Origin of the sequence: Streptomyces sp. NPDC057287 (genome assembly GCF_042667905.1) — a bacterium.
Classification (GTDB): domain Bacteria; phylum Actinomycetota; class Actinomycetes; order Streptomycetales; family Streptomycetaceae; genus Streptomyces.
The window spans coordinates 523,798-635,018 of record NZ_JBHUYV010000001.1 but is presented as its reverse complement, the minus strand read 5'-3'; the positions used below and the strand labels follow the sequence as shown (position 1 = coordinate 635,018).

General features: G+C 71.3%; 104 protein-coding genes, 3 tRNA genes and 1 riboswitch (2 of these 108 only partly in view). Of the genes, 56 read left to right on the top strand and 51 right to left on the bottom strand.

The window, feature by feature from the left end; all coding sequences use genetic code 11:
- A protein-coding gene (locus tag ACFUNE_RS02780) for an MBL fold metallo-hydrolase (RefSeq protein ID WP_383561468.1) crosses the window boundary here: on the top strand, nt 1-214 show its final stretch. 539 nt of this gene lie to the left of the window's left edge; the window shows 214 of its 753 coding nt (coding positions 540-753); its start codon lies off the left edge, out of view; its stop codon occupies nt 212-214.
- Between the two features lie 77 nt (nt 215-291).
- Here ACFUNE_RS02780 and ACFUNE_RS02775 read toward each other — a convergent pair whose 3' ends face one another.
- Together ACFUNE_RS02775 and ACFUNE_RS02770 are read right to left on the bottom strand one after the other, a co-directional pair.
- Entirely contained in the window at nt 292-1,557 is a 1,266-nt protein-coding gene (locus tag ACFUNE_RS02775; protein WP_383561466.1) for a PTS transporter subunit EIIC, read from the bottom strand.
- A 253-nt stretch (nt 1,558-1,810) separates the two neighbouring features.
- Entirely contained in the window at nt 1,811-3,067 is a 1,257-nt protein-coding gene (locus ACFUNE_RS02770) for a PTS transporter subunit EIIC (protein WP_383561464.1), read from the bottom strand.
- A 222-nt stretch (nt 3,068-3,289) separates the two neighbouring features.
- On the opposite strand from ACFUNE_RS02770, the gene ACFUNE_RS02765 reads away from it, so the two are divergent.
- From ACFUNE_RS02765 to rdgB, 4 genes are all read left to right on the top strand, one after another.
- On the top strand, nt 3,290-3,523 hold the full coding sequence (locus tag ACFUNE_RS02765; RefSeq protein ID WP_014156020.1) for a glucose PTS transporter subunit EIIB: 234 nt from the start codon (nt 3,290-3,292) through the stop codon (nt 3,521-3,523).
- Between the two features lie 210 nt (nt 3,524-3,733).
- A complete protein-coding gene (rph, locus tag ACFUNE_RS02760; RefSeq protein ID WP_383561462.1) occupies nt 3,734-4,471 on the top strand; it encodes a ribonuclease PH in 738 nt (245 codons plus the stop codon).
- 123 nt (nt 4,472-4,594) lie between these two features.
- Nucleotides 4,595-4,984, top strand: coding sequence for a hypothetical protein (locus ACFUNE_RS02755; protein WP_383561460.1), 390 nt, complete (start codon nt 4,595-4,597; stop codon nt 4,982-4,984).
- A gap of 21 nt (nt 4,985-5,005) precedes the next feature.
- Nucleotides 5,006-5,608: an RdgB/HAM1 family non-canonical purine NTP pyrophosphatase gene (gene rdgB, locus ACFUNE_RS02750; protein ID WP_383561458.1), complete on the top strand. Its 603-nt coding sequence runs from the start codon at nt 5,006-5,008 to the stop codon at nt 5,606-5,608.
- 52 nt (nt 5,609-5,660) lie between these two features.
- Here the strand turns inward: rdgB and ACFUNE_RS02745 are convergent.
- The 5 genes from ACFUNE_RS02745 to bcp form a co-directional block, all read right to left on the bottom strand.
- Nucleotides 5,661-5,735 (bottom strand) — tRNA-Leu (locus ACFUNE_RS02745).
- Nucleotides 5,713-6,588 carry an HNH endonuclease signature motif containing protein gene (locus ACFUNE_RS02740; RefSeq protein WP_383561456.1) on the bottom strand — a complete coding sequence of 292 codons (876 nt, stop codon included), beginning with the start codon at nt 6,586-6,588 and terminating at the stop codon, nt 5,713-5,715. The genes ACFUNE_RS02745 and ACFUNE_RS02740 overlap by 23 nt, the downstream gene beginning before the upstream one ends.
- Nucleotides 6,585-7,211: an HNH endonuclease gene (locus ACFUNE_RS02735; protein WP_383561454.1), complete on the bottom strand. Its 627-nt coding sequence runs from the start codon at nt 7,209-7,211 to the stop codon at nt 6,585-6,587. Before ACFUNE_RS02735 ends, ACFUNE_RS02740 begins: the two co-directional genes overlap by 4 nt.
- 148 nt (nt 7,212-7,359) lie before the next feature.
- Nucleotides 7,360-8,856, bottom strand: coding sequence for a glycine betaine/L-proline transporter ProP (gene proP, locus ACFUNE_RS02730; RefSeq protein ID WP_329229344.1), 1,497 nt, complete (start codon nt 8,854-8,856; stop codon nt 7,360-7,362).
- 127 nt (nt 8,857-8,983) lie between these two features.
- Entirely contained in the window at nt 8,984-9,451 is a 468-nt protein-coding gene (bcp, locus tag ACFUNE_RS02725) for a thioredoxin-dependent thiol peroxidase (RefSeq protein ID WP_383561452.1), read from the bottom strand.
- A 129-nt stretch (nt 9,452-9,580) separates the two neighbouring features.
- Here bcp and ACFUNE_RS02720 point away from each other — a divergent pair, with 129 nt between their 5' ends.
- The 3 genes from ACFUNE_RS02720 (at nt 9,581) to ACFUNE_RS02710 (ending at nt 10,827) form a co-directional block, all read left to right on the top strand.
- Nucleotides 9,581-9,931 (top strand): DUF3618 domain-containing protein, encoded by a 351-nt coding sequence (locus tag ACFUNE_RS02720; RefSeq protein ID WP_383561450.1) that lies wholly within the window; start codon nt 9,581-9,583, stop codon nt 9,929-9,931.
- Between the two features lie 76 nt (nt 9,932-10,007).
- On the top strand, nt 10,008-10,343 hold the full coding sequence (locus ACFUNE_RS02715) for a GroES family chaperonin (protein WP_383561448.1): 336 nt from the start codon (nt 10,008-10,010) through the stop codon (nt 10,341-10,343).
- Between the two features lie 60 nt (nt 10,344-10,403).
- Nucleotides 10,404-10,469: riboswitch (guanidine-III (ykkC-III) riboswitch) on the top strand.
- A 37-nt stretch (nt 10,470-10,506) separates the two neighbouring features.
- Nucleotides 10,507-10,827, top strand: coding sequence for a multidrug efflux SMR transporter (locus ACFUNE_RS02710; RefSeq protein ID WP_065487469.1), 321 nt, complete (start codon nt 10,507-10,509; stop codon nt 10,825-10,827).
- 4 nt (nt 10,828-10,831) lie between these two features.
- Here ACFUNE_RS02710 and ACFUNE_RS02705 read toward each other — a convergent pair whose 3' ends face one another.
- Complete coding sequence (locus tag ACFUNE_RS02705; RefSeq protein ID WP_383561446.1) at nt 10,832-13,339, bottom strand: transglycosylase domain-containing protein; 2,508 nt, start codon at nt 13,337-13,339, stop codon at nt 10,832-10,834.
- A 147-nt stretch (nt 13,340-13,486) separates the two neighbouring features.
- On the opposite strand from ACFUNE_RS02705, the gene ACFUNE_RS02700 reads away from it, so the two are divergent.
- Genes ACFUNE_RS02700 through ACFUNE_RS02685 form a run of 4 tightly spaced genes read left to right on the top strand, consistent with a single transcriptional unit; the run spans nt 13,487 to nt 16,881 of the window.
- Nucleotides 13,487-14,287 (top strand): ABC transporter permease, encoded by an 801-nt coding sequence (locus ACFUNE_RS02700; protein ID WP_383561444.1) that lies wholly within the window; start codon nt 13,487-13,489, stop codon nt 14,285-14,287.
- A 7-nt stretch (nt 14,288-14,294) separates the two neighbouring features.
- Nucleotides 14,295-15,152 (top strand): ABC transporter permease, encoded by an 858-nt coding sequence (locus ACFUNE_RS02695; protein ID WP_383561692.1) that lies wholly within the window; start codon nt 14,295-14,297, stop codon nt 15,150-15,152.
- Between the two features lie 18 nt (nt 15,153-15,170).
- On the top strand, nt 15,171-16,139 hold the full coding sequence (locus tag ACFUNE_RS02690; RefSeq protein ID WP_383561690.1) for an ATP-binding cassette domain-containing protein: 969 nt from the start codon (nt 15,171-15,173) through the stop codon (nt 16,137-16,139).
- Nucleotides 16,140-16,173: 34 nt separating this feature from the next.
- Nucleotides 16,174-16,881 carry a DUF1707 domain-containing protein gene (locus ACFUNE_RS02685; RefSeq protein WP_383561442.1) on the top strand — a complete coding sequence of 236 codons (708 nt, stop codon included), beginning with the start codon at nt 16,174-16,176 and terminating at the stop codon, nt 16,879-16,881.
- 109 nt (nt 16,882-16,990) lie between these two features.
- Here the strand turns inward: ACFUNE_RS02685 and ACFUNE_RS02680 are convergent, their stop codons facing one another.
- Nucleotides 16,991-18,253, bottom strand: a complete 1,263-nt coding sequence (locus ACFUNE_RS02680; protein WP_383561440.1) for an SGNH/GDSL hydrolase family protein — start codon at nt 18,251-18,253, stop codon at nt 16,991-16,993.
- A 153-nt stretch (nt 18,254-18,406) separates the two neighbouring features.
- Here ACFUNE_RS02680 and ACFUNE_RS02675 point away from each other — a divergent pair, with 153 nt between their 5' ends.
- Nucleotides 18,407-19,858: a DUF445 domain-containing protein gene (locus tag ACFUNE_RS02675; RefSeq protein ID WP_383561438.1), complete on the top strand. Its 1,452-nt coding sequence runs from the start codon at nt 18,407-18,409 to the stop codon at nt 19,856-19,858.
- Nucleotides 19,859-20,033: 175 nt separating this feature from the next.
- Here the strand turns inward: ACFUNE_RS02675 and ACFUNE_RS02670 are convergent, their stop codons facing one another.
- Both ACFUNE_RS02670 and argG read right to left on the bottom strand, forming a co-directional pair.
- Nucleotides 20,034-20,336, bottom strand: coding sequence for a hypothetical protein (locus ACFUNE_RS02670; RefSeq protein WP_383561436.1), 303 nt, complete (start codon nt 20,334-20,336; stop codon nt 20,034-20,036).
- An 83-nt stretch (nt 20,337-20,419) separates the two neighbouring features.
- Nucleotides 20,420-21,868 carry an argininosuccinate synthase gene (gene argG / locus ACFUNE_RS02665; protein WP_383561434.1) on the bottom strand — a complete coding sequence of 483 codons (1,449 nt, stop codon included), beginning with the start codon at nt 21,866-21,868 and terminating at the stop codon, nt 20,420-20,422.
- 155 nt (nt 21,869-22,023) lie between these two features.
- On the opposite strand from argG, the gene ACFUNE_RS02660 reads away from it, so the two are divergent.
- Genes ACFUNE_RS02660 through ACFUNE_RS02650 form a run of 3 tightly spaced genes read left to right on the top strand, consistent with a single transcriptional unit; the run spans nt 22,024 to nt 24,705 of the window.
- A complete protein-coding gene (locus ACFUNE_RS02660; protein WP_383561432.1) occupies nt 22,024-23,496 on the top strand; it encodes an MFS transporter in 1,473 nt (490 codons plus the stop codon).
- Nucleotides 23,493-24,128 (top strand): TetR family transcriptional regulator, encoded by a 636-nt coding sequence (locus ACFUNE_RS02655; RefSeq protein ID WP_383561430.1) that lies wholly within the window; start codon nt 23,493-23,495, stop codon nt 24,126-24,128. The genes ACFUNE_RS02660 and ACFUNE_RS02655 overlap by 4 nt, the downstream gene beginning before the upstream one ends.
- A 46-nt stretch (nt 24,129-24,174) precedes the next feature.
- Entirely contained in the window at nt 24,175-24,705 is a 531-nt protein-coding gene (locus ACFUNE_RS02650; RefSeq protein WP_383561428.1) for a hypothetical protein, read from the top strand.
- Between the two features lie 12 nt (nt 24,706-24,717).
- Here ACFUNE_RS02650 and ACFUNE_RS02645 read toward each other — a convergent pair whose 3' ends face one another.
- Nucleotides 24,718-25,497, bottom strand: a complete 780-nt coding sequence (locus ACFUNE_RS02645; protein WP_383561426.1) for a DeoR/GlpR family DNA-binding transcription regulator — start codon at nt 25,495-25,497, stop codon at nt 24,718-24,720.
- Between the two features lie 35 nt (nt 25,498-25,532).
- A complete protein-coding gene (locus ACFUNE_RS02640; RefSeq protein ID WP_383561424.1) occupies nt 25,533-26,375 on the bottom strand; it encodes a ketose-bisphosphate aldolase in 843 nt (280 codons plus the stop codon).
- A gap of 301 nt (nt 26,376-26,676) precedes the next feature.
- Here ACFUNE_RS02640 and ACFUNE_RS02635 point away from each other — a divergent pair, with 301 nt between their 5' ends.
- Nucleotides 26,677-27,573, top strand: a complete 897-nt coding sequence (locus tag ACFUNE_RS02635) for an RCC1 domain-containing protein (protein ID WP_383561422.1) — start codon at nt 26,677-26,679, stop codon at nt 27,571-27,573.
- Nucleotides 27,574-27,722: 149 nt separating this feature from the next.
- On the opposite strand, the gene ACFUNE_RS02630 is transcribed toward ACFUNE_RS02635, so the two are convergent.
- Complete coding sequence (locus tag ACFUNE_RS02630; RefSeq protein WP_383561420.1) at nt 27,723-28,571, bottom strand: excalibur calcium-binding domain-containing protein; 849 nt, start codon at nt 28,569-28,571, stop codon at nt 27,723-27,725.
- Between the two features lie 195 nt (nt 28,572-28,766).
- Nucleotides 28,767-29,648 (bottom strand): helix-turn-helix domain-containing protein, encoded by an 882-nt coding sequence (locus ACFUNE_RS02625; RefSeq protein WP_383561418.1) that lies wholly within the window; start codon nt 29,646-29,648, stop codon nt 28,767-28,769.
- A gap of 138 nt (nt 29,649-29,786) precedes the next feature.
- On the opposite strand from ACFUNE_RS02625, the gene ACFUNE_RS02620 reads away from it, so the two are divergent.
- Both ACFUNE_RS02620 and ACFUNE_RS02615 read left to right on the top strand, forming a co-directional pair.
- A complete protein-coding gene (locus ACFUNE_RS02620) occupies nt 29,787-30,482 on the top strand; it encodes an SDR family NAD(P)-dependent oxidoreductase (protein ID WP_383561416.1) in 696 nt (231 codons plus the stop codon).
- A 267-nt stretch (nt 30,483-30,749) separates the two neighbouring features.
- On the top strand, nt 30,750-31,682 hold the full coding sequence (locus ACFUNE_RS02615) for a Ku protein (RefSeq protein ID WP_383561414.1): 933 nt from the start codon (nt 30,750-30,752) through the stop codon (nt 31,680-31,682).
- Between the two features lie 9 nt (nt 31,683-31,691).
- Here ACFUNE_RS02615 and ligD read toward each other — a convergent pair whose 3' ends face one another.
- From ligD to ACFUNE_RS02575, 8 genes are all read right to left on the bottom strand, one after another.
- Nucleotides 31,692-32,651, bottom strand: a complete 960-nt coding sequence (gene ligD / locus ACFUNE_RS02610; RefSeq protein ID WP_383561412.1) for a non-homologous end-joining DNA ligase — start codon at nt 32,649-32,651, stop codon at nt 31,692-31,694.
- Nucleotides 32,652-32,722: 71 nt separating this feature from the next.
- Nucleotides 32,723-33,316, bottom strand: coding sequence for a dihydrofolate reductase family protein (locus ACFUNE_RS02605; RefSeq protein ID WP_383561410.1), 594 nt, complete (start codon nt 33,314-33,316; stop codon nt 32,723-32,725).
- Nucleotides 33,317-33,376: 60 nt separating this feature from the next.
- Nucleotides 33,377-33,973, bottom strand: coding sequence for a hypothetical protein (locus ACFUNE_RS02600; protein ID WP_383561408.1), 597 nt, complete (start codon nt 33,971-33,973; stop codon nt 33,377-33,379).
- Between the two features lie 174 nt (nt 33,974-34,147).
- Nucleotides 34,148-35,533: an SGNH/GDSL hydrolase family protein gene (locus tag ACFUNE_RS02595; RefSeq protein ID WP_383561406.1), complete on the bottom strand. Its 1,386-nt coding sequence runs from the start codon at nt 35,531-35,533 to the stop codon at nt 34,148-34,150.
- A gap of 126 nt (nt 35,534-35,659) precedes the next feature.
- Nucleotides 35,660-36,244: a cysteine hydrolase family protein gene (locus ACFUNE_RS02590; RefSeq protein ID WP_383561404.1), complete on the bottom strand. Its 585-nt coding sequence runs from the start codon at nt 36,242-36,244 to the stop codon at nt 35,660-35,662.
- An 85-nt stretch (nt 36,245-36,329) separates the two neighbouring features.
- A complete protein-coding gene (locus tag ACFUNE_RS02585) occupies nt 36,330-36,629 on the bottom strand; it encodes a hypothetical protein (RefSeq protein ID WP_383561402.1) in 300 nt (99 codons plus the stop codon).
- Between the two features lie 215 nt (nt 36,630-36,844).
- Nucleotides 36,845-38,524 (bottom strand): cellulase family glycosylhydrolase, encoded by a 1,680-nt coding sequence (locus ACFUNE_RS02580; protein ID WP_383561400.1) that lies wholly within the window; start codon nt 38,522-38,524, stop codon nt 36,845-36,847.
- Nucleotides 38,525-38,746: 222 nt separating this feature from the next.
- Nucleotides 38,747-39,433, bottom strand: coding sequence for a hypothetical protein (locus ACFUNE_RS02575; protein ID WP_383561398.1), 687 nt, complete (start codon nt 39,431-39,433; stop codon nt 38,747-38,749).
- A gap of 438 nt (nt 39,434-39,871) precedes the next feature.
- Here ACFUNE_RS02575 and ACFUNE_RS02570 point away from each other — a divergent pair, with 438 nt between their 5' ends.
- On the top strand, nt 39,872-41,194 hold the full coding sequence (locus ACFUNE_RS02570; RefSeq protein ID WP_383561396.1) for an FAD-binding oxidoreductase: 1,323 nt from the start codon (nt 39,872-39,874) through the stop codon (nt 41,192-41,194).
- A gap of 142 nt (nt 41,195-41,336) precedes the next feature.
- Entirely contained in the window at nt 41,337-42,209 is an 873-nt protein-coding gene (gene aac(3) / locus ACFUNE_RS02565) for an aminoglycoside 3-N-acetyltransferase (RefSeq protein WP_383561394.1), read from the top strand.
- Between the two features lie 90 nt (nt 42,210-42,299).
- Here the strand turns inward: aac(3) and ACFUNE_RS02560 are convergent, their stop codons facing one another.
- From ACFUNE_RS02560 to ACFUNE_RS02550, 3 genes are all read right to left on the bottom strand, one after another.
- Nucleotides 42,300-43,166: a GyrI-like domain-containing protein gene (locus ACFUNE_RS02560; protein WP_383561392.1), complete on the bottom strand. Its 867-nt coding sequence runs from the start codon at nt 43,164-43,166 to the stop codon at nt 42,300-42,302.
- 129 nt (nt 43,167-43,295) lie between these two features.
- Nucleotides 43,296-44,417, bottom strand: a complete 1,122-nt coding sequence (locus tag ACFUNE_RS02555) for a HEAT repeat domain-containing protein (RefSeq protein WP_383561390.1) — start codon at nt 44,415-44,417, stop codon at nt 43,296-43,298.
- A 7-nt stretch (nt 44,418-44,424) separates the two neighbouring features.
- Nucleotides 44,425-45,093 carry a HEAT repeat domain-containing protein gene (locus tag ACFUNE_RS02550; RefSeq protein WP_383561388.1) on the bottom strand — a complete coding sequence of 223 codons (669 nt, stop codon included), beginning with the start codon at nt 45,091-45,093 and terminating at the stop codon, nt 44,425-44,427.
- Nucleotides 45,094-45,376: 283 nt separating this feature from the next.
- Here ACFUNE_RS02550 and ACFUNE_RS02545 point away from each other — a divergent pair, with 283 nt between their 5' ends.
- From ACFUNE_RS02545 to ACFUNE_RS02530, 4 genes are all read left to right on the top strand, one after another.
- Complete coding sequence (locus ACFUNE_RS02545; RefSeq protein ID WP_383561386.1) at nt 45,377-47,605, top strand: MMPL family transporter; 2,229 nt, start codon at nt 45,377-45,379, stop codon at nt 47,603-47,605.
- Nucleotides 47,606-47,701: 96 nt separating this feature from the next.
- Nucleotides 47,702-48,889, top strand: coding sequence for a sensor histidine kinase (locus ACFUNE_RS02540; RefSeq protein ID WP_383561385.1), 1,188 nt, complete (start codon nt 47,702-47,704; stop codon nt 48,887-48,889).
- Nucleotides 48,886-49,563, top strand: a complete 678-nt coding sequence (locus tag ACFUNE_RS02535) for a response regulator (protein ID WP_383561383.1) — start codon at nt 48,886-48,888, stop codon at nt 49,561-49,563. Before ACFUNE_RS02540 ends, ACFUNE_RS02535 begins: the two co-directional genes overlap by 4 nt.
- A 111-nt stretch (nt 49,564-49,674) precedes the next feature.
- Nucleotides 49,675-50,748: a tyrosine-protein phosphatase gene (locus ACFUNE_RS02530; protein ID WP_383561381.1), complete on the top strand. Its 1,074-nt coding sequence runs from the start codon at nt 49,675-49,677 to the stop codon at nt 50,746-50,748.
- 33 nt (nt 50,749-50,781) lie between these two features.
- On the opposite strand, the gene ACFUNE_RS02525 is transcribed toward ACFUNE_RS02530, so the two are convergent.
- Nucleotides 50,782-51,873: a MarR family transcriptional regulator gene (locus tag ACFUNE_RS02525; RefSeq protein WP_383561379.1), complete on the bottom strand. Its 1,092-nt coding sequence runs from the start codon at nt 51,871-51,873 to the stop codon at nt 50,782-50,784.
- 646 nt (nt 51,874-52,519) lie between these two features.
- Here ACFUNE_RS02525 and ACFUNE_RS02520 point away from each other — a divergent pair.
- Nucleotides 52,520-53,266 carry an SAM-dependent methyltransferase gene (locus tag ACFUNE_RS02520; protein ID WP_383561377.1) on the top strand — a complete coding sequence of 249 codons (747 nt, stop codon included), beginning with the start codon at nt 52,520-52,522 and terminating at the stop codon, nt 53,264-53,266.
- Between the two features lie 82 nt (nt 53,267-53,348).
- Here ACFUNE_RS02520 and ACFUNE_RS02515 read toward each other — a convergent pair whose 3' ends face one another.
- The 3 genes from ACFUNE_RS02515 to ACFUNE_RS02505 form a co-directional block, all read right to left on the bottom strand.
- Nucleotides 53,349-55,562, bottom strand: a complete 2,214-nt coding sequence (locus ACFUNE_RS02515; protein WP_383561688.1) for a HelD family protein — start codon at nt 55,560-55,562, stop codon at nt 53,349-53,351.
- 209 nt (nt 55,563-55,771) lie between these two features.
- On the bottom strand, nt 55,772-56,569 hold the full coding sequence (locus ACFUNE_RS02510; protein ID WP_383561375.1) for a VOC family protein: 798 nt from the start codon (nt 56,567-56,569) through the stop codon (nt 55,772-55,774).
- Between the two features lie 118 nt (nt 56,570-56,687).
- Entirely contained in the window at nt 56,688-57,263 is a 576-nt protein-coding gene (locus ACFUNE_RS02505) for a TetR/AcrR family transcriptional regulator (protein WP_383561373.1), read from the bottom strand.
- 107 nt (nt 57,264-57,370) lie between these two features.
- Between ACFUNE_RS02505 and ACFUNE_RS02500 the strand changes: the two genes are divergently transcribed.
- Nucleotides 57,371-58,621 (top strand): MFS transporter, encoded by a 1,251-nt coding sequence (locus ACFUNE_RS02500; RefSeq protein ID WP_383561371.1) that lies wholly within the window; start codon nt 57,371-57,373, stop codon nt 58,619-58,621.
- Nucleotides 58,622-58,631: 10 nt separating this feature from the next.
- Here the strand turns inward: ACFUNE_RS02500 and ACFUNE_RS02495 are convergent, their stop codons facing one another.
- Entirely contained in the window at nt 58,632-59,318 is a 687-nt protein-coding gene (locus ACFUNE_RS02495; protein WP_383561686.1) for an NUDIX domain-containing protein, read from the bottom strand.
- A gap of 80 nt (nt 59,319-59,398) precedes the next feature.
- Entirely contained in the window at nt 59,399-59,782 is a 384-nt protein-coding gene (locus ACFUNE_RS02490) for a DUF4406 domain-containing protein (protein ID WP_383561369.1), read from the bottom strand.
- A 50-nt stretch (nt 59,783-59,832) separates the two neighbouring features.
- On the opposite strand from ACFUNE_RS02490, the gene ACFUNE_RS02485 reads away from it, so the two are divergent.
- Nucleotides 59,833-60,591 (top strand): DeoR/GlpR family DNA-binding transcription regulator, encoded by a 759-nt coding sequence (locus ACFUNE_RS02485; protein WP_383561367.1) that lies wholly within the window; start codon nt 59,833-59,835, stop codon nt 60,589-60,591.
- Between the two features lie 34 nt (nt 60,592-60,625).
- Here ACFUNE_RS02485 and ACFUNE_RS02480 read toward each other — a convergent pair whose 3' ends face one another.
- The gene (locus tag ACFUNE_RS02480) at nt 60,626-61,258 is read right to left on the bottom strand and encodes an NADPH-dependent F420 reductase (protein WP_383561365.1); all 633 of its coding nucleotides are present in this window, start codon (nt 61,256-61,258) and stop codon (nt 60,626-60,628) included.
- Between the two features lie 276 nt (nt 61,259-61,534).
- Here ACFUNE_RS02480 and ACFUNE_RS02475 point away from each other — a divergent pair, with 276 nt between their 5' ends.
- On the top strand, nt 61,535-62,203 hold the full coding sequence (locus ACFUNE_RS02475; protein WP_383561363.1) for a hypothetical protein: 669 nt from the start codon (nt 61,535-61,537) through the stop codon (nt 62,201-62,203).
- A 97-nt stretch (nt 62,204-62,300) separates the two neighbouring features.
- Here the strand turns inward: ACFUNE_RS02475 and ACFUNE_RS02470 are convergent, their stop codons facing one another.
- Together ACFUNE_RS02470 and ACFUNE_RS02465 are read right to left on the bottom strand one after the other, a co-directional pair.
- Nucleotides 62,301-62,990 carry a hypothetical protein gene (locus ACFUNE_RS02470; RefSeq protein WP_383561361.1) on the bottom strand — a complete coding sequence of 230 codons (690 nt, stop codon included), beginning with the start codon at nt 62,988-62,990 and terminating at the stop codon, nt 62,301-62,303.
- 65 nt (nt 62,991-63,055) lie between these two features.
- Nucleotides 63,056-63,499 carry an ATP-binding protein gene (locus tag ACFUNE_RS02465; RefSeq protein ID WP_383561359.1) on the bottom strand — a complete coding sequence of 148 codons (444 nt, stop codon included), beginning with the start codon at nt 63,497-63,499 and terminating at the stop codon, nt 63,056-63,058.
- Between the two features lie 202 nt (nt 63,500-63,701).
- On the opposite strand from ACFUNE_RS02465, the gene ACFUNE_RS02460 reads away from it, so the two are divergent.
- Together ACFUNE_RS02460 and ACFUNE_RS02455 are read left to right on the top strand one after the other, a co-directional pair.
- A complete protein-coding gene (locus tag ACFUNE_RS02460) occupies nt 63,702-64,565 on the top strand; it encodes a helix-turn-helix domain-containing protein (protein ID WP_383561357.1) in 864 nt (287 codons plus the stop codon).
- The gene (locus ACFUNE_RS02455) at nt 64,562-64,753 is read left to right on the top strand and encodes a DUF397 domain-containing protein (protein WP_383561356.1); all 192 of its coding nucleotides are present in this window, start codon (nt 64,562-64,564) and stop codon (nt 64,751-64,753) included. The genes ACFUNE_RS02460 and ACFUNE_RS02455 overlap by 4 nt, the downstream gene beginning before the upstream one ends.
- Nucleotides 64,754-64,795: 42 nt before the next feature.
- Here ACFUNE_RS02455 and ACFUNE_RS02450 read toward each other — a convergent pair whose 3' ends face one another.
- Nucleotides 64,796-67,933 (bottom strand): DUF3427 domain-containing protein, encoded by a 3,138-nt coding sequence (locus ACFUNE_RS02450; RefSeq protein ID WP_383561354.1) that lies wholly within the window; start codon nt 67,931-67,933, stop codon nt 64,796-64,798.
- A gap of 92 nt (nt 67,934-68,025) precedes the next feature.
- Here ACFUNE_RS02450 and ACFUNE_RS02445 point away from each other — a divergent pair, with 92 nt between their 5' ends.
- A complete protein-coding gene (locus ACFUNE_RS02445) occupies nt 68,026-68,310 on the top strand; it encodes a hypothetical protein (protein ID WP_383561352.1) in 285 nt (94 codons plus the stop codon).
- An 81-nt stretch (nt 68,311-68,391) separates the two neighbouring features.
- Entirely contained in the window at nt 68,392-68,568 is a 177-nt protein-coding gene (locus ACFUNE_RS02440) for a hypothetical protein (protein ID WP_383561350.1), read from the top strand.
- Between the two features lie 38 nt (nt 68,569-68,606).
- Here ACFUNE_RS02440 and ACFUNE_RS02435 read toward each other — a convergent pair whose 3' ends face one another.
- Nucleotides 68,607-69,164 (bottom strand): SMI1/KNR4 family protein, encoded by a 558-nt coding sequence (locus ACFUNE_RS02435; RefSeq protein ID WP_383561348.1) that lies wholly within the window; start codon nt 69,162-69,164, stop codon nt 68,607-68,609.
- A 143-nt stretch (nt 69,165-69,307) separates the two neighbouring features.
- On the opposite strand from ACFUNE_RS02435, the gene ACFUNE_RS02430 reads away from it, so the two are divergent.
- A complete protein-coding gene (locus ACFUNE_RS02430; RefSeq protein WP_383561346.1) occupies nt 69,308-71,680 on the top strand; it encodes a SpoIIE family protein phosphatase in 2,373 nt (790 codons plus the stop codon).
- A 34-nt stretch (nt 71,681-71,714) separates the two neighbouring features.
- Here the strand turns inward: ACFUNE_RS02430 and ACFUNE_RS02425 are convergent, their stop codons facing one another.
- Nucleotides 71,715-71,921: a DUF4287 domain-containing protein gene (locus ACFUNE_RS02425; RefSeq protein ID WP_383561344.1), complete on the bottom strand. Its 207-nt coding sequence runs from the start codon at nt 71,919-71,921 to the stop codon at nt 71,715-71,717.
- 262 nt (nt 71,922-72,183) lie between these two features.
- Between ACFUNE_RS02425 and ACFUNE_RS02420 the strand changes: the two genes are divergently transcribed.
- From ACFUNE_RS02420 to ACFUNE_RS02410, 3 genes are read left to right on the top strand one after another with little or no spacing between them, the layout of a single operon-like run.
- Nucleotides 72,184-72,768 carry a hypothetical protein gene (locus tag ACFUNE_RS02420; RefSeq protein WP_383561342.1) on the top strand — a complete coding sequence of 195 codons (585 nt, stop codon included), beginning with the start codon at nt 72,184-72,186 and terminating at the stop codon, nt 72,766-72,768.
- A 5-nt stretch (nt 72,769-72,773) separates the two neighbouring features.
- On the top strand, nt 72,774-75,503 hold the full coding sequence (locus ACFUNE_RS02415; RefSeq protein ID WP_383561340.1) for a substrate-binding domain-containing protein: 2,730 nt from the start codon (nt 72,774-72,776) through the stop codon (nt 75,501-75,503).
- Complete coding sequence (locus ACFUNE_RS02410; protein WP_383561338.1) at nt 75,500-76,936, top strand: extracellular solute-binding protein; 1,437 nt, start codon at nt 75,500-75,502, stop codon at nt 76,934-76,936. Before ACFUNE_RS02415 ends, ACFUNE_RS02410 begins: the two co-directional genes overlap by 4 nt.
- A 60-nt stretch (nt 76,937-76,996) precedes the next feature.
- Here ACFUNE_RS02410 and ACFUNE_RS02405 read toward each other — a convergent pair whose 3' ends face one another.
- On the bottom strand, nt 76,997-78,004 hold the full coding sequence (locus tag ACFUNE_RS02405; protein WP_383561336.1) for an SEC-C domain-containing protein: 1,008 nt from the start codon (nt 78,002-78,004) through the stop codon (nt 76,997-76,999).
- 87 nt (nt 78,005-78,091) lie between these two features.
- Nucleotides 78,092-79,495: an MFS transporter gene (locus tag ACFUNE_RS02400; RefSeq protein ID WP_383561334.1), complete on the bottom strand. Its 1,404-nt coding sequence runs from the start codon at nt 79,493-79,495 to the stop codon at nt 78,092-78,094.
- A 131-nt stretch (nt 79,496-79,626) separates the two neighbouring features.
- Here ACFUNE_RS02400 and ACFUNE_RS02395 point away from each other — a divergent pair, with 131 nt between their 5' ends.
- From ACFUNE_RS02395 to ACFUNE_RS02380, 4 genes are all read left to right on the top strand, one after another.
- On the top strand, nt 79,627-80,163 hold the full coding sequence (locus tag ACFUNE_RS02395; protein WP_383561332.1) for a winged helix-turn-helix transcriptional regulator: 537 nt from the start codon (nt 79,627-79,629) through the stop codon (nt 80,161-80,163).
- A gap of 43 nt (nt 80,164-80,206) precedes the next feature.
- Complete coding sequence (locus ACFUNE_RS02390; RefSeq protein WP_383561330.1) at nt 80,207-80,539, top strand: DUF6412 domain-containing protein; 333 nt, start codon at nt 80,207-80,209, stop codon at nt 80,537-80,539.
- Between the two features lie 85 nt (nt 80,540-80,624).
- Complete coding sequence (locus tag ACFUNE_RS02385; RefSeq protein WP_383561328.1) at nt 80,625-81,395, top strand: YidC/Oxa1 family membrane protein insertase; 771 nt, start codon at nt 80,625-80,627, stop codon at nt 81,393-81,395.
- 126 nt (nt 81,396-81,521) lie between these two features.
- Nucleotides 81,522-82,382, top strand: a complete 861-nt coding sequence (locus ACFUNE_RS02380; RefSeq protein WP_383561326.1) for a fumarylacetoacetate hydrolase family protein — start codon at nt 81,522-81,524, stop codon at nt 82,380-82,382.
- A gap of 66 nt (nt 82,383-82,448) precedes the next feature.
- Here the strand turns inward: ACFUNE_RS02380 and ACFUNE_RS02375 are convergent, their stop codons facing one another.
- Together ACFUNE_RS02375 and ACFUNE_RS02370 are read right to left on the bottom strand one after the other, a co-directional pair.
- On the bottom strand, nt 82,449-82,928 hold the full coding sequence (locus ACFUNE_RS02375; RefSeq protein ID WP_383561324.1) for a heme-degrading domain-containing protein: 480 nt from the start codon (nt 82,926-82,928) through the stop codon (nt 82,449-82,451).
- On the bottom strand, nt 82,928-84,031 hold the full coding sequence (locus tag ACFUNE_RS02370) for a Gfo/Idh/MocA family oxidoreductase (RefSeq protein WP_383561322.1): 1,104 nt from the start codon (nt 84,029-84,031) through the stop codon (nt 82,928-82,930). The genes ACFUNE_RS02375 and ACFUNE_RS02370 overlap by 1 nt, the downstream gene beginning before the upstream one ends.
- Nucleotides 84,032-84,087: 56 nt before the next feature.
- Between ACFUNE_RS02370 and ACFUNE_RS02365 the strand changes: the two genes are divergently transcribed.
- The 6 genes from ACFUNE_RS02365 (at nt 84,088) to ACFUNE_RS02340 (ending at nt 89,952) form a co-directional block, all read left to right on the top strand.
- Nucleotides 84,088-85,245, top strand: coding sequence for an ROK family protein (locus tag ACFUNE_RS02365; RefSeq protein WP_383561320.1), 1,158 nt, complete (start codon nt 84,088-84,090; stop codon nt 85,243-85,245).
- Between the two features lie 224 nt (nt 85,246-85,469).
- The gene (locus tag ACFUNE_RS02360) at nt 85,470-86,363 is read left to right on the top strand and encodes a hypothetical protein (protein WP_383561318.1); all 894 of its coding nucleotides are present in this window, start codon (nt 85,470-85,472) and stop codon (nt 86,361-86,363) included.
- A 143-nt stretch (nt 86,364-86,506) separates the two neighbouring features.
- Nucleotides 86,507-87,301 (top strand): HAD-IIA family hydrolase, encoded by a 795-nt coding sequence (locus ACFUNE_RS02355; RefSeq protein WP_383561316.1) that lies wholly within the window; start codon nt 86,507-86,509, stop codon nt 87,299-87,301.
- 66 nt (nt 87,302-87,367) lie between these two features.
- Nucleotides 87,368-87,931 (top strand): hypothetical protein, encoded by a 564-nt coding sequence (locus ACFUNE_RS02350; RefSeq protein ID WP_383561314.1) that lies wholly within the window; start codon nt 87,368-87,370, stop codon nt 87,929-87,931.
- Nucleotide 87,932: 1 nt separating this feature from the next.
- A complete protein-coding gene (locus tag ACFUNE_RS02345; RefSeq protein WP_383561312.1) occupies nt 87,933-88,655 on the top strand; it encodes a class F sortase in 723 nt (240 codons plus the stop codon).
- 286 nt (nt 88,656-88,941) lie between these two features.
- Nucleotides 88,942-89,952 (top strand): glycoside hydrolase family 6 protein, encoded by a 1,011-nt coding sequence (locus ACFUNE_RS02340; protein ID WP_383561684.1) that lies wholly within the window; start codon nt 88,942-88,944, stop codon nt 89,950-89,952.
- A gap of 37 nt (nt 89,953-89,989) precedes the next feature.
- Here ACFUNE_RS02340 and ACFUNE_RS02335 read toward each other — a convergent pair whose 3' ends face one another.
- The 4 genes from ACFUNE_RS02335 to ACFUNE_RS02320 all read right to left on the bottom strand — a co-directional run bounded on the left by ACFUNE_RS02335 (nt 89,990) and on the right by ACFUNE_RS02320 (nt 94,543).
- Entirely contained in the window at nt 89,990-90,241 is a 252-nt protein-coding gene (locus ACFUNE_RS02335; protein WP_383561310.1) for a hypothetical protein, read from the bottom strand.
- Nucleotides 90,242-90,308: 67 nt separating this feature from the next.
- Nucleotides 90,309-92,243 (bottom strand): galactose oxidase-like domain-containing protein, encoded by a 1,935-nt coding sequence (locus ACFUNE_RS02330; RefSeq protein WP_383561308.1) that lies wholly within the window; start codon nt 92,241-92,243, stop codon nt 90,309-90,311.
- Entirely contained in the window at nt 92,240-94,147 is a 1,908-nt protein-coding gene (locus tag ACFUNE_RS02325) for a glycosyltransferase family 2 protein (RefSeq protein ID WP_383561306.1), read from the bottom strand. Before ACFUNE_RS02325 ends, ACFUNE_RS02330 begins: the two co-directional genes overlap by 4 nt.
- Nucleotides 94,148-94,469: 322 nt before the next feature.
- A tRNA-Lys gene (locus tag ACFUNE_RS02320) sits at nt 94,470-94,543 on the bottom strand.
- A 169-nt stretch (nt 94,544-94,712) separates the two neighbouring features.
- On the opposite strand from ACFUNE_RS02320, the gene ACFUNE_RS02315 reads away from it, so the two are divergent.
- The 3 genes from ACFUNE_RS02315 to ACFUNE_RS02305 all read left to right on the top strand — a co-directional run bounded on the left by ACFUNE_RS02315 (nt 94,713) and on the right by ACFUNE_RS02305 (nt 98,940).
- Nucleotides 94,713-95,999: a peptidoglycan-binding protein gene (locus ACFUNE_RS02315; RefSeq protein WP_383561304.1), complete on the top strand. Its 1,287-nt coding sequence runs from the start codon at nt 94,713-94,715 to the stop codon at nt 95,997-95,999.
- Between the two features lie 22 nt (nt 96,000-96,021).
- Entirely contained in the window at nt 96,022-98,181 is a 2,160-nt protein-coding gene (locus ACFUNE_RS02310; RefSeq protein ID WP_383561302.1) for an SPFH domain-containing protein, read from the top strand.
- A 168-nt stretch (nt 98,182-98,349) separates the two neighbouring features.
- Nucleotides 98,350-98,940: a lytic polysaccharide monooxygenase gene (locus ACFUNE_RS02305; protein ID WP_383561300.1), complete on the top strand. Its 591-nt coding sequence runs from the start codon at nt 98,350-98,352 to the stop codon at nt 98,938-98,940.
- A 58-nt stretch (nt 98,941-98,998) separates the two neighbouring features.
- Here the strand turns inward: ACFUNE_RS02305 and ACFUNE_RS02300 are convergent.
- Nucleotides 98,999-99,072: transfer RNA gene (locus tag ACFUNE_RS02300), tRNA-Lys, on the bottom strand.
- Between the two features lie 177 nt (nt 99,073-99,249).
- Between ACFUNE_RS02300 and ACFUNE_RS02295 the strand changes: the two genes are divergently transcribed.
- The 6 genes from ACFUNE_RS02295 to ACFUNE_RS02270 all read left to right on the top strand — a co-directional run bounded on the left by ACFUNE_RS02295 (nt 99,250) and on the right by ACFUNE_RS02270 (nt 108,339).
- A complete protein-coding gene (locus ACFUNE_RS02295) occupies nt 99,250-100,260 on the top strand; it encodes a LacI family DNA-binding transcriptional regulator (RefSeq protein ID WP_383561298.1) in 1,011 nt (336 codons plus the stop codon).
- A gap of 158 nt (nt 100,261-100,418) precedes the next feature.
- Nucleotides 100,419-101,792 (top strand): ABC transporter substrate-binding protein, encoded by a 1,374-nt coding sequence (locus tag ACFUNE_RS02290; protein WP_383561296.1) that lies wholly within the window; start codon nt 100,419-100,421, stop codon nt 101,790-101,792.
- 7 nt (nt 101,793-101,799) lie between these two features.
- Nucleotides 101,800-102,771 carry a carbohydrate ABC transporter permease gene (locus ACFUNE_RS02285; RefSeq protein WP_383561294.1) on the top strand — a complete coding sequence of 324 codons (972 nt, stop codon included), beginning with the start codon at nt 101,800-101,802 and terminating at the stop codon, nt 102,769-102,771.
- A gap of 15 nt (nt 102,772-102,786) precedes the next feature.
- Nucleotides 102,787-103,674, top strand: a complete 888-nt coding sequence (locus ACFUNE_RS02280; protein ID WP_383561292.1) for a carbohydrate ABC transporter permease — start codon at nt 102,787-102,789, stop codon at nt 103,672-103,674.
- A gap of 28 nt (nt 103,675-103,702) precedes the next feature.
- Nucleotides 103,703-106,648, top strand: a complete 2,946-nt coding sequence (locus tag ACFUNE_RS02275; RefSeq protein WP_383561290.1) for a carbohydrate-binding protein — start codon at nt 103,703-103,705, stop codon at nt 106,646-106,648.
- Nucleotides 106,649-106,695: 47 nt separating this feature from the next.
- On the top strand, nt 106,696-108,339 hold the full coding sequence (locus ACFUNE_RS02270) for a glycoside hydrolase family 13 protein (RefSeq protein WP_383561288.1): 1,644 nt from the start codon (nt 106,696-106,698) through the stop codon (nt 108,337-108,339).
- A 68-nt stretch (nt 108,340-108,407) separates the two neighbouring features.
- On the opposite strand, the gene ACFUNE_RS02265 is transcribed toward ACFUNE_RS02270, so the two are convergent.
- The 4 genes from ACFUNE_RS02265 to ehuC all read right to left on the bottom strand — a co-directional run.
- Nucleotides 108,408-109,166, bottom strand: coding sequence for an IclR family transcriptional regulator (locus ACFUNE_RS02265; protein WP_383561286.1), 759 nt, complete (start codon nt 109,164-109,166; stop codon nt 108,408-108,410).
- 177 nt (nt 109,167-109,343) lie between these two features.
- On the bottom strand, nt 109,344-110,210 hold the full coding sequence (gene ehuA, locus ACFUNE_RS02260; protein WP_383561284.1) for an ectoine/hydroxyectoine ABC transporter ATP-binding protein EhuA: 867 nt from the start codon (nt 110,208-110,210) through the stop codon (nt 109,344-109,346).
- Nucleotides 110,200-110,841, bottom strand: coding sequence for an ectoine/hydroxyectoine ABC transporter permease subunit EhuD (ehuD, locus tag ACFUNE_RS02255; protein WP_383561282.1), 642 nt, complete (start codon nt 110,839-110,841; stop codon nt 110,200-110,202). Before ehuD ends, ehuA begins: the two co-directional genes overlap by 11 nt.
- Nucleotides 110,838-111,221, bottom strand: the 3' portion of a protein-coding gene (gene ehuC, locus ACFUNE_RS02250) for an ectoine/hydroxyectoine ABC transporter permease subunit EhuC (protein ID WP_383561280.1). The gene runs 351 nt beyond the window's last position; 384 of the gene's 735 nt are visible here — the last part of the coding sequence; the start codon falls outside the window, past its right edge — the gene reads right to left on this strand; the stop codon is at nt 110,838-110,840. The genes ehuD and ehuC overlap by 4 nt, the downstream gene beginning before the upstream one ends.

The following is a 111,221-nucleotide window of genomic DNA, read 5'->3' as shown; positions in this document are numbered from 1 at the left end:
CGAAGCGTCGTTCGTCCACGGCAAGGAGGACATCCCGGACCTCCACCTCAACGGCCGCGAAGCAGGGGAGTACGCCGCGGGCGCCGGAGCCGGACGCCTCGTCCTCACCCACATCCCGCCGTGGACGGACGCCGGGCGCAACCTCGCCGACGCCCGCGAGGTCTACGACGGGCCGGTCGAGCTGGCCTTCCCCGGCGCCGTGTACGACGTCTAGGAATCCACGACGACACGGCGAAGCCCCGTCCTCCGAGCGGAGGACGGGGCTTCGCCGTCGTACGGGCGGGGGCCGGACTACTTGGCCTCGGCCTTCTGGAGCTCGGCGAGCTCCTCGTCGGACTCACGGCCCGGCGTCGGAAGGTTGAACTTGGTGATCGCGAAACGGAAGACCACGTAGTAGACCACCGCGAAGCAGAGGCCGACCAGCACCAGCAGCCACGGCTTCGACGCGATGCCCAGGTTCAGCAGGAAGTCGACCAGGCCGGCCGAGAAGCCGAAGCCGTCCTTCATGCCGAGTGCCCAGGTCAGCGCCATCGAGACACCGGTCAGCACCGCGTGGATCGCGTAGAGCACCGGGGCGATGAACATGAACGTGAACTCGATCGGCTCGGTGACACCCGTGACGAACGAGGTCAGCGCGAGCGAGAACATCATGCCGCCGACGACCTTGCGGCGCTCCGGACGGGCACAGTGGACGATCGCCAGGCAGGCCGCCGGGAGGGCGAACATCATGATCGGGAAGAAGCCGGTCATGAACTGTCCGGCGTTCGGGTCACCGGCGAGGAAGCGGGAGATGTCGCCGTGGGCGCCGTTGTACTCGCCCGCCTGGAACCACGGGAAGGAGTTCAGCAGGTGGTGCATGCCGACCGGGATCAGCGCACGGTTGGCGACACCGAAGATACCGGCGCCGACCGCGCCGGAACCGACCAGCCACTCACCGAAGTTGTGCAGGCCCGCACCGAGCACCGGCCAGATGAGACCGAAGACGATACCGATGACCAGACCCGCGAAGGCGGAGAGGATCGGGACCAGGCGGCGGCCGCTGAAGAAGCCCGCCCAGTCGGGCAGCTTCGTCCGGTAGAACTTCTGGTACAGCAGGGCCACGACTATGCCCATCACGACACCGCCGAGCACGCCGGCGTTGACCGGGGCGTCGTTCATGACGATCTTGCCGTCGGCGACGCTCGCGACCTGCGGCAGGTTGCTGTCGGTGAAGGTGGCGAGCACCTTCTGGAAGACCAGGTAACCGGTGACCGCGGCGAGGGCGGTCGAGCCGTCCGACTTCTTGGCGAAGCCGATGGCGATGCCGACCGCGAACAGCAGGGCCATGTTGTCGAGGATGGCGCCACCGCCGGCCGCCATGTAGCCGGCCAGCTTCGTGATGACGGTGGGGAACGACTCGCGGCCGAGCATGTCGGCATTGCCGAGCCGGACCAGCAGCGCCGCCGCGGGCAGGACCGCGACCGGCAGCATCAGGCTGCGGCCGATGCGCTGCATGACAGCCATCACGCCGGCGCCACGCTTCTTCGCGGGAGCGGCCGGAGCGGTGTCCGTACTCATCAACTTCCTCCAGTAGGCAAGGCGCCGCCAGGGACAGGGATTTGGGGGGCGGCGACTCGAGGAACGCGGCGGCAGAGACGGCCGCGTGGTCTGGACCACTCAGTGGTGTAGACCAGTTTTAGCACGGTGAGGGTTAGATAAGGAACCTGCAATTCCCCCTCAATCTGGGGCGTAGTCCCGCCGCCACCCTGGGTGACACGGCGAAGACCCCCGGACCGACGGGTCCGGGGGCCTTGCGGAGCTGGAGGAACCCCTACTTCGTGAGGTCCTCCTCCGTCTTCTCCTCCACCTCCACGGGCTCGCGCCCCGGGGTCTGGAGGTTGAACTTGGTGATCGCGAACCGGAAGATCACATAATAGATCACCGCGAAACACAGCCCGATCGGAATGATCAGCCACGGCTTCGTGTCCAGGTGCCAGTTGACGACGTAGTCGATCAGCCCCGCGGAGAAGCTGAACCCCGCGTGCACACCCAGCGCCCAGGTGACCCCCATCGAGACACCCGTCAGGATCGCGTGCACCCCGTACAGCAGTGGGGCGACGAACAGGAAGGAGAACTCCAGCGGCTCCGTCACCCCCGTCACGAACGACGTCAGTGCCACGGACAGCATCAGCCCGGACACCTCCTTGCGCCGCTCCGGCCGCGCCGTGTGCGCGATGGCCAGCGCGGCGGCCGGCAGGCCGAACATCATGATCGGGAAGAACCCCGAGGTGAACTGGCCCGCCGAGGGGTCCCCGGCGAAGAACCGGGAGATGTCCCCCTGCACCGTGCCGTCGGAGCCGGTGAACTCACCCGCCTGGAACCAGAAGAAGGTGTTCAGGAACTGGTGCATGCCGATCGGGATCAGCAGACGGTTCGCGAAACCGAAGATCGCCGCGCCCCACGCACCCAGATCGATCAGCTGCTTGGCGAACCACGTCAGCGCGTCACCCACCGGCTGCCACAGCAGGCCGAACAACGTCCCCAGGATCACGCACAGGAACGCCATCAGGATCGGGACCAGGCGGCGGCCGTTGAAGAAGCCCAGCCAGTCGACCAGCTTCGTGCGGTGGTAGCGCTGCCAGACGACGGCGGTCAGCAGGCCGATGATGATGCCGCCCAGGACACCCGGATTCTGCGGCACCCCGTCGGGAGTGGCCTCGGTGACGGAGTCGTCCACCGGGAACGCCGCCAGCACGCCCCGGTAGACGAGGAAGCCGACGACGGCCGCGAGCGCCGTCGAACCGTCGGCCTTCTTCGCGAAGCCGATCGCCACACCGATGCAGAAGAGGAGCGGCAGGCCGACCTCGCCGTCGAGGATCGCCGTCCCGCCGTTGAGGAGCACCTTCGCGAACTTGTCCCAGAAGGCGCCGTGGAGCGAGGAGTCGAAGAGGTTGCCGAGGCTGACGAGGAGACCCGCCGCGGGCAGGACGGCCACCGGCAGCTGCAGGCTGCGGCCGACCTTCTGCAGCCCCTGGACCGGCCCGTTCCACCACTTCCGCTGCGGTGCTGTCGCCGCGTTCGAGCTCATCGGCATCCTCCCGGAACACGCCAGGTTTGGCGGTCGTCGCAAACTGGTGTAGACCAGTTGCGATACGGTGCGGAGCCCTGCCGGAAGGCGGAGCGCCGGTGATCGTCATCATTGGGGACTGCGCGGTTACCCGCCCGTGAAGTTGGGCCAACCGTGCGTTACCGTGACGAAACGGACCCACGGTGGGCCGCCCCGACGCACGCACAGACCAGGGAGAAGGACATGGCCAGCAAGGCTGAGAAGATCGTCGCCGGCCTCGGCGGTATCGAGAACATCGACGAGATCGAAGGCTGCATCACCCGCCTCCGCACCGAGGTCCACGACCCCAGCAAGGTCGACGAAGCCGCGCTCAAGGCCGCCGGCGCCCACGGCGTCGTCAAGATGGGCACCGCGATCCAGGTCGTCATCGGCACCGACGCCGACCCCATCGCCGCCGACATCGAAGACATGATGTGACCGGCTGAACCCGCCGGCCCACCCAAGTCCCACGCGCAGGCCCCGCTCCGCCCCCGACCGGCACGGAGCGGGGCCTGCCGTGCACCCGCCGCCGCCCGCCCGCCCCGCACCCCGCCGTTACTCCCCCCGCACCCCGCTGTCACCCGCCCCGCCCGCCCACCGCTGTACACCCGAACGGACCCGGCCGCCCCAGCCGATAGGCTCGACGCCATGTCTCGTATCGACGGCCGCACCCCCGAACAGCTCCGCCCCGTCACCATCGAACGCGGATGGAGCAAGCACGCCGAAGGCTCCGTACTCATCTCCTTCGGCGACACCAAGGTCTTCTGCACCGCCTCCGTCACCGAAGGCGTCCCGCGCTGGCGCAAGGGCAGCGGCGAAGGATGGGTCACCGCCGAATACTCCATGCTGCCCCGCTCCACCAACACCCGCGGCGACCGCGAATCCGTACGCGGCAAGATCGGCGGCCGCACCCACGAGATCAGTCGCCTCATCGGCCGCTCCCTGCGCGCCGTGATCGACTACAAGGCCCTCGGCGAGAACACGATCGTCCTCGACTGCGACGTCCTCCAGGCCGACGGCGGCACCCGCACCGCAGCCATCACCGGCGCCTACGTCGCCCTCGCCGACGCCATCGCCTGGGCCCAGGGCAAGAAGATCATCAAGCACGGCCGCAAGCCCCTCACCGGCACCGTCGCCGCCATCAGCGTCGGCATCGTCGACGGCATCCCGCTCCTCGACCTCTGCTACGAGGAGGACGTCCGCGCCGAGACCGACATGAACGTCGTCTGCACCGGCGACGGCCGCTTCGTCGAGGTCCAGGGCACCGCCGAGGCCGAGCCCTTCGACCGCGCCGAGCTCAACGCGATTCTCGACCTCGCCACCACCGGCTGCGTCGACCTCGCCAAGCTCCAGGAAGAGGCCCTCGCCCGCACACTCGGCGAGTGAACCCGCACCTTCGGCGAGTAAAGAAGCAACCAAATACGCAGCGCACAGCGTCGTAGCGGATACGGGCGCACGGGTCGAACCGTGCGTCCGTCCACGTATCCGCCCCCGGGGAGGGACCGCACCATGGCCTCGCGCCGCCACCACCGCACCGCACTCGCCGTCACGGCCACCCTGCTGACCTTCACCGCGGCCGCCGGTTGCGGCGCCGTCGACAAGGCCCTCGACTGCGTCCGCACCGCCGACGCCATCGCCACCAGCGTCAACAACCTCCAGCAGGCCGTGTCCAACGCCTCCGACGACCCGACGCAGGCGTCCGAATCCCTCGACCAGATCGACAAGGAACTCAAGGACCTCGGCGACACCACGGACAACGCCGACCTGAGCAAGGCGGTCGACGACCTCCAGGCAGGCGTCACCAACGTCCGCGACTCCATCGACAAGGGCGACGCCACCCCCGACATCACCCCCGTCACGGACGCGGCCGCAGAGATCGGCAAGGTCTGCACCCCCTGACCGGGCGGCGATAATCGACGCATGACGCGCCTGATCCTCGCCACCCGCAACGCCGGGAAAATCACCGAACTCCACGCGATCCTCGCCGACGCGGGCCTCACCCACGACCTCGTCGGCGCGGACGCGTACCCCGACATCCCCGACGTCAAGGAAACCGGCGTCACCTTCGCCGAGAACGCCCTCCTCAAGGCCCACGCCCTGGCGCAGGCCACCGGCCACCCGGCCGTCGCCGACGACTCCGGCCTCTGCGTCGACGTGCTCGGCGGAGCCCCCGGCATCTTCTCCGCCCGCTGGTCCGGCGTCCACGGCGACGACCAGGCCAACCTGGACCTGCTCCTGGCCCAGCTCGGCGACATCTCCGCCCCCCACCGCGGCGCCTACTTCGCCTGTGCCGCCGCCCTGGCGCTCCCCGACGGCACGGAACGCGTGGTCGAGGGCCGCCTCACGGGCACCCTGCGCACCGCTCCGGCCGGCGCGTACGGCTTCGGCTACGACCCGATCCTCCAGCCGGACGACGAGACCCGCACCTGCGCGGAGCTCACCCCGGCGGAGAAGAACGCGATCAGCCACCGGGGCAAGGCGTTCCGGGCGCTGGTGCCGGTGGTGCGGGAGCTGGTGGGGTGACAGAGAAGAGGCCTTCACCTTCGATGTGAAGGTGAAGGCCTCATTTGACCTGTGGGCCCGGTGGGATTTGAACCCACGACACACCGGTTCTAAGCCGGCGCCCTCTAGCCTGCTGGGGTACGGGCCCGCGTTTCACCACTGTACTGGGTGGGTCTTTGCCGCTTCGAGAAGGTGGCGGTCTGACTGTGGCATGACGGACACAAGTAGCGCAGGTTCTCGCGGCGATTGTCCAGATGATCACCGTTGATGTGGTCGATCTCCAGCACGAGACGCTTGCCCTGCCAGGTGTCCCCGATGCCACACGCGGAACACGCGCGCGGGCGTCCGATCTCATCAAGTGCGCGGCGCAGAAGTGTGGTTCGGGTCCTTGCGGCGCCGGACTCCCCGCGCTGAAGAATCTCGGATGCGGCCCTGCGGTAAGGGGAGCTGGAGCCCTTGGTGTGCCCCTGTCCAGTGAAGTGGGCAGTTGAGAGGCCGTATTCCGTGAGACTCCGTTTTACGCGGGCGCGCGCCGCGCCGTTGTTTGTCTGGCCGAGAAGTTTCAATACTCCGGCCAAGCTCTTGGACTCCGCGACGGCAGAAACCAGTTCGTCCCGGGGAGTCAGAGGCGGGCCGTATCTGCGGCCGTTGGTGAAATGTGAGGTGTCGATCCCAAGGCGATCGAGCCTCCTCCTGATGTAGCCGTAGGGTCCGTCGTCGGGCGGGACGTTCATGTACTCCAGCACTTCCCGGACGCTGTGCGTGTGTGCGGCGGCCTCCTCGAGGAGTTCCCGCGTGTACGAGCGCCTCTGTCTTTCCGGGAGGGCATCGTCAGCGAAGTGCGTGGTGTCGATGCCGTAGAGCTTCAGCCGATCGCGCACGTAGCGGAGAGGTCTACTGCCCAGCGGTGCACCCAATCGCCCGAGCATGTCGACGAGGCTGGTCGAGGCGGCCGCGGTCCGGGCCAGCAGGTCGCGAGGGTACTTGTTCTGGTCGCTCATGTACGCCTCCGTCGATTGCGCCCGCGATAGGTATCCGTAACGGCGTGGCAGTTCGGGCAGAGCAGGCGCAAATTATCCGGACGGTTGTCCCACCATTCGCCGCTCGTATGGTCGACTTCGAGCCGTAGTGGCCTGCCGTTCCATTCCGCGCCGATGCCGCACAGGGCACACGACTCCGCGATGCCCGTACGGAGGAGCTCGCGCTGTAGGCGGTCGCCGGGGATTCTGCCGTTCGACGGAGAGCCCAGGGTCAGGGGGTTGCCCAGGGCGCCTTTCGGGCGGCCTCGGGGTGCACGCAAGAAGTGCGACGTGTCGATCCGGAGGGCGGCGATCCGGCGGCCGATGTGGGCTTGGTTTCCCCCGACCGGGTTGATGCGCAGTCGGCGAACGACCTCCGCCACGCTCCTGGAGCAGGCGACCAATTCGCGCAACCTCTCCTCCGTGTGGCGCACTCTGGGATCGGTGAAGTGCGAGATGTCGATCTCTGATTCCGACATTTTGGCCCGCAGGTAGCGCCTGCTCCCTGGCGTCGGTGTTCCCCCGCACCACCGCACGGCGTCGTTGCAGTTGGTCGTCTTGCGCGCCGCTTCTTCGAGCAGTTCGCGGGTGTACCGAACAGTCACGTCTTCCCCCTCCGTATCCGGCCGCGCGTTCGCGGCCTCGTACGGAGCAACGAACCGTTAATCGGATGGTCACGTCCGTAATGCGATGAGATACGGAAGGGCCCGTACCGCTTTGTGGCGGTACGGGCCCTTCCAGGACTTGCGTGTGTCAGAACTTCGGGTCCGGGCTCTGCGCGTGGACCAGTTCCGCCGCTTCCTCTTCCGTCTCGACCGAGGGCGGCGAGCCGGCGAGGGGCTGGTTGGCCGTCTCCTTCATGCAGGCCACCGCGATCACGCCGACCAGGGCCGCCGCCATCGCGTAGTACGCCGGCATCAGGTTCGAGCCGCTCCAGCTGATCAGGGCGGTGATCACCAGCGGGGTCGTACCGCCGAAGATCGAGGCCGAGAGGTTGTAGCCGACCGACAGGGAGCCGTAGCGGACGTTGGTCGGGAACAGGGCCGGGAGCGCGGCGGACATCGTGCCCAGCATGCAGACCAGGGAGAGGCCGAGCATGACCATGCCGATGGCGATCGCCGGGATGCTGCCCTGGCGGATCAGGAGGAACGACGGCAGGGAGAGGAACAGGAAGCCGAGCATTCCGGCCATCAGCAGCGGCTTGCGGCCGAAGCGGTCGGAGAGCTTGCCGAACTGGCTGATGATCAGCATCAGCAGGACCATGACGGCGAGCAGGATGAGCAGGCCGTGGGTCTCGCTGTAGCCGAGCTCGTCCGAGAGGTACGTCGGCATGTACGAGAGCAGCATGTAGTCGGCGATGTTGTAGGCGCCGACCAGCGCGATGCAGAGGATGAGCGTGGGCCAGTACTGGCGGAAGATCTTGGCGAGGTCGCCCTTGGCGGTGGACTCGACGTGGTCGGCCGCCTCCGAGGCGTGTGCCGTGCCGCCCTCCAGCTTCTGGAAGGCGGGCGTCTCGTCGAGGCGCAGTCGCAGGTAGAGGCCCACGAGGCCGAGGGGGCCGGCGACGAGGAACGGGATGCGCCAGCCCCAGGACTCCATCTGGGGGGTGTCCAGGAGGGCGTACAGGAGGGTGACGAGGCCGGCGGCGCCGACGTATCCGGCGAGGGTGCCGAATTCGAGGAAGCTGCCGTAGAAGCCGCGGCGCTTGTCGGGGGCGTACTCGGCGATGAAGGTCGAGGCGCCGCCGTACTCGCCGCCGGTGGAGAAGCCCTGGAGCATCCGGAAGAAGATCAGCAGGACGGCGGCCCAGACGCCGATGGTGCCGTGGGAGGGGATGAGGCCGATCGCGAAGGTGCCGATCGCCATGAGGATCATGGTGAGGGCGAGGACCTTCTTGCGGCCGATCTTGTCGCCCATGGGTCCGAAGAACATTCCGCCGAGCGGCCGGACGAGGAAGGCCACGGCGAAGGTCGCGAACGACGAGAGGAGCTGGGTGGTGTCGTTCCCGGAAGGGAAGAAGACATGCCCGATGGTGACGGCGAGGTAGGAGTAGATGCCGAAGTCGAACCACTCCATGGCGTTACCGAGTGACGCCGCCTTGACCGCGCGCTTGACCGCCTGGTCGTCGGTGATGGTGATGTCCGTCCGACGGAGCCGGGGGTTCTGGCGCTTCCGGATGGCCCGGAAGAGCGCCGGGTGGCGTTTGACCGCATCAGGGTCGGCCGCCTGGTGGGGGTCGGAGGCCGCCATGGCCGGTTCCTTTCGTCGAACGGTGTTCCAGGAAAGGCTTCTGCGCAGTCATGGCGGTTGCAAACCGAATCAACGGACGATTGCGATCTCGCTCACATATATTTCGGCCAAGATCCCCATGAACCGTTCAGATCCCGAGGTCCTTGATGATCTTGGCGACGTGGCCGGTCGCCTTGACGTTGTAGAGGGCCTTCTCCACCTTGCCCTCTTCGTCGACCACAAACGTGGAGCGGATCACGCCCGTCACCACTTTGCCGTAGAGCTTCTTCTCGCCGTAGGCGCCGTACGCCTCCAGGGTCTCCTTGGAGGGGTCGCCGACCAGGGTGACCTTGAGGTTCTCCTGCTCGCGGAACTTCGCGAGCTTCTCCGGCTTGTCGGGCGACACGCCGATGACGTCGTAACCGGCTCCCGCGAGGACGTCCAGGTTGTCCGTGAAGTCGCAGGCCTGCTTGGTGCAGCCGGGGGTAAGCGCGGCGGGGTAGAAGTAGACGATGACCTTGCGGCCCTTGTGGTCCGCGAGCGAGACCTCGTTGCCGTCGGCGTCCGGAAGGGTGAAGGCGGGGGCGGTGTCGCCGGTCTGGAGTCGCTCGCTCATGTTTCTCCTCGAGTGGCACGCGGGGTGTGTCGCACCGAGCGTAATAGGGGGTGCCGCCGGGTGTAGGGGCGGTGGAGCTGACAGACTGTCGATGAAGGTTTACCCGACGACGACCACGGAGGCGGCGCAGTGTCGGACACGAGGAGCCCTGCGCAGATCGAGGCGGACATCATCAGCAGGCGTGCGCAGCTCGCTGTGGTGCTGGACGAGATCGGGGTGCGGGTGCACCCGAAGACGATGATCGGTGACGCGAAGGCGAAGGTCGCGTCGACGGTGGACCGGACGGCCGGGCGGGCGTTCGTCGCGGTGAATCGTTCGGTTTCGGACGTGAAGGCCCAGTTCGTGGCCGAGGACGGTTCGCCGCGGCTGGAGCGGGTGATTCCTGCGGCGCTGGTGGTGGCCGGCGCGGTGGTGCTGCTGACGCTGTCCTCGGGGTCTTCGGGCTCGTCGCGTCGGTCTTCGCGGCGCAGGAGGCGCTGACGGCGGTTTCCGTGCGGCCCTCGGGCGTGCGGACCGGTTCGGGGCAGGTAGGTTTCGGGGCGTGAGGGACAACGGTATGAGCGACACCGACGACAAGCTGCCGATCCGGATGCTGCACGACCGTGTGCTGGTCCGGTCCGATTCGCCGGAGGGTGAGCGGCGGTCGGGCGGGGGCATCCTGATTCCGGCGACGGCTGCGGTGGGCCGGCGTCTGGCGTGGGCCGAGGTGGTCGCGGTGGGTCAGAACGTGCGGACCGTGGAGCCGGGTGACCGGGTGCTGTACGACCCGGAGGACCGTGCCGAGGTCGAGGTGCGGGGTGTGGCGTACGTGCTGATGCGTGAGCGGGACCTGCATGCGGTGGCGGCGGACCGGTTCGAGGGTTCGGTGGATTCGACCGGGCTGTATCTGTAGGCGGATGTGGCGTGAGTGGGCCTGGTGACTGTGGTCACCAGGCCTTTTGTCTGTTCTGTGGGCTTGCTACGGTGGTGTGACCCCGACGAGACGCGCCGTACCGGGTTTCCGTAAAGACGACGCACCCGTGTTGTTCCGTGTGTTTCGTCGTGGAGGTGCTGTCGTGGCGTGGGTTCTTCTGGTTGTCGCCGGTCTGCTGGAAGTGGGCTGGTCGATCGGGATGAAGTACACCGAGGGGTTCACCCGGTTGTGGCCGAGTGTGTTCACGGGTCTGGGGATCGTGGCGAGCATGATGCTGCTGTCGCATGCGGCGAAGACGCTGCCGATCGGTACGGCGTACGGCGTGTGGGTGGGGATCGGTGCGGCGGGTGCCGCGGTGCTGGGCATGGTGGTGCTGAACGAGCCGGTGACGGCCGCCCGTATCTTCTTCGTCTGTCTGCTGCTGGTGGCCGTGGTGGGGCTGAAGGCGACGTCCGGGCACTGAGTGGTCAGGGGCGGGTGGGGCCGTCGGGGCCCTGTCCGTCCCTTTCCTGCTGGTCGCGGGGCCGGCCGCCGGGGTGGTCGCGGGGCCGGCCGCCGGGTGGTCCGGCGGGTTCCCTGTCCTGGTGTTCTCCGCCGGGGCGCAGGGCGGCGGGTTCCCGGAGTCCGGGGGCGCGTGTCGGTGCGTCGGCGGGTGTGGCGGTGCGGGGGTTTCCCGCGGCGGGGGAGGGTGTGTCCCGTGTGCGCGTGCCGCCGTCGCGTTCCTGACGTGAGTCCTCGGTGCCGGGTTCGTCGGTGCCGTCCGTGTTCTCGGTGTTCTCGCGTTCCCCGCCGTCCTCCCGGTTCCTGCGTTCCCGGCGGTCCCCGGTGCCTCCGGCTTCCTCGGTGTCCTCGCCCTCGGCGCTCTCGTCCGGGTCGGGTTCCTCGGGGCCTTCGTCGGCTTCCAGGTCGAAGCCCTGTACCTCGCTGCCTTCCAGTGCGGCGCGGGTGTAGGCGGCCCAGGTCTGGGCGGGTGCGCCGCCGCCGTTCATGCGGGCGAGGCCGAGGGCGCCGTACAGGGGTTTCTGGACGCCGGTGCCGGGGTCCTGTCCCATGACGGCGATGACGGTGGCGAGGTCGGGGGTGTAGCCGGCGAACCAGGCGGCCTTGTCCTCCTCGGCGGTGCCCGTCTTGCCTGCGGCGGGGCGTCCCGCGCCGAGTGCGGCGGTTCCGGTGCCGCCGTCGACGACGCTCCGCAGGACGGAGGTGGTGGTGTCGGCGGCTTCGCGGGGGATGGCGCGACGGGTGGTCCTCGTGGGGAGGGGGATCTCGGTGCCGTTCTTGCTGATCTTGGCGACGAGGGTGTGGGGGCGCTGTTTGCCGTGGTCGGCGAGGGTGGCGTAGGCGGAGGCCATGTCGAGGACGCTGGCGGTGGCGGGGCCGAGTGCGATGGAGGGTGAGGCGGTGAGGTCGGGGGTGTCGCGGGGGATGCCGAGGGCGACCGCGGTGTCCTTGACCTCGTCGGGTCCGACGTCCTGGGCCATCTGGGCGTAGACGGCGTTGACCGACTTGTCGGTGGCTTCGCGGACGGTGATGGAGCCGTAGTCGACGTCGTCCTCGTTGGCGGGGGAGTAGCCGGTGGAGCCGGCGGCGCTCTGGACGGTGCGCTCGTTGGTGCCGTCGTAGCGGGTGTTGGGGGTGATGTCGCGGTCCTTCTGGGTGGTGGACCCGTTGGCGAGGGCGGCGGCGAGGACGAACGGCTTGAAGGTGGATCCGACCTGGTAGTCGCGGCGGGTGGCGTTGTTGACGAACTGTCTGGTGTAGTCGATGCCGCCGTAGAGGGCGACGACGTGGCCGGTGGCGGGGTCGACGGAGGCGCCGCCCGCGCGGACGTTGCGGTCGGCTTCGCGGTCGTCGCTGGTCTTGGAGAGGACGTTGTCCTCGACGGCTTCGACGAGGGCGTCCTGCTTCTTCTTCTGGAGGGTGGTGGTGATGCGGTAGCCGCCGGTGGCGAGGGTGTTCTCGTCGATGATCTTGTTCTTGGCGAGGTACTCCTCGACCGCGTGGACGATGTAGCCGCGCTGGCCGGAGAGTGCGGTGGCGGGCTTGGCCTTGCCGGGGACGGGGAAGGTCATGGCTTCGCGGTCGGCGGTGGTGAGCCAGTGGTGCTTGACCATGCCGTCGAGCACGTAGTCCCAGCGGGCGAGCACGGCCTTCTTGTTCTCGGGGTGGGCGCGGACGTCGTAGGAGCTGGGGGCGTTGAGCAACGAGGCGAGGTAGGCGCCTTCGCCGGCGTCGAGGTCGTCGACGTCCTTGCCGTAGTAGGCGTGGGAGGCGGCCTGGATGCCGTAGGCGTTGCGGCCGAAGTAGCTGGTGTTGAGATAGCCCTCGAGGATCTCGTCCTTGCTCTGTTCGCGGTCGAGCTTGATGGAGATGAAGAATTCCTTGGCCTTGCGGACGACGGTCTGTTCCTGGCCGAGGTAGTAGTTCTTGACGTACTGCTGGGTGATGGTGGAGCCGCCTTGCCTGCCCTTGCCGGTGACGGTGTTCCAGCCGGCGCGGAGGGTGGCCTTGATGTCGATGGCGTCCTCGGAGTAGAAGTCCCGGTCCTCGGCGGCGAGTACGGCGTGCTGGATGGTGGGGGGGATGCGGTCCAGCGCGATCTTCTCGCGGTTGATCTCGCCGTCGCGGGCGATGACGGTCTTCCCGTCCGCGTAGACGTAGACGTTGGCCTGGGCGGTCGCGGCGGCGTTGGCGGCGGGGATGTCGATGAGCTGGTAGCCGGCGATGAATCCGCCGACGAGGAGCAGTGCGAGGAGGAGTACGCCGCCGAGGACCATGCGCCAGGTGGGGACGGCCCGGCGCCATCCGGTGCGCTTGGGCCGCTTGGGGCGTTTCGTGCGCCGTTCGGGGGTGTGTGCGCCGTTCGGGTGCTGGGTCTCGGGGGAGGGGGGCGCGGCCGAGGGGTCTCGGGGTGCCCAGCCCTCGGAGCCCTGCCGGCCAGGGTCTCCGTCGTGCTGCGGTGGCTCGTCGCTCATGGCTGTGGAGGCTCCTCGACTGCGGATGATTTTCCTATAGTGCACTTTTCGGACGGATAACCCTCGGAACCCTCCGTGGAAATGGGGTCGCGGCGGCCGGGCGCCGTGGACTAACGTCGTGCGCTTTGGCGGAAGAGGGGGGGCGACGTGCGGCTCTATGCCGTGGTGGCGGCCGGTGGGTTCCGGCGGTATGCCACCTATCGGGTGGCGACGCTCGCGGGGGTGTTCACCAACACCGTCTTCGGCTTCATCATGGCGTACACGTACATCGCGCTGTGGGACGAGCGTCCGCACCTCGGCGGGTACGACATGTCGCAGGCGCTGACCTATGTGTGGCTGGGTCAGGCCCTGCTGATGACCTGCGCGATGATGGGCGGCGGCTTCGAGGACGAGCTGATGGAGCGCATCCGTACGGGCGACATCGCGGTCGACCTGTACCGGCCCGCCGATCTGCAGCTGTGGTGGCTGGCGGGTGACCTGGGCCGGGCGGCGTTCCATCTGCTGGGGCGCGGGATCGTGCCGCTGGTGCTGGGGGCGCTGGCCTTCGATCTGGCGCTGCCCGCCTCGCCCTGGACGTGGCTGGCGTTCCTCGTGTCCGTGGCGCTCGGGGTGGTGGTGAGCTTCGCGGTGCGCTTCCTGGTGGCACTGTCCGCGTTCTGGCTGATGGACGGGGCGGGGGCGATGCAGATCGCCTGGCTGGCCGGTCTCTTCTTCTCCGGGATGCTGCTGCCGCTGAATCTGTTCCCCGGGGTGCTGGGGGAGGTGGCGCGGGCGTTGCCGTGGTCGTCGCTGCTGCAGGTGCCCGCCGATGTGTTCCTCGGTACGTACGCGGGCTGGGATCTGCTGGAGGCGTACGCCTTCCAGGCCGGCTGGGCGGTGGCGTTGCTGCTGGCGGGACGGATGCTGCAGTCGGTGGCGACCAGGAGGGTGGTGGTCCAGGGTGGCTGACGTCCGGGTGGAGCGGGTTGCGGCTGCGAAGCCGGAGAAGACGTTCGAGGAACGGTCGCGGCTGGTGGAGGGGGTGCGGGCGTACGGGCTGATCGTGGCCATGTGGCTGCGCTCGACGATGGCCTACCGTGCGTCGTTCGTGATGACGACCCTCGGGAACTTCGTGGCGACGGGGCTGGACTTCGTCACGATCATGCTGATGTTCTCGCACGTCGACGTGCTGGGCGGCTTCACCCTGCCGGAGGTCGCGTTGCTGTACGGGACGTCGGCGACGGCCTTCGGGCTGTGCGATCTGGTGCTGGGGTCGATGGACCGGCTGGGGCGGCGGGTGCGGGACGGCACGCTGGACACGCTGCTGGTGCGGCCCGTGCCGGTGCTGGCGCAGGTGGCTGCGGACCGGTTCGCCCTGCGCAGGGTGGGGCGGATCACGCAGGGGCTGCTGGTGCTGGGCTACGCGCTGCTGACGCTGGACATCGCGTGGACGCCGCTGAAGGTGGCGATGCTGCCGCTGATGGTGCTGAGCGGGGCGGCCGTCTTCGGTGCGGTGTTCGTGGTGGGTGCGGCGTTCCAGTTCTACGCCCAGGACGCGTCGGAGGTGCAGAACGCGTTCACGTACGGGGGGACGACGCTGCTGCAGTATCCGCCGTCGGTCTTCGCGAAGGACCTGGTGCGCGGGGTGACGTTCGTGGTGCCGCTGGCGTTCGTGAGCTGGCTGCCCGCCCTGTACGTGCTGGGGCGGGACTATCCGCTGGACCTGCCCCGGTGGGTGGCGTTCCTGCCGCCGGTGGTGGCGGCGGGGTGCTGGGTGCTGGCCGGGCTGGCGTGGCGGGTGGGGCTGCGGGCGTACCGCAGTACGGGAAGCTGAGGAGTGGGCGTGGACGACATGGACTTCATCGAGCTCGACGGCGTCGAGAAGGTCTTCGACGTGCGCCGCAGGACGGGCTTCATGCGCCGTGAGCGGCGTGAGGTGCGAGCGGTGGACGGGATCAGTTTCCGGGTGCCCCGGGGCGAGATGGTCGGCTACATCGGCCCGAACGGGGCGGGCAAGTCGACGACGATCAAGATGCTGACGGGCATCCTCACGCCGAGCGGGGGCCGGCTGCGGGTCGCGGGGATCGATCCCTCCCGGGAGCGTACGAGGCTGGCGCACCGGATCGGGGTGGTGTTCGGGCAGCGCACGACCCTGTGGTGGGATCTGCCGCTGCGTGACTCGTACCGGCTGATGCACCGGATGTACCGGATCCCGGACAGCCGTTACCGGGAGAACCTGGACCGGTGCGTCGAACTCCTGGACCTCGGGCCGCTGCTGGAGGTTCCGGTGCGTCAGCTGTCGCTGGGGCAGCGGATGCGGGGGGACATCGCGGCGGCGCTGCTGCACGATCCGGAGGTGCTGTACCTGGACGAGCCGACGATCGGTCTGGACGTGGTCTCCAAGGCGAAGGTGCGGGACTTCCTGCGGGACCTGAACGCGGAGCGGTCGACGACCGTGCTGCTGACCACGCACGATCTGACGGACATCGAGCAGCTGTGCAAGCGGGTGATGGTGATCGACCACGGCCGGCTGGTGTACGACGGCACGCCGGCAGGGCTGCACGAGGTGGGGGAGAGCGAGCGCACGCTCGTCGTGGACCTGGAGCGGGAGCTGCCGCCGATCGAGCTGGGGTCGGAGCCCTCGGTGCGGGTGGTGAAGGTGGAGGGGCCCCGGCAGTGGCTGGCGTTCCCCGCGGCCGCCTCGGCCGCGCCGCTGGTGGCCCGTATCGCGGCGGACTATCCCCTGGTCGACCTGTCGGTGCGGGAGCCGGACATCGAGTCCGTGATCGCGAAGATGTACGTGTCGGATTCTGCTCTCTAGGCCCGTCCGGCGGTCGCTCTATAGGGTGCCCGGTATGACAAGTGAGAACCCGGACATGCGTGCCTCCGACGCGGAACGTGAACGGGTCGCCGAGACCCTGCGGGAGGCCGTTGCCGAGGGCCGGCTGGAGATGGACGAGTTCGAGCAGCGGCTCGACGCGACGTTCAAGGCGCGTACGCACGGGGAGTTGGTGCCGCTGGTGAGTGACCTGCCGGTGCCGGGTGAGCCCGCCCGGCCGGTGGCGGGGCCGGTGGCGGGGGCGGGCGGCTCGTCCGCCGACTGGCCCTCGCGGATCGGTGGTGCTCCCACCTCGTCGGGAGGGTTCGCCTTCTGGGGCGGGTTCAGCCGCAAGGGCCGCTGGACGGTGGGGCCGACGTTCACCGCGTTCGCGATGTGGGGCGGTGGTGAGATCGATCTGCGCGAGGCGTACTTCGCGGAGCGCGACGTCGTGATCCGCTGCTTCACGATCATGGGCGGGATGCAGGTGACGGTGCCACCGGACGTCGACCTCCAGGTCAGCGGGTTCGGTGTCATGGGCGGGTTCGGCGAGCACTCCAGGCTCGACGAGGAGCCGGAGGTCGCACCGGGCGCACCGCGGGTCAAGGTCACCGGGTTCGCGCTGATGGGCGGGGTCGGTGTGGAGCGCAAGCGGCGGAAGTCGGAGAAGCGGCGGCTGCGGGAGCAGGAGCGGCTGCGGCTGGAGAAGCCGGACACGGGGGACGGGCGCAAGGAGCTGGGCTGAGCCGGCGGTGCGCCCGGCCCCCGGGTGGTGCGCCCGGGGAGTGAGGTCCTCGGAGGAGGCACGCCGGCGCCCGGGACGGTGAACGTCCCGCGCGCGGCCCTCCGTTCCGTCAGAAGGCGTCGGCCTTGGGTGTCCCGTCCACCGTGCCGAGGCCGACGGCGTGGCCCATGGCGTGGTAGCCGGCGTCGTTGAAGTGGAGCCGGTCGCCGGAGTCGTACTCGGGCAGGATCCGGTTCGGCGCGTAGGGGTCGCGCACGGCCCGGTCGAAGTCGACGTACGCGTCGAAGATCCGGCCGGAGCGGATCTCCTCGTTGACCGCCAGGCGTACGGCGTTGCGTTCGGGTGTCCAGTTGGAGTAGCCCTGGAAGGGCGTCAGGGTCGCTCCGACGACCCGCAGTCCCTGGGCGTGCGCGCGCTCGGTGAGGGCGCGCAGCCCGGCCGTGATGCGCCGGGGGTCCGGTTCCTGGGGGTACTGCTGCACGTCGTTGATGCCGAGAGCGATGATCACGGTCTTGGCGCCGGTGACGGACAGGACGTCGCGGTCGAAGCGGCGGGTCGCGCTCTGTCCGCCGAGGTTCTTCACGTCGCCCAGGGCGAGCGGGCTGTCGCGCAGGAGACGGTTGCCGGCGATGCCCTGGTTGGCGATCCCGTAGAGGTGCCGCAGCCGGTCGGAGAGGACGTCCGTCCAGCGGCTGTCGGCGTCGGTGGTGGAGCCGCTGCCCGCGGTGAGGGAGTCGCCGATGACGACGATCGCCCCGGGTGACGTCTTGTTGCGGACGTCGACGGCCGTCAGGTAGCGCCACCGGGTGGTGCTCCAGGTGGCGTGGTCGTCGGCCAGGTAGGACGTCTGGTGGGTGTTGGGGTGCTGGGTGACGGGCCCGGTGGCGTACGGGGTGCGGAGGGTGACCTCCAGGTCGGAGTCCGGGGCGACGGGCACGACGACGGGGTCGCTGACGACCTGTCGGCCGGCGGCGACGGTGACGGTGGGCAGCCCCTGGAAGGTCACCTGGCGGGTGTTGACGGCGACCTGGTCGATGACGAGCGGGGCGGCGCCGAAGAGGTTGGACAGGGTGATGCGGGCGGCGTCACCACCGACGCTGGTGTGCACGATGTTGCGGATGGTGCGGCCGGGGTAGCCCTGTGCGGAGTTCGGCTCCGCGCTGACGGGGGCTCCGGTCCAGGTGGCGACCCAGGTGCCGGCGGAGTTGGCCGGTGCGGCGGGATTGCGGGCGGCCGTGCGCGTTTCCGGCCCGCCGAGCGGTGCCTGCCGGTCCTCGGTGATCAGCGAGGTGCCGAACGCGACGGCGGTGGCGAGCGTGGCGGTGCCTGCTGCGAGGGCGATGAGCAGGGCATACCCCTGGCGCCTGGGCATCTGCGGTGGTTCTCCTTGTGGTGTCCGGCCCGTGGTTCGGGTTGCTCTCATGATGCGACAGGCCCCGGGGAACTCGACGTGCGGCCCGGGAGTAGGTGAGGTAGGGACAATGCGTACGGCACGGCGTGACGCGTACGCGGACGGGTGGAGCGGATGGAACAGGACGCGGGACAGGGAACGGGATCCGGGCCGGGCGGCCATGAGTCCGGGCGGTCCGGGGCCACGCCGGCGGGCGTCGGTGCCGCGCCCGGCGGGCAGCAGGCTCCGGGGACGGGGGGCGGTGAGGCGGGGCCCGCCACGCCGCCCGGGGGCGCCGGTGTGCGGGCGAGGCCGTCGCTGGGCGGGTTCGCGTACACCGCCGCGGATGAGGAGAAGCGGCGCGGTGTGCGCCGCATGAAGACCACAGCCACAGGTCTGCTCCTGCTCGTCGCTCTCGTGTACGTCCTCGCCACCTGGGCGGGGAACGCGGGTGTGGGCGGCTGGCCGGGCTACGTCGCAGCGGCTGCCGAGGCGGGGATGGTCGGTGCGCTGGCGGACTGGTTCGCCGTCACGGCGCTCTTCCGGCGCCCGCTCGGTCTGCCCATTCCGCACACTGCCATCATTCCTACCAAGAAGGACCAGTTGGGGGAGTCACTCGGTTCCTTCGTGGGCGAGAATTTTCTCTCCGGAGACGTCGTTCGTGACCGAATTCACGCGCTGGGCGTCGGTTCTCGCCTCGGAGCGTGGCTGGCGGAGCCGGAACACGCGGACCGGGTCACCGCCGAGCTGGCCACCGCGCTGCGCGGAGCGCTGACCGTGCTGCGGGACTCCGATGTGCAGGCGGTCGTCGGGGAGGCGATCACCCGGCGGGCGGACGCGGTGGAAGTCGGCCCGGGGATGGGCAAGATGCTGGAGAAGATCGTCTCGGACGGCGGTCACCGCAGGGTGGTCGACCTCGTCTGCGTGCGGGCGCACGACTGGCTGGTCCTGCACGGTGACTCCGTGATGGACGCGGTGCAGGGCGGGGCGCCCGGCTGGACGCCGCGGTTCGTCGACAAGCGGGTGGGGGAGCGGGTCTACAAGGAACTGCTGCGGTTCGTCACGGAGATGCGTGACATGCCGGGCCATCCGGCGCGCGGCTCGATCGACACGTTCCTGACGGACTTCGCCGCCGACCTCCAGACGGACACGGACACCCGACTCCGGGTGGAGCGGCTGAAGTCGGAGATCCTGGGGCGCGGTGAGGTCCAGGACGTCATCGCCTCCGCCTGGTCCTCCGTCCGCTCGATGATCATCGCGGCTGCGGAGGACGAGCGGAGCGAGCTGCGGCTGCGGGCCCGGGCCTCGTTGATGTCGCTGGGCGCCAGGCTGTCCACGGACGAGCGGCTCCAGGCCAAGCTGGAGGGCTGGCTGGAGGACGCGGCGGCGTACGTCGTGACGACGTACCGCACGGAGATCACCTCGCTGATCAGCGACACGGTGGCCGGGTGGGACGCGGACCAGACGTCGAAGAAGATCGAGGCGCACATCGGACGCGACCTGCAGTTCATCCGGATCAACGGCACGGTGGTGGGCGCGTTGGCCGGGCTGGCGATCTACTCGGTGTCCCACGCGCTGGGAGGCTGACCGGAGACGTGCCCGTCCTGTCGTGGCGGGCACGCCCCCGGGTCACGCGGGGAGTTGCTCTTCAGTACGCACCCCGCGGCGCCCGTGTTCAATCCCCGGGCACGGACTTTCTCGCGCGCGGGGCGAGCGGACCCGGTTTCCGGTGGTGCGGTGCGGCCGTGCGGAGTGCGGGTGGTCAGGCGCTGCGCCGGGTGACGGCCCAGGACGCGGCGGCGACCCCGCCGGCGACGGTGAACACCGCGGGCCAGGCGCCGACCTTCTTGGCGAGCGGGTGCGATCCGGCGAACGCGGCGACGTAGGCGACGGTCAGCCCGGTGGCCGCCCTGGCGCCGGCCTGCCGGTTCCATCCGTACGCCGCCACCGTGCCGGCGGCCGCCAGCGCGACGCCGCCCAGCGGGCGCTTCTTCGTCCAGCGGGCGATCGCGTACCCGCCGACGAGACCGCTCGCCGCCACTGCCGCTGCCGGGACCTTCGCCATTGCCGCCACCTTCGCTCTCCTGCGTCTCCGTCCGGGGATCCGAGGATAGGCCGCCCGCCCGGAGGCGGGCCGCCCCGCCCCCGTCAGTCGGTGCCGAACTCCATCGCGGCGCGGTCCAGCAGCGCCTCGTCGCCGGAGACCTCGCCGCGCGAGGCGATGGCCTGGGCGCCGCCTTCCGGCATGGCGCCGATCAGGCCGGTCGCCGCCGCCTGTGCGGCGCCGATCAGCGAGGGCTGGCCCGTGCCGACGAGGCCGAGGCCGGCGAACTGCTCCAGCCGGGCGCGGGAGTCGGCGATGTCGAGGTTGCGCATGGTGAGCTGGCCGATGCGGTCCACCGGGCCGAACGCCGAGTCCTCGGTGCGCTCCATCGACAGCTTGTCCGGGTGGTAGCTGAACGCGGGGCCGGTGGTGTTCAGGACCGAGTAGTCCTCGCCGCGCCGCAGCCGCAGGGTGACCTCGCCGGTGACTGCCGAGCCGACCCAGCGCTGAAGCGACTCGCGGACCATCAGTGCCTGCGGGTCCAGCCAGCGGCCCTCGTACATCAGCCGCCCGAGGCGCCGGCCCTCGTTGTGGTAGTGGGCGAGGGTGTCCTCGTTGTGGATGGCGTTGACGAGGCGTTCGTAGACGGCGTGCAGGAGCGCCAGGCCGGGTGCCTCGTAGATGCCGCGGCTCTTCGCCTCGATGATGCGGTTCTCGATCTGGTCCGACATGCCGAGGCCGTGGCGGCCGCCGATCGCGTTGGCCTCCATCACCAGGTCGACGGGGGTGGCGAACGTCTTGCCGTTGATCGTGACCGGGCGGCCCTGGTCGAAGCCGATCGTGACGTCCTCGGTGGGGATCTCGACCGAGGGGTCCCAGAACCGGACGCCCATGATCGGGTCGACGGTCTCCACACCGGTGTCGAGGTGCTCCAGCGTCTTCGCCTCGTGGGTGGCGCCCCAGATGTTGGCGTCGGTGGAGTAGGCCTTCTCGGTGCTGTCGCGGTAGGGCAGCCCGTGGGCCACCAGCCACTCCGACATCTCCTTGCGGCCGCCCAGCTCGGTGACGAAGTCGGCGTCGAGCCACGGCTTGTAGATGCGCAGGTGGGGGTTGGCGAGGAGACCGTAGCGGTAGAACCGCTCGATGTCATTGCCCTTGAACGTCGATCCGTCGCCCCAGATCTGTACGTTGTCCTCGAGCATCGCCCGGACCAGCAGCGTCCCGGTGACGGCGCGGCCGAGCGGCGTGGTGTTGAAGTACGCGCGGCCGCCCGAGCGGATGTGGAACGCGCCGCAGGCGAGCGCGGCCAGGCCCTCCTCGACGAGCGCCGCCCGGCAGTCGACCAGGCGCGCGATCTCGGCGCCGTAGGCCTTCGCGCGGCCGGGCACCGACGCGATGTCGGGCTCGTCGTACTGGCCGATGTCGGCGGTGTAGGTGCACGGGACGGCACCCTTGTCGCGCATCCACGCGACCGCGACCGAGGTGTCGAGGCCGCCCGAGAAAGCGATGCCGACGCGCTCGCCGGTGGGCAGGGAGGTGAGAACCTTAGACATAGGAAGAGTATGCACTCGTTGGTATGTATATGCAAATGCCGCCGGACAGGGCCGCGGGGGCGGGCTCCGGGCTTCCGTGTCGCGGGGGTGCACAAGCGTTTACCCTGAGGGGTGAACGCTTGTGCACCCCTCTTCTCCCCGTGTACGGAGCCCCGATGACCGCACCCGTCCCCGCCGCCGCCCCGCACCACCCACGCCTCGCCGTCGGCGTCCTGGCCTTCTGCGGCGTCGTGGTCGCGATCATGCAGACGATCGTCGTCCCGCTGCTCCCGCACATACCGGAGCTCACCGGCGCCACCCCCTCGGCCGCCAGCTGGCTGGTCACCGTCACCCTCCTCACCGGTGCGGTGTTCACCCCCGTGCTCGGCCGGGTCGGCGACATGTACGGCAAGCGGCGCGTCCTCGTCGCCTCCCTGGGCGTCCTCGTCGTGGGCTCCGTGCTCTGCGCCGTCAGCTCGCAGATCGGCGTGCTGATCGCCGGCCGCGCGCTGCAGGGCGCCGCCATCGCCGTCGTACCCCTGGGCATCAGCATCCTGCGCGACGAACTGCCGCCCGAGCGGGTCCTGTCCGCGGTGGCGCTGATGAGCTCCACGATGGGCATCGGCGCCGCCGTGGGCCTGCCGGTCGCGGCGGTGGTCATCCAGAACTTCGAGTGGCACACCATGTTCTGGGTCTCCGGCGCCATCGGCCTCCTCGACGTCGCCCTGGTGCTGCGCTTCGTGCCCGAGTCCCCGATCCGCTCCCGCGGCCGGTTCGACGTGCTGGGCGCGCTGGGGCTGACCGCCGCGCTGGTCTGCCTGCTGCTCGCCGTCACCCAGGGCGGAGGCTGGGGCTGGACGTCGGTGACCACCCTCGGCCTGCTCGTCGCCGCCGTGGTGATCGCGCTGGTGTGGGGGGCGTACGAGCTCCAGGTGCGCACCCCCATGGTCGACCTGCGGGTGTCGGCCCGCCCCGCCGTGCTGCTCACCAACATCGCGGCCCTGCTGATCGGCTTCGCGTTCTACGCCAACTCCCTGGTCACCGGCCAGATGGTGCAGGAGCCGAAGGCCACCGGCTACGGGCTCGGCGCCTCGCTCGTCGTCAGCGGGCTGTGCCTGCTGCCGGGCGGCGTCACGATGGTGCTGCTCTCGCCGGTGTCCGCCCGCATCTCCGGCAAGCACGGCCCGAGGACCAGCCTCGCGCTGGCCTCCGTGATCATCGCCGTCGGCTACGTGGTGCGGTACTTCACCAGCCACAGCCTCTGGACGATCATCGCGGGCGCCACCGTCGTCGCGGCGGGCACGGCGATCGCGTACTCCGCGCTCCCGGCGCTGGTGATGCGGGGCGTCCCCGTCAGCGAGACGGGCGCCGCCAACGGCCTCAACACCCTGATGCGCTCGGTCGGCCAGGCCTTCTGCAGTGCCACGGTGGCCGCGGTCCTCGCCGACATGACCTTCCTGGCTGCCGGGCGCAGGGCTCCGACGCTGGGCGCCTACCAGCTGGTCTTCCTGATCGCGGCGGGCGCGGCGCTGCTGGCCCTCGCGGTGACGCTGTGCCTGCCGGGCGCCCGCGCGGGTGCGGGTACGGTCGGGGGGAAACGCAGGAGCAGCGGCCGTACGCGGGCGATGCCGATCCAGGGGGGCGCATGACCGCCCGAACCACCGCGACGACGCCGTCGAAGGCCGGTACGACGGCGCCGGAGGCCGGAGCCACGGCGCCGGAGGCCGGTACGACGGCGCCGGAAGCAGCAGCCACGGGCAAGGACGCGATCCTCCTCGCCGCCCGCCGCGCGTTCACGCAGCGGCCCTACGCGGAGGTGACGATCCGCGGCATCGCGGCCGACGCGGGGGTGAGCGCGTCGCTCGTGGTGAAGCACTTCGGGCGCAAGGAGGAACTCTTCAACACCGTCGCCGACTTCGGGCCGGCCGCCGAGGAGCTCTTCGACGCCCCGCTCGACGCCCTGGGCCGCCACATGGTGCTGACGCTCGTGCGCAGGCGTCGGGAGCAGAAGGGGGACCCCCTGCTGCGGGTCGTCTTCTCCCTCGGCAACCACGACGAGCGCTCCCTGCTCCGCGACCGGTTCCACGAACAGGTCACCGCCCGCCTGACCGCCCGTCTCCCCGGCCGCGAACGCGCCCTGCGCGCCGAGCTGATCGCGGGCCACCTCATCGGCCTGGGCGCCACCCTCAGCCTGCACCGCGAGGGCGCGGGCTCCCACGCGACGCCCGAGCACCTCGCGGACCTGTACGCCCCCGCGCTGCAGAGCCTGGTCGTCCGCTGATCAGCCGGGGACGCTAAGGTCTGGGCCAACTGACGAGGGGGGCCTCATGTTGATCCGAACCGGCCTGCGCGCCGCGATACCGGCCGTTGTCCTGGGAGCGTTCCTGGTGGGCTGCAGCGCGGCGACCACCACCGACGGGCCGGGCGGTGACGTCCCGTACGTGGACCCGTCCGTGGCCGCCGCGGCGGCGGAGGGGGCGCAGGCGTCCCTGATGCCGACGCCCTCGCCCACACCGACGCTCATCATCCAGGCGGACCCTGCCGCGCCGGAGCTCGTCCGCGACGCCTTCGCCGGGCTCCAGGCGACCTACCAGGACGGCTGCGCCCCAGGCGACGGGAACTGCGCCTACTTCCTGGGCCGGGTCAACGAGGAACTGGGCGGCCTGGGCAAGGCGATGAAGGCGGACAAGAAGGGGCCCGGCCACTTCGAGGAGCCGCTCGCCCGGATCGGCACGCTGAGCACGGCGCTGGACGGCGACGTCTCCACGGCCAACCTGGAGAAGCACCGCTCCGAGCTGCTCGGCACCCGGGACCGCGTCAACACCTGGATGCAGGGCCACCCGGAGGACTACCGCTGACCTGCGGCCGGATCACACCCGCAGGACGTCGATCCCCAGAGCGGTGAACTCCTCGACGACGTCCTCTGGCGCGTCCTTGTCCGTCACGAGGACGGACACCGCGCCGGTCTCGCAGACCTGGGCGAAGGCCCGGCGGCCGAGCTTGGAGGAGTCCGCGACGACGATCACCGTGCCCGCGCACTCGGCGAGGGCGCGGTTGGCGCCCGCCTCGGACTCGTCGTGCGTGGCCGCTCCGAAGCGGGGGTGCACCGCGTCCACGCCGAGGATCGTGTAGTCGAGGGCGAGGGCGCGCAGCACGGAGTCGACCAGGGGGCCGACGAGTTCGTACGAGTTCGGCCTGGCCACCCCGCCGGTGACGACGATCTTCACCTGGGGGCGGACCGCCAGCTCGTTGGCGATGTTGATCGCGTTGGTCACCACGGTCAGCGCCGTGCCCCCGCCCGACGGCTCGGGCCGCAGAGCGAGCTCCCTGGCGACCTCCGAGGTCGTCGTGCCGCCGTTGAGGCCGACGGTGGAGCCCGTCGGGACCAGCTCGGCCGCGGCCTTCGCGATGCGCTGCTTCTCGTCGGCCCGGCGGGCCGCCTTGTAGCGCAGCGGCAGGTCGTAGGCGACGGTGCTGACCACCGCGCCGCCCCGGGTGCGGGTCAGCAGGTTCTGCCGGGCGAGCTCGTCCAGGTCGCGGCGCACGGTGGCGGCGGAGCAGCCGAGCCGCTCGGCGGCGTCGAGCACGTCGAGGTGGCCCTCGTCGCTGAGGATCTCCAGCAGCCGGGTCCATCGTGTGTGTGCCGCCACCTGGTCCTCCTCGTCCTCCTGACTCGCAGCGAACCCTATCTCCCGGGCCGGGCCAGGACCTCCAGCAGGCGTGCGACCTCCGCGGCGACCGCGTCGCGGGCGGGGCCGAGGTAGGCGCGGGGGTCCGCGGCATCGGCGTGGGTGTCCAGATGGGCGCGTACGGCCCGGGTGAACAGCTTGTTCAGGTGCGTGGAGATGTTGACCTTCGTCATGCCGGCGCGGATTGCCGCGGCGAGGCCCGTGTCCCCGACACCCGACGAGCCGTGCAGGACGAGCGGCACCCCCACCGCGTCGCGCAGCCGGGAGATGAGCGCGAGGTCGAGGACGGCGTCGCGGGTCAGCATCGCGTGCGAACTCCCGACGGCGACGGCGAGCGCGTCGACGGCCGTGGCCTCGACGAACGCCCGCGCCTCGTCCGGATCGGTCCGCACGCCGGGGGCGTGTGCCCCGTCCTTGCCGCCGATCGCGCCGAGTTCCGCCTCCACCCAGACGCCGTGGCTGTGGCAGTACGCGGTGATCTCGCGGGTGGCGGCGACGTTGTCGTCGTACGGCAGCGCCGACGCGTCGAACATGACGGAGGTGAAGCCGAGCCTGACCGCCTCGCGCACCAGTCCGGCCGACTCGGCGTGGTCGAGGTGCACGGCCACCGGCACGCCCGCGGCGCGGGCGACGGCGAGCGAAGCGAGCCCGATGGGTTCGAGGGCGCCGTGGTAGCGGGCGGTGTTCTCGCTGACCTGGAGGATCACCGGCAGCCCGGCGGTATCCGCCCCGCTCGCGATGGCCTGCGCGTGTTCGATCTGTACGACGTTGAAGGCGCCGACGCCGGTCGCGCCGGTCCGGGCGCCGTGCGTGATCTCACCGGTGGATATGAGCGGCATGGGCTTCCTTCGCGGATGCGGGCTGCGTGAATGCGGGCGAGTAGTGCTCGAAGTTGCTCATTTATAGCTTGTTTGAAGCATGTAGGAAAAGAGTGGCCGTGGTTGAAGCGAAGCCGCGGAGGTGTGGCGGATGACTGCTCTCGGTTCTCTCTCGCGCCCGGAGTTGGCTGGTTAACGCCCCCTGGCAGCAGGGCCGGTGCACTTGGATGGCGATCACACCCGTGATCCACGAAGACCTTGCGAGGGTTGATCCATGCCGAACGGAATCGTCCGACTCCACCGTCTCGGAACGGCGTTGGTGATGAGTGGCCTCCTGGCCGCCTTGGTGGGGGCCCCCGCTGCCGCGGCAGGACCGTCCGGGGCGGCGCCCGCCGCGGACGCGGTCGTCTCCTGGGGAGGGAACAACGACTGGAGCGAGGGCACCGTCCCGGCCGAGCTGAAGTCGGGCGTCGACGCGATCGCGGGCGGGTACTTCCACGGCCTGGCGCTCAAGGACGGCCGCGTGCTGGGCTGGGGGACGAACTTCGACGGCCAGCTGACGATGCCCGCCGCGACGCAGTCGGGTGTGGACGCCATCGCGGCCGGGAACGACCACAGCCTGGCGCTCAAGGACGGCGAGGTCATCGCCTGGGGCAGCGACGAGTACGGGCAGACGGACGTGCCCGCCGAGGCCCGGTCCGGTGTCGACGCGATAGCCGGCGCCGGCCTGATGAGCCTGGCGCTGAAGGACGGCAAGGTGATCGCCTGGGGCAGGGACTGGAAGGGCCTGACGACCGTTCCCGCCGAGGCCGGATCGGGGGTCACCGCGACGGCCGGGAGCCTCTACACCGCACTCGCCGTGAAGAACGGAGGGGTGATCGCCTGGGGCGACAACACCTACGGCCAGACCACCGTGCCCGCGGAAGCGCGGTCCGGAGTGGACGACGTCGCCGGCGGCCTCTTCCACAGCTTGGCGCTCAAGGGCGGCAAGGTCATCGCCTGGGGCGACAACCGCTACGCCCAGACCACGGTGCCCACGGAGGCGCAGTCCGGGGTGTCGGCGATCGCCTCGGGCGAGTGGTACAGCCTGGCGCTGAAGAACGGCAAGGTCCTCGCCTGGGGCTCCGGACGCACCGAGGCGACGACGCCGGCCACTGTGAAGTCCGGGGTGACCGCCATCGCGGCGGGCCCGAACTCGGCTTATGCCCTGAAGGGCTGACGCAGCGAGTGCCGGCTCGGGTCGTGGCCTGCGTTCGCGCCACCGGCCTGCCGCGGCGCGTGCGACGGCGTGAGAGGCGAATCGAGCAGAGCAGCCGCCTCCGGTGAATCCGGAGGCGGCTGCCGCGGCGGTGACGAGGCAGCGGCCGGCTATTCGCAGGCGACTCCGTCGCCGTCCCGGTCCAGGTGGGATCCGTATCCGGGGTCTCCTCGGTGGATGGGGGCGGCCCCCGCGGCGCGGACGGCGGTGCAGTTGGCGTAGGAGGTGCTGCCTCCACCGGTCGAGCCGCCGGCCGAACTCCCGCCCGACGAACCGCCGCTCGAGCCCGACGATCCGTACGGCTCGCAGCCGACCCCGTCGCCGTCCCGGTCCAGGTGGGCGGCGTATCCGGGCTCACCGCGCCGGACGGGCACCGCACCGGCGGCCCGCGCGGCGTCGCAGTTCTCGTAGTACACGGACGGCTCGGCGGTTTTCGTGGCCTTCGCCTTGGGGGCCCGCGAGGGCGTCGGAGTGGGTGTGGGTGTGGGGGTCGGCTCGGAGACGGTGATCCGTACGACGGCGCTGTCGTCCGCCGGTCCCTTGCTCCTGCCCTTCAGGGCGACCGCGTACGTGAACTCGTCCTCGCCTGCGTACGTGCCGGTGGGGGTGTAGACGAAGGCGGCGCCCTCGACCGTGACGGTGCCGTGCGCGGCCTGGCTCTCCACGGTCAGGTCGTACTCGGCCGCTCCGTACGTGGAGAGGAGTGCGGCGTCGGTGCCGTCCTCCAGCTTCACGAGGTCGTTGGCCAGGGCCGCGATCGTGATCTCCTGCCCGGCCTCCGCGCCGGCCGTGTCGTCGGCGAGTGCGAGCGTCCGCTCCGCTGAGGGTGAAGCGGTCGCGGCCACGGGCTTCGCGTCCTGGCTCGCTCCCCCGTCGTCCCCGCATCCCGTCAGTGTCAGCGCCAGGACCGCGGCCCCGGCTGTCAGCGTCAGCCGGCCCTTTGTCACGCGTGTGTTCATGTGCCCCCCAGGGTGCTCTGTGGTGCTGTGCAGCCGAGGGGTGATGCTCGCAGCGGTGATCGGGCCGGGTGGGGCCTCCAGGGAAAGGAGGCGAAATTGTGATGAAGATGTGGAGGTGAGGTGTGGGCGCCTTGAAGGTCAAGGTGTGGGCCGGACCGTTCGCGCTTCCTGCGAGTCGGGGCGCGGTGCACCCCCTCAGGCCATGGCCTGCGTGCCGATGACGTCGAGCAGGGCGAGCCGGGCGGCGGCCTCGCTGCCCGGGGCGGCGGTGTACGCGACGACCCGCAGGTCGCTGCCGGCGGCGACCAGGACGTCGTAGTCGAGGGTGAGCGCCCCTACCTCGGGGTGGTCGATGGTCTTGGTGGCGGACTCGTGGGTGCCCACGATGCCCGATTCCCACAGCTCGGCGAACACCGCGCCGGCCTCCCGCAGTTCCTTGACCAGGGAGCGCAGGCCCAGATCGGCGGGGTAGCGGGCGGTCGCCGCCCTGAGGTCGGCGACCACGGCCGCCTCGAAGCTGTCGCGCTGCTCGGGCGTCAGGCTGATCCGGCCGTGGCGCCCGGTGAAGTGCCGCCAGGCGATGTTGCGTTCGCGTCCGCGCAGTGCGGACGGGTCGCCGAGGAGCGCCGCCCAGGAGGGGTTCCATTCGACGAGGTTCCACGCGGCGTCGTGGACGCTCAGCGGGGCTCCGTTCAGCTGGTCGAGCAGCCGGCGGAGTCCGGGCGGGATGTGGGCAGGGACGTGGCCGGGCCCGGGTTCGGGCTGACCCGCGAGGAGGTACAGGTAGGTGCGTTCATCGGCGGACAGGCGCAGGGCGCGGGCCAGCGAGGCGAGGACCGGCGGCGACGGCGACGTGGCCCGGCCCTGTTCGAGGCGGGTGATGTAGTCGACGGACAGGGCGGCGAGCTGGGCCAATTCCTCGCGCCGGAGCCCCGCCGCCCGCCGGACCCCGCCGGCGGGGAGGCCCACGGTGGCGGGGGAGAGCCGGTCGCGCCAGCCGTGCAGCGCCTTGCCCAGGTCGTTGGGGCCAGGGCTGCCGGACGGAGCCTTCGACGGTGCGTCCCTTGATGTGCTCACCCCGCCAGTATCCGCGCGGGGCCGCCGAACAGCCTGGTACTGCCAGTCCACCCGCTGAGGCGGGTACTGCCTGTCTCCCGCGGGTCCGAGAAGAGTGGACGCATCGACCGACCGCCTGCCGACCACGGGAGCGCCACCATGACCACCACCCTCGTCACCGGAGCGAACAAGGGCCTCGGCTTCGAGACCGCCCGCCGTCTCGTCGAGGCCGGGCACACCGTCTACGCCGGGGCGCGCGACACCCGGCTCGGGGAGGAAGCGGCGGCCCGCCTCGGTGCGCGCTTCGTCCGGCTCGACGTCACCGACGAGGAGTCCGTCGAGGCCGCCGCCGCCTTCGTGCGCGAGGACGCGGGCCGGCTGGACGTCCTCGTCAACAACGCGGGGATCGCCGGCGCCCGCAAACCGGTGGGCGAGACGTCCGGGGCGGACATGAGGAACACCTTCGAGACCAACGTCTTCGGCGCCGTACGCGTGACCAAAGCCTTCCTGCCGCTGCTGGAGGCAGGGAAGGACCCGGTCGTCGTCAACGTGGCCAGCGGCCTCGGTTCGCCGGCGGCGACGAACGACCCCGACCGCATCGAGTTCACCGTCGCCTCGCTCGACTACAACTCGTCCAAGACCGCGCTGGTCATGGTGACTTCGCAGTACGCGAAGGCCTACCCGGGCATCAGGTTCAACGCCGTGGACCCCGGCTACACCGCCACCGACCTCAACGGGAACACGGGCCACAACACCGTGGAGGACGGGGCCGGGGTCATCGTCCGGATGGCGCTCATCGGCTCGGACGGCCCGACCGGCGGCTTCTTCGACGAGGGCGGCGTCGCCGCCTGGTGATCCCGGCTCCCCGACGCCCGCACCGGGCGCCGGGAGCTGTTCCCACGGCCTGGCGCGCCCGGTCGTTGGTCGAGACGGACCTGCCGCGTGGGCGCCCTCCAGGGTGCCCCGCCCTGGTGATCCACATGCGGTCCGGAGGCGGGCGAGCGAGGATCGTGGGTACGGGCGGTGGCCCGGACGCGCCTCGGCCCCCTCGGGCCGGTTCTCCCTTCCGGGCGCTCCGGTCCGCCTCCCGGCCAAGCCACCAGGGGGGTCTGGAGGTACCGGATGCCGCGGCCCCTGTGGACAGGAGCGATCAGCTTCGGGCTGGTCACCATCCCGATCAAGGTGGTGTCCGCCACCGAGAACCACGCGATCTCCTTCCACCAGTACCACCAGGAGGACATGGGCCGGATCCGCACCCGCAAGGTGTGCGAGATCGACGGCGAGGTCCTCTCGCAGGAGGAGATCGGCAAGGGCTACGAGGTCGCCAAGGACCGGACGGTGCCCGTCACGGACGAGGAGCTCGACCGGATGCCGCTGCCGACGGCGAAGGCCATCGAGATCGTCGCGTTCGTCGACGCCGACGGCATCGATCCCGTACGGATCAGCGACAGTTACTACCTCGCGGTCGACGGCCAGGTCGCGGCGAAGCCGTACACGCTGCTGCGGAAGGCGCTGGAGCGCAGCGACAAGGTCGCCGTGGCGAAGTTCGCCTGGCACAACCGTGAGCGGCTCGGCCTGCTGCGGGTGCGGGAGGACGCGATCGTGCTGCACTCGATGCGCTGGCCGGACGAGATCCGGAGCCCCGAGTCCCTGGCCCCCCGGGAGACCGAGCTGGACGAGGACGAGATCGAGCGTGCCGTGCAGCTCACCGACAGCATGGCCCTGGACGGCATCTCCGGCTTCCGTGACCACTACCGGGAGGCGCTGGAGGAGCTGCTCGCGGCCAAGTCCGAGGGAAAGGCGCTCCCGGCGGCGGCGGGGGAGGCGGAGGAGGAACCGGGGAAGGTCATGGACCTGATGGCGGCACTGAACGCGTCGGTGAAGGCCGCCAAGGAGACGCGGGGCGAGGACGCGACCGTGCACGAGATGAAGCCCGGCAGGTCCCGGGCCCGGAAGAAGGCCGCCCCGGCGGCGAAGAAGGCCGCCTCCGGCAAGGCGGCGGCCAAGAAGCAGCCGGCCAGGAAGACGGCCGCGAAGAAGCGGACGGCCTCCTGACCCGGGCCGTCACCCGATGTCGTCCGGGGCCAGGTCCGGACGCAGCCGGTGCCAGGAGGGCTGGCGCAGCCGTCCCGCCTTCGTCCGGGTCGAGTACCGCACCTCACCCACCAGCCGGGGCAGCACCCAGTGGGCGCCCGCGACCGGAGGCGTCTCGTCGAAGGGGCAGGTGTCGACCGCGGCGACCCGGAGGAGCTCGGCGAGCCTGGTCCGCTCGGCATCGCTCCACCCCGTGCCGACGCTGCCCGCGTAGCGGAGGCCTCCCGGGTGCCGCTCGCCGACGAGCAGTGCCCCCGGCAGGCCGCCCAGCCGGCCGCGTCCGGGCACCCAGCCGCCGACGATCACGTCCACCGTGCGGGCATGGCGGATCTTGATCCACGTGCGGGCGCGGACCCCGGGCTCGTACACGGAGCTCAGCCGCTTCGCGACCACGCCCTCCAGCCCGGCCTCCCGCGTCATGGCCAGGGCCTGCTCGCCGTGCCCGACGACGACCGAGGGGGTCGACCAGCGCGGCCCGTCCAGCCCGAGCCCCTCCAGCGCCGCCCGCCTCTCCGTCCAGGGCAGCGGCGCGAGGCTCCTGTCCCGCAGGAACACGGCGTCGAACAGCACCAGGTGGGCCGGGACGCGCTGCGCCGCACGCGCGGCTTTCGCGGGTGAGCCGGAGAGCCCCATCCGCTGCTGCAGCCGCTCGAAGTCGCTGCGCCCCCGGTCGTCCAGGGCGACGATCTCGCCGTCCAGCACCGCGGGTACGCCGCCGAGTGCCGGCCCGAGTGCCGCCAGGTCCGGATAGGCCGGGGTGATGTCGGCCCCGGACCTGGCCAGCAGCCGGACCGTGCCGTCCCCGGGGAGGTAGGCCATGGCCCGCTGGCCGTCCTGCTTCACCTCGTACGCCCACTGCTCGTCCACGGCGCTGGGCGGCAGGCGGCCGGGAGCGGCGAGCATGGGGGCGAACCGGGGCAGAGTGGCCATGGCGGCAGCCTCTCAGCAGACGCGGCGCGCGGCCGGTCGTCACGGCCGGTGCTCCCGCGCGGCGGTGGGGACTACGCCTGGTCGGCCGCGCGGTAGGTGCACACGTGCACGCCGGTGCCGCTGATCACCGTCGACACCAGTTCGAGAGGGCGCAGCGCACCGTCACCGGGGAAGATCGTCTTACCGCCGCCGACGATCACGGGCATGATCATGAGCTTCAGCTCGTCGGCCAGACCCTCGTGCAACAGGGTCCGCGCCAGCGTGGGACTCCCCATGACCAGCAGGTCGCGGCCCTCGGCGGCGCGCAGCTCCCGGATGCGGGCCACGGCCGTGTCGCCGGGGATGCGCGTGGTGTTGGCCCAGGTCAGCTTGGAGTCCCCGAGGGTGCTGGAGACGACGTGCTTCGGGATGGAGTTCATCCGGTCGGCGAAGGGGTCGCCCGCCCGCTCCGGCCACGCCCCCGCCATCGTCTGCCACGTCCGGCGCCCGAAGAGCAGCGCGTCGGCGTCGCTCAGCGCCGTGTCGAAGGCGCCGCCCACCACCTCGTCGAAGAACGGGTGCGACCAGCCGCCCTGCGTGAAGCCGTTGTCGGTGTCCTCCTCGGGCCCGCCGGGGGCCTGTACGACGCCGTCCAGGCTCATGAACTCACTGATGACGATGCGCACGGCTTCGCTCCTCTTTCCGCTCCGGGTGTACGGCTGTGAAGACTGCCGTACACCCGGAAACTAATCGGACCTTTGCGCGGACGTGCCGGCCGAAGGTGACATCGAATTCGTGGAGGACGTCGGGGAGGGTGCCGGAGCGGACGTCGTGGAGGACGTCGAGGCGGGCGCCGGAGCGGGTGGAGTCGTCCGGGCGAGGGTCCTGCACCTCTCGTCGGCGGTCTCGCGGGCGGCGACGCGCAGCTTCCCGCCCTGATCCGGCGTCACGTCGAAGACGTAGCACCCCTCGACGATCGTCTCGTGGGTGAGGAGGAAGCCCGGTCCCGCGCCCCAGAGTTCGGCGGTGATCCTGACCGTCCCGGCCTTCCGGTCGACGGCGAGCAGTCCCCGTGACGGGCCGCTCCTGCCCAGGTGCGCCGCGATCTCGGTGTCCGTCAGCCGGCCGTCGGCCGCTGCCCCGGCGAGGCGCTCCGTGTGCGAGCGGACGCCTTCGCGTAGATCCGCACGGGCCGCGTCCTCGTTGCGTCCGGGCTCGGTCACCAGCCAGATCCACGCGACGACGACGAGGGCGAGACACACGACGAGGACCGCGAGGCAGCTCCGGAAGACGTACGTGCCGGCCGTCCTCACCGCCCCGCTGCTCCCCGCCGGCCTGTCCATGTGGACAGCCTGAGGGGAGGCGGGGAGCGAGGCCGGGGGAGAGACCGATCCGTGACCGGATCGCCCGCTGCGGGCAGCGGCCTCTCGGGTGCCCCGGCCGGGGCCCACCCGCCGTTCACCCGCCCGATCAACGAGTGAACGGCGCCCGCGGGGTCGACCGTGCCGCGCAGACGCTCAGTTGTAGCCGAACCCCCGGGGCAGCGGGGCCTGGCGGAACAGGTGGGCGGGGACGGAGTCGGCCATGGCGCGGTAGCCCGTGGGATTGAGGTGGAGGTGGTCGCCGGTGTCGTACGGGGCCCGGAGCTGCCGGGGGGCCTGCGGGTCGCGGACGGTCCGGTCGAAGTCGATCACGCTGTCGAAGCGCCCGCTCGTGCGGATCCAGGTGTTGACGGTCTGCCGGGCCTGCTCGCGGTGCCCGTCCGGGTCGTCGTAGCCCGTGTTTCCGCCCATGGGGGTCAGCGTCGCCCCGTACACGCGGATGCCCTGGGTGTGGGCCCTGGTGATGATCTGCTCGTACGCGGCGACGACGTCGGCCGCGACCTGCTTCTGGGCGGCCGGAGAGGCCTTGGCCGTGCCGATGTCGTTGATGCCCTCGAAGACCAGCAGCCAGTCCACGCCGCTCTGTGCGAGGACGTCACGGTCCAGGCGGGCCAGCCCGTTGGGCCCCAGGCCGTCGTTCAGCAGGCGGTTTCCGCCGGCCGCCTGGTTGACCACGGCGGTCTTCGACGTGGCGGCCCCGGACCTCAGCCGCTTCTGCAGCAGGTCCGGCCAGCGGTCGTTCATGTTGGTGGTGGAGCCTCGGCCGTCGGTGAGCGAGTCGCCGAGCACCACGGCCGCCGAGGTGGTGCTCCTCGACCAGACCTCGACGCCGCTGAGGAAGTACCAGTGGTCCGTGGGCGTCGCACCGGGCAGGTCCGCGTCGGCCACGTGGTCGCCGGCCCGCAGATAGGACGTCGTACGGGAACCGGGGTGCGAGGTGATGGACGTCGAGGCCTGACCGGTTGCCAGATACACCGTCGCCGTGAGGTCCGACCCCGGTGCGAGCGTGAAGTCCAGTGGGTCCGAGACCGCTTGGGAGCCCATCGGGACCGACACCGAGGAGCGGCCCTGGAAGGTCACCGGGCGCGCGGACCCGGCCTCGACCGCGCTCGTCCCCGCCCTGCCGTCGAGCGGCAGGGCCACGGAGACCTTGGTGATCGGCAGCGCGGCGCCTCCGAAAGCGTTCGAGAAGCGCAGCCGGATGTGGTCACCGCCCGCCGAGACATGGACCGTCTGGCGCAGCGTGGCATCCGTCAGGACCGAGTCGCCCTGGGTGAACGGCGCCGGGGGCATGTTGCCCGGCTCCGTCAGCTGCGGCATGGACGTCCAGGTGCTCACCCAGCGGGCGTTGCGCTCGTCGGGCGCCGGTGAGCTGCCCGGACCGTGGCCGTCCCCGGCGCCCAGTGCGGGGGAGACGGCCACGGCGGCGAGCGCGGCTGCGGCGAACAGGCTGAGGATCGACGATCTTCGGATCACGGTGGTGCTCCCTCTGGGTGGGTGGGGGAAGCAGGGTGAATCCATGGATGTGGACAGCGTGTTCACTGAGGTCCGGGGGATTCGAGCGGCAGGCTAGCCGCTCCGATAAATTTCGGTCAATGCTTCGAAACGTTCGAAAACTTTCGGTGGGGGACGGCCGGTGAGGCACGATCAGGAACCGCTGGGCCGGGGGGCGGTGAACGTGACGTCAGCGGACCGGGCCGTGACGTCGGCATCCCTGCTCAGGGGCCAGGCGGCGACCCGCGAGACCGTGGCCGCCGGAACCGCGGGGCTGATACCGGGCTCCGCCGGGATGTCGTACGTCGCGTGGGCGTCGTGAGGCATGACCACCCGGTAGCCCCGGGCCACGGCCGTCCGGGCCGTGGCCTGCACGCACATCTCGGACATCAGGCCGCAGACGGCCAGTGACCGCACACCCGACGCGGTCAGCAGGGACTCCAGCGGGGTCTCCTGGAACGCGTCGTCATGGGTCTTGCGGATCGCCACCTCCGCGGGTCCCGCCTCCACGGAGTGGTGGAGCTCCCAGCCCGCGGTGTGGGGCTCGTCGTCCGCACCGGCCGGCCCGTCGTTCTGGACGTGGACGACGAGCGCCCCGGCCGCCCGCGCCCGTGCGATCAGTCCGGCCGTACGGTCCACGAGACGCGCCGCCTCGGGCAGCGCGCCGCCGCCGCGGACGAACGCCTGCTGTACGTCCACAACGATGAGTGCGTGAAGGGGAGTTGCGTGAAGCGTCATGCCGCCATGATGGCCTGGGGTGTTGCGCGCCCGGTACGCGGCCTGCACGCCCGGCCCGCGGCCCGCGTGCCCGGTCCCCGCGTGCTCAGTGCGTGCCCTGCGCGCCCAGTGCGTGGCCCGCGAGGGAGAGGCGCATCGCGCACGCGTCCTCCGCCTCGACGGTGACGGGGATGCCCCAGTGCGCGCTCAGCATGCGGCCCACGGCGACGAGCCGCCGGCGTTCCTCGGGGCTGTACGCGGGGAAGCGGGCCCAGCCCCGATCGGCGATGACATCGCCCAGCTCGGTGAACAGGGTGGCTCTGGCCCGCTGTTCCTCGTCGCTCGTGAGCGGGGTGGGTCCGGTGCCGGGCCCCACGGGGCGCACGTTGTACAGGTCGCGGGTCATGGGGCCATCCTCGCAGAGACGCCTGCCTCGCGCCCGGCTCCGAGGGCGCGCTCGCTGTCCCGCCGTGCCGCTGTCCCGCCGTGCGGCTGTCCCGCCGTCCCGCTGTCCCGCCGTGCGGCTGTCCCGCCGTCCCGCCTGCACGCCGGGAAGCGGTGGACGGCCGGGCCGCGACCGGCAGGGGGTGTGGCCCCTGCCGGCCGGGTGGTCGGGCCGGGTCAGGCCTTCGTGCAGGTGTTGCCGCTCAGTGAGAAGGCTGCCGGGGCCGTGTTGGTGCTGCCCTTGGTGCCCGTGAAGCCGAGTGTGACCGAGCCCTTCGCCGCGATCTGCGCCGTGTATCCGGCCGGTGCGACACCGACCGCCGAGCCGGTCTGCGTGGGGGTCCCGCCCCACATGTTGGAGACGGTCTGGCCGTTGGCGAAGGAGAAGGCGAGGTTCCAGCCGTTGATGACGCTCGTGCCGGTGTTGCGGATGATGATCTCGCCCTGGAACCCGCCGGGCCACTCGCCGACCACCCGGTAGCCGACGGAGCAGCCCACGCCCGGCGTGGGTCCGCTCGTGTCCGTGGTGACGCCCACCGTGGCGGACCGGGCCGAGCGGTTGCCGGCCGCGTCACGGGCGTAGACGGCGAACGTGTACGCCGTGTTCGCGGTGAGGCCGGTCACCGTGACGCTGTTGGAGGTGGACGAGGCGGCCGTGGTCTCGGTGCTGCCGCTGACCCGGACGACGTCGTATCCGGCGATGGCAACGTTGTCGGTCGCCGCGGCCCATGTGAGGGTGGCGGAGGTGGCCGTCACCGCGGAGGCGGCCGGAGTGCCGGGGGCGGTCGGGGCCTGGGTGTCGCCGGGGTTGCCGCCGCCACCGAAGACGGTGGCCTCCTCGGAGGTCTGCGCGATGCCGTCGGCGCCGTGGAAGATGCGCTCACCCCAGGAGCTCAGCCGGCTCGGGTCGAAGTCGATGGCCAGGTCGAGGATCGGGTCGGTGTTGCCGCTCCAGGACCACGCCAGGTAGCCGAGGCCGAGCTCCTCGGCCGTGGCCATCATGGTGTCCTCGTCCGGGTCGCCCCACTGGTCGGCCGGTCCGCCGAACTCACCGATGAGGAGGGGCAGTCCGGCGTCGACGAAGGCGTTCAGGTAGTCGGTGACCGCCTGGGCCGTGTTGTAGACGCTGTACATGTGGATCGAGAAGATCAGGTTGCCCGTGGTGTCGGCGTCGTACACGGCCTGGGCGTTGGCGCGCATGACGCCCTGCCAGTCCTGGCCCCAGTTGGGTGCGTCCACCATGATCGTGTGGGCGAAGCCGGCGCCGCGCAGCTTCTGGACGGCGGCGGTCGTGGGCGCGGTCCAGCCGGCGGGGTTCGTGTTTCCCCAGGGTTCGTTGCCGATGTTGATGATGACGTAGTCCTCCTGGCCCGCGAGGACGTCCTTGAGGCTGATCCAGTAGTCGGCGGCGTGGTCGAGCGTGCCCGCTGCCGCGTCCTCGCCGTAACCGGTGGTGTCGTGCACCTCCAGTACGCAGATCAACCGGTTGGTCTTGCAGTCGTCGATGATGCCCGCGACTTCCGCGGGGCCGTTCTTCGTCCAGCGGTGGCCGTCGGAGAGGACCACGCGGACGGTGTTGGCGCCGAAGGCCTTGATGTCGGCAAGTGACTGCGTCTCGCCCGGGTACCAGGTGTGCGCGTGGTTGACGCCGCGCATGACGAAGTCGTTGCCGTTGCCCTCCAGCAGCCGGCCGTCGCTGATGTGCAGGCCGGTGGCCGCGGCCTTCGCCCGCACGGGGCTCGCCTGCGCCGCCGCCGGGCCGAGGGCGCCCAGCAGGACGACGCCGAGAAGGGCGGCGAGGCCCTTCATGAGGACGGCCAAGGGGCTTCTTCGTGCTGTGCTCGTTGCTGATCTCACTGCGACTCCAGAAAGGTGGGTGCCGGGTGACGCAAACATCGGATGAGATGTGGGAGCGCTCCCATGAAGCCACCTCGGCAGGGGCACGTCAAGACATCGCACAGACTTCGGCGCCCTGGCCGTGCGGCGCGACATGCCGCAGGGCCCGCACCCGTGGGCGCGGGCCCCGTCGCCGGCCCGTCGGGTCCCGAGGGGAAAGGTCGGACGTCGTGTGACGGCCCGTCAGGCCTTGCTGGTGCAGATCGCGTCGTACGGACGTCCCGGGCTCGGGAACAGCTCGATGGGGTTGTCCGCGGCCGCCGGGCACTCCTCGGCGGTCTTGGCCAGGGCGAGGACCTTGTTGCCGCCGCCGCTCGCGCAGGCGACCTCCTTCGCCTGGTCGTCCACGCAGTCGCCCACGACGAGCTGCCCGCCGCCCGCACCCGCGTCGCCGGGGTGGTCGCCGGAGAGGTTGCGGCCGCAGACGGTCTTGCTGGGCAGGCCGGCGCTCGCGTCCCCGCCGAAGGACACCTTCACCGAGATGATCTCGTCGGTGCCGGCCGGGCACTCGACGGCCCCGGCGAAGATCTCGCCGTCCTTGATCTCGAGCGCCTTGATCGTCGCCTTCGGGTCGTCGCAGTCGAGGGCCTGGAAGCCGTCCTTGGACTCGCTCGTGTCGGGCCCTGCGCAGTCGCCGACCTTCCAGTCCTTCGCGTCCTGGTTGCTGCCCCCGCCGCTCGACGACCCGCCGCGGCTCTTCGACGATCCGCCCCCGCTGTCCGAGAACGGCCCGCACGCCGTCGTGGCTCCGAGCGCCAGGGCCAGGACCAGGACGCCCTTCGCACAGTTCCGGAGGGACGTACGAGCGCCGCGCGGCGAGGGGGAGGCGGGGCCGGTGTGCCGGGGTCTGGTGCTGGCGTGGACGGTCATGCTGCTCCTCGGATACGTGGCGTGTCCCACACGGCACCCGCTGTATCCGTGCGGTGGTTCGGGCGTGAGGACGGCCGGACCGCGCGGTGCGGTTCCCGGAGTCTGTGGAGTCTCTGTGAACGGAGCGGGCCCGGAAGCGACGGGCCGGACGGTCTCGGCCGACGCGTGCGTCGCAGGCGACGGCCTCGGACCGGCCGACGGCACGCGTACGGGGCCCGGTGATGAGGACGGCGCGGCGCGCTGCCCCGGCAGGCCGTTGAACGCGTAAGAACCGTACGACGGCGTACAAATGGAGAGGTTCGGCGCAGCGTGTTAGCGTGATCACATCCGCACCTTCCTGTCCTCGATTTTCGCGAGGAGATGGTGAACATGGCGCGGGATTCTCTGTTCCACACGTCTCGGGCCGCCCGGTCGGGCACTGCCTCACGGCACGCCCCTGTGGACTGGGACGCTCTCGGCCGCAAGCTGCGCGGCACGCTGCTGCGACCGGGGTCTCCAGGATTCGAGGACGCCCGGAAGCTGTTCAATCCGCTCAATGACGACCATGTGCCCGCTGCGGTGGCGCAGTGTGAGTCTCCGTCGGACGTCAGCGAGGCGGTACGGGCCGGTGCCGGCAGGGTGCCTCTGGCCGCCCGTAGCGGTGGGCACTCCTACACGGGCTATTCAGCGCCGCACGGCGGACTCGTCGTCGACCTGCGCCGCATGTCGGCCGTGACCGTCGAAACGGACGGGACCACGACCGTCGGTGCGGGGGCGTCACTGCGAGACGTCTACACCACACTGGGGCAGGCGAACCGCTGTCTGCCCGCGGGGTCCTGTTTCACCGTCGGCATCGCCGGGGTGACACTGGGCGGCGGAATCGGCGTACTCCAGCGCAGGTTTGGGCTCACCATCGATCATCTTGCGGCCGCCGAGATCGTCACTGCGGACGGGCGGACGCTCAAGGTCTCAGCTGTACGCACCCCGGACCTGTTCTGGGGGCTGCGGGGTGGTGGCGGCGGCAACTTCGGGATCGTCACGCAGTTCACCTTCGTGACCGACCCGGCACCCGCGCTGACCCTGTTCGTGGTGGTCTTCCCCTCGGGCAAGGTGACCGAGGTGCTGAGCGCCTGGCAGCCATGGATCTCGGCCGCCCCCCGGGAGCTGTGGGCGAACCTCAACATCTCGGGTGGCGATCCGCCGGGATGCCGGGTCGCCGGCTGCTTCGTCGGGCCGAGCAACGCGTGTCACCCCCTGTTGGACGACCTGATCGCGCGCTGCGGCGTTCTGCCCAGTCGCAGGACGGTGCACGACCGTGACTTCTTCAACGCCATGCGCTTCTTCGCCGGCCGGCCCGACCGGGAGTCGTTCGTCGCCTCGTCGCGCGTTCTGAACGCGCCCGCCGCCGACCCGGCCGCAGTGACGTCTCTGCTCACCGGGCGCACGGGCACGGCGCTCATCCTCGATCCTCTCGGCGCTGCGGTGGCCGATGTCGGCGCCCAGCAGACCGCCTTTCCGCACCGGAGCGCCTTCGCCACCGCGCAGGTCTACGCCTCGGCCACGGCGGCGTCCGAAGCCGAGGTGACGAAGAGCGTCGCCGAGGTGGTGGCCGGACTGGCGGCGCAGGGCATCGGGGGCGGGTACGTCAACTACATCGATCCGGCCCTCCCGGACTGGGCGGAGTCCTACTACGGGCAGAATCTGGGGCGGCTGCGCTCCGTCGCGCACGACTACGACCCGGACAAGGTCTTCGACTTCACGCAGGGGCTCAGCCGGGTCTGACGTTCTCTTCTCGACGTGGTGGCCGGACATGGCCGGCTCCGTGAGAGCCGTACCGATCCCGCCTCCGGGCCGCCGGTGGCCGGTCGGCGCCGGACAGCACCGATCGGCAGAACCTCGCCGGTGAGGCGATAGCGTCGCCTCCATGGATGCAGCCTCCTCCGACCAGGCAGCCCTGCTCGCGCGCGCCGACGGTCCCGTCACCCGCGGCCGGCTCGTCCGCGACCTGGCCGCGCTGGGTCTCGCCGAGGGCGACACCGTGATGTTCCATACGCGGATGTCCGCCATCGGCTACGTGGCCGGCGGCACACAGGCCCTCATCGGGGCGCTCACCGAGGCCGTGGGGGAGCGGGGGACCCTCATGGTGACCTGCGGCTGGAACGACGCCCCGCCGTACGGTTTCACCGGCTGGCCGCAGCCCTGGCAGGACGCCGTACGGGACGGACACCCGCCGTACGACCCGCTGTTGAGCGAGGCGGACCACGACAACGGCCGCCTCCCGGAGGCGTTGCGCCGGTGGCCCGGGGCCGTCCGCAGCCGCCACCCCGACGTGAGCTTCGCGGCGCTCGGGGCCGCGGCCACCGTGCTGACGGCCGACCACCCGTGGGACGACCCGCACGGCCCCGGCAGTCCGCTCGCGCGGCTGGTCGCCCTGGACGGCCGGGTGCTCATGCTGGGCGCGCCGCTGGAGACCCTCACCCTCCTGCACCACGCGGAGGCGCTCGCCGATGCGCCCGGCAAGCGGTTCGTGGAGTACGAGCAGCCGGTCCTGGAGAGAGGGCGGCGCGTCTGGCGCCGGTTCCGCGACATCGACTCGTCGGGCGGGGCCTTCGACTACTCCTCGGTCACGCCCGTCGGCCAGGACCCGTTCGAGACGATCGCGCAGGACATGCTGGCGGCCGGCATCGGGAGGCGGGGGAAGGTGGGCGCCGCCGACAGCCACCTCTTCGAAGCGGGCGAGGTCGTTGAATTCGGCCTGGCCTGGATCGGGGAGAAGCTGGGCGGCGGCGCCCCGTAGCCGCCCCGGGACCGTCCGGGCAGAAGCGGCCCGCAGGCGCCCCGGGCCGCTCGGGCGGGAGAGACGCGGCCCGTAGCCGACCCGGACCGCTCAGGCGGGCGACCGCTCCACGGGGATCCACAGCTCCGCGTCCGCCTGCGTCCCGTCCTCGGAGAGCCGTACGCTCAGGATCTCGGGCCCCGGCCTGCTGCCGTAGGGGTTCGACGGGAACCACTGGGTGAAGACGTCCCGCCACAGGTACTGGAGCGCCTGCGGAAACGGGCCGGAGTTGTCGAAGACCGCCCACAGACCGGCCGGGACCTCCAGGGCGTCCATGTCCTCGGGCACCTCGGCCCCTGTCACCACCCCGTGGTAGTAGTCGAGTTCGGTCCCCTCGGCCCGGCTCGGGTCGAGCTGGTCGCTCACCCCGACGATCCCTGCGGGCTCCTGGTCGGCCAGCGCGGCGATGCGCTCCACCGTGTCCTTGGGGAGGGACCGGATGAAGTCGGCGATCGCCGGATTCGCCCCCTCATGGACGAGTGGTACGCGGGCCCTCCTGCCGACGACACGGAACGCGCCCTTGTCCACGATCCTGTACCGCATGCTGCTGCTCCCTTCGATGACGAGGCGGAAGGACATCCGGGGCTGGGAGTGCAGTGCCGCACCGGTCCGCCGGGCCTCGCCCGGGCCCACACCGTGCATGGTGCGGAACGCCCGCGCGAAGGCCTCGCCCGAGCCGTAGCCGTAGCGGGTCGCGACGTCCAGCAGCGTCCGGTCCCCCGCGAGCACCTCGGCGCCCGCCAGGGTGAGGCGTCTGCGCCGGATGTACTCCGACAGCGGGAGGCCCGCCAGCGCCGAGAACATCCGCCGGAAGTGGTAATCCGACGTCATCGCGATCCGCGCCAGACCGGCCACGTCGATCGGCTGGTCGAGGTGGGACTCGATGTGCTCCATGGCCTGGTTCAGCCGGTCCAGCATCCCGGGCTCCTTCCCTTTCGGTGCCTCACGTTAGGGAGGGACCACCCTGCCGGACCCGACATCCTGTGCCCGATGCGGTCGGGTGCGACGGCCGCACACGAAGTCCTGGTGGTCTGCCGGGACCGCCGCTCACCGCTCGGACGCCGGGTCCTGCCCCTGCCGGGCGTCGCGCAGCGTCAGGACGTACGCCGCGGTGAGTGCGACGGCCCGGTCCTCGTCGCGGGACAGATCGGCGAGTGCCCGTGACGCCGTGGTGCCCGGGATCTCCGCGAGCGCCTGGGTCAGCCGCCGGCGTACGGACGAACCGGCGGAGCGGCGGCCGAGGCGGTCGACGAGCACGGTGGCGATCCGGTCCGCCGACGCGGGACGGTCCGCCGACGCGGGACCGTTCGCGTACGTGCCGCGGTCCGCCGACGCGGGCGGGTCCCCGGACGTGCCACGGTCCGCCGACGCGGGACCGTTCGCGAGGGCGCGGAGCGCGTCGGCAGCGTCGACGTCGTTCGCCCCGTCGACGATCATGGTGACGAGCGTGGGGACCGCGTCGGCAACGCCCCGTGGCCCGAGTGCCAGGGCGGCGCACCTGCGGACCACGATGTCGGAGTCCGAGAGGGCGCCCCGCAGCAGTGCGGTCGCCTCACCGCCCGGGATCTCGGCGACGGACCGGACGGCACGTCTGCGCACCGCGGCCGTCGGCGAACCGAGGCCCTCCGACAGCAGCGCCAGCCCGTTGTCGCCCGACTGCGTCAGAGCCCATCGGATGGCTCCGGCGACGATCGGGTCCGTCTCGCTCAGTGCCGCCTCGACCAGGGCTTCCACCGGCACCGGAACCTCCTCGGTCGAGGACAGGGCCGCGCGCTGGCGCTTCCCTGCGCTCTCCGACCCCAGCCCCTGGAGGAGCGCGACGACGTGGAGGACGTCCTCCCAGCCGGCGGGTTCCGCGGCGTCGATCCGGCTCAGCCGCGTGAGCAGTGCGGTCTCGGCCGCGATGCGTTCCCGCGTCTGCCGGACGAGGTCGTCGACGAGCTTCGCGGGGGCGAAGCCGGGGTCATCCAGTGCACGCCCGACCTCGTGCAACGACAGTCCCAGCGACCGCAGGCTCTCGACGTGGAAGATCCGCCGGATGTCCTCGCCGGAGTACTCGCGGTAGCCGCCACCGGTACGCCCCGTCGGCCGCACGAGGCCGAGCGCGTCGTAGTGCCTGAGCATGCGGGCGCTGACCCCGGACCGTCGTGCCACCTCACCGATCAACACGGCTCTGTCACTCCTCCTGGAAGTCCGTTCCCAGGGCAACGATGCGCTTCGCCTCCTCGATCGCGAACTCGAATCCGGCATCCGGGTCGCGCAGCAGCCGTTCCGTGGCTCTCGCGTGCAGGCTCACGTGGGGGGCGGGATCCTCCGCCGCGGCGCGCAGAGCCGGCACGATCACCTCGCCGAGGGCGACCAGCGCGCGGCTGAGGCTCAGTTGCGTCTCACGCCCGCCGCGCCCGAGCTGGGTCGCCAGCACCTCGGCCAGCTCCGGCTCCTCGCCCTCGGGCACGAGGACGACCGCCGCCCGCCAGGCGCTCCGCGCCACCTCGTCGTCGGCGTCGGTCATGAGCGCCCGGGTGATCGCCGGCCATGCCTGCCGGTCCCCGACCTTGGAGAGCGTGTGCAGTGCCTGGCTCCGCGCCTGCGCCCGCTCGGAGCCGAGTGCGGCGACGAGCTCCGGGACCGTGGCGGACGCCGCGTGCCGAGTGAGCGCCCAGGTGAGCAGCTCGCGTACCTGGAAGTCGGGCTCGGTCGCGCACCGTTCGACGAGCGTGCCGACGAACCGCGGGTCCGGGGCGGTACCGACGGCCATCGCCGCCCGCAGCCGTACCGACGCGTCGCTGTGCTCCAGCCCCCGGAGCGCTCGCATCACGTCCGTGTCCTGCTGTGCCATGGTCATCGCGACCACCTCCTCGGCCACAGTGAAGACCTTGTCACGGTGTCAAGGTCAAGGCCGGCCCGCGCGGCGACGGCGACGGCGAAGTCGTCTCCGGGCCCCGCGCCCCGCGACCGGGCCCCGCGCCCCGCGACCGGCGCGCCGTCTCCTCCCTCGGGACGAGGGTGCGCCCCTGTGTCGTGCGAGGACACCAGGCGGAAGTGACCTCAGCCGCACGACGCCGGGAACGTCCGTTTTCGCGAGTCTTGAGCCGTAACCCCAGACCGGATGCGGAGATCTCAGACTCGTGGCTACCTTCTTGTATCGCATGGGCCGCGCTGCCTTCCGGCGGCGCTGGCTCGTGGTCCTCCTGTGGGCGGTGGTCCTCGGCGCGGTCGGAACCGGAGCCGCCAAGGCACCCGCCGCCGGCGACGAGGGCACGTCCTTCATGCCCGGCATCGAGGCGCAGAAGGCCTTCGACCTCATAGGCGAGCGCTTCCCGGGCTCGGACGCCGACGGCGCCGACGCGCGGATCGTGTTCACCGCCCCCGACGGGGAGAAGGTGACGGCGGCCGGGAACCGCGCCGCCGTCGACACCCTGGTCGAGAAGGCCGCCGGGGCACCCCGGGTCGCCGCTGCGGTGAGTCCCTTCGAGGCCGGCGCGGTGAGCGAGGACGCCTCCACGGCGTACGCCACCGTCAGCTACAAGGTCTCGGCCGGTGATCTCACGGACGCCGACAAGGCGGCCATGGAAGACATCGTCGACGAGGCCCGCGCGTCCGGCCTGACCGTGGAAGTGGGCGGCACCGCGCTCGCGACGCAGCCGGCCGCGGGCGGAGCGGGCGAGGCCCTCGGCATCGGACTCGCCGCCGTCGTCCTGCTCATCACCTTCGGCTCCCTCGCGGCGGCCGGGCTTCCCCTGCTCACCGCCGTCGTCGGCGTCGGGGTCAGCATGTGCGCGATCCTCGCCCTCGGCAGCGCCCTCGGGCTCTCCATGACCACCGGCACGCTCGCCTCGATGCTCGGCCTCGCGGTCGGCATCGACTACGCCCTGCTCGTGGTGTCCCGCTACAGGGAGGAACGCGCGAACGGCCACGAGCCCCGCGAGGCGGCAGGGCTCGCGGTCGGCACGGCCGGTTCCGCCGTCGTCTTCGCCGGGCTCACCGTCGTCATCGCGCTGGCCGGGCTGGCCGTCATCGGCGTACCGATGCTGACGAAGATGGGCCTCTGCGCGGCCGGGGCCGTCGTCATCGGGGTCCTGGTCGCGCTGACGCTCGTACCGGCCCTGCTCGGGATGTGGCCGGACGCCGTCCTGTCCCGCAGGGCGCGGCGGCGCGGCCCCGAGGCCGGGCAGCACGCCGGGGCCGGGGACAACGGCGGCTCCCGCTGGGCCCGCTTCGTCCTGCGCCACCCCGTCGCCGTGCTGCTGAGCTGCGTCGCGGGACTGGGGGTGCTCGCCCTGCCCGCCGCCGACCTGCAGCTGGGCATGCCGGGCGCCGAGGCCAAGCCGGTCTCCTCGACGGAGCGGCGCGCCTACGACGCCCTGGCGGACGGCTTCGGCGCGGGCTTCAACGGCCCGCTGACCATCGTCACCGACGTCAGGGGTGCCGCTGATCCGGAGGACGCCGCCGCGACGATCGCCGAGCGGATCAAGGGCACCGAGGGTGTCGTGTCCGTCTCCCTGCCGCGGTTCAACGCCGAGGGTGACGCCGCGCTCTTCTCGGCCGTCCCGTCGACCGGGCCGAGTGACGAGCCCACCAAGGACCTCGTGCAGACCATCCGGGCGGAGCGGTCCGGACTGGAGGAGGCGACCGGGGCGACCTTCGAGGTCACCGGTTCCACCGCGATGAACATCGATGTCGCGCAGGCGCTCCAGGACGCCCTCGTGCCCTACCTGATCGTGATCGTTCTGCTGTCGCTGGTGCTCCTGATGGTGGTCTTCCGCTCCGTACTGGTGCCCGTCAAGGCCGCCTTCGGGTTCCTGCTGTCCGTGCTGGCGTCGCTCGGCGCGGTCGTGGCCGTCTTCCAGTGGGGCTGGGGCGCGGAACTGCTGGGGGTGGAGCAGGCCGGCCCGATCATGAGCCTGATGCCGATCTTCCTGGTGGGCATCGTGTTCGGACTGGCGATGGACTACGAGGTGTTCCTCGTCGCCCGGATGCGGGAGGCGTACGTCCACGGGGACCGGCCCGCCCAGGCGGTGGTCACCGGCTTCCGGCACAGCGCCCGGGTGGTCGCCGCCGCGGCGGTGATCATGATCGCGGTCTTCTCCGGTTTCGTCGGGGCCGACGAGTCCATGATCAAGACGATCGGCTTCGGGCTCGCCGTCGCCGTGCTGTTCGACGCGTTCGTCGTCCGCATGGCCTTCGTGCCGGCCGTCCTCGCCCTGCTCGGGCACCGGGCGTGGTGGCTGCCCCGGTGGCTCGACAAGCTCCTTCCCCGCGTCGACATCGAGGGCACGGGACTCAACCGGGGCCCGGCTCCCGGCCAGGACTCCACGGACACCGGTGCACGCCCGCAGGAACCGGTCCGTACCTGAGCGTGCCCGCCCGGCGGGTTGCGGAGCCGTGTGCGACGGCTCCGCGGCCCGCGTCTGTCACGATGGCCGCATCTGGCCGACCTCGGAGATCCCACCATGAGCACCACCTGGCAGCGCCGGGCCATGAGCCGCCCCCGCACCACCGAGGTCATGACACTCGCGCTGCTGTTCGCGGTCGCCGTGTGCGGCGCCCTCCTCAGCCACTGGACCTTGCCCGGTCCGCGCCCCCTGTGGCCCGCCGTCGTGCTGTCGGCGCTCGCCTGCCTGGCGCTGACCCGGCGCCACAGCCACCCCCTGCCCGTCCTGGCGGCGACCACGGTGTGTGCCGTCGCCGAGAGCGCGGTGGGCTACCTCATGACGCCCCTGCTGTTCAGCCCGCTGCTCGCCGCGCAGTACACCACCAGCCTGCGGGCCGGCCGCGCGACGGCCTGGAGCTGCGCCGTCGTGGCCGCGGCGGTGACGGTCGCTCCCGGCACCTGGCACAGCCAGATCCACAGCGGTTGGGTGATCGGCGTCGTCAACCCGGCGGCCTGGGTCCTGCTGTCGGCGGCCCTCGGGAGCTACGTACGCGTCCGCCGCGAGTACGCCGCCGCGCGCACCGAGCACGCCGCCCGCGAACGCGAGGAGGAGGCCCGGCACCGCGTCGTCCAGGAGCGCATGCGGATCGCCCGTGAGCTCCACGACGTGGTCGCCCACCACCTCGCCCTGGCCAACGCGCAGGCGGGGACCGCCGCCCACCTCGCACGGACCGCTCCCGACCAGGCGTACGAGATCCTCGGCAAGCTGTCGGGGACCACGGCAGCGGCCCTGCGCGAACTCAAGGCCACCGTCGGCCTGTTGCGCCAGGACACCGATGCCGATGACGGTCTGGCCCCCGCGCCCGGTCTGGAGCAGCTGCCCGACCTGGTCGCCGCCTGCGCCGCGGCCGGACTGGACGTCACCGTCGCGGTGGAGGGCGAGCCGCGCCCGCTCACGCCGGGGCTCGGCCTGACGGCGTACCGGATCGTCCAGGAGGCCCTGACCAATGTCACCAAGCACGCGGCCACCCGCACCGCGTGGGTACGGCTGGCCTACACCCCGCGCTCGCTGGCCGTCACGGTCACCGACGACGCGGCCGCTCCCGCAGACCGGCCGGCACCCGGCCGGGGCTTCGGGCTCCTCGGCATGAGCGAGCGCGCGCTCGCCGCCGGGGGCACCTTCCACGCGGGGCCCCGCCCGGAAGGCGGATTCGAGGTCGCCTGCACCCTCCCCCTGGACAGCCACGACGAAAGCACCGCCTCATGACCATCCGTGTCCTGCTCGCCGACGACCAGGCCCTGCTCCGGGCCACCTTCCGCATCCTCATCGAGTCGGACCCCGGCATGACCGTCGTCGGGGAGGCGGCCGACGGGCAGGAGGCCATCGACCTCTCCGCTGAACACCGGCCCGACGTGGTCCTCATGGACATCCGCATGCCCGGCACCGACGGGCTGGCCGCCACCACCGGCATCTGCTCCCGGCCCGAACTGGCGGCCACCCGCGTCCTGATCCTCACCACCTTCGAGAACGACCAGAACGTCGCCCGGGCCCTGCGCGCAGGAGCCAGCGGCTTCCTCGGCAAGGACGTCGGGCCCGACGTCCTCCTGACCGGCATCCGCACCGTGGCCGCGGGCGAATCCCTGCTGTCCCCCACGGCGACCCGGGCCCTCATCACCCGCTTCCTGTCCACACCCGACGAGGAGCCGCTCGCCCCGCCCGAGGGCCTCGCCGCCCTCACCGACCGCGAGCGGGAGGTCATGGCCCTGGCCGCCCACGGCAGGTCCAACACCGACATCGCCGACGAGCTCGTGGTCAGCCCCCTGACCGTCCGCAGCCACGTCCAGCGCGCCATGACGAAACTCCACTGCCGCGACCGCGCCCAGCTCGTCGTCATCGCCTACCAGAGCGGCCTGGTCGTGCCCCGACCGTACGGCGGCTGAACCATCCGCCCCTGACCTGCGGCGTGCGGTGTTCGGTTCGGCTTCCGGCTGTGTTCACCGGCCATTACGGCGGCAACCGTCAAGCCCTCAGAAGATCCATGCATGACGCACATGACACGTGTAAAGGCCTCCTCCTGCGCCCTGGCCGCCGCGCTCCTCGTGGGGATCACCGCACCGGCGGTCTCGGCGCACGGCGCCCCCGCCTCCGCCGACCGCGCGTCCCACGCGCGCATCCCGTTCACCCAGGCGAAGGTCACCGCCCTGGACGACGGCTCGTACACGGTGGAGTGGACGGCGCCCGGCATACGCCGCGTCGCAGTGAAGGCCGGCGGGCGCACGGTGGCGTCCGGCGGGGCGACCGGCAAGGTCACCGTGCGCCGGCTGGCCGCCGCCGACCGCCAGTGGTTCGACCTGGTGCCCGAGCGCGGCGGCTCCCTGCACCTCGCCGACCGGCTCATCGCCCTCGAAGGGTCCGTCAACTTCCGTGACGCGGGCGGCTACCGCACCGCCGACGGCCACTGGGTGAAGATGGGCGAGATCTACCGCTCCGACGCCCTGGACAAGCTCACCGCCGCCGACCTGGCGAAGCTGAAGCGGCTGTCGATCCGCACGGTCTACGACCTGCGCATGGAGTCCGAGCGCTCGGCCGCTCCCGACCGCGTCCCGGCGGGCGCCACCCATGTCGTCGCCGACGTGCTGGCGGGGTCGCCCACCTTCACCGCCATGCCGACGACTCCCGAGGAGGGTGTCGCGATGATGGTGGAGGGCGAGAAGTTCATGGTCAGCGGCGGCACCGCCAAGACCGCCTACCGCACCGTCTTCGGCGGGATCACCGACGGCTCCTCGCGCGCCGTCGTCTTCCACTGCACGGCGGGCAAGGACCGCACGGGCTGGGCGAACGCGGCCCTGCTGACGGCACTCGGCGTCCCGCGCTCCACGGTCATGGCGGACTACCTGGCCTCCAACGACTACCGCGCCGAGGCCAACGCCGCCGCCCTCGCCTCGATGCCCCCGGCGCAGGCCGCCGTCTACAAGCCGCTGCTGGACGTACGCCCCGAGTACCTCAACTCCGGCTTCGAGGAGGTCGGGAAGACCTTCGGCTCGTTCGGCGCGTACGAGAAGAAGGCGCTCGGCCTGGACGCCAGAGACCTCCGCGACCTGAAGCGGGACCTGCTGGTGGGCTGACACCGCGCCTGACACCGTGCGGCGCGCCTCGGTTCAGGGCGACTTGAGCAAGGTCCGCAGCCCGGCGGTGAACGTGCGTACGTCCTCCTCGCTGGGCCGACCCGCAGGAGCCTCGGGAGTCTCGCCCTGCGAGGGCACGCGGCACGGGCGGCAGAGGCCGTCGGGGAGGGCTTCCGGGCGGCCCGGGGTGCCGCACTTGGTGCACTCCAGCATCACGCGGTGGACGGGGGCGCCCGGTGCGGGCGGCGCCGGGGTGGTGAGGACGTGCGGCGGGATCTTGTCGGTGAGGCGGCGGCGTACGAGGCCGACGGGGGAGCCGACGTGGGCGGGGAGCCCGGCGGTGAGGGCCTGCGTGAGGTAGCCCGCGTCCACGCCGCGTACGAACCACGCGGCGGCGAGGGGCTCCAGGACCGCGCAGTCGGAGGCCGACAGAGCCAGGCGGGAGTCGACGCGGCCGAGGTGCGCGAGGGCGAGGTAGGCGGGGGAGTGCCCTGCCGGAACCGTAACCCGAGCCGGGGGCCACTGCCGTGGTACGGCGGGGGCGGACCCGGCGGGCACAGGGGGATCGGCGGGCGCGGGCACGGGTGCTGTCGTGGCCGGGTCCTCCGTCGGGACCTGAGCAGGTTCCGTGGGGACCTGAGCAGGTTCCGTGGGGACCCGCGCAGGTGAAGGCGCGGCAACGGGCCCTGAGGCTGGGGCGGCTGCCACCGACGGAGCGAGCACCGTCGTGGTGACCTCGGTGGCGGCCCACCACTCGTTGTCGCGGGCGGTGCGTGACCAGAACGTCCGTGATACCCAGCGGACTTGGCCCAGGTCGCCGACCAGGCACCGTACGCGCCGCAGGTGTCCGGCGGCCGCCAGGGCCTTCAGCGCCGAACCGACGGCCTGCTGGCCGTACAGCGGCAGCTGCTTGGCGAGGCTCTTGACGTCCATCGAGGCGCCGTCGGGCAGGTGGTCGATGTACCCGGCGACGTACCGCTCACGGAGGGGCAGCAGGGAGAAGTCATCAGCGCTGCGGGGCAGTTGGTCAGACATGGAGCGCTTGCCGTAACCGGGCTTGGCCATCGGGTACGGGCGCGAGGATGCAGGGGCGCGCAGGGCGGGGCTAGGGTGCTGGATAGCCACGAGATCGGGGGTCCTTCGATCTTGAGGTCAGACCCCGGCCCGGTGTGCCAACACCGCGTCGGGGTCACTTGGTTCTTGGTTCTCGCACCGTAGGCAGTCGCCACGCTGCGCCGCAAGTCGGTCACGATTAGTCATACTTGCTGGCCGTGGCGGGTCAGGGAGGGTGGGGAGGTTTCCCGAACCCCCTTCTTTCCCTACCGGTCAAAGGCATCGCTCGAATCCCGGCCCTCGGATCCCGACGCCCGGGTCCCGAAGCTCAAGCTTCGGTCGGAACCCCGGGTTCCGGGCCCCGAAAGGGTGAACCACCGGGGTCGGCGCTCGGACCCCGAGACTCGGGACCCGAGCGCCGGGGCGCCGAGCACCGAGTACCGGCAGGCCGAGTACCGACACGCCGAGCACCGGCAGGCCGAGCACCGACACGCCGAGCACCGACACACGCAGGCCGTGATCCACGAGGCGTGCGGAGAGCGCGACGAGCCCGATAAATCGGTGGAGACCCCGGCCGGGACGGCCTATGGTCGCCGGGTTCGCGATCCATGCGTAGAGGACGAGGTGCTTTTGATGACGGTCCGGGCCACGGCTGCCGACTCCGGTCGGCTGCTCTCCGCAGACGCCATGACCTCATCGAACCGAAGGAACACCTCCTGTGGATCTTCCACGCATCTTCACCATCCGCGAATCCAGCCACCGCATCCATAACCCGTTCACCCCTGGCAAGCTCGCCGCCCTGGGGCAGGCGCTCCACCTGGCGCCCGGCACCCGTGTGCTCGACCTCGCCAGCGGATCGGGCGAGATGCTGTGCACCTGGGCCCGTGACCACGGTGTCACCGGGACCGGGGTGGACATCAGCACGGCGTTCACCGCGCAGGCCCGCGCCCGCGCCGCCGAACTCGGTGTCGCCGACCGGGTCACCTTCGTCCACGACGACGCCTCCGGCCATGTCGCGGACGAGCCGGTCGATCTCGCCGCGTGCATCGGCGCCACCTGGATCGGGAACGGCGTCGCGGGCACCGTCGAGCTGCTGGCCCGCAGTCTCCGCCCCGGCGGCCTGATGCTGATCGGCGAGCCGTACTGGCGTCGGGAAGTGCCGGACGAGGAAACCGCCGTGGCCTGCCACGCCGGCTCCAAGGACGACTTCCTGGCCCTGCCGGAGCTGATCGAGCAGTTCGGCGGCCTCGGGTACGACGTCGTGGAGATGGTGCTGGCCGATCAGGACAGCTGGGACCGCTACCAGGCGGCGCAGTGGCTCAACCTCCGCCGCTGGCTCGACGGCAATCCCGACGACGAGCTGGCCCCGCAGGTACGGGCCGAGCTCACCACCGGTCCCGCCGACTACGCGCGCCACCAGCGTGAGTACCTCGGCTGGGGCGTCTTCGCACTGATGGCCCGCTGACGGTCCGGCCGGCGCGGGTCCGGGCAGCTTCTGCCGCCCGGACCCGCGCCGGCCTTACGGGGCGTCCTCCCGCCGGGGCGCCTCAGCGCAGCGACTCCGGAAGCTCCTCCCGGTGGACGATGCCGAGGCGCTGCGTCGCGCGGGTCAGCGCCACGTACAGGTCGCTGGTGCCGAAGCGCCCCGGCTCCACGACCAGGACGTGGTCGAATTCGAGCCCCTTCGCCTCACGAGGGCCGAGCAGCACCACGGGACGCGTCAGATCGGGTTCGTCGCCCGCCGCGATCCCGTCGAGCGGAGCCGCGATCTCCTCGTGCAGCGCGCGGGGCGCGATCACCGCCAGGCGCCCCTCCCCGGGGGTCAGCTCCTCGACGGCCCGCGCCACCGCGCCCGCCAGGTCCGCGCCCGCGTCACGCGTCCACGGCTCCTCGCCCGTGGACCGCACCGAACCGGGCGGCTCGAACGACGGGTCCTCGGCCCTTATGACCCTGGCCGCCAGCTCCATGATCTCGGCGGGCGTACGGTAGTTGACCCCCAGCCGCACATGCTCGAAGCGGTCACCGACGTACGGCTCCAGGATCCTCTCCCACGAGCCGACGCCCGCCTCCTCCGAGGTCTGCGCCGGGTCACCGACCAGCGTCAGCGAGCGGGTCGGCGACCTGCGCATCAGCAGCCGCCACGCCATCGGCGACAGCTCCTGCGCCTCGTCGACGATGATGTGCCCGAACGCCCAGGTCCGGTCGGCCGCCGCCCGCTCGGCCGCGCTGCGGTGATCGGCCTCCTCGTGCCGCTCGGCCATGCGCTCGGCGTCGATGATGTCGTGCGCGGCGAGGATCTCCGACTCCTCCTCGTCCTCGAACTCGTACGTCTCCGAGCCCCTGGACAGCTCCAGGACGCCCTGCGCGTAGGCCACCCGCTCCTGGCGCTCGGCCTCCGCGGCGGCGCGCTCGGCGCTGTCGTCGGACCCGAGAAGCTCGGCCACCTCGTCGAGGAGCGGCACATCGGCCGGGGTCCAGTCGCCGTCGCCGGGGGCACGCCGGATGGCCTCGGCGTCCTCCTCGGGCACGTACACCGGCTCGGCCAGGTAGTCGGCGAGAAAACCCTGCGGGGTGAGCAGCGGCCACAGCTCACCGATCGCGGCGTGCACCTCCTCGCTGGTCGCGACGCTCTTGCCGAGCTGGGCGACGTCGTCCGCGCCCAGGAAGTTGGGGCCGCCGTAGGGGTCCGCGCCGATGCGTTCGGTGAGCTGAGCGGTCAGGGCGTCGATGACGTGGAAGGTGAAGTACGGGCGCGCGAGGTTGTGGGGCAGCCGGGTCTCGCGGGCCGCCTGCCGGGCCTCGTAGGCGATCTCCCAGTCCAGCACGAGATCACCGTCGTCGTGCGGGACGATCACGGGCGCACCCGGTTCGGGCAGCGCCTGCCGGTCGCGTACGGCGAGGGCGAGCGCCTCGGCCATCTCCGCCCCGCCCTTGACGGCCGCCGCGCGGGGGGAGTCGGCGCCCCGGGCGTGGACCCCGGGGAACAGCTCGGCCTGCGTGGCGAGCATGACCCCGGTCTCGCCGAGAGCGGGCAGGACCTCGCCGATGTAGCGCAGGAAGGCAGGGTTGGGGCCCACGACCAGGACCGCGCGCTTGGCCAGGAGCTCCCGGTGCTCGTACAGGAGGAAGGCCGCACGGTGCAGCGCGACCGCCGTCTTGCCCGTGCCCGGGCCGCCCTCGACGACGAGGACACCACGGTGCGGGGCGCGGATGATCCGGTCCTGCTCCGCCTGGATCGTCCGCACGATGTCGCCCATGCGGCCGGTGCGGGCCGAGCTGAGCGCGGCGAGCAGCACGGCGTCACCGCTCGGGTCCTCGAAGCCGCTGCGCTCGTCGTCCCCCAGGTCGAGGATCTCGTCGTGCAGCTCGGTCACCGTGCGGCCCTCGGTGGTGAGGTGTCTGCGCCGGCGCAGCCCCATGGGCGTATGCCCGGTGGCGAGATAGAAAGGCCGGGCCACCGGTGCGCGCCAGTCGATCAGAAGAGGCGTGTGTTCGGTGTCGTCCTCACGAATTCCGATACGGCCGATATGGTGCGCGGCACCGTCCCGGAGATCGATTCGGCCGAAGCACAGCGAGCCGTCCACCGCATTCAGGGCGGCCAGCAGGCCCGAGCGCTCGGAGACGAGCACATCGCGCTCCAGCCTGGCCTGCAAGCCGTTCCCCACCGGGGTCAACGCCTCCTCGACGCGCTGTGCGGTGTCCCCGCGCAGCGCGTCGACACGGTCGTAGAGCCGGTCGATGAATTCCTGCTCCTTCTGCAATTCGACGTTTTCGCGAGTTGACAAAATCGCTCCCTGCCGGATATGGTGTTTCTAGTGGCCCCCGGTGAGGGGCCTTTTCTGTGGGCGCACAGAACCACTCAATATACGTGACGAAATCCCCGGCCCGCAATTGCGGCCGGGGATTTCCCGTATCCGGGCGGTATCCGGGCGGGAGGAGCCTGGGGCTTCGCGCCGCCGGCCGTCCGGACTCAGCTCCGGGCCGGGGCGAGCACCACGAACTCCGCTCCCCACGGGTCGAGGCACGAAGCCAGCCGGCCGACCCCCTCCGCGTCCTCGGGGCCCATCTGCACGGTGCCCCCGTGGCCGGTGACCTCGGCGACCGCGGCATCACAGTCGGTCACGGCGAACACCGGATGCCAGTACGCCCGTCCGCCCGTCCGCGCGAGGTGCTGCTCGGGGAGCTCCATGAGGCCGCCGTGCATGCGGTCCTCGGGAAGCCCGGAGGGCGTGATCAGCGTGTACGCGCCGCCCCCGCCCGGCATCTCCATCTCGCCGAACTGCCAGCCGAGGACGGTGCCGTAGAACTCCTTCGCCGCCGCGGCGTCGGTCGTGTACAGCTCCGTCCACGACAGCGAGCCCGGCGCGTCCACCAGGTCCACACCCTTGGTGCTCCCGGGCTGCCACACGGCGAACTGGGCGCCCTGCGGGTCGGTGTACTGGGCCATCCGACCCCACTCGTCGAGGTCCCTGGGCGCAAGCCGCACCGTGCCGTTCGCGGCTTCCACCGCGCGGGTGGTGCTCTCGGCGTCGGCGACGCTGTAGTAGACCATCCAGGCGGAGCGGGCACCCTCCTCGGTGAGTTTCCCGAGCCCGGCGACGATGCCGCCGTCCTTCCGGAACATGCCGCCCTCCGGCTCCCCGGCCCCGCCCATCGGCTCGAAGCTCCAGCCCAGGACCGTGCCGTAGAACGCGGCGGCAGCCTGGACGTCGGGCGTGCCGAGATCCAGCATGCAGGGTGAACCAGGGACAAAATCGGTGGTGATCACGACGATTCCTTCCGAAGATCCAGTCCTTCAAGCGTGGCATCGCCCACCGGGCACCGCCTGTTGTACGGCCCGGCGCCTCGGGTCAGGCGTCCCGGCGGCCGGGCCCCGGCGCCTCGGGTCAGGCGTCCCGGCGGCCGGGCCCCGCCGTGGAGGCGACGGCGTCGACGACGGCGGCGACGTCCTCGCGGCTCATCGGGTCGGTGTCCATGGAGTTGTGGATGGTGAGCCCCTCCACCAAGGCGTCCAGCGCCCGGGCCGTCCTGGGGTCGAAGTGCGCGCTCAGTGACGTGCGGCTGGCGCGCATCCACGAGCGGGTGACCTCCAGCAGCGCCGGGTTGCGCGAGGCGAAGGCGTACAGCTCGTAGCAGAGGAGGAGCTCACGCGTGCTCCCGCGCTGCGGGCCGCAGATGATCTCCACCACCGCGGCGCGTGCCTCCCGGTCCGACGCCGCCGCGTTCAGCTGCTCGCGGTAGCGCGTGGACATCGACTCGGCGAGGCGGGTGAAGGCCTCGACGAGCAGCTGCTGCATCCCGTCGAAGTAGTAGGTCATCGATCCCAGCGGGACGCCCGCGGTCTCCGCGATGCGCCGGTGCGTGGCGCCCGTGACGCCGTGCTCGGCGATCACCTCCAGCGCCGCGTCGATGATCCGGTCGCGACGGCCCGGGTCGTTCGGGCCGCGAGAGCTCCCCGTCACAGTGATCCTCTTCCTCTGCTCCGCACAGGAGTGTACGTTTGTACATACTCATCCGGGGGTGGCGTCCGCCCGGCCGTGTACTCCGCTTCCGAAAGAGCACGTCACTGATGGACCTGGCCACACGTCGCCGCCGAGCGGCATTGTTCCTCTTCTTCCTCATACCTGGTCTGTCGATCTCCTCCTGGGTGACGCGGACCCCCGACATCAGGGACCAGCTGGGCGCCTCGACCGCGCAGATGGGGCTCGTCCTGTTCGGCCTCTCCGTCGGCTCCATGCTCGGCATCCTCACCTCCGGTGCGCTGGTGGCACGGTTCGGCACCAGGCCGGTGATGGGTGTGGGGACCGTACTGATCATCGTCAGCATGGCCGTCATCGGCTGCGGCGCCCTGTTCTCCTCCGCGCCCACCGTCACGGCCGGGCTGTTCCTCTTCGGCGCAGGCATGGGCGGCGGGGAGGTCGCGGTCAACATCGACGGCGCCGAGGTCGAGCGGATCACCGCCCGGACGGTGCTGCCCACCCTGCACGGCTTCTTCAGCCTCGGCACCGTCGTGGGAGCCACCCTCGGCATCCTGTGCACCGCCGTCGAGTTCCCCGTCCAGTGGCACCTGGCCGCCATGGCCGTCGTCACGGCCGGCATGTTCGCGTACGCCTTCCGGGCCATCCCCGCGGGGGTCGGCAGGACCAGGGGCGCCGGGCCCGCCGGGAGCGGGACGGGACCGGCCCGGCAAGCGCTCTGGAAGGACCGGCGTCTGCTGCTGATCGGCGGCATCATCCTCGCCATGGCGCTGGCCGAGGGCGCGGCCAACGACTGGCTGCCCCTGCTCATGGTCGACGGCCACGGCGTGGACCCCGCCCTGGGATCGGCGGTCTACGCGGGCTTCGCCGCCGCGATGACGATCGGACGCTTCTGCGGCGGCTTCTTCATCAACCGCTTCGGCCGCGCCCCCGTCGTCCGGGCCAGCGCGCTGTCCGCGGCCCTCGGCCTCACCCTCGTCATCTTCGCCGACTCACCGGTCCTGGCCGGGGCCGCGGTGCTCTTCTGGGGGCTGGGAGCCTCGCTCGGCTTCCCCGTCGCCCTCTCCGCGGCCGGCGACTCGGGCCCCGATCCGGCGGCCCGGGTCAGCCTGGTGGCGATGATCGGCTACATCGCGTTCCTCGTCGGCCCGCCCGGCCTCGGCTTCCTCGGCGACCACTACGGTCTGCGCTCCGCCATGATCGTCGTCCTCGGCTTCGTCGCCGTGGCCGTCTTCCTCGCCCCGGCGATCGGCTCGCGGCGTACGGCGGTCGAGGGCTCCGCTTCCGCTCCGGCGCCTGCCTCCGTTCCGGACCCCGACGAGCAGCCCCTGACGGACAGGTAGGCGGGCGCCCTCAGCCCTCGTCGGCCACGGGGGCGAACGGGCCGTCCAGGGCCGCCCATTGCAGCAGCAGGATGGTCTTCCCGTCGCTGATGCGTCCGTCGTGGGTCATGGCGAGGGCCTGTGCGAAGGGCAGTTCGAGGACCTCGATGTCCTCCCCCTCCTCCTCGACCCCGCCGCCGGCGCCGGTCCGGTCGGCCGGTGTGTAGGGGGCGGCGAAGAAATGGAGGCGCTCGGTGACGGATCCGGGGCTCATGTAGGCGTCCAGGACGTGCGTGAGCGGGCCGAGGACGACGCCGAGTTCCTCCGCACTCTCCCGCCGGACGGCGGTCTGCGGGTCGTCCGCGTCCAGCAAGCCCGCGGCGGCCTCGACGAGCATGCCGTCGGGGTGGTCGTTGACGTAGGCCGGGTAGCGGAACTGCCTCGTGAGCAGGACGCGGCGGCGCTCGGCGTCGTAGGGCAGGACGACGGCGCCGTTGCCGCGGTCGTAGGTCTCGCGCTGCTGGGTGACGCGGCGCCCGTCGCGGCGGCGGTAGTCGAACGTCGTACGCCGCAGCACGTGCCAGCCCTGCGAGGTGAGTTCGACGTCGCGGATGACGACGTCCGGGTTGCGGTCCAGCCCGCGTCCGGCGCGGTCGAGCCCGGTGCGCCCGCGGTGGTCGGGTGTGTCGACGCCGGGGCGGGCGTGGTGGCCGGGGATGCCGAGGCCGCTGCGCCCGCGAGGGTCGGGGGTGCCGGGTTCACTGCGCCCGCGAAGGCCGGGGGTGCCGGGGCGCGTGCTCACGCGGCCTCCTGCGGGGTGCGCACCGGGATCTGTGCGACGTCGTCGTAGACGGGCAGGCCGCGGCGGCGGGCGGTGGTGACATCCTGGTCGGCTCCGGCGGAATCGCCGGGCAGGCGCAACACGGCGTCGCAGTGGGTCAGCAGGCGCTGGGCGGTCGGATGGAGCACCTGGTCGGCGAGGGGATCGGTGGGGCCCGCGCCGGCCGAGTGCAGGACGGGCAGCGCGATCCACTCCCCGATCACGGGGAGGTGGCCCGCGGCGAAGACCGGCCACGCAGCGGCTTCGAGGCGGGCGAGGTTGTCGGCCATGGCCTGCGGATCGCCGTCCGTGCCGGATCGGTAGGGGCCGGCGATGAGGATGAGCATGGGCTTGTCGGTCATGGCACGCTACGATACATGCAGAAACGTGCAAGAACGGGAGAGAGTGCGAAATGCTGGCTGCTGAACGGCGTGACCACCTGCTGGGTCTTCTCGCCCGCGAGGGCAAGATCGTGGCCAAGGACGTCGCCGCGGAACTGAGGATCTCCGAGGACAGCGTGCGGCGCGACCTCCGCGATCTCGCGGGCGAGGGGCTGTGTCAGCGGGTCTACGGAGGCGCGCTGCCCGCGTCTCCCGCCGTGGTGAACTACCAGGCCCGCCAGACCGTCGCCCCCGACGGCAAGCGGAGGGTGGCCGCCACGGCCGCCGGGCTGGTGAGGCCGGGAGGCGCGCTGATCCTCGACGGCGGCACCACCGCCCTCGCCGTCGTCCACGCACTCCCGCGGGACCTGGAGTGCACCGTGATCACGCACAGTCCGACGATCGCCGCGGCCCTGATCGACCATCCGCGCGCAGAGGTCTTCCTGCTCGGCGGCCGCATCTTCAAGCACTCGGCGGTCGCCTGCGGCGCGGCGGCGGTCGAAGCGGCGCAGAACGTCTCCGCCGACCTCTGCCTCCTCGGCGTCACCGGCGTACACCCCGAGGCGGGGCTGACCACCGGTGACGCCGACGAGGCCGCCATGAAGCGCGCCCTGGCCGCACGGGCGGCGGACACCTACGTCCTCGCGTCCTCCGAGAAGATCGGGACCGCTTCCCGGTTCCGGGTCCTGCCCTGGGAGGAGATCAGCGGACTGATCACCGACGCCGGCCCGCACGACCCGGTCATCGAGCAGCTCACGGCACGCGGCGTCGAGGTCCTGGTGGCGGGCTGACGCGGTTGTGGGGGCTGTCGGGGCTGGGTCCTGCCTATGGGTTCCGTCCGGGACGGGGGACCACGTTGATGTTGAACGTATGGGATCCCAGGCCGTTCGCGATGCCCATGAAGAGCAGAGCGAAGTGCTCCTGGCCGCGTGAGGTGGTGATGCCGCCGATGTCCAGCTGCGACGACGAGGGCCAGCCGAGGTCGGCGAGCAGCCGGCCGGTGGTCCGCTTGGCTTCGGCGTCATCCCCGGAGAGGAAGACGGTGCTCGGGCCGGCGAGGCCGTCCGGGGCGGTCATCACGGTTGAGTCCATGGTGCACAGGGTCTTCACGACGGGGGTCAGGGGGAAGGCCTCCTGGATCTGTTCCCCCAGGCTGCTGTTGGGGTGCGAGAGTTCGGTGAAGTCGTCGGAGAGGCCGACCCCGACATCGATCAGCAGGGTTCCGGCCAGCGAGGGCGCCCCGATGGAGCGCAGCAGCTCCACGGAGACGGCACCCGGGGTGGCGTTGACCAGCACCTCCGCGTGGGCCGCCGTCTCAGGGAGTCCCGCCACGGGAAGGCGTGACTCCTTCCGTTCCTCAGGGCGGCGTGAACCGAGGAGTACGTCATGTCCAGCGGCGTTCCAGCCTTGGGCGAGTGCTTGGGCGACGTTGCCTGTGCCGAGTAATCCAATACGCATGGGGTGACGCTAACTGCGGTCAGGCGCAGGCGAATCAGGCTTCGGTCCCAGGCGGGGGCGGGACCATGGGCGTACGTCTGCGGTCGCCGAACCCGTTGGCGGACAAGGCTGTTCGGAGAGTTCGCGGTCCCCGTGGTGCTCACCGTATTCAGGTGCTGGTGGTCCTCCGGTGTTCACGGCATTCGGGCGCTCGCGGGCCGACTGAGTACGCGTACCCACTCCATGCGGGGTAGCCGGGCCCATCCGCGGAACTCCTCCCCGGCCTACCGTCCCCGTATGACCGAGGAAGCCGCGACAGCACCCCCCACCGACACCCCCGCCCCTGTGCCCACCGGGTCCCGGACCGGCTCCCTCGTCCGCTGGGCCCTCGGAGGCGTCGCGCTCGTCGTCGTCTGCGTTCTGGGCGTCCGGTTCGCATGGGGGTCGACGGACTACTCCCGCGTCGCGCCCGAGGACATGGCGGACCGAGCTTTCCAGCGCTCCCAGGAGGCGTACGACGTCATGGGGTTCACGCGCACGGTGCAACCAGGGGTCGAGGACATCGGCGTCAGCACGGAGAACACGCTCGGCTCCGGTTACTGCTACAGCGGGGGGTTGCTCAACCTCGACGAGACGGTCGACGGCGCCTACCGGATGAGCCACAGCTGGGCTCTCGACCGCGTTCCCGCGAGCCAGGCGGTCCCCGGACTCCGCCGGCTGCACCAGCAGCTCAAGGACCACGGCTGGGAGGTCTCGTCCTACCGCGACGGCGAGAAGGGGAACTGGGACCTGTTCGTCCAGCGTGACGACGGGGACGAGCGCATGTCCTTCACCTGGTTCCCGGACCGGGAGTACTTCATGGGCGGCGCCTCCGGACCCTGCGCCTACGACCCCGAGTGGAAGGACGGCGACATCGGCCCCTCCGGTGACGACCTGCGGCCACCTCCCTTCGGGCCCGCACGGTAGGGCCGGAGACGCCGGTGAGCCCTGCCCAGTCCCTCCTGCGAGACCGGACTCCCGACCGTTCGGGCAGGGGCGACGTGTGTGCGGGGCTTCGGGGCGGCTACTGCTCAGGCGGTACGACTGACGGGAATTGAAGTACGTTCGACAGCCGGCGGCGGGTGTGGGCGGCAGCCTCCCGGGCGCTGAGTGTGCTGACATCCACGGTCAGGAGACGCCAGGGCGACCGTGCCAGGAGACGGCAGGTCAGATCCGATTCTCGACGCAGGTGTTCGGCGGCCGACGCGAGGTCGTGAACGGACCGGGTGCCGGGGGAGCCGGCGAGCTTACGCACGTACCAGTCGCCCCAAGCATCCCCTTCCCGCTCGATGGCCCGCCGCAGCGCGGTCTCCGGGTCGTCGTGGACGTACACGACGGTGACCTCGAAGGGTTCCACGGCGCGGGCCAGCTCATCGACGACGTGGGCGATGGCGTCCTCGTCGTGGCCCCATGCCACCAGGGACGGGATGAAGGGCAGAAGGGCATCCGCCACCAGGTGGTCCCGGCCGGCCCGGAGTGACTCCGCCACGTAGGCACGCGTGCACGCGACGAGCGTCTCCGGCCGGACGGCACCCGCCCCGTCGGCGAACTCGTCCGCCACGGGCCGGAAGGCGGACCGGGTGACGATGTCGGCCTCCTCGAAATGGTCGACGGAGGCTCCGGTGCCGGCGAGCCACTCGGCCACGGCGCGGCACACGGTGGACTTCCCGACGCCGGGACTGCTCCCGATGACGGAGATGAGGTGAGCGGTCATGACGGCAGTCTCGCACCGGCCCGAATCCGTTGGATTGCCGTACGGGCAGGGAGAGCAGCTCGGGATCAGGCCGGTCCTGGGACAACCGCGACCTCCGCCCAGACGGTCTTGCCCGGCCCGGTACGGTCTCGTACGCCCCAGCTCGTGGCGAGAGCATCGACGAGGACCAGGCCCCGGCCGCGCTCGTCGTCGTCCCCCGAACGGGCACAGGACGGCCGGGTCGGGTGGGTGTCCGACACCTCGACCCGGATGACGTGCCGGCCGTCGTCGCAACGGAGAAGCAGGGCGAAGTCCCTGCCGGGGACGCGGCCGTGCAGTACGGCATTCGCGGCGAGCTCGGCGACGACGATCGTGACCGCGTCGTGGTGATCCGTGCCGCGCGGATACCCCCACTCGACGAGCTGGAGCGCAGCGAGCAGACGCGCGAGGCGCGCCCCGCGCCGGGTGGCGGAGAAGCGCTGGGCGAACACGCGTGTGGTGGCGGGGGAGTGAACGTGAGGGGCTGGCATGGGCCCCAGCCTGGTGCGGAGGCGGGACCTCGCGGCAGGCACGGCACCGATACAGATCCACTTGTACTGGTTCACACGCTGGACTGGGAGGGTCACGTTGCGTGACCATGGGGCTGGTCAGGCGTGGCGCAGCGCGGACATCGCACGGTACGGCACGGGTGGGCTCCGGGGACGGGCCCGGCATGGGGAGATGCGAGCGCGAATGGCTACGGACAACGGCGGTGGCACGGGTGGGGGCGGCGCGGGCGGAGGCGAGCCTGAGCTGTCTGACAGCCTCAGGACGTTCGGGGCGGTGCTCAAGGCCCTGCGGGACGAAGCCCGCCTGACTCAGGAGCAGTTCGCGCTTCAGGTGCAGTACTCGGTGGCGTACGTCGCCAAGATCGAACAGGGCAAGCGATTCCCCCCGAGGGAGCTGCTGGACCGCTCGGAGGAAGCCCTGGGCGCGACGGCGGCCCGCGTGCTGGCGGCGGCGGCGAGGAGCCTGACGCGGAAGGTGGGGTTGGCGTCGTGGTTCTTGCAGTGGGCGGCGATCGAGGAGGAAGCGATCACGCTGTGCGCGTACGAGTGCCGGGTCGCTCCGGGCTTGTTGCAGCCGGAGCCGTACATCAGGGCAGTGTTCGGCAGCCGCTTGCCGCCCCTGACGGATGACCAACTCGAAACCCAGGTCGCCGCACGGCTGGAGCGCCAGCGTCTGCTGACGGACAAGGGGAACACTGCCTTCGGCTTCATCGTGGAGCAGGCCCTGATTCAACGGGAGACTGGTGGCCCTGATGTCACACGCTCCCTCATCGACTACATGCTGACGATGGGGCGTCTGCGCAACGTTGAAATCCAGCTGATGCCACTGCGGCAGACAGCACATGCGGGGCTGGACGGCTCGATGTACTTGGCGGAGACCCCTGGTCACCAGTGGGTCGGATACACGGAGGGGCATGACACGAGCGTGCTTGCCACGCATGGGAATCAGGTCAGTTCGATGCTCCAGCGCTATGGCAAGATGCGCTCGCAGGCACTCAGCCCTGAGGCGTCCGTCAGCCTGCTTGAGCAATTGCGAGGAGCGCTATGACCACCTCTGAACCTGCCTGGTTCAAGAGCAGCTACAGCGGCACTGGCGGTGACAACTGTGTAGAGGTGGCTGTTCGCCCCGAAGCTGTTCTTGTCCGGGACTCGAAGGACACCCAGAAGCATGCGTTGAAGGTCTCTTCCGCTGCGTGGTCTGCGTTTACGAAGCTTGCTGTCGACTCATGCCTGTGAGCGGTTAGCAGGGTGAGCGGTCGGCTTGCAGGCGTCAGACAGTCACCCCGCGGCGATCGCGGAGTACGTCAGCACGTCGGCAGGGATCTGGTGGCGGAGCTTCCAGATGATGCCCATGGGCTTGCTGCCCTCATGCTCGACGTATTCGGCCGGACCAAGCAACATCCATGGCTGAGGGCCGCCGATGTCCGTCTTCTTGTAGCGCCTGACGAACAACAGGACATGCGTTCCCCGCTCTTTATGGGTCCGGTAGCGGATACCAGTAGGTGAGGCCTCCGAGGTCTGGTTCTGGGACTCCCAGTGGAACAAGGAGTCGTTGCGGGCGTAGTCCTTGTACCGAGTCTCCGGGGAGAAGTCCTTCTCGTCCTTCTCAAGCGTGATGAGGAGGGCATCTGTCTTGATTCCCTCACACCACTTCACTCCCTCGCGGAAGTGGCCGGGCATGAAGCCGCCGACGTCTGACTGGCCCAGTGCAGGCAGGATCTCCTCGCGGCTGTATGAAGCATGGATCGCGAGCGGCAGGCCTGCGTGGGTGTCGAGGATAGGGAGGGGGACGTGGTCTGCCTGCTCAAGTACGTGTGCGAGCACCTGGTGCAGTTCGTGACGGAACGCCTCCTGGGGGGCCAGGCTGGCGAAGCCCCCCTGGTAGCTCGTGAAGCCTCCACCCAGTGGCCATAGCGAGAAGAAGAACATACGAGCGTATGCCTGTTCCTGTTCCGTCAGTTGGTCGTACTCGGGGGCATCGTCGGTGAGGAGCTTGCTGTACGCGTCAACCCGCAGCGGGTCGTCCACGTGAAGAAAGGCAGAGACTCGCTTCAGGAGTGCCGCTTCGCCGTCGGGCCCTTCCCCGTTGAGCAGCTTCGCCCTGCGCAATAGACCGGTCCAGGAGTTCCCGCTGCCCCGATAGAGCTCTTTCAGGTTCCGGCCACTCTCCCTGAGGTAGTCGGCGAGGCGCGGCTCGGCGTAGTCAGCCACCTCTCGGGCCAGCTGGGTGACGTTGACACCGATCTGGTTGCGGATGTTGCCAATGATCAGGTCCTTGGCTTTTGCCTCCAGGACGATCTGGCAGCCAGATGGCAGCTGTGGGAACCCTTGCTCGATATTCGCCAGCAGGCGGTTCCGCGTCAGATTGGTCAGCGCACGAAACTGTTCCTCGAAGCGGAACTCCTTGCGGTGCTGCCCGATGAAGTCCAGGACTGTGAGCACGGCCTTGTCCTCAGTGCGACGAAGCCCGCGCCCCAGTTGTTGGAGGAAGACCGTGGCACTTGAGGTGGGGCGCAGGAGGAGCAGGGTGTCGACGTCCGGAATATCGAGCCCCTCGTTGAACAGGTCCACCGAGAAGATCACCTGAAGCGTGCCTGCCCGCAGGTCGTCGAGGGCTGCCTTCCTCTCGTGGCGGGGAGTCTCGCCGGAGAGGGCACGCGCATTGAGCCCAGCGCGCTGGAAGAAATGGGCCATGAAGTGGGCGTGTGCTACCGAGACGCAGAAGCCCAGGGCGCGCATCGCGCCCGGGTCCGTCACCTTGTCGACCACCGCCTGTACGACGAGGCGAGCGCGTGCGTCGTTACCGGTGAACAGGCTGCTCAGAGCTGTTGAGTCGTACGCCCCGCGCTTCCAGGCGACCGCACTCATGTCGGTGTTGTCAGTGATGCCGAAGTAGTGGAAAGGGCTGAGCAGCTCGTTCTCCAGCGCCTCCCAGAGCCGCATCTCCGCGGCGATGCGCCCATCGAAGTACTCGTCCTGAATGTTCAGCCCGTCCATGCGCTCCGGGGTTGCCGTGAGGCCGAGCAGTTCCTGTGGTGCGAAGTGGTCCAGGAGCTTGCGATACGTGGGCGAGGTGCCGTGGTGGAACTCGTCGATCACGATTACGTCGAAGTGGTCGGAGGCGAAACGGTCCAGGGCACGGGCATTTAGCGACTGGACGCTTGCGAAGACATGAGTCCGGTCCTCTGGAATCTCGCCGGCGTAGAACAGCTCACCGAAGTTCGCGTCGGTCAGCACGTTCTGATAGACCCGTAGGGACTGTTCGAGGATTTCCTTGCGATGGGCCACGAAGAGTAGACGGGGGTCTCGACCAAGCCTCTGGCGCAGACGCTTGAAGTCTAGAGCGGCCATCACGGTCTTGCCCGTGCCCGTCGCGGCCACCAGCAGATTGCGATGGCGGTCATGCACCGTGCGCTCGACTTCAAGGCGTTCCAGCATGTCCCGCTGGTGCGGGTAAGGGCGGACCTCTAGACCGGAGAGGGTGATGGCGGTGCGGTCCTGCTGCTGAGAGCCGCCTGCCTGGGACAGGGCCTCGTCGAGCCGCTTCGCATCGGTGTCGGGGTCGTAGGGCTCAAATGCCTGCTCGCTCCAGTAGGCGTCGAAGGTGGCCTCGAACTTGCGGAGGACGGACGGCGTGGCAACGGACGAGAGGCGTACGTTCCATTCGAGACCATCGAGGAGCGCCGCCTTGGAGAGGTTCGAACTGCCGACGTATGCAGTGTCGAAACCGCTGGCCCGCCGGAACAACCATGCTTTGGCGTGCAGCCGAGTCGAGCGAAGCTCGTAGTTGACCTTTACTTCGGCGCCAAAGTCCCGGACGAGACGGTCCAAGGCGCGGCGCTCGGTGGCGCCGATGTACGTAGTTGTCAGGACTCGGATGGGAACGCCACGTGCGTGCGCGGAAGCCAGGGACTCCTCAAGAACGCGCAGACCATGCCACTTCACGAAGGCGCAGAGGAGATCAACGCGGTCGGCTGTAGCTAGCTCGGCGCGGAGCTCGAAGCCGAGACTGGGGTCATCTGGCGAGTTGGTGATGAGAGCCGTATCGGACAACGGAGTCGCTGGGCGGATTGCATAGACGCCGGGGGCCTCTTGCTCGGCAACCGAGAGCAGCTGGCGCGGGCCGTCCGTGACGAGGTCGATCCACTGCGTCGCGCCTTCGATGGTGTTGAGGGACTCCAAGATATGGTTGGCCGCCAGCACTTGCTCCGCAGGAGAAAGACCCTGAAGGACCTGTCGCACCGTGTCGCCGATGTGGCGAGCAAGGACGTGCGGTGCAGATTCAGGCCCAACGAGTGCGTGGATTGGGCGCCGGCCTGTGGCATCGAATTGCTTCATCCGCTCTTCGAGGCGGTGCGTGATGAGCGTTTCGTAGAGCCCGGCCACTGGGGCGGTATCTGAAAAGTCGCTGGGCATTGCCGAGTCCCCCTACATCTCGTCACGTTGCAGATGTAGTTGTATCAAGTTGCACTGACACCTAGCTGCGGATTGGTGGCCCCAGCGCTTGCATGCGGGGCTCTGTCGACGAGCTGGGCGGGGCCCTGGGCATGGCGGTCCTCGGCGCCGCCGTCTACAGCCGGGACATGGCCGATGCGCTGCCCGCAGGGACACCGCACGCCGACGCTGTACGCGAAACCCTCGGCGGCGCGGCAGCGGTGGCGGCGGACCTCCCTGCCGCTACGGCGGACGCCGTGGTCATGGCCGCTCGGGACGCCTTCACCGCAGGCTGGGCATCGCGGCGGTCGGGGCGGCCGTGGTCATGGCCGGAGCGGACGGCCACCGTTCCGTACTGATCCCGGTGCGGGCCGAGGGCATGGCCGGACCGGTAGTTGGGCACAGGTGTCCGGGAAGTCATCTACAGGAGTGATGGATCGATGCCACCTGTGACCGTCCACGTGAAGCCCAAGACCGGCAAAGAGATCACCCTCGACGACCTGCGTGAACTCGTCGAGAAGTCCAAGGGCACGCCAGGCAAGAGCCCAGTCCTCGTCACGGTCAACAGCAACCGGCCCACGAAGATCAATCGTTTGGACATCGAGATAGCGGACTGAGCCGGGCTCGAGGGCATCGAACAGAGGCCGCCGCCCCCTCACCGGCACAGCGCGTGGATGTCCTCCTCGAACGTGGGGAACTCCGCCCGGGTCTCCGTGACGATCTCCCGCGCCGTCCGCCGCGGGGTCGTCGCGTGGCGTTCGGCGAGGTGGGCCAGGGGGGCCTCCGGGTGGGAGGGGTGTTCCTCGGCCAGGGCCGCCTCCATCGGGCCGTAGCCGTCGGCCAGGACCCACAGGAAGTCGGAGAGGCTGCCCGCCACCACACCGCACTCGCCCTCCGAGCCCAGGAACACGACCGGCTGGTCGGTGAGGGGCCGGTCGGGGCGGGTGCGCCAGATCATGGCGCGGCCGCCCGTGCCGTCCTGGCCGAAGACGAGGTAGGCGTCGGCGTCGGCCTCCGGGTTGCCCGTCCAGCTCCGGAACATCCGCGCCGTCCACTCGGCGGACTCGAAGTCCGCCACCGGCTCGAAGTCGAAGCGGTATTCCTCGTCGCCGTCCTCGTCGACGGTGCGGAAGTGGTCGTCGTAGAAGTCGAACCTGGCCACCTCGGTCAGGGCGGCGGGGAAGCGGCGGTCGGTCTCCGTCGTGTGATCCATGGGCGCAGGCTAGGTGTCCCCGCTGACAGCGGGCTGCTCCGGTAGCGGGCCACTGGCGGGGGGCCGATGCTGGACGGGTACGTGTCCACGTGCGCGGATGCCCGGCGCCCGGGTCACCGCGAGGGGGCGAAGGAGCTGGGCTCATGGCTGATGCGCCGCTGATGGTCGTCGACGGCGACGGGCTGGTCACCGGGTGGAGCCGGGAGGCCGAGCAGCGCTACGGGCAGGCGACCGCGCAGGCGCTCGGCCTGCGCATGATGGATGTCCTCGCGGCCGACACCCGGCAGGCTCCCGAGAGCGGCGAGCCCCTGCCGGGGCTGCGCCTGGAGCCTCTGGCGGGGGCGGGCTGGGCCGTCTGGGCGGCCGGGGGGGCCGGCTCCGGCAGCGACGCCGACGCCGTCGGGTCGGCGCTGCTGAACGTGATGTTCACGCAGGTACGCGTACGGGTCCATGTGCTCGACTCGGAGCTCCGTCTGGTGCGGATCAGCGACCCCGCGACCGCGTCCGAGACGGACGAGACCGAGCGGCTGCGTGGGCGCCCTTTCAGCGAGGTGTGCGGCTTCGAGGAGCCGGAGCAGGTGGAGGCCTACGTGGGTGAGGTGCTGCGCACCGGCGTACCCGGCTTCGAGCGGCCGTTCCTGGCCCGTCCCAGCCGCGCGCCCGGCGGACGGCGCACCCTCGCCCTGACCGCGTTCCGGCTCCAGGAGCAGCAGGAGGCGGAGCAGAGCCACCGGGGTGCCGTCCTGGGGGTCGCGGTCGCCGTGGCCGACGTGACCGAACAGGTGCGGCGCCGGGCCCGGGACGCCGCGCTCGCCGCGGTGCGCGACGCTGTGGGCAGAACGCTGGACGTCGAGGCCACCTGCCGCGACCTGGCCGACGCGCTGGTCCCGCTCTACGCCGACGTGGGCGTCGTCGAGGTCGTCGACGCGGTCCTGCGCGGCGAGACCCCGGAGCCGGGGCCGCTCGGCCGGGAGGTGCCGCTGCGCCGCGCCGCGTACAGCGGCACCGAGCCCGCCCATCCGGTCGGAGACGTACGGGCCGTGCCTCCCGGGACACCGTTCCAGCGGAGCCTCTCCGACCTGCGAGCCCGCATCGTGCCGCTGGAGAACGCGCCCTGGGCCGACGCCGACCCCGCGCGCTCCCACTCCATCCGGGAGCTCGGCGCCCATACGCTCCTGCTGGCACCGCTGACGCTGCGCGGGGCGGTCCTCGGGCTGGTGAGCCTCTATCGCTGCGGCGGCTCCGAACCCTTCACGGAGGAGGACGTCTCCGTGCTGGAGTCAGTGGCCTCCCGCGCCGCTCTCGGCATCGACAACGCCCGCCGCTACGTGCACGAGTACACCATCGCCAGCGCCCTCCAGCGCCGGCTGCTGCCGCAGCGCCCCGCACCCCAGCCCGCGGTCGAGACGGACCATCTGCTGCTGCCGGGCGGCGGCCCTGGCTGCTGGTTCGACACGATCGCGCTGTCCGGGGCCCGCACCGCCCTCGTCATCGGGGAGGTGGCCGAGCAGGGCATCCACGCGGCCACCACCATGGGGCAGTTGCGCACCGTCGTCCACGCCTTCTCGGCGCTCGACCTGGAGCCCGACGAACTGCTCGCGCGCCTGTACGACGCCGCCGCACGGCTGGCGGAGGAGCGCGCACAGCTTCCGGCGAGCGACCCGCTGCACCGGGAGCCACTGGCCGCCACCTGCGCGTACGCCGTGTACGACCCCTTCACCGAGACGTGCACCGTCGCTTCGGCCGGCCACTCCGCCCCTCTCGTCATCGGCCCGGACGGCATCGCCGCCACGGTCGACGTGCCCCAGGGACCGCCGCTCGGCTCCACGGAGCGCGCGCCCGTCGCCGCGACCTCCTTCCCCCTGCGGGAGGGCAGCCTGCTCGCACTCCACAGCAGCGCCCTGGGGAGCCACTCCGACCCCTCGACCGGCGCACTGTGCAAGGCGCTCTCCCCGCCGGACCGGCCGCTGCGGGACCTGTGCGACGCGGTCGCCTACGCCCTGCCCGACACCCAGGGCCTCCAGGGCGCCGCCCTGCTGCTGGCCCGGACCCACGCCATGCCGGCCGACCGGTACGCCGCCTGGGAGCTCCCCTACGACAAGACGGCCCCGGCGACCGCGCGCCGTCTCACGGCCAAGACGCTGTCCGACTGGCACGTCGACGGCGACACCGGTGACGCGACCGAGCTCATCGTCAGCGAGCTGGTGACCAACGCCGTGCGCTACGGAAGCCCCCCGGTGGAGCTTCGCCTCATCCTCGACCGGGGGCTGACCTGCGAGATCCGGGATGCCAGCACCACCGCCCCGTACATGAAGTACGCCGGCGCGGTGGACGAGGGCGGTCGGGGGCTCTTCATCATCTCCCAGCTCGCCTCGCTGTGGGGCACCCGGTACGCGGCCGAGGGCAAGACCGTCTGGTCGGAGCAGGCCATCTCCGCGGAGGACGAGGATCTCCCCGGCGGCACGGGACCCGGCGGCACGGGACCCGGCGGCACCGGGTCCGGCGACGGGACGTGAGCCCGGTCCAGGTCCTCCGCCCCTTCCCGGCCGCCTACTCGCCCTCGGCGAGCGTGTGCGCGACCAGGGCGTTGGCGTGGCCGTGGCCCAGGCCGTGCTCGGTCTTCAGCCAGGCGACGAGCTCCATGTGCCTGGTCAGGGGCGAGGACCGGATGAGGTCCTTCCACTCCGCGATCGGCCGGCCGTGCTTCTTCTCGATCGAGGGGAAGTAGCTTGCGGGGCCCTTCACTGCTCCGGCCATGTTCCGTGTCCCATCCGTGAGTCCGTCGGGGCGAGCATCGCGAGATGCTCGTGAGTCTCTCGGCGGTTATGACCGGCCGCGAGCGGAAAAGTGATCGGTGGGCAGAAAAATGGTCGGTGGGCCTACGGCCACCGGTGGGCGCGGACGGCCTCCAGATGAAGAGGAACAAAGGGGTGCTCCGTGTCAACGCCCGTGAAATACTTGCGTGTTCAGTGATCAGTCCCGCCACGGGGTGAGGGCTGCGGGGTCGATGGGGGAAGCCATGACGGACGGGGCGGGCACGAGCGGGCCGGAGCCGGGGCAGGGGAAGGTCGCGTTACGGATCAGCCTCAGCGGGACGCACACGCGGCGCGACGACCTCGAAGCCCTGCACATCTGGCTGAAGAACGCACCGGTCCTCGAGGACGCGCTGCGGGGTGACGAACTCGCCCTGGAGCGCACGGACTCGCTCACGCAGACCGAGGCGATGGGCGGGGAGCTGATCCAGGACATCCTCCTCGTCGTCTCCGCGGAGCTGGCGCGCTCCGTGGCCGACAACGCCTGGCGCTCCGTGGAGACATGGCTGCGCAACCGGGGCCGCTTCGCCGACCCCGAGGAGACGCCCCGTGTCACGCTTGACGGGCCGTCCCAGGGGCCGGGCTCCGACCTGAGCCGCGACACCGGCCGGGGAGCGGGCCCCGGCGAGGGAGCAGACCCCGCCCAGGGATCCGGCCCCGCCCAAGGCACAGACCCCGGCGCAGACCCCGGCGCAGACCCCGGCACCGGCGGGGACGGGGGCCCCGACACGGGGCCCGGATCCGGCGGGCGGAACCGGACGCAAGGCGGCGACGAGCCCGGAGAGGTCTAGCAGCCGTGCCGCCGTACAACGCGCGCGGCGAGGAGAACGGGGCCAAGCGGCACAGGGCCGTGCTCATCGGGGTGGAGCACTACACGGGCACCCGGAACGACCTTCCGGCGGTCGCCACCAACCTCCGCCTCATGCGCGAGGCCCTGACCGACCGGACCACCGGGGTGATGCGCCCGGAGGACCTCGTCGTCGTCCGCGAAAGCGGCGGCCCGGCGGCCACCGTCTCCCCGTTCCGGGCCCATGAGGCGCTCAGGACCGCCCGGGACGAGGTCGACGGACTGCTGGTCGTCTACTTCGCCGGGCACGGCATCGTGCGGCCCGACGGCAGTGACCTCAACCTGATGTTCACCGACTCGCGGGTGACCAGGGACCGGAGCCACCCTTTCGTGGACACCCTGTCCTGGCGCGACGACCTCATGCCCGACCTGCGCAGGTCCCGCGCCGACTGGGTCGTCGTCATCCTCGACTGCTGCTTCGCCGGCAACGCGCTCGCGGCCTTCAGCCCCGCCGCCGGACAGAACTTCGCCCTGCTCACCGCGGCGGAACCGGGGGTGGAGATCCCGCCGGGCGATCCCCGTACCGGCACGGAGTTCACGGCCGCCCTGCACCAGCTGCTGACCACGGGCGAGGGCGGGCCGGTCACCTTCACCCGCATCGTCGACGGGATACGCCGGGCGATGGCACCGCTGAAGGCGGTCGACGGCCACCCGTGGGTCCCGGACGAACTGCGGCACGGTGACGACGTGGTGCTGGCCCTCGCGGCGGACCCGGAGCCCGCGCCCGCGCCCCCGCCGCCCCCTCCACCGCCGCCCGTGGAAGCCCCGCAGCAGCAGGACGCCCCGGGGCCGCCGGCCACGCCACGGCGTCGGCGGCTGCCCGGCCCCGCCTTCCCGCGCCGCCTGCTTCCCGTCCTGGTCCGCCGCCTCACACGTACGACCGCCCTCGTGATGACGGGCGTCGTCGCTCTCGCCGGGGCCGGCGCGTGGTACTTCCTCGCCGGGCACGGCGGCGCCGCCTGTGCCTCGCCCCTGGAGCTCCGCGTGCTCACCGACCCCGATCTGCGGCCCACCGTGAAGAAGGCCGTCGACGCCTATCCCAAGCGGGACGGCGACGGCTGCCGGACCGTCGGCATCAACGTGTACGACGCCAAGGCCACGGACGCCGTGACGGCCTTCCGGTCCTCCTCGCTCTGGCAGGTGCCGCCCGCCGCCTGCCCGGCCTCCGGCGAGTGCCTGCGGCCCCAACGGGACGTCGGCGCACAGCCGGACATCTGGATCCCCGCCGCCGGCAGCGCGTGGGAGAGGGCGACGGCCGCCGGGGCGGGCGGCGCCACCGCCACCGCCGGGAGCGGGGATCCCGCGCCCGCCGCGGACCCGGGGAAGAGCGTGGTGGACCTCGAACGGCTGGGCTCCATCGCCTACACGCCGATGGTCCTCGGCGTGCCGGACACCATGTCCCTGCCGCAGACCCTGCAGACCGACGACCCGCTGGGCGCGATCATCAAAGGGCTGAAGGACGCCCAGGAGGTCGAGATCCTGCGCCCCGACCCCGAGAGCACCGAGGGCGCCCTGCTGGCGACCGGCGCGCTCTACGCCTCCTCCGCCCCCGGGACCCCGTCCGCGCTCGAACGGGGCATGGCGCAGGTGCTGCGGCCCATGCCCTCGACCGCGCGGGACCTGATGTGCGCCCTGGCCGACGGTACGCACAACAGCCTCGAGGACCAGGCGGCCGTCCTCGTACCGGAACAGACCCTGGCGCAGTTCAACCTGTCGGCGGGCGAGGCGGGCCGCCCCGGCTGCGCGACGGAGGCGCTGAGGCACCGAGTGGCCCACTACCCCTCCGACGTGCCGATGCTGGACCTTCCCTTCGTCCGGGTCACCTGGGCCGGGGCCGACCGGGACGCCGAGGCCCGCAAGGCCGCCGTCGAGGACTTCCACGACTGGCTGGCCACCGACCGGGACGCGCAGAAGTGCTTCACCGACGACGGGTTCCGCGGCGTCGGGGAGGACGGCCCCGCCCCGCCCGGCGACGGCACGGTGCTGCGGTCCGAGGACAACACGACGGCCGTACGCGAGCAGATCCCGGCGACCGGCACCGGCACGGACGCGTCCGCCTCGCTCAACGTCACCCTGAGCCGCTACCGGGGAGCGCTCGGGCCCGGCCGGGTGCTGTACCTGCTGGACAACTCCACCTCCATGGCGGACAAACGGGTCTGGGACGGCACCGGCGGCGCCAAGGAGCTGGTGGCCCGCTCGATGAGCTCGCTGAGCCCCGAGGACCGGTACGGGGTGTGGATGACGGCCGTCAAGGGCGGACCCGCCACGCAGCTCGTGCCGTTCGCGCAGAACACCGGGGCCGTCGCGCAGAAGGCCGTCGCGGGCGCGAAGGCCGCGCCCTTCGACGCCCGTATCGCTCCGGGCATGCGCGAGGCGTTCACGGCCCTGCGCGAGGGCTCGGCCGAACCGGAACAGCCGCGGCTCCTCGTCCTGGTCACCGACGGCGAGGACTTCGAGAAGGTCGGGAAGAAGGACCAGGGCGATCTGGTCGCCGAGGCGCGCGGGGCACCGCTCGTGAGGATCGTGACCGTCTCGCTGCAGGACGGCGCCTGCGCGCCCGGCCGGTTCGGCGCACGGCTCGCGGAGGCGAGCGGCGGGCAGTGCCTGGACCCCGCCGACGACCTCACGTCCGAACTGGCGGCAGAGGTCGCCAAGACCGGTACGGGGGACGCCGAATGACCGGCACGGGCCCACGGTCCGGCCGCCGGGCAGGGGTGGGCGTCCTCCTCGGCTGCTTGCTCACGCTCGCCCCGGCCGCCTGTACGGGAGGCTCCGGGGGCACGGCCCCGCCGGGCGAGGGCGGGCAGGCGGCCGAAGGGCCCATCGTGGTCGCCAGCGGCCTCGACGTCACCGGCTCCGGCAGCGTCCGGCAGCAGCTCATCGAGGAATGGAACCGCGCGCACACCGGGTCGAAGGACCGGCAGGCCAAGCTCGTCGAGCTGCCCGGGGGCGCCGACCAGCAGCGCAGCCAGCTCCTGGGCGCCCTCCAGTCCGGCAGCGCCCGCTACGACGTGGTGAACCTCGACATCACCTGGATCCCCGAATTCGCCGAGGCCGGACTCATCAGCCCGCTGCCCGCGGGGACGGGCGCCGCAACGGACGACGGAAGCGACTTCTTCCCCCAGGTCCACGCCACCACCGTCTGGAAGGACCGCTCCTACGCCCGGCCGTTCAACACGGACGTCGGGCTCCTCTACTACCGGCCCGACCTGCTGAAGGAGGCCGACATGGAGGAGGACAAGCTGCCGACCGAGCAGTGGACCTGGGACCAGCTCTACTCCGCCGTCAAGACCCTCGGGCTCGATCCGGTGCGCCGTGACGAGCGCGCGGGCTGGACCACCCAGCTGAAGCAGTACGAGGGACTCACCGTGAACACCGTCGAGGCGTTCGCCGACGCCGGTGTCCGGCTCACCGACAGGGAAGGGCGGTACAGCTCCAGCGCCGGGCAGCTGAAGAAGGGGCTCGACACGCTCCTGGACCGCGTCGACCGGGGCCGCGTCCAGCCAGGCGCCCTCAGCTCCGACGAGACGGCGTCCCTCACCGACTTCGTCGAGGGCCGCGCCGTGTTCCTGCGGCACTGGCCCTACGCGTACGGGGCGCTGGGCGGCCTCATGGCGCCGGACAGGTACGCAGTGAACCGGCTCCCGGGCGAGGCCGTGCTCGGCGGGCAGAACCTCGCCGTCACCGCCGACTCGCCCCGCGCGGAGGACGCCCGCGCGCTCGTCACCTTCCTGACCTCGCGGGAGAGCGAGCGCTGCCTCCTCGACGCGGGCTTCGCGGCCACCCGGGCCTCCGCGTACGAGCCGTCCGCGAGCCGCTGCTGGCCGAGTGTCGCCGCCGCGCTCCGGCCGGCGGGTGACGCGCCCAAGAGGGCCGGGGCGGAGGAGGACGTACCGAAGGGCCAGGATCAGGAGGCGGTCGACGCGTACCTCCGGACCCTCGAGGACGCGCTGACCGAGGCGGTGCAGCGGCCGCGCACCCCGTACTACGGGGCGTTCACCCAGGCGTTGCAGTCCCATGTGTACGCGCTGCTGGCCGATGAGACGCCCGACACCGACCAGGCCGCCACCGCGCTCGACCGGGAGCTGCGGGACGTGTTCGCGGGCAGGTGAGAGCGGGCCGGTGAGAGCGGCCCGGTCCTCTCGCGGGCGGACGGGAGGGCCAGGCCCCTGTCAGGCCGCTCCGTGGCACTCCCGGTACGAACGCTCCGAGCCGCACCAGCACGCCGCGCTGCGCGCCGGGGGCCACGGGACGGCCCGGCCGCGGGCCGCCAGCGTCGTGGCGTACTGGGGGAGCAGATCGGGGTCGGACGGGGACGCGGCCTCCGACGCGGCGAACGCCTCGTAGGAGGGGACCGTGCCCGTCACGATGCCGAGGTTCGGAGTGCCGGCGGCGTGCAGGTCCCGCAACGCCGCCTCCAGCCGGGCGAGATGGTCCTCGTGCGAGACGTACTCCTGGGCCAGCTCCGGGTACGCGGCGAGGAGCTCGCGCAGCTCGTCCTCGGGCCAGTGCAGCACCGCGACGGGGAACGGTCGGGACAACGCCGTCCGGTAGGTGCCCAGTTCGGCCCGGAGCCGGGTGATCTCCGCCTGGAGCTCACCCGGGTCCGAGGAGCCGAGGGACCACAGGCGCTTGGGGTCGTGCAGCTCGTCGAGGGGGACGGCGGCTGTGTGCAGCGCGTCGGCCAGCTCGTCCCACGCGTCATGGGTGACGCCCATCAGCCTGCGCACCCGGTGCCGTCCGATCAGCAGCGACTGGGTGGCGTAGGGGACTTCCTCGCCCGGGGCGAGGAGCAGCCGCAGCGCGGTCGAGAAGAAGTCGTGGGCGTCCTCCAGCTCGTCGTGCGCCTCCAGCGTCTCCGCGGCGATCTCCCACGGTGCCGCGTCGAGCGGGCCCGCGATGCGGATGCCGTCGATGATCGCGCGGGCCTCCGCCTCGTGGCCGTACTCCCAGAGGTTGGCCGCTTTGAGCGCTTTGACCAGATGGGGCCGGTCGACGGCGGTCCCGGTGGAGGTGAGCAGCTCGTCGTAGAGGGTGCTGGCGCGGGTGCGCTCACCCGCGAGCTCCAGGTGGGCCGCGGCCTGGAGGAACAGCGGCTCGTGGTCCTCGGGGTACTGCGCCGCGGTGCGCAGCAGGCGCTCGGCTTCGGTGATGTGGTCGGCAGGCGTGTCGGGGCGCATGGACCACACGGTACTGCGGGTCGGGGGAGAGGTGAGAGGGCGCGGTCCGGAGTGCCGGTGAAGGCCCGGGGGCGCCGGGGAGAACACTCAGCGCTCCCGCAGGAACAGGACGCCCGCCGTGCCCGCCACCGCGATGGCGGCGGACAGCAGGATCGCCCGGTCCGCGCCCGCCACGGTCGGCGCCACAGCGATCGTCAGGGCCACGCCCGCCGAGGAGCCGAGATAGCGGGCGGTGTTGTTGGCTCCGGACCCCATGGCCGCCCGGTCCGGCGGTACGGACTCGACCGCGAGGCGGGGCAGCGCCGCGTTGATCAGGCCGCTGCCGGCGCCGGCCACCACCAGGGCCGGGACGAGACGCAGCCACACCGAGGTCCCCGCGCCGCCGGGTGCGCCGGTCAGGGTCCCGAGCATCGGGAGCAGCGCCACCGCGTGGAGCGCGAAGCCGGCGGCCAGCTGGTGGCGGGCCGAGACCCGGCCGGTCAGCCGCCGCGACTGGAGCGCCGCGACGAACGCCGCACCGGACCAGAGGAGGAACAGCCACGCCGAGTCGAGGGCCGAGAGGCCGAGGGAGTGCTGAAGGAGGGTCGGCAGATAGCTGAACAGGCCGATCACCGAGAGCCCCGTGACGAGGCCGCCCAGGGAGGCCGCCAGGAAGGTGCGGCTGCGCAGCAGCGACAGGACGATCAGCGGGGCGGCCGCCCGGCGCTCCACCGCGGCGAACACGGCGGTCAGGGCGAGGGCGGCGAGCAGCAGCAGGCCGACCGGCGCGCGCAGCCAGCCGTCCCGGCCGAGCGTCAGGGCCGTCAGCAGCGCGGTCATCGCCAGACCGAGCACGGCGGCGCCCGCGAGATCGGGACGTCCGGGGCGGGGTGCGCGGGACTCGGTGAGCGTACGGAAGGCGAAGGCCGCCGTGACGAGGGCGCCGGCGCCCAGGGCGAGATAGGTCAGGCGCCAGTCGGCCTGGCCGAGCGAGCTCGCGAGGAGCGGGCCGAGGGCTATCCCGGCGCTCACGAAGGCTCCCCAGACGCCCATCGCCCTGATCCGCGCGTGGCCGGCCGGATAGGCGCCGACCAGCAGTCCGAGGCTGGCGGCGAGGATCGCCGCACTCGCCGCGCCCTGGCCCGCCCGGGCGAGGGTGAAGCCGAGGGTGTTCGTGGTGAGGGCCGCGAGAGCGGTGGTGAGGCCGAGGCCGAGGGTGCCGATGAGGAAGAGCCTGCGGCGGCCGAAGTCGTCGGCGAGGCTGCCCGCGACGAGCAGGAGTACCGCGAGGCCGAGCGGTGCTCCGTTGAGGAGCCAGGCCTGCGCGGCGGGCGGAGTGGCGAAGGCGGCCGAGAGGGCGGGCAGCGCCGCCATGGGTGCGGTGTAGTTCATCAGCGCGACGGCGGTGGCGGCGCTGGTCACGGCGAGGGTCGCGCCCGGCCGGTGTGGCGTGCCGGGGCGGGCGGGCCGCCGCGCGGGGGCGGGTCCGGTCTGCACGGGCTGCTGGGTCATGACGTCCCTCCGGGGATCGGCCCGCCTGGTGACCAGGTCCATGGCCATGGTTCGGTGAATGAACCTACCGAGTGCCTCACGCTAGCACGGGTAGGTTCGTTCACCGAACCCAAGGGAGTAAAGTGATTCCCATGGCTCTCGGCAAGGACTACGCGGCACAGCAGTGCTCCATCGCCCGCGCACTCGAAGTGGTCGGCGAGCGCTGGACCCTGCTCGTCGTGCGCGACGCCTTCTACGGAGTGCGCCGCTACAACGACTTCCTCGGCCACCTCGGCATCCCCCGGGCCGTCCTGGCCTCGCGCCTCCAGGCGCTCACCGAGGCCGGGGTCCTGGCCAGGCGGCGCTATCAGGAGTCGCCCCCGCGCGACGAGTACGTCCTCACCGACAGCGGCAAGGCCCTCTGGCCGACCCTGCGCTCCCTCGGGCTCTGGGGCCGCGAGCACATCGAGGGCACCCTCCCCATGCGCTTCTTCGTCCACGCCCTGTGCGGCACCGAGCTCGGGGCGTTCGGGCAGTGCCCGGCCTGCGGCGGCAACACCGGCGTACCGCTGGAGGAGGTGGAGATGCGGCCGGGGGCCGGGCTCGACCCCGACCCCGCCGATCCCGTCAGCCGCGCGCTGCTCGTCCCCCGCCGGCTCCTTCAGCCGCTGGACGCCGATCGTGTATAACGGCTGAAGGACACAATCGGGCGAAACGTGAAGGGGAGGGCCGATGGACGACGCTGTGAACCGCGTACGCCGAGCGGTCGGCCGCCTGCTCCGCCCCGCCGCCTTCGTCGTCCTGTTCCTCACCGAGGTCCTGCTCACCGAGGGCGGCAGCCTCTCCGCCGCCGTCGCGCTCGCCGCCACCGCGGCCGCCGGCTCGGCGCTCCTCGTCTGCTCCGTCATCAGCGCCCGCTGTGCCGCCCCCGTACCCCGTACGAGCGTGCGCACCGCCATGCGCGACCGGGAGAAGCGCACCGCCTTCCTCCCGCAACGCGACCCGGACGCCCGGGGCCGCACCAGGCCCCGAGCACCCGGGGCAGCCCTCCTGACGGCCGCGTAGAGGCACACCTTCCACGACCCTCTGCGCGGGTCGTCCTGCCGAGTCATCACTCCCCGGCACGACGAGACCCCCGGAGGGCTCACCCATGTCCGCATTCATGTCCGCTTTCGCGAGCCTGGTCGGCGCATTCGCCGACCTGCTCCAGCCCCTGTTCCAGAACGCGTCCACCGCCGCCGCGATCGTCCTGTTCACCGCCCTCGTGCGGCTCGCCGTCCACCCCCTGTCCCGGGCGGCGGCGCGGGGGCAGAAGGCCCGCACCAAGCTCCAGCCGCAGATCGCCGAACTGCGCAAGAAGCACGCCAAGAACCCCGACCGGATGCAGAAGGCGCTCATGGAGCTCCACGCGAAGGAGAAGGTCTCCCCCCTCTCCGGCTGCCTCCCGAGCCTCCTCCAGATGCCCGCCTTCTTCCTGCTCTACCACCTCTTCTCCAGCCAGAGGATCGGCGGCGACCCCAACTCGCTGCTCGGCCACGAGCTCTTCGGAGCGCCGCTCGGCGAGCGCTGGCACGACGCGCTCGCGGACGGCGGGGTCTTCGGGCAGCAGGGGCTGGTCTACCTCGGACTCTTCGTGATCGTCGCCGCCGTCGCCACCTTCAACTACGGACGCACCAAGCGGCAGATGGCCGCGAACCCGGTGACGCCGGCCACCGGCCCGGACGGACAGCCCGTGCCGGGCATGGGTGCGATGACGAAGGTCATGCCGCTGATGTCCTTCCTGACCCTGGTCTCCGTCGCCTACGTGCCGCTCGCGGCGGCCCTCTACATCGTCACCAGCACCACGTGGACGGCCATCGAGCGCGCCTACCTCTACCGGGAGTCCCCGGCGGCGGAGGCCGCGGTCGCGCCCGCCGTCTAGGGCCCGCCCGGTCCAGTGTGTGAACAGGGTCTTGCGGAGTGATCCGATGTCTTGGAGGATCGGCCAAGCCTTTCGCTGGCCGCAACCCATCGACGGGCTCGATCTCGACCAAGGGGAGATGGACCGTTGAAGCTTCTTCGAGTGGGTACGGCGGGCTCGGAACGCCCCGCACTGCTGGACCGTAACGGGACCTTGCGAGACCTTTCGGGCCTCGTCGCCGACATCGACGGCGAGCTCCTCGCCGACGCCTCGGCGCTCGCACGCGTACGGGAAGCGGCACAGACGCCCGACGTCCTCCCGCCGATCGAGGCGGACGGCCTGCGGGTCGGGCCTCCGCTGGGGCGGATCGGCAAGATCGTGTGCATCGGGCTGAACTACCACGACCACGCCGCCGAGACCGGGGCGGCGATCCCGGACGAGCCGATCCTGTTCTTCAAGGCCCCCGACACCGTCGTCGGCCCCGAGGACACGGTCCTGGTGCCGCGCGGCAGCAGGAAGACCGACTGGGAGGTCGAGCTCGCCGTCGTGATCGGCCGCACCGCCCGCTACCTGGACTCCGCCGAGGAGGCGCTCGGGCACGTCGCCGGATACGCGACCTCGCACGACGTCTCCGAGCGCGAGTTCCAGATCGAGCGCGGCGGCACCTGGGACAAGGGCAAGAACTGCGAGACGTTCAACCCGCTCGGGCCCTGGCTCGTCACCGCGGACGAGGTGCCCGAACCGCAGGCGCTCCCGCTGAAGCTGTGGGTCAACGGGGAGCTCAAGCAGGACGGCACGACGGCCGAGCAGATCTTCCCGGTCGGCGAGGTCGTGCGCTACCTGAGCCACTTCATGACGCTCTACCCCGGCGACGTCATCAACACGGGCACCCCGGCGGGCGTGGCCATGGGCCGGCCCGAGCCGAAGCCCTACCTCCGCGCCGGTGACGTGGTGGAGCTGGAGGTCGAGGGGCTGGGACGCCAGCGCCAGCAGCTCAAGGACGCGTAGGCAGGGGATACGACGGAGCGGCCGCCGGGAACACCCGGCGGCCGCTCCGTCGTCGGTGGGCCTTCCTCAGGTCCGGGGGAGCGCCGTGAACTGCTCCAGGGCCTCCACCACCAGCGCGTGGTCCTCGGCCTGCGGCAGGCCCGAGACCGTGACCGAGCCGATCACTCCCGCGCCCTCGACGGCGATCGGGAACGAACCGCCGTGCGCTGCGTACGTGTCCGGGTCCAGCCGCGAGGAGTCCTCGAACGTCGTCCCCTTGGCCCGGAACCGCGTCCCGACCAGGTAGGAGCTCTCCCCGTACCGCTCCACCACCCGCCGCTTGCGGTTGATCCACGCGTCGTTGTCCGCGCTCGAACCGGGCAGGGCGGCGTGGAACAGCTGCTGGCCGCCCCGCCGGATGTCGATCGCCACGGGGGCGTGCCGCTCCCGGGCGAGCGCGACCAGCAGGCCGCCCAGCGTGTACGCGTCGTCGTAGCCGAAGCGCGGCAGCGTCAGGCGCCGCTCCTGCGCGATCAGCTCGGAGATGGTCGGAGCGCTGGGGCTCATCAGTGCTGCTCCTCGTCGTGGTGGGGAAGGAGGGTCACGGACACGCCCTCGCGGGCGGAGCGCCGCGCGGCCTCCAGGACATCGAGGGCGGCGGCGGCCTGCAGCGCCGTCACCGGGTTCTCGCCCTCGCCGCGGAGCGCCGAGGCGACAGCGGCGTAGTACGCCGGGTAGTCGCCCGGCAGCGTGCGGACCGGATCGCCGCCGCCGGTCAGCGCGGACTCACCGGAACCGACCCGGCCCCACAGCGACTCGGGCTCCTCGCCCCACGGCTTCCCGGCCACCGGGCGCACACCCTCGCGCAGGACGGCCTCCTGCGGGTCCAGGCCGTACTTCACATAGCCCGCCTTCGAGCCGAGCACCCGGAAGCGCGGGCCCAGCTGCGCCGTGGTGGCGCTCACGTACAGGTGGGAGCGCACCCCGTTGGTGTGGGTGATCGCGATGAACGTGTCGTCGTCGGCCGCCGCGCCCGGACGGCGCACGTCGGACTCCGCGTACACCTGCACCGCGGGCCCGAAGAGGGTGAGGGCCTGGTCGACGACGTGGCTGCCCAGGTCGTAGAGCAGCCCGCCGATCTCCTCCGGGTCGCCCGACTCGCGCCAGCCGCCCTTCAGCTGCGGGCGCCACCGCTCGAAGCGGGACTCGAAGCGCTGCACCTCACCGAGCTCGCCGTCCTCGATCAGACCGGCCAGTGTGAGGAAGTCGTTGTCCCAGCGGCGGTTCTGGAAGACCGAGAGGAGCAGTCCCCGCTCGGCGGCCAGCGCGGCCAGCTCACGGGCCTCGGCCGCCGTGCCGGCGATCGGCTTGTCCACGACCACCGGGAGCCCCGCCTCCAGCGCCGCCTTCGCGAGCGGGACGTGGGTCTTGTTCGGCGAGGCGATCACGATCAGGTCCAGCTCGTCCGCGCGCGCCCACAGCTCGTCGGGCGAGGCCGCGAACCGTACGCCGGGGAACTCGGCGCGGGCCTGCGCCTGCCGCTCCTCGTTCGACGTCACGACCGTGTCGAGGACGAGGCCCTCGGTCGAGGAGACCAGCGGGGCGTGGAAGACGGAACCCGCCAGGCCGTAGCCGACGAGCCCGACGCGGAGAGGAGCGTTGGCAGTCATGCGATCCACTTAAGCAACGCTGTTGCCAAAGTGCAAGCGATGGAGACAATGGAGCGGTGAACAGGAGCAACAGCAGGAGCGGCGGGGTGAATCTTCCGGCTCTGCGCCACCACAACGCGTCGCTCGTCCTCGACCTGCTGCGGATCGCCGGTGAGCAGGGCATCAGCCGCCTGGAGCTCGCCGAGAGCACCGGGCTCACCCCCCAGGCCGTCAGCAAGATCACCGCCCGGCTCCGTGCCGAGGGCCTCGCCGCCGAAGCCGGCCGGCTCGCCTCCACCGGCGGCAAGCCCCGCACCGTGCTGCGCCTGGTCCCGGACGCCGGATACGCCGTGGGGCTCCACCTGGACCGTGACGAACTCACCGCCGTCCTGACCGACCTCTCCGGCACCACGGCCGCGACCCGCACCTTCCCGCTCGACCTCGGAGCCCCGGCCGCCGAGGTCCTGGCCACTGCGGCCCACGCGGTGCAGACGGTACGGGCAGAGGTCCCCGGGGCCCCCCGGACCGCAGCCCGTCAGGTCTTCGGCGTGGGCGCGGCGCTGCCGGGCCCGCTCGACCACCGCAGCGGGGTGCTGCACCGGGTCACCGGCTTCCCCCAGTGGGACGGCTACCCGCTGCGCGACGCCCTCGCCGCCCGCACCGGGCTCCCCGTCGTCCTCGACAAGGACACCAACGCCGCCGCCCTCGGCCTCGCGCTCCGCGAACGCGCCGACGCCGACTTCGCCTACCTCCACCTGGGCACCGGCCTCGGCGCCGGGCTCGTCCTGGGCGGGGCACTGCACCGGGGGGTCCGCACGGGCGCCGGGGAGTTCGGCCACCAGACGCTCCAGCTGGACGGGCCCCCCTGTGACTGCGGCGGTCGCGGCTGCATCGAGGCGCTCTGCCTGGCCGCCGCCGCCCGCGGAGACGTCGCGGAAGCGGCCAGGGTGCTCGGGGCGGGCGCCGCCAACCTCGTCGGGCTGCTCGACATCGACCGGGTCGTCCTCGGCGGCCGTACCGTCGCCGCCCACGAGGACGCCTACGTGAGCGGGGTCCGCGCCGTCATCGACGAGCGTGCCCGGCGGGAGGGCGTCACCGCCGCCGTGCCCGTCACCGTGGCGGGCGGCGGCGACCGGCCGGTCGCCGAGGGGGCGGCCCACCTGGTCCTCGCCCCGCTCTTCGGCCGGGCCGGCGAGGACGGCGGCGAAGGCGCCCGAGCCGACCGGGCCCCCTGAGCCCGAGGGCTCCGCCCGCACCCGGACGGGGCCGTTCGAGCGGATTCCGACGCCCGAACGGGCGGAGTACCCCGCCCGCAGGTGGCGACGGGTCGCGCGCGCGTGACAGCGTCACGGACTGCAACGTATTGCCATGGCCATACGTCCGGCCAGGTGTGGCAGCGCCGCCGCTGGAGCCGACGCCCCACCGCCCGGCCGTTCGCGAGCAGCGAAGGGTGACCCCCATGTCCACCAGACCCCCCGCGCGACTGCGCGACGGCCGTGCCCTGACCCGCCTCGGGCTGGCCGCCGGACTGGTCGTCCCGGCCGGACTCCTCGGCGTCCCGGCGGCCATCGCCATCCCGGTCACCGCCCCCGCCGCCACCCCCGCCGTGGCGGGCCCGGCGGCCGGTACCGCGGCCGCGGGGTCGGAGCGGCCCGCCTGCGGTGACCCGGACGCCGAGGACTTCCCCATCGGGACACGGATCCACGGAGGCCCCGACAGCTACGCCTCCGGCGGCGGCTACGGGACCTGGTACCTCGACCTCACCAACACCACCTCCGAACCGTGCCACTCCATCCACCCCGTCCTGGTGCTCACCGACGAGGACCGGACGCTGACCGCCGAACAGATCCAGCTGGAGTTCACCGAGCGCGCACACCCCGACGAGGAACACCGTGTGAGCTGGGAGTCCACCGACCGCGACGAACAGATCGGCGTCTTCGGAAGCGGTGAGGAGGACGACGACTTCCCCGGCTTCACCGTCCCCGCGAAGAAGACCGTCACGGTCGAGGTCCGGATGGCCTTCACCTCCGACACCCGGCCCGGCAAGGTCACCGCCCGCGCGGCCATCGTCCAGCGGCGCACCGCCCGGGACGAGGCCGAGCAGGCCGGCACGGCCGCCGACGGGGACTGGGTGGGGGAGTCGGCCGCGTACGAGTTCGTCATCACCGAGAGCGGTATCGAGGCCCCCGAGGACACCGGGAGCACGATGGACGCGGCGGGCGACCCCGTGCCCGAACTCGCCCGCACCGGCCAGGCCCGCGCACGCTGGGCCGGCCTCGCGTCGGGGGCGTTCGTCCTCGCCGGAGCCGCCGCCATTATCCACGCCAGACGCCTGCGCGCGGGCCGTCGCTGACCCGGTGCCGCGGGTTCCCTGTGATCCACCGGTTCCGTCCGGCGGAACGGTCAGCCTAAAATCGGGGCGTCGGCGCTGCACAGCGCGGTGCCGCCGGCGTCCAGCACCCCGAGTGCACAGCGCGTACGGCAGGAGCCCGTCACATGGCAGAGCGCAAGCCGATCGAATCCTGGCTGACCGACATGGACGGCGTCCTCATCCACGAGGGCACGCCGATCCCCGGGGCCGACGCCTTCATCAAGCGGCTGCGGGACTCCGGACTGCCCTTCCTGGTCCTCACCAACAACTCCATCTACACCGCCCGTGACCTGCACGCGCGCCTCAAGCGCATGGGTCTGGACGTGCCCGTGGAGAACATCTGGACCTCCGCCCTGGCCACCGCGCAGTTCCTCGACGACCAGCGGCCGCGCGGCACGGCGTACGTCATCGGCGAGGCGGGGCTCACCACCGCGCTGCACGACATCGGCTACGTCCTCACCGACCACGAGCCCGACTACGTCGTGCTGGGGGAGACCCGGACCTACAGCTTCGAGGCGCTCACCAAGGCGATCCGGCTGATCAACGGCGGCTCGCGCTTCATCTGCACCAACCCGGACGAGACCGGACCCTCCGCAGAGGGCCCGCTGCCCGCGACCGGTTCGGTGGCCGCGCTGATCACCAAGGCCACGGGCAAGGCCCCGTACTTCGCGGGCAAGCCCAACCCGCTGATGATGCGCACCGGGCTCAACGCCATCGGCGCCCACTCCGAGACGTCCGCCATGATCGGCGACCGGATGGACACCGACGTCCTCGCCGGCCTGGAGGCGGGCATGCAGACCTTCCTGGTCCTGACGGGCCTGACCACGGAGGCCGACATGGACCGCTACCCCTTCCGGCCCTCCACCGTCGTCGAGTCGATCGCGGACCTCGTCGAGCTGGTCGACCTGCCCGTGCCGTAACCCGACCGGGCTACAGCGGATGCGGGACGCCGCCCCACGCGTGAACCTTCACTCAGGAGGTTTACGATGCGTTCACTGCCCCTCACGTTCTGTGCCGCACTGGTGGCCGGGACGATAGCCCTTCCCGCGTCCGCCGCACTGGCCGAGTCGAAAGCCGATGACCCCAGGGACGAGAAGCGTTCGGGAACGGTCTCGGTCAGTCCGTCCCGTGTCTCCCCCGGCGGGGAGGTGGAACTCCGGGTCGACGTCTGCGGCAAGGGCAGGTCGGCCCGGGGCAACTCCGAAGCGTTCGCTTCCGAAGCGCGCTTCGAGCCGGACGGCGGCAAAGGTCTCGTCGCCGAGGCCCGGATCCGCTCCGACGCGGCACCCGACGACTACGAGGTCTGGGTGACCTGCAAGGACGGCCACGGCAAGGCCACGGGCACGGTCACCGTCGTCCGTCACAGCCGCCCTTCGCCCGTCGCCCCCGTCCGGGCCGGCGGCGGAGGCACCGCGGTGCTCGCCGAGGAGGCCGCGGCCGACGAAGGTCCCGGCACCCGGCACGCGGTGATCGGGCTCGGACTCGGTGCCGTCGCGGCAGTCGCCGTCGCGTTGCGCAGCACGCGCCGCCGCCGCTCGGCGCAGCACTGACATGACCGCCACCGACCGTCCCGCCGGAACGGGACGGCTGCTGACCGGCGTCGCGTGGGCCGTACTCCTGCTGGGGCTGTGGCTGTGGGGGCGAGCGGCCACCGCCGGCAACTCGGCCCCGACGACCGGCGACGTCGCGGCGGTCGGCCGCCCCCTGGGTGTACCGCTGCCCCCCGCTCACGATCCGCTCGACGGAGCCCTGCCGCAGCGGGTCGAGATCCCCTCCATCGGGATCGACGCGACCGTCGTGCGGCGCGGGCTGGACGACGAGGGGGCGATCGAACCCCCGCCGTTCGAGACGCCGAAGGCCGTCGGCTGGTACGCGGAGGGCACCGAGCCCGGCACCGAGGGCGCCGCGCTCTTCGTCGGCCACGTCGACACCGAGACGAAGCCCGCCGTGTTCTACGGACTCAGTGCGGCGAGGCCGGGCGAGAAGGTCCGGGTGAGCCGGTCCGACGGGAAGACCGCCGAATTCACCATCGACGACGTCCAGGTCTTCACCCGGGAACGCTTCGACGCGCAGAAGGCGTACGGGCCCCGCGAGGACGGGCGGGCCGAGCTCCGTCTGATCACCTGCGGCGGCACGTACGACCACGCGTCCCATGCGTACACCGCCAACGTCGTCGTCTCCGCCTACCTGACGGCGGAGAAGGACGCGGAGGACGGCGCGGAGCCGCGCGACGCCAAGAACCCGCGGGAGGGGCCGCGTCCGACGCTCCCGTAGCCGCCCGGAACGCCCCGGACGGACAACCTGGCCCGGTCGGCGCCCGCTCCCCCTCGGAGCCGCCGGCCGGGCCGGTCCTCGACCGCGGGCGTCCGGGCTGCGGGAGTAGGCCGGGCGCGACGCGGGAGGTCGGGTCGTTCCTCCTGGCACGACACTGTAGGCCGACCACTCCCGGGGCGCGGAGAGTTTTCGGAAGGATGTCCGGATCCGGGCGGGAGCGTCCGGGGCACGGAGCGCTGTGCCAGGATGGATTCGACCGGCGGTGCGCCAGTACAAGGGGGAGTGGATGTACGGCAGTTACACCGGACTGAGGGTGCGCGCGGCAGCCGGGACGGCTGCCGTTCTGCTGCTGGCCGGGTGTTCCTCGTCCGACGGCGACGGGAAGGGCGCACCGGCCGCCGCCGGCCGGCAGCCCGAGGGGGGCGCCCCGTACTGGGTCAACCCCGACGGGAACGCCGCGCAGCAGGTCGCCGCCTATGCGAAGGACGGCGAGAAGGAGAACGCCGAGCTGATCCGGAAGATCGCGGAGCAGCCCGTGGGGGAGTGGATCGCGCCGGACGATCCTCAGGGCGCGGCGAAGGGCTTCACCGAGGCGGCCGAGCAGGCCGGACGTGAGGCGTTGCTCGTCCTCTACAACATCCCGCACCGGGACTGCGGTCAGTTCTCCAAGGGCGGGGCCGCGGACGGCGACGCGTACCGCGCGTGGCTGGACGGCGTCGCCCGGGGCATCGGCGACCGCCGTGCCACCGTGGTCCTGGAGCCGGACGCCCTGCTGCACCTGGTGGACGGGTGCACGCCGCAGGAGTTCCACGAGGAGCGCTACGACCTGCTCAAGGGCGCGGTCGAGCGTCTGAAGCAACAGCCGGGCACCACGGTGTACATGGACGCGGGCAACGCCGGGTGGCAGTCGCCGGACGCGCTGTTCGAGCCCTTGCGGCGGGCCGGGATCGCGGCGGCGGACGGCTTCGCGGTGAACGTGTCCAACTACCAGACCACCCGCGTCAGCACGGAGTTCGGCAAGCGGCTGTCGGCGAAGGTGGGCGGCAAGCCGTTCGTGATCGACACCAGTCGCAACGGCAACGGCCCGTACGACGGGGGCGACCCCGCGGAGACCTGGTGCAACCCGCCGGGCCGTGCGCTCGGCGAGTCCCCGACGACGGACACGGGCGACGAACTGGTGGACGCCTACCTGTGGGTCAAGCGGCCGGGAGAGTCGGACGGCGACTGCAAGGGCGGCCCGAAGGCCGGGGACTGGTGGCCGGAGTACGCGCTGGGACTGGCCCGCGCCACGAAGTAGCCAGGGCGGGCCCTGCCGTCACCGGGGTGGCGCGCCTTCAGATCCCGGCCGTTTCGAGCACCGTCCGGACGAACGCGCGCACCTTCGGGGTGTTCCCGGTGGCTGACCGCAGGAGGCCGTACTCCACCACCGGAGCGTCGCGGAAGGGGACGGGGACGATGTCCGGGCGGGCGTAGTTGTGGGCCGCGCGTGCGCAGGTGGGGCAGACCCCCTTGCCGGCGGCGACCAGGGCGAGCACCTCTGGTTCCGGCCGATCGCCGGGACCAGCACCCTGGACAGCGCCCTCCACGAGCTCCTGGGCGCCGGAGCCGCCCTCGTGGGAGCGGGCCGGGGGCTCCTCCCGTACCGGACGGCCGCTAGGGGATCTCCACCCACATGCCCTCCGACGGAGTGCCGTCGGCGTCGGTGACGAAGAGCATGTACCAGCCGGACGGGACCAGGGCCCTGTTCTCCGGGACCGTCACGGTGACGCCGTCGCCGGACTTCTCCATCTCCAGGTCGATCGACCGCTGGTCCGTGTCCGTGACGTGGGTGACCGCGCTCGGACGCATCAGCTTTGCCGAGGTGATCGACGAGGCGTGCCGGGTGGTGAACAGCCCCGTGCCGCCCCGGGAGATGCTCCTGGGGCCTGCGGTCAGCTCGGGACGCCCGCCGCGGAACAGGTACGGCGGCGTGTAGATCTCGATGCGCTGCTCGAACGTGCCGGGCCGTGTGTTCGCCCGGTCCGCGTACAGCGGGTCGGAGCCGAAGATCATGACCCGGCCGTCGGGGAGCAGCACGGACCCCGAGTGGTAGTTGCGCCCCACCGCCGGGTCCGCGACCCGGCGGTAGGCGTCCGACGCCGCGTCGTACAGCCTGGCCTGCAGGAGGTCCGAACCGCCGCGTCCCCGGTAGTCGTCGGAGCCGCCGGTGACGAGCAGGGAGTCGTCGGGGAGGAGGGAAGCGCTCGGGTAGCGGGTGCCCTCATCGAGGGAGGCGCCGTCCGTGAAGCGCGGCTCGTCCTCCGTCAGGTCGACGAGCCGTGACTTCTCGCTGGACCTGGCGGACTCGCCGACCCCGCCGCCGCCGATCACCATGTACTTCTCGTCCTGCGCCGGGGGCAGCCGTACGGTCGCGGAGGTCTCCAGCCTGTCCGGGTCGCCGATCCCGGGGATCTTCGTGAAGGTGTTGGAGTCGAGGTCCCAGACGCCCGGTTCGCGGCCCACGTCGGCGGGACCGTAGCCGGCGTTGGAACCGGAGTAGAAGAGCTTGCCGTTGTTCATCAGGAAGACGGCGGGATAGGTGGGGAACCTCCGGACCACGCCGGTGTACTCCCACGTCTTCGTCTCCGGGTCGTAGACCTCGTCCTTGCCGGGCACGATCTGGCCGATCTCGTCCAGACCGGAGAGGGAGAGGACCCTGCCGTCCTCGAGGGTGGTGAGCGTCGGGTACCAGCGGGCCTCGTTCATCGGGTCGACGCCGATGTACTTCTCGGCCACCGGGTCGAATTCGTAAGCCTCCCTGATGCCCTGGAAGTCCTTCTTGTCCAGGGCCAGCTTCTGCGCGATCCCGTACACGTTGCGGGCGTCGGAGCCCGAGAGCCCCGATATCCGGTAGTTGTCCTCGGCTCCGGTCCCATGCTTCGTCCCGGACCTCTGCGCCTCGACGTAGATGCGGCCCAGGCCCGGTTCGTTGCGGATGAACGCGCCGGTCCGCTTGTCGAAGACCTTGGTGGCCTTCTCCACCAGCACCGGGTCCTTGGAGACGAACGTCCTGTGGTTGCCCTTGCCGGTGAAGCGGGTGCCCGCGGGGAGGGTGACCGGCTTGTCCGGGTCCTCGTTGTGGACGATCATCAGGCCGCCGGCCTTGGTGACGTCGCCTTCGAGTTTCTCGTACCGCTTGGTGCCGCCCGCTATGAGGAGCTTCCCGTCGGGGAGCTGGGTGTGCCCGGCGCAGAACATGTCCTTCGGCGTTGCGATGTTCTTCCAGGTGTTCTCCTCCGGGTCCCACAGCACCGAACGGAAGCTCTTCGCGTCGAAGTTCTCCTGGTCGTTGCCGGATCCCGCGACGAGCAGCACCTTGCCGGTGTGCAGCAGCGCGGCGTGGATCGTGTTGATCCGGAACTCCGCGGGGACGTCCAGGAAGTCCCAGTGGCCGTTCTCCGCCTTGTAGTCCTGCTGGTCGATGGCGTACGCGTGGTAGTGCTCGGTGCCGAAGCGGTAGAGCCACGGCCCGTTCGCCCCGGCGAGCGCCAGGACCACCGCCGTACCGATCGCCAGGCGGCGGGTACGGCGGCTCGGACGGTACTTCATGTGTGACGTCCCCCAAGGGCGGTCTGCAGGGTGTCCTCGTCGCCCGCCCGCGAGGGCTCGGACCGCGGTACGGGCCGGGGTGCCGGCGCGGGCGGTCCGCCGCGGCGCTTCCTCCGCTCGGCGCGGACCGTGTACCGCCAGCCGACGATCGGCGCGGCGGTGATCAGCAGCGCCAGGCACGCCCAGGTGAGCATCGCCGGGTGGCTGTGGCCGAGGACGAAGGACGCGGCGATCGAGCCGCCGAAGACGAGGATGAAGAAGAGGTGGATGCGGAAGGTCCCGAAGAGGGTGTCCGGGCTGGACGAGTCGCCCTTGGGCGTCACCACGAAGGAGCTCTTGCGGCGCAGCACCGCGTCCATCAGGGAGCGGGCGTAGACGGGCGCGGAGAGCGCGGACATCACCATGCCCGCCAGGCCGCCGGAGCCCTCGGGCTCGTGCGGTGAGACGTTGTGGCGGCGGTTCCAGACGTAGAGGCCGATCTGGAGCGCCGAGGCGTTGCCGTACAGCATCATCCAGATCACCGGGTCGATCTGGACGCCGGAGGCGCCCGTGCCGAGGAACAGGGCGCAGCTCAGGGCGGCGAGGATCCAGTTCATGGCCGACATCGGGTAGAAGATGATCATCATCGTGTAGTTGAGGAGCTTGCCTGCCGGGAGCGAGAACCAGCCCTTCCAGTACTGCTTGAGGATCGTCTCGTACGTGCCCCGGGACCAGCGCAGCTGCTGGGTGAAGAAGTCGGTCCACGCGGTCGGCCCCTCGCCGACGGCCAGGACGTCCGGGGTGTAGACCGAGCGCCACTTCCTGCCGGTGAGCGGGTTGCGGTGGCGGTGGATCTCGAAGCCGGTGGCCATGTCCTCGGTGATCGAGTCGTAGAGGCCGCCGACCTGCTTGAGGGCCGAGATCCGTACGGCGTTGCTCGTGCCGACGAACATCGGGGAGCCGTAGCGGTTGCCCGCGCGCTGGATCAGCGCGTGGAAGAGGAACTGCTGGGACTCGGCGGCCTTCGTGACGAAGGTGTCGTAGTTGCCGTAGACCTGCGGGCCGATGACGAAGCCGATGTCCGGGTCACGGAAGTAACCGAGCATCCGCTCCAGGTAGTTGGGGAGGGGTATGTGATCGGTGTCGACCGAGGCGAAGAAGTCGTAGGCGTCACCGTGGGCGTCGAGCCAGGCGTTGTAGTTGCCGTGCTTCGTCCTCGCCCGGTGCGGGCCCTTCGCCTGGTTCCAGCGGGCGACGCCCTTGCGGGAGAAGTGGTGGACCCCGAGGCGGGCGCAGACCTCCTTCACGGCCGGGTCGTCGCCCTCGTCGAGGAGCCAGACGTCCATCGGTCCGCGGTGCCTGATCCGCACGGCCGCGTCGAGCGTCCTCGTCACCATCTCCAGGGGCTCCTTGCCCGGGACGAAGGAAGTGAGGAAGGCGACCTTCGTGCCGCTCTCCGGTATGACGGGGACCGGGTCGCGGGCCACGAGCGTGGCGTGCGCGTTCGACAGGACGTTCATCGTGCGGAAGAGCTCGATGAGGCCGATCGACACCAGCATCACGACGTCGAGGGCGAGCAGGGTGTCGTTCCGGAGGTTCGGGTCGCGCTCGGTCCAGTGCTCGGGCTGCATCAGCCATGCGAAGAGGCCCAGCGAGACGAGCGGTGCGGCGCCCAGCAGCAGGGCCGCGCGTATCCGGTGGGTCTCCCGGGAGAGCAGCGAGCGGTAGCGCACGGTGTACGGCCGGCCGGGATCCGGCTGGGTCAGAGGTCCGGCGAGCCGGCTGTAGTGCTCGTAGTCGTAGCGCGGCAGCGCCTTCCCGGGCTGCCGTCCCGGTCTCCCGGCGCGCGGCTGCGGAGGCAGCCGCAGCTGGACCGTCCGGGCAGGGTCGTGGTGCTGCCGGTCGCCTGACGGCGTCGACGTCATGGTCATCCCCCCGCACGCAGGTCGCCCTGCGTGATTCTTGCTGTCCGTGCCTGAGCGGCCCCCGCCCCGGGAGGAGGCCGCTCGTCGTCCTCCCGGCTCCGGGGGATCCGTGGCTCCCCCGGGCGGCGCCTGGTCAGGTTGTCCGATTACGCGACATGAACGCAAGGGTGAAAAAGGGTAGTTTGTCAGCCATACGTGCGAATTGGGGAATGCCGCGCAGGGGGCGTGCGGGAGTGACGAAAGGCGCCCCGGGGGCACGTTCGCGCTGCGGCAGGCACGAACAAGGCCCCCTCACACTCGGTGAGGGGGCCTTGTCGTTGCGTGCGCCGTCAGGGACTCGAACCCCGGACCCGCTGATTAAGAGTCAGCTGCTCTAACCAACTGAGCTAACGGCGCCTGCTGACCTGGAGAACTTTACCCGATGTGCGGGAGTGCTCCTGACCAATTCCTCTCCGCCCCGGCCTGTCGGATGGTCGTTTTGTCCCTTTAATCCGTCACCATGAGATATGCCCGGAAAGTTGAGACGCGGAAGATCTGGACGACTGCCGAGGGGAAGAGGAGTCCAATGACTGTGCCGGTCTTCGAGGAGTACGAACCCGATGCCGACTGCGGCTGTCCGGGCTGCGCCCAGCGGCGTCGTACGGCCGCCGCACTGCCCGTACGCCACGGCGGCCACCGCGCCGCGCACGGTGCGCGGCGGGCGCTGGTGCTGGTCACCGCGGCGGGGGTGGTCCTGTCCTGCGGGGCGGCCCAGGCGGCTGCCACCGCCGCCGGCCGGGACACCCGCACCGGCACGGAGGCCGACCCCCAGCCGGTCACCCCGCAGGGCACCGTCGGGCCGCTGAACAGCGACGGAGCCTCGGGGCCGCCCGCCGCTCCGGGCACGGCGCAGCGCACGACGACCCGGACCGAGATCATCAACCGCGCCAAGAAGTGGGTGACCGCGAAGGTCCCGTACGACATGGCGGCGTACTGGTCCGACGGCTACCGCCAGGACTGCTCCGGCTTCGTGTCGATGGCGTGGAACCTCGGCACCAACGAGTGGACCGGCAGCCTCGCCGGCTTCGGCACGAAGATCGCCCGGGCCGACCTGGAGCCCGGCGACATCCTCCTCTTCCACAACCTGGCCGACCCCGCCGTGGGGTCCCACGTCACGGTCTTCGGGGGCTGGACCGACCACACGCACAGCCACTACCTCGCGTACGAGCAGACCCGCCCGAACGCCCGCAAGGCGACGACGCCGATGGCGTACTGGAGCAACTCCTCCCAGTACGTGGCCTACCGCTACAAGGGCATCGTCAGCGGGGCGAGCGGGAGCGGCTCGGCGACGGCGTTCCCGGGGGCGGCGAAGTTCGCCACCGGCGCGAGCAACGCGCACGTCACCCGGCTCGGGAAGATGCTCATCGCCCAGGGCGGCAAGCGCTTCTACAAGCAGGGCGCGGGACCCCGCTGGGGCGACGCCGACAAACGGGCGACCCAGGCGTTCCAGCTGGCGCAGGGGTGGAAGGGCAAGGAGGCCGACGGCATCCCCGGCCCGCACACCTGGCGCCTGCTGGTCAGCGGCACCGGACGAAAGATCCCCGCCGCCGGGACGGGCGGCAGCACGGCCGGCACCGCGGCGTACCCGGGGCGGAGCCACTTCCAGCCTGGGCAGGCCAACAGCCACGTCCGGCAGCTCGGAACCCAACTGGTGAAGAAGGGATACGGCGCGCACTACGTGACGGGCCCCGGTACGCGCTGGACGGAGGCGGACCGCCGCAACGTCGAGGCGTTCCAGCGCGCCCAGGGCTGGAGCGGGGCGGCGGCGGACGGATACCCGGGGCCGGAGACATGGCGGCGGCTCTTCTCGTGACGGCTGAAGCGACGGAACGGACATGACGGAGGCGGGAATGCGGTCGACGGAGAACGTACGGGGCGAGTGGGACGAGCTCGGCGAGCGGGACACGCGGGTGATCGTGCCCGGGCCCGGGGCGGGGGACGGGCAGGAGGAACGGCCGACGGAGGTGCTGCGGGTGACGGATGCGTACGAGGCGGGGGTGCCGGGGCCCGGCGCGGAGCCGGACCCGGCGGCGGAGCGGTCCGCCGGAGCGGTGACGGAGCGGTCTGCCGGGACGGTGACGGACGCGGCCGGGACGGTGACGGACGCGGCCGGGACGGCGGAGGCCGTTCCCGCGAGGGCCGTACGTCCGGCGTGGGGCGTGCCCGCTGTGGCGGACGCCTCCACGGCGGTCGTCGTCCCTGTCGAGGTGGAGGGACCTTCCGTGGCCGACGGCGCTGCCTCGGACGGCGGTGCTTCCGTGCCGGACGGGCCCCGTGTGTGGGGCGGGCCGCGGGTGCTGGAAGAGGCTTCCGTGCTGGACGGGCCGTCCGTGGTGGAGGACGAAGACATCCCGGCTGATCTGGGGCCCGCCCTGGACGCCGTGGCCGTCGTGGGCCGCGCCACACCGGTGGACGCCGTCCCTGTCGACCTGGACCTGGACCTGGACCCGGGTCCGGATCTCGATCTGCAGCTGGACCCGGAGCCGCCGTACGTCCCGGAGTTCACCCCGGAGCCGTCGGCCGGCCGGGAGTTGCCGGGCCCTGAGTCCGTACCGGGTCCGCCGCCGGTCCCCGCGTGGGCCGCAGGCCCGGACGCGGCGGAGGAGCACCCTCCGGCGGACCCCCACTCCGACCTCGGCCTCGACCTCGACCCGGACCCGGACCCGGAGCGCGGGCAGGGCGGCCGGCCGGATCTCCGGAAGCCGGTGCCCGGCGGGGCGGGCACGCCCGGGGCCGGGGAGCCCGGTGCGGGTGAGAGTGCTCCGGTGACGCTGACCGTCGGTGCCGCGGACCCGGTCGCCTGGTGGGGTGCCGGACGCAGGCAGCCCGTCATCGCCACCGAGACCACCGCGCCCATCCCCGTCCACCTGCTCTTCCGCGACGACGGCCGCGACGACGGCCGCGACGACGGCCGCGACGACGGCCGCGGCGCCGGCGCCGGCTACGACACCGGCTACGACGCCGGGTCTGCCGGGCCGGGCCGCACCACTGCGGGGGCCGGCGCCGGTACCGTACGGCGGCCCGGGGACCGGCGCACGCCCCTGCAGCGCGCCGCCCAGGTGCAGGCGCCCACCCGGTCCGCGCCCCTCGCCGACCCCCGGCTCACCGAGCGGCCCGGACCCGTGCTGCCCGGCTGGGTGGCACTCCTCACCGCGGCCACGGGCGCGGCGGCGGGGCTCGCCGTGCTGTGGTGGCAGGGCGCGGTGCCCGCCGCGGTGACCAACTGGCTCGGGCTCGGGCACCGTTCGTACGACGGTCTCGGCAGCGGTGCCTGGGCGCTTATCGCGCTGGCGGTGGCCGTGGCCCTGTTCGCGCTCTGCGGACTCGGGCGGGGCCGGGCCGGACACGCCTCGGTGCTGACGCTCTTCGGCGACTACCGGGGCAGCGTCCGGCGCACCGGTCTCCTCTGGGTCTCCCCGCTCCTGCTGCGCCGCCGGATGGACGTGCGCCTGCGGCACTGGCGCAGTGAGCCGCTTCCCGCCGTGGACGCGAGCGGTACCGCTCTGCGTGCGGTCGTCCTGGTGGTCTGGCGGGTGAGGGACACCGCGCGGGCCCTGTTCGGCGTGGCGGACCACGAGCGCTATCTGAGCGACCAGGTGGAGGCGGCGCTGGCCCGGGTCCTCTCGCAGCTGCCGGCCGACGCCTTCCACGAGGACACCCGGACCCTGCGCGACGCGGAGGCGGTGGGCGACGCGCTGACCCGGATGGTGAGGGCCGACTGCGCGCCCGTGGGCATCGAGGTGTATTCGGCGCAGCCGACCGGGATCGAGTACGCCCCCGAGGTCGCGGCCGCGATGCGGCGCTGCCGGGTGGCGGCCATCGACGCCAGGCACCGGGACAGCGTGCTGACGTCCGTGGTCGACGCGGTGGACGACACGATCGGCCGACTGACCGCCCGCGGCATCGTCGAACTCGACACCTACGAACACAAGGCGCTGGTCAGGGATCTGACGGTGGCTTTCTACACCGGCCGCAGCGGCGGAGAAGGGGCCTGACGGCTTCCGGTTGCACGGGGGCGTGCGCTGAAACCCGATCCACATTGGTCTGGACATGTTCATGCCGCGTCAATAATCTGGACTTGGTCTAGACCGCACAAGCGATGCGCGCAGCACAGCTCAGAACATCCCCAGAACATCCCCCACGTTCTCGAGGAGCGACACAGCATGCGGAAAAGGGCAAGCGCGGCCGTCATCGGCCTGGCGATAGCGGGCGTCTCCATGTTCGCGACGAGCGGCGCCAGCAGTCACGGCTACACGGACTCACCCATCAGCCGGCAGAAGCTCTGCGCCAACGGCACCGTCACCGGCTGCGGCAACATCCAGTGGGAACCGCAGAGCGTCGAGGGTCCCAAGGGCTTCCCGGCGGCCGGGCCCGCGGACGGCAAGATCTGTTCCGGCGGGAACAGCAGCTTCACCCAGCTCGACGACCCCCGCGGGGGCGCCTGGCCCGCCACCAAGGTCACCTCGGGGCAGGGCTACAGCTTCCGCTGGCAGTTCACGGCCCGCCACTCCACGAGTGACTTCCGGTACTACATCACCAAGAACGGCTGGGACTCCACGAAGCCGCTCACCAGGGCCGCGCTGGAGTCGCAGCCCTTCATGACCGTGCCCTACGGGAACCAGCAGCCGCCGGCGACGCTGACCCACCAGGGCTCGATGCCCACCCAGAAGACGGGCAAGCACATCATCCTGGCCGTCTGGAACGTCGCGGACACCAGCAACGCGTTCTACGCGTGCTCCGACGTGCAGTTCTGACACAGCGCAACGCACAGTGGGCGGTCTCCTCGGAGGGAGACCGCCCACTGTGTTGTCGTGCGCCGTCAGGGACTCGAACCCCGGACCCGCTGATTAAGAGTCAGCTGCTCTAACCAACTGAGCTAACGGCGCCTGCTGACTCGAAAATAATACCTGGTCCGCAGGGGTGCTGTTGACACGTGCCGCGCCCCCTCCGTGTGGCCCCCCCCACCCCCGCCCCGCTGCCGCCCCGGGGCCACTTCGCAGAGAAAGTCATTTTCTTTCGTAAGTGATCTTTGATTTTGCGTAGCTCTTTGTAAGGTGAGCTCCGTGACGAAACGACGACTCTCTCAGGTGGCCGAGTACGCGGGTGTCAGTGAGGCGACGGTCAGCCGCGTCCTGAACGGCAGCCCCGATGTGGCGAGCACGACGCGTGAGGCGGTGCTGAGCGCCCTGGACGTGTGCGGGATCGAGAGACCGAGCCGCTACCGGGCCGAGCGTGCCGCTCTGATCGGCCTGGTCGTGCCCGATCTGCAGAATCCGATCTTCTCGGCGTTCGCCGAGGCCCTGTGCGGACTGCTCAACAAGCGGGGGCTCATACCCGTCCTCTGCACCAGGACGGCCGACGGCGTCTCCGAGGCGCACTACATCGAGATGCTGCTGCGGCAGAACATCGGCGGCATCGTCTTCATCGGCGCCAGCTACGCCGACGCCGGCCCCGAACACGGCCGTGCGCTGCGGGAACGCAGGATCCCGATGGTGCTGATCAACGCGGCCGACGAGAACACGGGCGTGCCCCAGGTCAGGGTGGACGACGCGCTCGCCGCCGACCAGGCGCTGACGCACCTGTCGGCGCTGGGGCACGAGCGGATCGGGGTGATCCTCGGCCCGGTGGGGCACGTGCCCTCGGCCCGGAAGCTCGCCGGGTTCGCCGCCTTCTGCGCACGTCGGGGCATCGCCGCGGACGACTGGCGGCGGCTGGTCGCGCACGCGCTGTTCACGATGGAGGGCGGCGCCACGGCGTTGCCCCGGCTGCTGGCGGAAGGGGTCACCGGCATCGTTTGCGCCAGCGACGCCCTGGCGCTCGGGGCCGTCCGGGGCGCCCGCCGTCAGGGGGTGTCCGTGCCCCGGGACCTCTCGGTGGTCGGCTTCGACGATTCGCCGTTCATGGTGGCCACCGACCCGCCGCTGACCACCGCCCGGCAGCCGATCCAATCGATGGCCTCGGCGGTCGTGGCCTCCCTGGTGGCGCAGATCGACGGCCATGCGGGAGCAAACGAACTGATGATGTTCGACACCGAGCTGATCGTCCGGGGGTCCACCGCCGCCCGGCCCCGCTGAGCGGGCCGGATCGGTGTCGTGTTTCTTGCACAAGCCGCTGAGATTACTTTCTTGCGTAGATGCATTGACTTCTTGCGTAACCGGCTTCTACCTTCAGCGCAGCTCAGTGCTCGGGGTCCGACAACCCCGCAGCGGACCTCCAGGAAGGCACGATCCCCATGGTTGGCATGCCCGTCATCAGCAGACGTCAGCTTCTCGGCTCGGCGACGGCCGTCGCCCTCTCCCTAGCCCTCACGGCGTGCGGCGGCTCCGGATCCTCGCCGTCGGGCGTGGACAAGAACGGCGTGGTCACGATCAGCGTGAACGGCATGCCCGCCAAGACGCAGGCCGTCGACCGCAAGAACTTCATGGAGGACGTCGCGGCCTTCGAGAAGAGCCACCCGAAGATCAAGATCGACGCCCGTGAGGGCCAGATGGACCCGAAGACCTTCACGGCGAAGCTCGCGGGCGGCCAGCTGGAGGACGTGTACTACGTCTACTTCACCGACCCGGCCGGGCTGATCCAGCGCCGCCAGGCGGCCGACATCAGCAAGTACGTCGGCGACGTGCCGTACTTCGAGGACATCGACCCGGCGCTGATGAAGGTCTTCAAGGACGGCGAGGGCAAGACGTACGGCCTGCCCACCGGCAACTACTCGATGGGCCTGCTCTACAACCGGGATCTCTTCGGCAAGGCCGGACTCGACCCCGACAAGCCGCCGGCCACCTGGGAGGAGGTCCGCACCGCCGCGAAGAAGATCAGCGCGCTCGGTGACGGCACGGTCGGATACGCCGACTACAGCAAGAACAACCAGGGCGGCTGGCACCTCACCTCGTGGATCTACTCCATGGGCGGTGAGGTGGCCACGAAGCAGGACGGCCGCTGGAAGGCCGCCTTCGACAGCGAGGCCGGCCACAAGGCCCTCAACGCCCTGCACGACATGCGCTGGACGGACAAGAGCATGGGCACCCGCCAGCTCCTGGAGATAGCCGACGTCCAGAAGATGATGGGCTCCGGCAAGCTGGGGATGTACATGGCGGGCCCCGACAACATCCCCACCATCGTCAAGCAGTTCGAGCGCGAGTACGAGGAGTACGGCCTGGCCGCGCTGCCCGGGACCGCGACCCTCGGTGGCGGCGACGGCTTCATGTTCAACCCGAAGGCCTCGCCGGAGAAGATCAAGGCCGGGCTGGCGTGGGTCCAGTGGAAGTACCTGCGGAGCCCCGAGCGCGAGAAGGTCGACAGCAAGAGGTCCAAGGAGACGGGCGTGCCGATCGGGCTGCCGCAGCCCCGGCTGCTCGCGGGCGAGGCGCAGGCGGAGATCGACAGGATCCACGAGCAGTACGCCAACACCCCGGTGAAGAACTACCAGCCGTTCATCGAGCGCAACGCCCAGGTGGAGACCAAGGTCGAGCCGCCCAACGCCCAGCAGCTCTACACCGTCCTCGACGGTGTCATGCAGGCCGTGCTCACCAAGGAGGACGCGGACATCGACGCGCTTCTGGCCGAAGCCGCCAAGAAGGCCGACACCATCCTCACCTCGGTGAAGTGACGTGACGATGTCCCTCCAGCCCCTCTCCACCGCGGCGGAGAAGGCCACCGGCGAAGACAGCTCCCCGTCCGGGTCCGCGCCCCGGACGGGGGTGCCGGCCACGCGGTCCCGGCTGCGCCGGACCGTGCGGGAGAACCTGGTCGCCTACCTCTTCCTCGCCGCGGGTGTGCTCTGCTTCGCACTCTTCTCCTGGTACCCGATCGTGCGCGGGATCCTGCTCGGCTTCCAGCAGGTCACCTTCGCCGAACCCGCCCGGTGGGTGGGCCTGGACAACTTCCGGCGGCTGGTGGACGACCCGCTGTTCCTGACCGCCTGGCAGAACACCGGCTACTTCACCCTGCTCGCCCTCGTCTTCGGCTTCGCCGCACCGTTCGCCACCGCCGTCGTCCTGAACGAACTGCGGCACGGGCGCGCGTACCTCCGCATGACCGTCTACCTCCCGGTCATGCTGCCGTCGATCGTCACCATGCTGCTCTGGCGCCAGTTCTACGACCCCGGGCCGGGCCTGTTCAACAACGCGCTGGAGGTCCTCCAGCTGCCGGCCCAGCAGTGGCTGGAGTCGGAGAACCTCGCCATGGTGTCCCTGGTCCTCGTCTCGACCTGGGCCAACATGGGCACGACCACCCTGATCTACCTGGCGGCGCTCGGCGGCATCCCCGGCGAGCTGTACGAGGCGGCGGAGCTCGACGGCGCGTCGATCCGGCAGCGGCTGTGGCACGTCACGGTCCCGCAGATGCGCTTCATCCTGATGATCACGCTGCTGCTGCAGGTCATCGGCACGATGCAGGTCTTCGTCGAACCCTTCGTCCTCACCGGCGGCGGGCCCGACGACGCCACCGTCACCGTGCTCCTGCTCCTGTACCGCTACGCCTTCGTCTACAACGACTTCGGCCTGGCCAGCGCCATGAGCACCCTGCTCTTCGTGGTGCTCGGCCTCTTCTCCGTCGTCTACCTGCGCCTGACCCGCAGCAAGGGCTGAGAGGAACCCGCCGCCATGGCCGCCGAAACCCCCGTACGCACACTGATCGCGCCCACCGAGATGAACCGGCGCACCGGCCGGTTCCTCCACCGCTTCGTGCTCGTCGCCACCCTCACCGGCTTCACGATCGCCTTCGTCTTCCCGCTCTACTGGATGACGACGGGAGCGGTGAAGTCCTCGTCCGAGCTCGCCGACCCGAACCCCAGCCTCTTCCCCGAGAGCTGGCACCCCGAGAGCTACACGGACGCCTGGACCAACGTCGGGCTCGGACACTTCTTCCTCAACACGCTGGTGCTGGCCCTCGGCGCCTGGCTGACCCAGCTGCTGGTCGACGTGTCCGCCGCCTACGCGCTGTCCAAGCTGCGGCCCCTGCTCGGCAACGTCGTCCTCGGCATGATGCTGGCGACGCTGATGCTCCCGGTGTCGGCGCTGCTCGTACCGACGTACCTGACGGTGGTCGACGTGCCGTTGTTCCACGTCAACCTCATCAACACGCCGTTCGCGATCTGGCTGCCGGCCGCCGCCAACGCCTTCAACATCTTCATCCTCAAGCGGTTCTTCGACCAGATCCCCGCCGAACTCCTCGACTCCGCACGCATCGACGGTGCGGGCACGCTCAGGGTTCTGGTCTCGGTGGTCCTGCCGCTGTCCCGGCCGGTGCTCGCGGTGGTGTCGATCTTCGCGGTCGTGGGGGTCTGGAAGGACTTCCTCTGGCCGATGCTCGTCCTCCCCGACGAGGCGAAGCAGCCCATCACCGTCGCGCTCAACCGGCTCTCCGAGTTCATGCCGGCCAACCAGCTCCTGGCCGGGATGGTCATGGCGAGCATCCCCCTGCTCGTCCTCTTCCTGATCTTCCAGCGCCACATCATCGCGGGTCTCACCGCGGGCAGCCTCAAGGGCTGACCCACCCCCACAGGAAGGACACACAGACGTGTCTCCTGCACCAAGAAAGCGCTCCCGGGCCGCTGTCCGGCTCACGTTCCCCGTCCTCGCGTCCCTCCTCGGCACCGTCCTGTACGCGACGGCACCGGCGCAGGCGGCCACCGTCACGGTGGAAGCCGAGTCGGCCCAGCTGTCCGGGGGCGCCGCCGTCTCCACCGACCACAGCGGCTACACCGGATCCGGCTTCGTCGGCGGATTCACCGACGCCCACAAGGGCGCCGCCTCGGTGTCCTTCGGCGTGACCGCCCAGGCCGCCGGCACCGGTTCCGTAGCCCTGCGGTACGCGAACGGCACCGGCGCGACGATGACGCTGAGCCTGTACGTCAACGGGGCCAAGGTCCGCCAGGTCAGCCTGGCGCCGACGGCGAACTGGGACACCTGGGCCACGCAACGGGAGACGGTCACCTACGCCAAGGGGGCCAACACCGTCGCCTGGACGTTCACCGCGGCCGACAGCGGCAACGTCAACATCGACAACAGCACCACCGACACCTCCGCGGGCACCGGGACCCCGACCCCCTCCGGCGCCCTGGAGGCGGAGTCCGCGCAGCTCACGGGCGGCGCCGTTGCCGCCACCGACCACTCCGGCTTCACCGGGGCGGGCTTCGCGGGCGGCCTCACCGACGCCAACAAGGGCTCCGCCTCCGTCTCCTTCGGCGTGAACTCCGCCGAGGCCGGGGCCGGTTCGGTGTCCCTGCGGTACGCGAACGGCACCGGCGCGACGATGACGCTGAGCCTGTACGTCAACGGGGCCAAGGTCCGCCAGGTCAGCCTGCCGGCGACGGCGAACTGGGACACCTGGGCCGCGCACGAGGAGGCGGTGACGTACGCGAAGGGGGCCAACACCGTCGCCTGGACGTTCACCTCGGCCGACAGCGGCAACGTCAACATCGACAGCCTCACCCCGTCCACGCCCACCACGCCGACCGACCCGGGCGGCCCCACCACGCTGACCCACCAGGCCGAGGACGCCTTCGCCTCCGGCGGACCGGCGAAGGCCACCGCCGCCTCCGGCTACGAGGGCAGCGCCTACCTCTCCGGCTTCACCGCCACCGGTGCCCGCGCCGTCTTCGCGGTGAACGCCCCCAGCGCCGCGACGTACCCGGTGACCGTGCGCTACCGCACCCCCGACGCGACCGCGTCGACCGTCACCCTGGTGGCCAACGGCACCACCGTCCGCCGGCTGACCCTGCCCGGCACCGGGGGTGCCTGGAAGAGCGCATCGACCGACGCCCCGCTGCGGGCCGCGCTCAACCACGTCACCCTGCGCACCGCCTCCGGGGACAACGGCACCCTCCAGCTCGACGGCATCGGGGTCACCGGCTCCACGCCCGACAGCACCCGGGGCGCGACCATGCCGTACACCGCCTACGAGGCCGAGAGCGGCAGCACGAACGCCGGCACGACCGGTCCCGACCGCACCTACCTGACCGTCCCGTCCGAGGCGTCGGGCCGCAAGGCCGTCGTCCTGGACGCCACCGGCGAGTACGTGCAGTTCACGCTGACCAAGCCCGCCAACGCCCTGACCCTGCGCTACTCCGTCCCGGACAACGCGGCGGGCACCGGCATCGACACCACACTCAGCGTCTACGCCAACGGCACCCAGCTCCGGGACCTGCCCCTCAGCTCCAAGTACAGCTGGGTCTACGGCGGCTACCCCTACACCAACAACCCCTCCCAGGGCTCGGGCCACCACTTCTTCGACGAGACCCGCACCCTCCTGACCGGGACGCTCCCGGCGGGCACCGTGCTGAAGTTCCAGAAGGACGCGGGCGACACCGCCGCGTCCTACACCCTGGACCTCGTCGAGACCGAGGCCGCGCCCGCCGCCCTGACCATGCCGTCCACCGGCTTCGTCTCCGCGACCACGCTCGGCGTCACCCCGAACGACTCCGGCGACGACACCAACGCCCTGAACACGGCCCTGAACACGGCCACCTCACAGGGCAAGGGGCTCTGGCTGCCCGCCGGTACGTACGACATCTCCGGGCACGTCGACCTGGCCGGGGCCGACCTGCGCGGGGCCGGCCAGTGGTACACCGTGCTGCGCGGCAAGAACGGCAAGGGCGGCCTCTTCGGACGCGGCGGCACCAGCAACGTCCAGGACCTGATGATCGCCGGGGACGTCTCCTACCGGGACGACGCCAACTTCGACGCGGCCGTCGAGGGCGACTTCGGGAACGGGTCCACCCTGACGAACATATGGATCCAGCACACCAAGGTCGGGCTCTGGATCGACGCCCCGACCAACGGCCTGTACGCCTCCGGGCTCCGCATCCGCGACACCTTCGCGGACGGCGTCAACCTCCACAAGGGGACCAGGGCGACCGAGGTCTCCCACAGCAGCGTCCGCAACACCGGTGACGACGGACTGGCGATGTTCTCCGAGGCCCAGGCGGTCACGGACAGCGCGTTCCGCTTCAACACCGTGCAGCTCCCGATGCTCGCCAACACGGTCGGCATCTACGGCGGCCACGGCAACCGGGTCGAGGACAACCTCCTCGCCGACACGGTCACCGGCTCGTCCGGCATCGCCATCAGCAGCCGCTTCGCGCCGGTGCCCTTCAGCGGGACGACGTCCGTGCAGCGCAACACCCTGACGCGCACGGGCGGTTACGAACCGAACTGGCAGAGCAAGCTCGGCGCCCTCTGGATCTACGCCGACTCCTCCGACATCACCGCGCCCGTCCTCGTCAAGGACAACGAGATCCTCGACAGCACCTACAGCGGGCTGCTCGTCTCCTGGCAGAAGAACGTCAGCGCGCTCACCGTCGACGGGCTCAAGATCGACAAGGCCGGTTCGTACGGCATCGAGATCAACTCCGCGGGAGCCGGAAACTTCTCCCGCGTGACCGTGAGCGGCGCCGCCGCCGGCGGTCTCTCCAGTGCGGGTGGCTTCACGATCACCCGGGGCGCCGGCAACACCGGCTGGTAGCCCGAACGGTGCGGGCCCGCCCCTGACCTGCGGGCCCGCACCACCCCATGTATACCGAGCAAGGAGTCTCAGTGACCACCCACTGGTGGCGGCACGCCGCGATCTACCAGATCTACGTACGCAGCTTCGCGGACGGCGACGGGGACGGCACCGGCGATCTCGCCGGAGTCCGCAGCCGCCTCCCGTATCTGCGCGGGCTCGGCGTCGACGCCCTGTGGTTCAACCCCTGGTACACCTCGCCGATGGCCGACGGGGGATACGACGTGGCGGACTACCGCGACATCGACCCCCTCTTCGGCACCCTCGCGGAGGCCGAGCAGCTCATCACCGAAGCCCACGAGCACGGGCTTCGGGTCCTGATCGACCTGGTGCCCAACCACTGCTCCGACCAGCACGTCTGGTTCCGCGACGCGCTCGCCGCGGGCCCCGGATCCCCGGAGCGCGAGCGCTTCTGGTTCGTCCCCGGCCGGGGCGAGGACGGAGGGCTGCCGCCCAACGACTGGACCTCGTACTTCGGCGGCAGCGCGTGGACCCGCGTGACGGAGGCCGACGGCACCGCCGGGCCCTGGTACCTCCACATGTTCGCGCCCGAGCAGCCCGACCTGAACTGGGAACACCCGGAGGTCCGAACCGAGTTCGAGGACGTCCTGCGCTTCTGGCTGGACCGGGGCGTGGACGGCTTCCGCATCGACGTCGCCCACGGCCTGGCGAAGAAGCCGGGCCTGCCCGACGTCGGCCCGGACCCCGACGTCACGGACCTGCCGTACCAGGACTGCGACGCCGTGCACGACATCTACCGCTCCTGGCGCAAGATCCTCGACGGCTACGACGGCGAGCGCACGTTCGTCGGGGAGGTCTGGCTGCCGACCCCCGAGCAGTCGGCCCGCTACCTCCGCCCCGACGAGCTGCACTCGGCGTTCAACTTCGAGTTCCTGTGCTGCGCGTGGGACGCGGACGCGCTGCGCCGTGTCGTCGAGGAGACCCTCGCCGGGCTGGCGCCGGTGGGGGCGCCGCCCACCTGGGTCCTGTCCAACCACGACACGATCCGGCACGTCACGCGCTACGGCCGCGCGGACACCTCGTTCGACATGGGTGACAAGCGGCTGCTCGACCCGAGCGACCCGGTGCTCGGGCGCAGCCGGGCCAGGGCGGCCGCGCTGCTGACCCTGTCCCTGCCCGGCGGGGTCTACGTCTACCAGGGGGACGAGCTGGGCCTGCCCGAGGTGCAGGACCTGCCCGACGAACTGCTCCAGGACCCGACCTTCGTGCGCTCGGGGGGTAAGGACCGGGGACGTGACGGGTGCCGGGTGCCGTTGCCGTGGAGCGGGTCGGGGGCATCGTTCGGCTTCTCGCCCGAGTCGGCCACCGCGTCCCCCTGGCTTCCGCAGCCGGCCTCCTGGTCCGCTCTGAGCGTCGCCGCTCAGGAGACGGACCCGGACTCCTTCCTCAGTCTCTACCGGGCCGCACTCGCCCTGCGCCGTGAGCGCCTGGCCGTCCTGCCGGAGTCGTTGAGCTGGGTCGACGCGGGGCCGGGGACGGTGTGCTTCGACCGGGACGGCGGCTTCCGCTGCGTGCTGAACGCCTCGGACTCCGCCGTGCCGCTGCCGGCGGGCGCGGACGTCCTGATCGCCAGCGGCCCGCTTCCGGACGGGGAGCTGCCCCCGGACACGGCGGTCTGGCTGTCCCTCTAGGGTTCTCGCTCACTCCGATGTCCCCGGCCGCCGTCCGGGCCGCCGGGGACATCACGGTCCTGTGGGGCTCAGAGGGCCAGCGACAGCAGCACCGGCGCCGCGCGCCGGTTCAGCGTGGCGGCGGCGGCCCGCAGCCGGTGCGCGTGCTCGATGGGCAGGGACAGGGCGAGGCAGCCGGCGGACGAGCCCGCCGTCAGGGGAACCGCCGCGCACACCGTGCCCACGGCGTACTCCTGCAGATCCAGGACCGGCACGGTCGCCGGCTGGCTGTCCAGCTTGGAGAACAGCACCTTCTCGCTGGTGATAGTCCGCGACGTCAGCCGCGCGATCCGGTGCCGGGAGAGGTGGTCGCGCCGGCCGTTCTGGTCGAGCTGCGTCAGCAGGCACTTCCCGATCGCGCTGGCGTGCGCCGCCGAGCGGAAGTCCACCCACTCGTTGACCGCGGGGGTGCGCGGCCCGTCCGCCACCTGCGTGACGCGGATCTCCCCGTCGACGTACCGGCTGACGTAGACCGCCGCACCGACCGAATCCCGCAGCTGCACCAGCGTCTGCTGGAGCTTCGCCTCGACGGCCAGCTTGCGGGCGGCGCCGGAGCCGAGCTCGAGGAGTGAGGAACCGACGATGTAGGCGCCGTCGGTGATCTGCTCGACGTACCCCTCGCGGCGCAGCGTCAGCAGGAGGGGGGTGAGGTGCCCGGGCGGCAGCCCCGTCTCCCGGGAGATCCGGGCCTCGGTCACACCGCCGCCGTGCGTCGACACGGACTCGAGCACACGCAAGGCGTACTGCACCGAATGGAACGGCGCCTTCGGCTCGGGCTTCAACGCCACGGTTCCCCCCTTTAGGGTCTCTACCAGGTTGTGACCACAAGCTCACGACCTACGATAGTCGCCAACTGGCCGAATGGGAGGGGCTGTCGGGGAGTTGATGGTGCGCCCCACCACCGTCAGCTGGGGCGCACCCGGACGGCATATGCCAAGGTCATGAGTACTGTGCCAAGGGCAAGGTCACAGCACCGCGTTGAGGAACTCGCGCGTGCGTTCGTGTTCGGGATCGGTGAATATTTTTTCGGGGGAACCGGACTCCACGACCCGTCCCGCGTCGAACATCAGTACCTTCTCCGACACGTCCCGGGCGAAGTTCATCTCGTGGGTCACACAGAGCATCGTGATGTCGGTGGACCTGGCGATGTCGCCCAGCAGATCCAGCACCCCGGCCACGAGCTCGGGGTCCAGCGCCGACGTCACCTCGTCGAGCAGCAGGATCTCGGGCCGCATCGCGAGTGCGCGGGCGATGGCGACGCGCTGCTGCTGGCCGCCGGAGAGCTGCGAGGGATGGGCGTCGGTCTTCCCGGAGAGTCCGACCAGGTCGAGCAGCTCCCGGGCCCGTGACTCCGCCTCGTCGCGGTCCATTCCCAGCACGTTGACCGGCGCCTCGGTGATGTTCTGGAGCACCTTCATGTTCGGGAAGAGGTTGAACTGCTGGAAGACCATCCCGATCTTCTTCCGGGACTCCCGCAGCTCCTTCTCGCCCGCGGGCCTGAGCGAGCCGGACGCCGTGCGCACGTGTGAGAGCGGCGAGCCGTCGACCCAGATCACGCCGTCGCTGACCCTCTCCAGCGTCATCAGCAGCCGCAGGATGGTGGTCTTGCCCGAGCCGCTCGGCCCGATCAGGGTGACGTGCTCTCCCCGTCGCACGGTGAAGTCCAGCTCGTCCAGGACCACATGGTCGCCGTAGCGCTTGACGACCCTGTCGAAGCGGACCAGGGGCTCGACGCCGGTGACCAGGGTGTCCGGAGCCGCGTCCACGGTCTTCTGCAGGGGCACGGACCCGGCGCCCGCGGGGTCCTTGGGGGGTGCGGATTCAGTGGCCAAGGCGCTTCTCCAGCTTTCTCATCAGCAGCGAGGTGGGGTAGCTCGCGACCAGGAAGACCAGGCCGGCGAGCGTGAATGCCTCGGTGTACGCGAAGTGGTCGGCCCCGTACTGCCGGGCCTCGAAGACCATTTCGTGCACCGTGATCACGGCGAGGAAGGGGGTCTCCTTGAACATCGAGATCGCGTAGTTGCCGAGGGCCGGCAGCACGTTGCGCACCGCCTGCGGCAGGATCACGGCCTGCCAGGTCCGCCGGGGGCTGAGCGAGAGCGCCCGGCAGGCCTCCCACTGGCCCTTGGGCACACCGTCGATGCCCGCCCGGTACACCTCGGAGGTGTACGCGGCGTAGTGGACGCCGAGGACCACGATGCCGATGGTCAGCGGCTCCACGGAGGTGAAGAGCGCCGCCGCGCCGACCAGCTGCACCAGCAGCGGGGTGGCGCGTACGAACTCCATCACCGCCTTCACCGGCACCGTCACGAACCGGGAGGGCGCGCGGCCGGCCACCGCGATGGCGAGCCCGAGCACCGCCGCGAGGAGGGTGCCGATCACGGTCGCGAGCAGGGTGACCCGGAATCCTTCGAGCAGCAGGGGGACCGTGTCCCCCGCCGCGTCCCAGTCGAACGTGTTCACCGGGCACCTCCGGCCGTGGCGACGGCTTCCGCCGTGCGGGTCCTGAGCAGGCTGCGCGCCCCGGTGTGGAGGCCGAGCCGGCGCTTGGCCGACCGCTCCAGGAGGTTCATCAGCAGCGTCAGCGCGTAGGCGAGCACGAAGTAGACGGCCAGCAGCAGCAGGTACGCGGTGAGGGTCTCACCGGTGAGGCTGCGGATGTGCTCGATCGTGGTCATGAAGTCGGCCGCGGAGATCAGCCACAGCAGCGGCGTGCACTTCAGCAGCTGGATCAGCAGGTTGGTGAAGGAGGGGATCATCTGCACCCAGGCCTGCGGCAGGATCACCTTCCGCATCCGGTGCAGCGGCGTCATGTTCAGGGCCACGGCCGCCTCGTACTGGGC

Coding starts and splice junctions, on each gene's coding strand:
- ACFUNE_RS02775 (WP_383561466.1), bottom strand. CDS start 1,557: ATGAGTACGGACACCGCTCCGGCCGCTCCCGCGAAGAAGCGTGGCGCC.
- ACFUNE_RS02770 (WP_383561464.1), bottom strand. CDS start 3,067: ATGAGCTCGAACGCGGCGACAGCACCGCAGCGGAAGTGGTGGAACGGG.
- ACFUNE_RS02765 (WP_014156020.1), top strand. CDS start 3,290: ATGGCCAGCAAGGCTGAGAAGATCGTCGCCGGCCTCGGCGGTATCGAG.
- rph (WP_383561462.1), top strand. CDS start 3,734: ATGTCTCGTATCGACGGCCGCACCCCCGAACAGCTCCGCCCCGTCACC.
- ACFUNE_RS02755 (WP_383561460.1), top strand. CDS start 4,595: ATGGCCTCGCGCCGCCACCACCGCACCGCACTCGCCGTCACGGCCACC.
- rdgB (WP_383561458.1), top strand. CDS start 5,006: ATGACGCGCCTGATCCTCGCCACCCGCAACGCCGGGAAAATCACCGAA.
- ACFUNE_RS02740 (WP_383561456.1), bottom strand. CDS start 6,588: ATGAGCGACCAGAACAAGTACCCTCGCGACCTGCTGGCCCGGACCGCG.
- proP (WP_329229344.1), bottom strand. CDS start 8,856: ATGGCGGCCTCCGACCCCCACCAGGCGGCCGACCCTGATGCGGTCAAA.
- bcp (WP_383561452.1), bottom strand. CDS start 9,451: ATGAGCGAGCGACTCCAGACCGGCGACACCGCCCCCGCCTTCACCCTT.
- ACFUNE_RS02715 (WP_383561448.1), top strand. CDS start 10,008: ATGAGCGACACCGACGACAAGCTGCCGATCCGGATGCTGCACGACCGT.
- ACFUNE_RS02705 (WP_383561446.1), bottom strand. CDS start 13,339: ATGAGCGACGAGCCACCGCAGCACGACGGAGACCCTGGCCGGCAGGGC.
- ACFUNE_RS02690 (WP_383561690.1), top strand. CDS start 15,171: ATGGACTTCATCGAGCTCGACGGCGTCGAGAAGGTCTTCGACGTGCGC.
- ACFUNE_RS02685 (WP_383561442.1), top strand. CDS start 16,174: ATGACAAGTGAGAACCCGGACATGCGTGCCTCCGACGCGGAACGTGAA.
- ACFUNE_RS02680 (WP_383561440.1), bottom strand. CDS start 18,253: ATGCCCAGGCGCCAGGGGTATGCCCTGCTCATCGCCCTCGCAGCAGGC.
- ACFUNE_RS02675 (WP_383561438.1), top strand. CDS start 18,407: ATGGAACAGGACGCGGGACAGGGAACGGGATCCGGGCCGGGCGGCCAT.
- ACFUNE_RS02670 (WP_383561436.1), bottom strand. CDS start 20,336: ATGGCGAAGGTCCCGGCAGCGGCAGTGGCGGCGAGCGGTCTCGTCGGC.
- argG (WP_383561434.1), bottom strand. CDS start 21,868: ATGTCTAAGGTTCTCACCTCCCTGCCCACCGGCGAGCGCGTCGGCATC.
- ACFUNE_RS02660 (WP_383561432.1), top strand. CDS start 22,024: ATGACCGCACCCGTCCCCGCCGCCGCCCCGCACCACCCACGCCTCGCC.
- ACFUNE_RS02655 (WP_383561430.1), top strand. CDS start 23,493: ATGACCGCCCGAACCACCGCGACGACGCCGTCGAAGGCCGGTACGACG.
- ACFUNE_RS02650 (WP_383561428.1), top strand. CDS start 24,175: ATGTTGATCCGAACCGGCCTGCGCGCCGCGATACCGGCCGTTGTCCTG.
- ACFUNE_RS02640 (WP_383561424.1), bottom strand. CDS start 26,375: ATGCCGCTCATATCCACCGGTGAGATCACGCACGGCGCCCGGACCGGC.
- ACFUNE_RS02635 (WP_383561422.1), top strand. CDS start 26,677: ATGAGTGGCCTCCTGGCCGCCTTGGTGGGGGCCCCCGCTGCCGCGGCA.
- ACFUNE_RS02630 (WP_383561420.1), bottom strand. CDS start 28,571: ATGAACACACGCGTGACAAAGGGCCGGCTGACGCTGACAGCCGGGGCC.
- ACFUNE_RS02620 (WP_383561416.1), top strand. CDS start 29,787: ATGACCACCACCCTCGTCACCGGAGCGAACAAGGGCCTCGGCTTCGAG.
- ACFUNE_RS02615 (WP_383561414.1), top strand. CDS start 30,750: ATGCCGCGGCCCCTGTGGACAGGAGCGATCAGCTTCGGGCTGGTCACC.
- ligD (WP_383561412.1), bottom strand. CDS start 32,651: ATGGCCACTCTGCCCCGGTTCGCCCCCATGCTCGCCGCTCCCGGCCGC.
- ACFUNE_RS02600 (WP_383561408.1), bottom strand. CDS start 33,973: ATGGACAGGCCGGCGGGGAGCAGCGGGGCGGTGAGGACGGCCGGCACG.
- ACFUNE_RS02595 (WP_383561406.1), bottom strand. CDS start 35,533: ATGGATTCACCCTGCTTCCCCCACCCACCCAGAGGGAGCACCACCGTG.
- ACFUNE_RS02590 (WP_383561404.1), bottom strand. CDS start 36,244: ATGACGCTTCACGCAACTCCCCTTCACGCACTCATCGTTGTGGACGTA.
- ACFUNE_RS02585 (WP_383561402.1), bottom strand. CDS start 36,629: ATGACCCGCGACCTGTACAACGTGCGCCCCGTGGGGCCCGGCACCGGA.
- ACFUNE_RS02575 (WP_383561398.1), bottom strand. CDS start 39,433: ATGACCGTCCACGCCAGCACCAGACCCCGGCACACCGGCCCCGCCTCC.
- ACFUNE_RS02560 (WP_383561392.1), bottom strand. CDS start 43,166: ATGCTGGACCGGCTGAACCAGGCCATGGAGCACATCGAGTCCCACCTC.
- ACFUNE_RS02550 (WP_383561388.1), bottom strand. CDS start 45,093: ATGACCATGGCACAGCAGGACACGGACGTGATGCGAGCGCTCCGGGGG.
- ACFUNE_RS02540 (WP_383561385.1), top strand. CDS start 47,702: ATGAGCACCACCTGGCAGCGCCGGGCCATGAGCCGCCCCCGCACCACC.
- ACFUNE_RS02535 (WP_383561383.1), top strand. CDS start 48,886: ATGACCATCCGTGTCCTGCTCGCCGACGACCAGGCCCTGCTCCGGGCC.
- ACFUNE_RS02530 (WP_383561381.1), top strand. CDS start 49,675: ATGACACGTGTAAAGGCCTCCTCCTGCGCCCTGGCCGCCGCGCTCCTC.
- ACFUNE_RS02500 (WP_383561371.1), top strand. CDS start 57,371: ATGGACCTGGCCACACGTCGCCGCCGAGCGGCATTGTTCCTCTTCTTC.
- ACFUNE_RS02490 (WP_383561369.1), bottom strand. CDS start 59,782: ATGACCGACAAGCCCATGCTCATCCTCATCGCCGGCCCCTACCGATCC.
- ACFUNE_RS02485 (WP_383561367.1), top strand. CDS start 59,833: ATGCTGGCTGCTGAACGGCGTGACCACCTGCTGGGTCTTCTCGCCCGC.
- ACFUNE_RS02480 (WP_383561365.1), bottom strand. CDS start 61,258: ATGCGTATTGGATTACTCGGCACAGGCAACGTCGCCCAAGCACTCGCC.
- ACFUNE_RS02475 (WP_383561363.1), top strand. CDS start 61,535: ATGACCGAGGAAGCCGCGACAGCACCCCCCACCGACACCCCCGCCCCT.
- ACFUNE_RS02470 (WP_383561361.1), bottom strand. CDS start 62,990: ATGACCGCTCACCTCATCTCCGTCATCGGGAGCAGTCCCGGCGTCGGG.
- ACFUNE_RS02465 (WP_383561359.1), bottom strand. CDS start 63,499: ATGCCAGCCCCTCACGTTCACTCCCCCGCCACCACACGCGTGTTCGCC.
- ACFUNE_RS02460 (WP_383561357.1), top strand. CDS start 63,702: ATGGCTACGGACAACGGCGGTGGCACGGGTGGGGGCGGCGCGGGCGGA.
- ACFUNE_RS02455 (WP_383561356.1), top strand. CDS start 64,562: ATGACCACCTCTGAACCTGCCTGGTTCAAGAGCAGCTACAGCGGCACT.
- ACFUNE_RS02450 (WP_383561354.1), bottom strand. CDS start 67,933: ATGCCCAGCGACTTTTCAGATACCGCCCCAGTGGCCGGGCTCTACGAA.
- ACFUNE_RS02445 (WP_383561352.1), top strand. CDS start 68,026: ATGCGGGGCTCTGTCGACGAGCTGGGCGGGGCCCTGGGCATGGCGGTC.
- ACFUNE_RS02440 (WP_383561350.1), top strand. CDS start 68,392: ATGCCACCTGTGACCGTCCACGTGAAGCCCAAGACCGGCAAAGAGATC.
- ACFUNE_RS02435 (WP_383561348.1), bottom strand. CDS start 69,164: ATGGATCACACGACGGAGACCGACCGCCGCTTCCCCGCCGCCCTGACC.
- ACFUNE_RS02430 (WP_383561346.1), top strand. CDS start 69,308: ATGGCTGATGCGCCGCTGATGGTCGTCGACGGCGACGGGCTGGTCACC.
- ACFUNE_RS02425 (WP_383561344.1), bottom strand. CDS start 71,921: ATGGCCGGAGCAGTGAAGGGCCCCGCAAGCTACTTCCCCTCGATCGAG.
- ACFUNE_RS02420 (WP_383561342.1), top strand. CDS start 72,184: ATGACGGACGGGGCGGGCACGAGCGGGCCGGAGCCGGGGCAGGGGAAG.
- ACFUNE_RS02410 (WP_383561338.1), top strand. CDS start 75,500: ATGACCGGCACGGGCCCACGGTCCGGCCGCCGGGCAGGGGTGGGCGTC.
- ACFUNE_RS02405 (WP_383561336.1), bottom strand. CDS start 78,004: ATGCGCCCCGACACGCCTGCCGACCACATCACCGAAGCCGAGCGCCTG.
- ACFUNE_RS02400 (WP_383561334.1), bottom strand. CDS start 79,495: ATGACCCAGCAGCCCGTGCAGACCGGACCCGCCCCCGCGCGGCGGCCC.
- ACFUNE_RS02395 (WP_383561332.1), top strand. CDS start 79,627: ATGGCTCTCGGCAAGGACTACGCGGCACAGCAGTGCTCCATCGCCCGC.
- ACFUNE_RS02390 (WP_383561330.1), top strand. CDS start 80,207: ATGGACGACGCTGTGAACCGCGTACGCCGAGCGGTCGGCCGCCTGCTC.
- ACFUNE_RS02385 (WP_383561328.1), top strand. CDS start 80,625: ATGTCCGCATTCATGTCCGCTTTCGCGAGCCTGGTCGGCGCATTCGCC.
- ACFUNE_RS02375 (WP_383561324.1), bottom strand. CDS start 82,928: ATGAGCCCCAGCGCTCCGACCATCTCCGAGCTGATCGCGCAGGAGCGG.
- ACFUNE_RS02370 (WP_383561322.1), bottom strand. CDS start 84,031: ATGACTGCCAACGCTCCTCTCCGCGTCGGGCTCGTCGGCTACGGCCTG.
- ACFUNE_RS02360 (WP_383561318.1), top strand. CDS start 85,470: ATGTCCACCAGACCCCCCGCGCGACTGCGCGACGGCCGTGCCCTGACC.
- ACFUNE_RS02355 (WP_383561316.1), top strand. CDS start 86,507: ATGGCAGAGCGCAAGCCGATCGAATCCTGGCTGACCGACATGGACGGC.
- ACFUNE_RS02350 (WP_383561314.1), top strand. CDS start 87,368: ATGCGTTCACTGCCCCTCACGTTCTGTGCCGCACTGGTGGCCGGGACG.
- ACFUNE_RS02345 (WP_383561312.1), top strand. CDS start 87,933: ATGACCGCCACCGACCGTCCCGCCGGAACGGGACGGCTGCTGACCGGC.
- ACFUNE_RS02340 (WP_383561684.1), top strand. CDS start 88,942: ATGTACGGCAGTTACACCGGACTGAGGGTGCGCGCGGCAGCCGGGACG.
- ACFUNE_RS02330 (WP_383561308.1), bottom strand. CDS start 92,243: ATGAAGTACCGTCCGAGCCGCCGTACCCGCCGCCTGGCGATCGGTACG.
- ACFUNE_RS02325 (WP_383561306.1), bottom strand. CDS start 94,147: ATGACGTCGACGCCGTCAGGCGACCGGCAGCACCACGACCCTGCCCGG.
- ACFUNE_RS02315 (WP_383561304.1), top strand. CDS start 94,713: ATGACTGTGCCGGTCTTCGAGGAGTACGAACCCGATGCCGACTGCGGC.
- ACFUNE_RS02310 (WP_383561302.1), top strand. CDS start 96,022: ATGACGGAGGCGGGAATGCGGTCGACGGAGAACGTACGGGGCGAGTGG.
- ACFUNE_RS02305 (WP_383561300.1), top strand. CDS start 98,350: ATGCGGAAAAGGGCAAGCGCGGCCGTCATCGGCCTGGCGATAGCGGGC.
- ACFUNE_RS02290 (WP_383561296.1), top strand. CDS start 100,419: ATGGTTGGCATGCCCGTCATCAGCAGACGTCAGCTTCTCGGCTCGGCG.
- ACFUNE_RS02285 (WP_383561294.1), top strand. CDS start 101,800: ATGTCCCTCCAGCCCCTCTCCACCGCGGCGGAGAAGGCCACCGGCGAA.
- ACFUNE_RS02280 (WP_383561292.1), top strand. CDS start 102,787: ATGGCCGCCGAAACCCCCGTACGCACACTGATCGCGCCCACCGAGATG.
- ACFUNE_RS02270 (WP_383561288.1), top strand. CDS start 106,696: ATGTATACCGAGCAAGGAGTCTCAGTGACCACCCACTGGTGGCGGCAC.